This window comes from Canibacter oris, assembly GCF_014197205.1.
In the GTDB taxonomy this organism is placed as follows: domain Bacteria; phylum Actinomycetota; class Actinomycetes; order Actinomycetales; family Microbacteriaceae; genus Canibacter; species Canibacter oris.
Genome location: NZ_JACIFD010000008.1, coordinates 1 through 96,413, shown reverse-complemented (window position 1 = coordinate 96,413; position 96,413 = coordinate 1). Strand labels below are relative to the sequence as shown.

At 56.3% G+C, this 96,413-nt stretch carries 96 protein-coding genes and 2 tRNA genes; 51 read left to right on the top strand and 47 right to left on the bottom strand.

What is annotated here, in order from left to right; translation table 11 throughout:
• The 3 genes from F5897_RS05025 to ald all read right to left on the bottom strand — a co-directional run.
• Positions 1 to 1,492: amidohydrolase (locus tag F5897_RS05025; protein ID WP_183304706.1), on the bottom strand; the 1,492-nt coding region annotated here is incomplete at its 3' end.
• 145 nt (positions 1,493 to 1,637) lie between these two features.
• The gene (locus F5897_RS05020; protein WP_124824233.1) at positions 1,638 to 2,054 is read right to left on the bottom strand and encodes a hypothetical protein; all 417 of its coding nucleotides are present in this window, start codon (positions 2,052 to 2,054) and stop codon (positions 1,638 to 1,640) included.
• A 63-nt stretch (positions 2,055 to 2,117) separates the two neighbouring features.
• The gene (gene ald / locus F5897_RS05015; protein WP_183304712.1) at positions 2,118 to 3,242 is read right to left on the bottom strand and encodes an alanine dehydrogenase; all 1,125 of its coding nucleotides are present in this window, start codon (positions 3,240 to 3,242) and stop codon (positions 2,118 to 2,120) included.
• A gap of 216 nt (positions 3,243 to 3,458) precedes the next feature.
• Here ald and F5897_RS05010 point away from each other — a divergent pair, with 216 nt between their 5' ends.
• The 5 genes from F5897_RS05010 (at position 3,459) to F5897_RS04990 (ending at position 11,941) form a co-directional block, all read left to right on the top strand.
• A complete protein-coding gene (locus tag F5897_RS05010; RefSeq protein ID WP_124824232.1) occupies positions 3,459 to 3,956 on the top strand; it encodes an Lrp/AsnC family transcriptional regulator in 498 nt (165 codons plus the stop codon).
• Positions 3,957 to 3,991: 35 nt separating this feature from the next.
• Positions 3,992 to 5,149, top strand: coding sequence for an exonuclease SbcCD subunit D (locus F5897_RS05005; RefSeq protein ID WP_183304705.1), 1,158 nt, complete (start codon positions 3,992 to 3,994; stop codon positions 5,147 to 5,149).
• Positions 5,139 to 8,264 carry an AAA family ATPase gene (locus F5897_RS05000; RefSeq protein ID WP_183304704.1) on the top strand — a complete coding sequence of 1,042 codons (3,126 nt, stop codon included), beginning with the start codon at positions 5,139 to 5,141 and terminating at the stop codon, positions 8,262 to 8,264. The genes F5897_RS05005 and F5897_RS05000 overlap by 11 nt, the downstream gene beginning before the upstream one ends.
• The gene (locus F5897_RS04995) at positions 8,261 to 10,876 is read left to right on the top strand and encodes a DEAD/DEAH box helicase (protein WP_183304703.1); all 2,616 of its coding nucleotides are present in this window, start codon (positions 8,261 to 8,263) and stop codon (positions 10,874 to 10,876) included. Before F5897_RS05000 ends, F5897_RS04995 begins: the two co-directional genes overlap by 4 nt.
• A gap of 99 nt (positions 10,877 to 10,975) precedes the next feature.
• The gene (locus tag F5897_RS04990; RefSeq protein WP_124824228.1) at positions 10,976 to 11,941 is read left to right on the top strand and encodes a Ppx/GppA family phosphatase; all 966 of its coding nucleotides are present in this window, start codon (positions 10,976 to 10,978) and stop codon (positions 11,939 to 11,941) included.
• 78 nt (positions 11,942 to 12,019) lie between these two features.
• Here F5897_RS04990 and F5897_RS04985 read toward each other — a convergent pair whose 3' ends face one another.
• The gene (locus F5897_RS04985) at positions 12,020 to 12,652 is read right to left on the bottom strand and encodes a LysE family transporter (RefSeq protein ID WP_183304702.1); all 633 of its coding nucleotides are present in this window, start codon (positions 12,650 to 12,652) and stop codon (positions 12,020 to 12,022) included.
• 116 nt (positions 12,653 to 12,768) lie between these two features.
• Here F5897_RS04985 and F5897_RS04980 point away from each other — a divergent pair, with 116 nt between their 5' ends.
• Entirely contained in the window at positions 12,769 to 13,221 is a 453-nt protein-coding gene (locus F5897_RS04980) for an Lrp/AsnC family transcriptional regulator (protein WP_124824226.1), read from the top strand.
• 19 nt (positions 13,222 to 13,240) lie between these two features.
• Entirely contained in the window at positions 13,241 to 13,768 is a 528-nt protein-coding gene (locus F5897_RS04975; RefSeq protein WP_221221298.1) for a methylated-DNA--[protein]-cysteine S-methyltransferase, read from the top strand.
• 9 nt (positions 13,769 to 13,777) lie between these two features.
• Here F5897_RS04975 and F5897_RS04970 read toward each other — a convergent pair whose 3' ends face one another.
• Both F5897_RS04970 and F5897_RS04965 read right to left on the bottom strand, forming a co-directional pair.
• Entirely contained in the window at positions 13,778 to 15,433 is a 1,656-nt protein-coding gene (locus tag F5897_RS04970; protein WP_183304701.1) for an NAD(P)H-hydrate dehydratase, read from the bottom strand.
• A gap of 90 nt (positions 15,434 to 15,523) precedes the next feature.
• Positions 15,524 to 18,280, bottom strand: a complete 2,757-nt coding sequence (locus F5897_RS04965; RefSeq protein ID WP_183304700.1) for a leucine-rich repeat domain-containing protein — start codon at positions 18,278 to 18,280, stop codon at positions 15,524 to 15,526.
• A gap of 258 nt (positions 18,281 to 18,538) precedes the next feature.
• Here F5897_RS04965 and F5897_RS04960 point away from each other — a divergent pair, with 258 nt between their 5' ends.
• The 17 genes from F5897_RS04960 (at position 18,539) to rph (ending at position 32,483) form a co-directional block, all read left to right on the top strand.
• Complete coding sequence (locus F5897_RS04960) at positions 18,539 to 19,990, top strand: amino acid permease (RefSeq protein ID WP_233574309.1); 1,452 nt, start codon at positions 18,539 to 18,541, stop codon at positions 19,988 to 19,990.
• Positions 19,991 to 20,188: 198 nt separating this feature from the next.
• A tRNA-Gln gene (locus F5897_RS04955) sits at positions 20,189 to 20,260 on the top strand.
• Positions 20,261 to 20,386: 126 nt separating this feature from the next.
• Positions 20,387 to 21,301: an ABC transporter ATP-binding protein gene (locus F5897_RS04950; protein WP_183304699.1), complete on the top strand. Its 915-nt coding sequence runs from the start codon at positions 20,387 to 20,389 to the stop codon at positions 21,299 to 21,301.
• Entirely contained in the window at positions 21,294 to 22,091 is a 798-nt protein-coding gene (locus F5897_RS04945; protein ID WP_246332244.1) for an ABC transporter permease, read from the top strand. Before F5897_RS04950 ends, F5897_RS04945 begins: the two co-directional genes overlap by 8 nt.
• A 58-nt stretch (positions 22,092 to 22,149) precedes the next feature.
• Entirely contained in the window at positions 22,150 to 23,175 is a 1,026-nt protein-coding gene (locus F5897_RS04940) for a sensor histidine kinase (RefSeq protein WP_183304698.1), read from the top strand.
• Positions 23,176 to 23,185: 10 nt separating this feature from the next.
• On the top strand, positions 23,186 to 23,788 hold the full coding sequence (locus tag F5897_RS04935; RefSeq protein ID WP_183304697.1) for a response regulator transcription factor: 603 nt from the start codon (positions 23,186 to 23,188) through the stop codon (positions 23,786 to 23,788).
• Positions 23,789 to 24,198: 410 nt separating this feature from the next.
• Positions 24,199 to 24,271 (top strand) — tRNA-Glu (locus F5897_RS04930).
• Positions 24,272 to 24,461: 190 nt separating this feature from the next.
• Positions 24,462 to 24,770, top strand: coding sequence for a hypothetical protein (locus tag F5897_RS04925; RefSeq protein ID WP_183304696.1), 309 nt, complete (start codon positions 24,462 to 24,464; stop codon positions 24,768 to 24,770).
• On the top strand, positions 24,754 to 26,019 hold the full coding sequence (locus F5897_RS04920) for a hypothetical protein (RefSeq protein WP_183304695.1): 1,266 nt from the start codon (positions 24,754 to 24,756) through the stop codon (positions 26,017 to 26,019). The genes F5897_RS04925 and F5897_RS04920 overlap by 17 nt, the downstream gene beginning before the upstream one ends.
• Positions 26,016 to 26,366 (top strand): hypothetical protein, encoded by a 351-nt coding sequence (locus tag F5897_RS04915; protein WP_183304694.1) that lies wholly within the window; start codon positions 26,016 to 26,018, stop codon positions 26,364 to 26,366. The genes F5897_RS04920 and F5897_RS04915 overlap by 4 nt, the downstream gene beginning before the upstream one ends.
• 262 nt (positions 26,367 to 26,628) lie before the next feature.
• Entirely contained in the window at positions 26,629 to 26,922 is a 294-nt protein-coding gene (locus F5897_RS08015; RefSeq protein WP_183304693.1) for a lactococcin 972 family bacteriocin, read from the top strand.
• Positions 26,923 to 27,001: 79 nt separating this feature from the next.
• Positions 27,002 to 29,026: a hypothetical protein gene (locus F5897_RS04905; RefSeq protein WP_183304692.1), complete on the top strand. Its 2,025-nt coding sequence runs from the start codon at positions 27,002 to 27,004 to the stop codon at positions 29,024 to 29,026.
• Complete coding sequence (locus tag F5897_RS04900) at positions 29,023 to 29,667, top strand: ABC transporter ATP-binding protein (protein WP_124824218.1); 645 nt, start codon at positions 29,023 to 29,025, stop codon at positions 29,665 to 29,667. Before F5897_RS04905 ends, F5897_RS04900 begins: the two co-directional genes overlap by 4 nt.
• Positions 29,668 to 29,691: 24 nt before the next feature.
• Positions 29,692 to 30,240 (top strand): GNAT family N-acetyltransferase, encoded by a 549-nt coding sequence (locus F5897_RS04895; protein ID WP_183304691.1) that lies wholly within the window; start codon positions 29,692 to 29,694, stop codon positions 30,238 to 30,240.
• A 98-nt stretch (positions 30,241 to 30,338) separates the two neighbouring features.
• Entirely contained in the window at positions 30,339 to 31,043 is a 705-nt protein-coding gene (gene lepB, locus F5897_RS04890; protein ID WP_183304690.1) for a signal peptidase I, read from the top strand.
• 2 nt (positions 31,044 to 31,045) lie between these two features.
• Positions 31,046 to 31,723, top strand: a complete 678-nt coding sequence (locus F5897_RS04885) for a ribonuclease HII (protein ID WP_183304689.1) — start codon at positions 31,046 to 31,048, stop codon at positions 31,721 to 31,723.
• Between the two features lie 25 nt (positions 31,724 to 31,748).
• Positions 31,749 to 32,483, top strand: coding sequence for a ribonuclease PH (gene rph, locus F5897_RS04880; RefSeq protein ID WP_183304688.1), 735 nt, complete (start codon positions 31,749 to 31,751; stop codon positions 32,481 to 32,483).
• A 97-nt stretch (positions 32,484 to 32,580) separates the two neighbouring features.
• Here rph and murD read toward each other — a convergent pair whose 3' ends face one another.
• Complete coding sequence (gene murD / locus F5897_RS04875) at positions 32,581 to 33,897, bottom strand: UDP-N-acetylmuramoyl-L-alanine--D-glutamate ligase (RefSeq protein ID WP_183304687.1); 1,317 nt, start codon at positions 33,895 to 33,897, stop codon at positions 32,581 to 32,583.
• A complete protein-coding gene (locus F5897_RS04870; RefSeq protein ID WP_183304686.1) occupies positions 33,887 to 35,275 on the bottom strand; it encodes a MurL-like N-terminal domain-containing in 1,389 nt (462 codons plus the stop codon). The genes murD and F5897_RS04870 overlap by 11 nt, the downstream gene beginning before the upstream one ends.
• 109 nt (positions 35,276 to 35,384) lie before the next feature.
• On the opposite strand from F5897_RS04870, the gene F5897_RS04865 reads away from it, so the two are divergent.
• From F5897_RS04865 to F5897_RS04805, 13 genes are all read left to right on the top strand, one after another.
• On the top strand, positions 35,385 to 35,993 hold the full coding sequence (locus F5897_RS04865; RefSeq protein WP_183304685.1) for a non-canonical purine NTP pyrophosphatase: 609 nt from the start codon (positions 35,385 to 35,387) through the stop codon (positions 35,991 to 35,993).
• 16 nt (positions 35,994 to 36,009) lie between these two features.
• On the top strand, positions 36,010 to 36,357 hold the full coding sequence (locus F5897_RS04860) for an HIT domain-containing protein (RefSeq protein ID WP_183304684.1): 348 nt from the start codon (positions 36,010 to 36,012) through the stop codon (positions 36,355 to 36,357).
• Positions 36,350 to 37,333 (top strand): PhoH family protein, encoded by a 984-nt coding sequence (locus F5897_RS04855; protein WP_221221297.1) that lies wholly within the window; start codon positions 36,350 to 36,352, stop codon positions 37,331 to 37,333. Before F5897_RS04860 ends, F5897_RS04855 begins: the two co-directional genes overlap by 8 nt.
• Positions 37,333 to 37,797, top strand: coding sequence for an rRNA maturation RNase YbeY (ybeY, locus tag F5897_RS04850; protein WP_124824209.1), 465 nt, complete (start codon positions 37,333 to 37,335; stop codon positions 37,795 to 37,797). The genes F5897_RS04855 and ybeY overlap by 1 nt, the downstream gene beginning before the upstream one ends.
• Complete coding sequence (locus F5897_RS04845; protein ID WP_183304683.1) at positions 37,797 to 39,086, top strand: hemolysin family protein; 1,290 nt, start codon at positions 37,797 to 37,799, stop codon at positions 39,084 to 39,086. The genes ybeY and F5897_RS04845 overlap by 1 nt, the downstream gene beginning before the upstream one ends.
• Entirely contained in the window at positions 39,073 to 39,969 is an 897-nt protein-coding gene (era, locus tag F5897_RS04840) for a GTPase Era (protein WP_183304682.1), read from the top strand. The genes F5897_RS04845 and era overlap by 14 nt, the downstream gene beginning before the upstream one ends.
• Positions 39,970 to 40,096: 127 nt before the next feature.
• Entirely contained in the window at positions 40,097 to 41,833 is a 1,737-nt protein-coding gene (gene leuA / locus F5897_RS04835) for a 2-isopropylmalate synthase (protein ID WP_183304681.1), read from the top strand.
• 82 nt (positions 41,834 to 41,915) lie between these two features.
• A complete protein-coding gene (gene ruvA, locus F5897_RS04830) occupies positions 41,916 to 42,521 on the top strand; it encodes a Holliday junction branch migration protein RuvA (RefSeq protein WP_183304680.1) in 606 nt (201 codons plus the stop codon).
• A gap of 5 nt (positions 42,522 to 42,526) precedes the next feature.
• On the top strand, positions 42,527 to 43,525 hold the full coding sequence (gene ruvB, locus F5897_RS04825) for a Holliday junction branch migration DNA helicase RuvB (RefSeq protein ID WP_124824204.1): 999 nt from the start codon (positions 42,527 to 42,529) through the stop codon (positions 43,523 to 43,525).
• Between the two features lie 34 nt (positions 43,526 to 43,559).
• The gene (locus F5897_RS04820) at positions 43,560 to 43,859 is read left to right on the top strand and encodes a preprotein translocase subunit YajC (RefSeq protein ID WP_233574306.1); all 300 of its coding nucleotides are present in this window, start codon (positions 43,560 to 43,562) and stop codon (positions 43,857 to 43,859) included.
• Positions 43,860 to 43,947: 88 nt separating this feature from the next.
• On the top strand, positions 43,948 to 45,648 hold the full coding sequence (gene secD / locus F5897_RS04815) for a protein translocase subunit SecD (protein ID WP_124824203.1): 1,701 nt from the start codon (positions 43,948 to 43,950) through the stop codon (positions 45,646 to 45,648).
• A 2-nt stretch (positions 45,649 to 45,650) separates the two neighbouring features.
• Positions 45,651 to 46,679, top strand: coding sequence for a protein translocase subunit SecF (secF, locus tag F5897_RS04810; protein ID WP_183304679.1), 1,029 nt, complete (start codon positions 45,651 to 45,653; stop codon positions 46,677 to 46,679).
• A gap of 68 nt (positions 46,680 to 46,747) precedes the next feature.
• Positions 46,748 to 48,997 carry a RelA/SpoT family protein gene (locus tag F5897_RS04805; RefSeq protein WP_183304678.1) on the top strand — a complete coding sequence of 750 codons (2,250 nt, stop codon included), beginning with the start codon at positions 46,748 to 46,750 and terminating at the stop codon, positions 48,995 to 48,997.
• On the opposite strand, the gene F5897_RS04800 is transcribed toward F5897_RS04805, so the two are convergent.
• Together F5897_RS04800 and F5897_RS04795 are read right to left on the bottom strand one after the other, a co-directional pair.
• Entirely contained in the window at positions 48,976 to 49,686 is a 711-nt protein-coding gene (locus F5897_RS04800) for a hypothetical protein (RefSeq protein ID WP_183304677.1), read from the bottom strand. The genes F5897_RS04805 and F5897_RS04800 overlap by 22 nt on opposite strands.
• Positions 49,687 to 49,797: 111 nt before the next feature.
• Positions 49,798 to 51,018: a DUF349 domain-containing protein gene (locus tag F5897_RS04795; protein WP_124824199.1), complete on the bottom strand. Its 1,221-nt coding sequence runs from the start codon at positions 51,016 to 51,018 to the stop codon at positions 49,798 to 49,800.
• A gap of 134 nt (positions 51,019 to 51,152) precedes the next feature.
• Between F5897_RS04795 and F5897_RS04790 the strand changes: the two genes are divergently transcribed.
• The 4 genes from F5897_RS04790 to F5897_RS04775 all read left to right on the top strand — a co-directional run bounded on the left by F5897_RS04790 (position 51,153) and on the right by F5897_RS04775 (position 55,150).
• On the top strand, positions 51,153 to 52,499 hold the full coding sequence (locus F5897_RS04790; protein WP_183304676.1) for a replication-associated recombination protein A: 1,347 nt from the start codon (positions 51,153 to 51,155) through the stop codon (positions 52,497 to 52,499).
• Positions 52,480 to 53,715 carry an MFS transporter gene (locus tag F5897_RS04785; protein WP_183304675.1) on the top strand — a complete coding sequence of 412 codons (1,236 nt, stop codon included), beginning with the start codon at positions 52,480 to 52,482 and terminating at the stop codon, positions 53,713 to 53,715. The genes F5897_RS04790 and F5897_RS04785 overlap by 20 nt, the downstream gene beginning before the upstream one ends.
• Before the next feature lie 244 nt (positions 53,716 to 53,959).
• On the top strand, positions 53,960 to 54,589 hold the full coding sequence (gene rpsD, locus F5897_RS04780; RefSeq protein ID WP_124824196.1) for a 30S ribosomal protein S4: 630 nt from the start codon (positions 53,960 to 53,962) through the stop codon (positions 54,587 to 54,589).
• A gap of 138 nt (positions 54,590 to 54,727) precedes the next feature.
• Positions 54,728 to 55,150 carry a GNAT family N-acetyltransferase gene (locus F5897_RS04775; protein WP_183304674.1) on the top strand — a complete coding sequence of 141 codons (423 nt, stop codon included), beginning with the start codon at positions 54,728 to 54,730 and terminating at the stop codon, positions 55,148 to 55,150.
• Positions 55,151 to 55,235: 85 nt separating this feature from the next.
• Here F5897_RS04775 and nhaA read toward each other — a convergent pair whose 3' ends face one another.
• Together nhaA and F5897_RS04765 are read right to left on the bottom strand one after the other, a co-directional pair.
• Positions 55,236 to 56,537 (bottom strand): Na+/H+ antiporter NhaA, encoded by a 1,302-nt coding sequence (gene nhaA, locus F5897_RS04770; RefSeq protein ID WP_183304673.1) that lies wholly within the window; start codon positions 56,535 to 56,537, stop codon positions 55,236 to 55,238.
• Between the two features lie 140 nt (positions 56,538 to 56,677).
• Entirely contained in the window at positions 56,678 to 56,932 is a 255-nt protein-coding gene (locus tag F5897_RS04765; RefSeq protein WP_183304672.1) for a hypothetical protein, read from the bottom strand.
• Positions 56,933 to 57,132: 200 nt separating this feature from the next.
• Here F5897_RS04765 and ilvD point away from each other — a divergent pair, with 200 nt between their 5' ends.
• The 8 genes from ilvD to F5897_RS04725 all read left to right on the top strand — a co-directional run bounded on the left by ilvD (position 57,133) and on the right by F5897_RS04725 (position 67,432).
• Complete coding sequence (gene ilvD / locus F5897_RS04760; protein ID WP_124824192.1) at positions 57,133 to 58,827, top strand: dihydroxy-acid dehydratase; 1,695 nt, start codon at positions 57,133 to 57,135, stop codon at positions 58,825 to 58,827.
• Positions 58,828 to 58,859: 32 nt separating this feature from the next.
• Positions 58,860 to 60,650, top strand: a complete 1,791-nt coding sequence (locus F5897_RS04755) for an acetolactate synthase large subunit (RefSeq protein WP_183304671.1) — start codon at positions 58,860 to 58,862, stop codon at positions 60,648 to 60,650.
• Entirely contained in the window at positions 60,650 to 61,156 is a 507-nt protein-coding gene (gene ilvN, locus F5897_RS04750; protein ID WP_124824190.1) for an acetolactate synthase small subunit, read from the top strand. The genes F5897_RS04755 and ilvN overlap by 1 nt, the downstream gene beginning before the upstream one ends.
• 64 nt (positions 61,157 to 61,220) lie before the next feature.
• Positions 61,221 to 62,237, top strand: coding sequence for a ketol-acid reductoisomerase (gene ilvC / locus F5897_RS04745; protein ID WP_221221301.1), 1,017 nt, complete (start codon positions 61,221 to 61,223; stop codon positions 62,235 to 62,237).
• A gap of 74 nt (positions 62,238 to 62,311) precedes the next feature.
• On the top strand, positions 62,312 to 62,857 hold the full coding sequence (locus F5897_RS04740) for a hypothetical protein (protein ID WP_183304670.1): 546 nt from the start codon (positions 62,312 to 62,314) through the stop codon (positions 62,855 to 62,857).
• On the top strand, positions 62,857 to 63,171 hold the full coding sequence (locus F5897_RS04735) for a hypothetical protein (RefSeq protein WP_124824187.1): 315 nt from the start codon (positions 62,857 to 62,859) through the stop codon (positions 63,169 to 63,171). Before F5897_RS04740 ends, F5897_RS04735 begins: the two co-directional genes overlap by 1 nt.
• 99 nt (positions 63,172 to 63,270) lie before the next feature.
• Positions 63,271 to 64,860, top strand: coding sequence for a phosphoglycerate dehydrogenase (serA, locus tag F5897_RS04730; RefSeq protein ID WP_124824186.1), 1,590 nt, complete (start codon positions 63,271 to 63,273; stop codon positions 64,858 to 64,860).
• A 304-nt stretch (positions 64,861 to 65,164) separates the two neighbouring features.
• A complete protein-coding gene (locus F5897_RS04725) occupies positions 65,165 to 67,432 on the top strand; it encodes a polyribonucleotide nucleotidyltransferase (RefSeq protein ID WP_124824185.1) in 2,268 nt (755 codons plus the stop codon).
• Between the two features lie 71 nt (positions 67,433 to 67,503).
• On the opposite strand, the gene F5897_RS04720 is transcribed toward F5897_RS04725, so the two are convergent.
• Positions 67,504 to 68,397, bottom strand: coding sequence for an aminotransferase class IV (locus tag F5897_RS04720; protein WP_183304669.1), 894 nt, complete (start codon positions 68,395 to 68,397; stop codon positions 67,504 to 67,506).
• The gene (locus tag F5897_RS04715) at positions 68,394 to 69,509 is read right to left on the bottom strand and encodes a chorismate-binding protein (protein WP_183304668.1); all 1,116 of its coding nucleotides are present in this window, start codon (positions 69,507 to 69,509) and stop codon (positions 68,394 to 68,396) included. Before F5897_RS04715 ends, F5897_RS04720 begins: the two co-directional genes overlap by 4 nt.
• Before the next feature lie 62 nt (positions 69,510 to 69,571).
• On the opposite strand from F5897_RS04715, the gene F5897_RS04710 reads away from it, so the two are divergent.
• The gene (locus F5897_RS04710) at positions 69,572 to 70,921 is read left to right on the top strand and encodes a M16 family metallopeptidase (RefSeq protein ID WP_183304667.1); all 1,350 of its coding nucleotides are present in this window, start codon (positions 69,572 to 69,574) and stop codon (positions 70,919 to 70,921) included.
• Complete coding sequence (locus F5897_RS04705; protein ID WP_183304666.1) at positions 70,908 to 71,438, top strand: hypothetical protein; 531 nt, start codon at positions 70,908 to 70,910, stop codon at positions 71,436 to 71,438. Before F5897_RS04710 ends, F5897_RS04705 begins: the two co-directional genes overlap by 14 nt.
• 363 nt (positions 71,439 to 71,801) lie before the next feature.
• On the opposite strand, the gene F5897_RS04700 is transcribed toward F5897_RS04705, so the two are convergent.
• From F5897_RS04700 to F5897_RS04545, 33 genes are all read right to left on the bottom strand, one after another.
• Positions 71,802 to 72,209, bottom strand: a complete 408-nt coding sequence (locus tag F5897_RS04700; RefSeq protein WP_183304665.1) for a hypothetical protein — start codon at positions 72,207 to 72,209, stop codon at positions 71,802 to 71,804.
• A 16-nt stretch (positions 72,210 to 72,225) separates the two neighbouring features.
• Positions 72,226 to 72,741 (bottom strand): hypothetical protein, encoded by a 516-nt coding sequence (locus F5897_RS04695; RefSeq protein WP_183304664.1) that lies wholly within the window; start codon positions 72,739 to 72,741, stop codon positions 72,226 to 72,228.
• 298 nt (positions 72,742 to 73,039) lie between these two features.
• Positions 73,040 to 73,333 carry a hypothetical protein gene (locus F5897_RS04690; RefSeq protein ID WP_183304663.1) on the bottom strand — a complete coding sequence of 98 codons (294 nt, stop codon included), beginning with the start codon at positions 73,331 to 73,333 and terminating at the stop codon, positions 73,040 to 73,042.
• 13 nt (positions 73,334 to 73,346) lie between these two features.
• Positions 73,347 to 73,730, bottom strand: a complete 384-nt coding sequence (locus F5897_RS04685) for a hypothetical protein (protein WP_183304662.1) — start codon at positions 73,728 to 73,730, stop codon at positions 73,347 to 73,349.
• The gene (locus F5897_RS04680; RefSeq protein ID WP_183304661.1) at positions 73,715 to 74,176 is read right to left on the bottom strand and encodes a hypothetical protein; all 462 of its coding nucleotides are present in this window, start codon (positions 74,174 to 74,176) and stop codon (positions 73,715 to 73,717) included. Before F5897_RS04680 ends, F5897_RS04685 begins: the two co-directional genes overlap by 16 nt.
• A gap of 5 nt (positions 74,177 to 74,181) precedes the next feature.
• A complete protein-coding gene (locus F5897_RS04675) occupies positions 74,182 to 75,237 on the bottom strand; it encodes a peptidoglycan recognition protein family protein (RefSeq protein ID WP_183304660.1) in 1,056 nt (351 codons plus the stop codon).
• A 76-nt stretch (positions 75,238 to 75,313) separates the two neighbouring features.
• On the bottom strand, positions 75,314 to 75,658 hold the full coding sequence (locus tag F5897_RS04670) for a hypothetical protein (RefSeq protein ID WP_183304659.1): 345 nt from the start codon (positions 75,656 to 75,658) through the stop codon (positions 75,314 to 75,316).
• A gap of 16 nt (positions 75,659 to 75,674) precedes the next feature.
• On the bottom strand, positions 75,675 to 76,340 hold the full coding sequence (locus tag F5897_RS04665; RefSeq protein ID WP_183304658.1) for a hypothetical protein: 666 nt from the start codon (positions 76,338 to 76,340) through the stop codon (positions 75,675 to 75,677).
• The gene (locus F5897_RS04660) at positions 76,324 to 77,379 is read right to left on the bottom strand and encodes a hypothetical protein (protein WP_183304657.1); all 1,056 of its coding nucleotides are present in this window, start codon (positions 77,377 to 77,379) and stop codon (positions 76,324 to 76,326) included. The genes F5897_RS04665 and F5897_RS04660 overlap by 17 nt, the downstream gene beginning before the upstream one ends.
• 21 nt (positions 77,380 to 77,400) lie before the next feature.
• Positions 77,401 to 79,485, bottom strand: a complete 2,085-nt coding sequence (locus F5897_RS04655; protein ID WP_183304656.1) for a fibronectin type III domain-containing protein — start codon at positions 79,483 to 79,485, stop codon at positions 77,401 to 77,403.
• A gap of 3 nt (positions 79,486 to 79,488) precedes the next feature.
• The gene (locus F5897_RS04650) at positions 79,489 to 82,188 is read right to left on the bottom strand and encodes a phage tail protein (RefSeq protein ID WP_221221296.1); all 2,700 of its coding nucleotides are present in this window, start codon (positions 82,186 to 82,188) and stop codon (positions 79,489 to 79,491) included.
• Positions 82,189 to 82,237: 49 nt separating this feature from the next.
• Positions 82,238 to 82,477 carry a DUF5361 domain-containing protein gene (locus tag F5897_RS07840; RefSeq protein ID WP_221221295.1) on the bottom strand — a complete coding sequence of 80 codons (240 nt, stop codon included), beginning with the start codon at positions 82,475 to 82,477 and terminating at the stop codon, positions 82,238 to 82,240.
• Positions 82,478 to 82,608: 131 nt separating this feature from the next.
• Positions 82,609 to 82,938, bottom strand: coding sequence for a hypothetical protein (locus F5897_RS07835; RefSeq protein ID WP_221221294.1), 330 nt, complete (start codon positions 82,936 to 82,938; stop codon positions 82,609 to 82,611).
• A 90-nt stretch (positions 82,939 to 83,028) separates the two neighbouring features.
• Positions 83,029 to 83,598 carry a phage tail tube protein gene (locus tag F5897_RS04640; protein ID WP_183304654.1) on the bottom strand — a complete coding sequence of 190 codons (570 nt, stop codon included), beginning with the start codon at positions 83,596 to 83,598 and terminating at the stop codon, positions 83,029 to 83,031.
• A gap of 33 nt (positions 83,599 to 83,631) precedes the next feature.
• Positions 83,632 to 84,006: a hypothetical protein gene (locus F5897_RS04635; RefSeq protein ID WP_183304653.1), complete on the bottom strand. Its 375-nt coding sequence runs from the start codon at positions 84,004 to 84,006 to the stop codon at positions 83,632 to 83,634.
• 15 nt (positions 84,007 to 84,021) lie between these two features.
• Positions 84,022 to 84,294: a hypothetical protein gene (locus F5897_RS04630; protein ID WP_183304652.1), complete on the bottom strand. Its 273-nt coding sequence runs from the start codon at positions 84,292 to 84,294 to the stop codon at positions 84,022 to 84,024.
• Complete coding sequence (locus tag F5897_RS04625; RefSeq protein WP_183304651.1) at positions 84,287 to 84,622, bottom strand: hypothetical protein; 336 nt, start codon at positions 84,620 to 84,622, stop codon at positions 84,287 to 84,289. The genes F5897_RS04630 and F5897_RS04625 overlap by 8 nt, the downstream gene beginning before the upstream one ends.
• Positions 84,603 to 85,031 (bottom strand): Gp19/Gp15/Gp42 family protein, encoded by a 429-nt coding sequence (locus F5897_RS04620; RefSeq protein ID WP_183304650.1) that lies wholly within the window; start codon positions 85,029 to 85,031, stop codon positions 84,603 to 84,605. Before F5897_RS04620 ends, F5897_RS04625 begins: the two co-directional genes overlap by 20 nt.
• A gap of 24 nt (positions 85,032 to 85,055) precedes the next feature.
• The gene (locus F5897_RS04615) at positions 85,056 to 85,310 is read right to left on the bottom strand and encodes a hypothetical protein (RefSeq protein WP_183304649.1); all 255 of its coding nucleotides are present in this window, start codon (positions 85,308 to 85,310) and stop codon (positions 85,056 to 85,058) included.
• Positions 85,311 to 85,324: 14 nt separating this feature from the next.
• Positions 85,325 to 86,233 carry a phage major capsid protein gene (locus tag F5897_RS04610; protein ID WP_183304648.1) on the bottom strand — a complete coding sequence of 303 codons (909 nt, stop codon included), beginning with the start codon at positions 86,231 to 86,233 and terminating at the stop codon, positions 85,325 to 85,327.
• A gap of 27 nt (positions 86,234 to 86,260) precedes the next feature.
• Complete coding sequence (locus F5897_RS04605; RefSeq protein ID WP_183304647.1) at positions 86,261 to 86,803, bottom strand: hypothetical protein; 543 nt, start codon at positions 86,801 to 86,803, stop codon at positions 86,261 to 86,263.
• A 137-nt stretch (positions 86,804 to 86,940) separates the two neighbouring features.
• Complete coding sequence (locus F5897_RS04600) at positions 86,941 to 87,276, bottom strand: hypothetical protein (RefSeq protein WP_183304646.1); 336 nt, start codon at positions 87,274 to 87,276, stop codon at positions 86,941 to 86,943.
• Positions 87,277 to 87,278: 2 nt separating this feature from the next.
• A complete protein-coding gene (locus tag F5897_RS04595) occupies positions 87,279 to 88,499 on the bottom strand; it encodes a VG15 protein (RefSeq protein ID WP_183304645.1) in 1,221 nt (406 codons plus the stop codon).
• 3 nt (positions 88,500 to 88,502) lie between these two features.
• A complete protein-coding gene (locus F5897_RS04590; protein WP_183304644.1) occupies positions 88,503 to 89,903 on the bottom strand; it encodes a phage portal protein in 1,401 nt (466 codons plus the stop codon).
• Complete coding sequence (locus F5897_RS04585) at positions 89,900 to 91,372, bottom strand: hypothetical protein (protein WP_221221293.1); 1,473 nt, start codon at positions 91,370 to 91,372, stop codon at positions 89,900 to 89,902. The genes F5897_RS04590 and F5897_RS04585 overlap by 4 nt, the downstream gene beginning before the upstream one ends.
• Positions 91,323 to 91,583, bottom strand: a complete 261-nt coding sequence (locus F5897_RS04580) for a hypothetical protein (protein WP_183304643.1) — start codon at positions 91,581 to 91,583, stop codon at positions 91,323 to 91,325. Before F5897_RS04580 ends, F5897_RS04585 begins: the two co-directional genes overlap by 50 nt.
• 299 nt (positions 91,584 to 91,882) lie before the next feature.
• Positions 91,883 to 92,188 carry an HNH endonuclease gene (locus F5897_RS04575; protein WP_183304642.1) on the bottom strand — a complete coding sequence of 102 codons (306 nt, stop codon included), beginning with the start codon at positions 92,186 to 92,188 and terminating at the stop codon, positions 91,883 to 91,885.
• A gap of 183 nt (positions 92,189 to 92,371) precedes the next feature.
• The gene (locus F5897_RS04570; RefSeq protein WP_183304641.1) at positions 92,372 to 92,572 is read right to left on the bottom strand and encodes a hypothetical protein; all 201 of its coding nucleotides are present in this window, start codon (positions 92,570 to 92,572) and stop codon (positions 92,372 to 92,374) included.
• A 40-nt stretch (positions 92,573 to 92,612) separates the two neighbouring features.
• Positions 92,613 to 93,215, bottom strand: coding sequence for a hypothetical protein (locus F5897_RS04565; RefSeq protein WP_183304640.1), 603 nt, complete (start codon positions 93,213 to 93,215; stop codon positions 92,613 to 92,615).
• On the bottom strand, positions 93,208 to 95,328 hold the full coding sequence (locus tag F5897_RS04560) for a hypothetical protein (protein ID WP_183304639.1): 2,121 nt from the start codon (positions 95,326 to 95,328) through the stop codon (positions 93,208 to 93,210). Before F5897_RS04560 ends, F5897_RS04565 begins: the two co-directional genes overlap by 8 nt.
• The gene (locus tag F5897_RS04555; protein ID WP_183304634.1) at positions 95,315 to 95,623 is read right to left on the bottom strand and encodes a hypothetical protein; all 309 of its coding nucleotides are present in this window, start codon (positions 95,621 to 95,623) and stop codon (positions 95,315 to 95,317) included. The genes F5897_RS04560 and F5897_RS04555 overlap by 14 nt, the downstream gene beginning before the upstream one ends.
• A gap of 2 nt (positions 95,624 to 95,625) precedes the next feature.
• On the bottom strand, positions 95,626 to 96,183 hold the full coding sequence (locus tag F5897_RS04550) for a hypothetical protein (protein ID WP_183304633.1): 558 nt from the start codon (positions 96,181 to 96,183) through the stop codon (positions 95,626 to 95,628).
• Positions 96,180 to 96,413, bottom strand: a 234-nt coding sequence (locus F5897_RS04545; protein ID WP_183304638.1) for a hypothetical protein, incomplete at its 5' end; no start/stop codon positions are given. The genes F5897_RS04550 and F5897_RS04545, both read right to left, overlap by 4 nt.

Below are 96,413 nucleotides of genomic sequence, written 5' to 3'. Positions count from 1 at the left end.
CAACTGCGATGAAATCAGCAAATTTACCGACTGCTAACGATCCCATATCGTTTTCTAAGCCGGCGGCGTAAGCGGGGCCCGCGGTGATGGTTTGCAGCGCGGTTAGCACGTCCAGCCGCTGCTCCGGTTCGCGCCCGCCAGGGGGCTGATCGTCGCGGCGCTGCCGAGTCACCGCAGCGTGCACCTCGAAGAAGGGGTTGGCTGGCTCCACCGGGGCGTCAGAGCCGAAAGCCAAATGCGCACCAGCGTCCAAGAGCGACCGCCACGGATAGTGCAGGGTGTCTCGCGCGCCCAGCAGATTCACGCTCAGCGGATAGTCGCTGGTGGCGTGGCAGGGCTGCATTGAAGCGATCACATTAAGGGTTTTAAATCGCGAGATGTCAGCCGGCTTAATATGCTGCGCGTGTTCGATGCGGTTGCGCAGTCCGAACTCTGCTGCAATGTCGCGCACCGACTGCAAAACATCAAGCGCAATGGTGTTGGCTTTATCGCCAATCGCGTGCACCATCACCGCGAGGCCAGCACTGTTTGCGCGGCGGATCTCGCGGCGCAGCGTCTGCTCATCGGTCACCGCGATACCACAGTTGTCTGGCTCATCAGCGAAGGGTTCGTGCATGTGCGCGGTGTGTGGCCCGAGCGCGCCGTCGGAAAAGAACTTCACAGGCCCCACAGTAATCCAGTCATCACCGTCGCCGGTGTGGCGGCCCTCGGTGATAGCAATATCGATTTCTTCGGCGCGCACCGCCTTGTGTACCCTGAGGTGCAGTCGCTGCTGCTCGCGCATCCGCCGGTATGCCCGCAAAACTTTTTCATCGTCAATGTCGGTAACGTGCCCGATGCCGACCGCGAGTAGATCCTGTTGCACTTGCAGCAGCAGTTCCGGCAGGTGCTGGGTTAGCGCAGCCTCGGCGAGCTCAGTTACCGGGGTTAGTGCGGACTCCAACAGTAAACCGGTTGGCTCGCCGGAGTCGTCACGCACGATTTTGCCACCGCTGGGGTCTGGGGTTAGTGCGGTAATCTGTGCTAACTCCAGCGCCGCGGAATTAGCCCACCCCGCATGCACGTCAACAGTGGTTAAAACCACCGGGCGGTCACCAAAAATTTCGTCCAGGTGGGCGCGGTGCGGGGCTGATCCACACTCCCACTTATTGGCATCGTAACGGCCACCCAGCACCCAAGAGATGCCCGGGTGCGCGGCGGCGAACTCTCGCAGTCGAGTGAGCACCTCGGCGAGACTGGTGGCGCCGTCGAGATCTGGCGCCAGTTTTTCTAGCGCCATCAGCCCGGTGTGAATATGAGCGTCATGAAACACCGGCAGCACCGCGGCGCCAGGCAATGCAATCTGCGTGGCATCCGGATCCGCCACCTCTAATACCTGCTGCAGCGACCCGATGTGTTTAATTCTGCCGTGCTCGGTGAGGATCGCACCAGCCAGCGGCTGCGCATCCTGTAACCGGTAGAACCGCTCATGAGTGTAGATTTTTTGGGTCATAGCATCTCCTAGAACATTCACGCGCTGGAATTGTGAATATCGTAGCAGAGCTGGCAGCGGCTGTCAGTAAGCGGCTGCGAAAGTTAATCTGACTGCAACAAGGGGACACCTGTGCCCGGAGGTGGGGCTCAGTAGCAGTGCCGTGCTAGTATGCTTCGACCGCGGTGCCTGCGGCAATCCCGCTGCGCAATTGCAGCAGCTGGGTGGTGGTTGCTGCGGGGGTAATAAACTCCGCGTCTAGCAGCGGTTGCAGCGCCGCCGCGGGAATCTGCAGCTTAGTTACAGCGCTGGCAAGCTTCTCGTCAAGCTCCGCAATAACCCGTGAGATTACGGAGCGGTAAGCGGTGGCGTCTGCCGCCCCGGTGAGGGGTTTTTCTTGATTGGCGTAACTATTGCCCTCGGCGCCGGTCGCGGTGCCCACTAGCTTGTCGGCGCTGGCGGTGACCTTCACAATCAACTCGGTGCTTAGCTGCTGCAGTGGTTGCAGTGACAGCGGGGCTGGGGAGGCAGCGGTATCATGCGGGGTGCCTGTGGTTTTGGCAAAAGTGAATTTCAGATCCATCACCGCTTATTGTAACGCAAAAGGGCGCACAGCCCCTAAGCCGTGCGCCCTTTTTAGCTATCTTTAGGCGTTAGCCAGAACCTCTTCAACAGTGGTGCTTTCCAACTCTGGGAAAGCGTCTGCTACACCCTTATTGGTGATAACACCCTCGTGCACGTTGAGGCCCTTTGCGAGAGCTTCGTCGTCGCGCAGCGCCTGTACCCAGCCCTTGTTAGCCAGTGCGATAACGTATGGCATGGTGGCGTTGGTCAGAGCCGCGGTTGACGTCTCTGGCACTGCGCCAGGCATGTTTGCTACACAGTAGTAGGTTGAGTTGTGTACCTGGAAGGTTGGATCATCGTGAGTGGTTGGACGTGAGTTCTCGAAGCAGCCACCCTGGTCGATCGCGATGTCAACGAGTACGCTGCCCGGCTTCATCTCTTTCACCATAGCGTCGGTAACCAGCTTTGGAGCCTTCTCACCCGGAATCAGCACAGAACCGATTACCAGGTCAGCGTCTTTCAGCGCCTCAGCAATGTTGTGCGCGTTTGAGGTGCGGGTCTGAATACCGCCGTTGTAGATGTCTTCCAGCTGCTTCAGGCGTGGCAGTGAGATGTCGATGATGGTTACGTCTGAGCCCATGCCGTATGCAACGCGCGCAGCCTGCTCACCCGCAGCGCCGCCGCCGATAACCACGGTCTTTGCCTTGCGGGTAGCGGTTACGCCGCCGAGCAGCACGCCGCGGCCACCAGCAGGTTTCATCAGGGTGTAAGCGCCAATCTGGGTTGAGAGGCGACCTGCAACCTCTGACATTGGGGCTAGCAGTGGCAGTGCACGGTTAGCCAGCTGCACGGTTTCGTAAGCAATAGCGGTTGTGCCTGACGCGATTACCGCATCAGTGCACTCGCGGCTTGCTGCGAGGTGCAGGTAGGTGAATAGTACCTGGCCCTTGCGCATCTTGTCGTACTCTGCAGCGATTGGCTCTTTCACCTTGAGGATCATGTCTGAGTTTGCCCAGACCTCATCAGCGGTTGCAACGATGGTTGCGCCGGCTGCCTCGAAAGCTGCGTCTGAGATAGCTGAGCCCTCACCAGCGCCAGCTTGGATCAGCACCTCGTGGCCGTGGCGCTTGAGCTCCACTACACCAGCTTCGGTGATGGCTACGCGGTTCTCGTTGTTCTTAATTTCTGTTGGAATACCAACGCGCATTTTCATGCTCCTAGTGTCAGTGATACTTATTTAGGAAGAGCTGCCGCAGCAGCAGTGTTTGCGGTGGTCTCTATGGAATGGCCAAGAAATACACCAGTGCACACCAGACAGTATTAATTTTCGCACATTATGCGCCTAAAATGTGCTCCTTGTGTATAGTCTGCGGTGTTAATATGTTGAAAGCAGTGTTTTTTCGGTATTTTGGAGTGTGTCCAAGTGTCTAAAGCGAATAATCTACGGTCAGATATTTGCCTTGACGAGGTCGATCAAAAAATCGTTTTAGAGCTGCAACTGAGCGGCAGAATCACAAATGCCGAGCTGGCAGAGCGGGTTGGAATAGCTGCTTCTACCTGCATCGCCCGGGTGCGCAGCCTGATTGAGCGGCGTGTTATCACCGGGTTTTCGGCGCGGGTCAATCCCGAAACACTCGGGCTTGGCATCCAGGTGCTTATCAGCGTCACTATTCGCAACGGCAAACGACAGCTCATCACGGAGCTCGCGGAGCAGCTGCGCAGCGCGCCGGAGGTGACTCAGTTATTCTTCCTCGGCGGGGAAGAAGACTTCATCGTGCACCTGCTGGCGCGTGACATAGCGCACGTGAGAGACTTCGTGCTAGAAAATCTCTCCGCGCATCCCGCGGTGTCAACAACCCGCACCAGTATTATTTTTAGCCACAAGCAAAACCCGGTTACTCCGCCTCACGATTTCGCGTAAACTCTCTTCTAAGCGCCCACGTTGCAAGGAGAAATATGCGGATTCTACACACCTCCGACTGGCATTTGGGGCGCAGCTTTCACGGCTATTCTTTGGTGGACCACACCCGCCAAGTGCTAGCCGCACTGACCGAGATGGTGCGTCGCGAAAAAGTCGACGTGGTGCTCATCGCCGGAGATGTTTTTGATCACGCAAACCCCGCCGCGGTGCAGTATCAGATTCTGGAAGAACAGCTGCTGGCTTTGCGTCAGGCCGGCGCTGCGGTGATTGCGATTAGCGGCAATCACGACAATCCCTTGCGGCTCGGATTCCAGAGCACCTGGGCGGCACGATCCAACGTTCACATTATTACCGCAAAAGACGGCTTTCGCCACCCAATTACAATCCCTGATGCGCACGGCGAAGTGGATTTTTACGGCATAGCTTATCTGGAGCCGCGCCAGAGCACCGCGTTGTATGCGGGAGCGCACTGTGAGAGTCAGCAGGCGTTGCTTACCGCGGTAACAGCAGAAATCAGGGAACTGGCGGCACAACGAGGTAATCGTGCCGTGGTTTTGGCGCACTGTTTCGCGGTTGGTTCCGGGCAACAGGAGCACCCAGAAGAGGCTGCGGGACTACATCGCGACATCACCGCCGGCGGTATTGACTACGTTGACGCTGCGAATTTTGCGGGCTTTAGCTATGCGGCACTAGGGCACTTGCACGGCAGGCAGACGCTTGCGCCGCATGTGCGATACAGCGGGGCGCCAGTGTATTTTAGCTTCGGCGAAGTGCACCGCGAGCGCGGTGTCTGGCTGGTAGACCTGGATGCTGCAGGCGTTAGCGAGGTGACCTGGCGTGCGCTGCCGGTGCCGCGGCCACTGACGCGTTTGCGGGGCACGCTAGAAGAGTTGCTGCAGCTTCCTGGCAGCGACGACTGGGTTGAAGCAACGCTAACGGATGCGGTGTTGCCGGCTGAGCCGATGCGGCAACTGCAGCAAATTTTCCCGTTCTGTGCGGCGCTCAGACATGAACCGCCCGAGCAGCAGCTGGCGAGCGATGCGGTGAGCAGCTATCGCGAACGGATTGCTGAAAAGACTCCGTTACAGGTCGCGGAGGGGTTTTTGGAGTTTGTGCGCGCCGGACAACCTGCGTCAGAGTTGGAGCGCGAGCTGTTAGCAGCTGCACAGACGGAGGATCAGGATGCGAATTAATCGGGTGCGGGCAACGGCTTTTGGGGCTTTTGCGGCGACCGTGGAGGTTGACTTTGCCGCCGGTGCGGCGCACTCTGTGCTGCTTATCAAGGGCAAAACCGGCAGCGGCAAAACCACCCTTTTAGACGCTGTGAGCTTCGCGATTTACGGCTCAGTGGCACGCTATTTATCGAGTGGCAAACCGGGGGAAAAGGTGCGCAGCGAATATGCTGACGCGGTAACTCCGACCAGCGCCGAAGCCGAGTTTGAGACCGCCGCAGGGCGCTACCTGGTGTGGCGTCAAGCCGCCTGGAGCCGCCCAAAAAAACGCGGCGCGGGCGTTGTCGCTGAGGCGAGTAAAGCGACACTTGCGGTGTGGGACGCTGCTGCTGGGCAGTGGCAGCAGCTGGCCGCGAAAGAGCGCGAGGTCGGGGAGCTGTTGCAGCAGCTGGTGCCATTCAGCGCGAAGCAGTTTTATCAGGTGATGCTGCTGGCGCAGGGCGAGTTTAAGAAATTTTTGAGCGCCAAAAACGAGGAGCGGTTAGAAACGCTGCGGCTGCTGTTCGGCTCTGACGATTATGAACGCATTGCACGGCAGCTGCAACAGCAGGCACGACAGCGGCGGCAAGATTTAGCGCACCGCATGGTCGGGCTACGGGAGTCGTTGCAAGTACTGCAGCAGGATACTCTGCAGGCTTTGGCGGCGGTGCCGGAGCGTAGCGGTATGGGCCTGGCTGATGCAGTTGCGGGTGATACTGATGCAGTTGCGGGCATAACTGGCGCAGCTGAGAGCGTTTCTGACGCTGCTGCTGCTTGCGATGCTGAGCTCTCGCTCACCGAGTTCGTGGCGCGCAACACCGTGCTCGGCGCCGAATTGGCAGCCGCTGCAGACAAGCTGGAGTCTGTGGCCGCAGCCGCTGCTGCCGCTGCCGCGGAAAAAACCGCAGCAGCGACTGCGTTGCAGCGCATCGCGGAGCTCTGGGATGAACGCGCTGCACTCCGACACCAGCAGCTCGCACACAGGGCAAAGCAACCGCAGCACGAGCAGACAACAGCGCGGCTACGGCGGGCGCAGCGCGCGGCTCAAGTTGCGGCCGTGGTGGCACAAAAAAAGCGAGATAGTGCGGCCGCAGAGGCGGCTGTGACAGCGCAAAAACAGTGCGAAGCAGAGTCTATCAAGGCGCTCGAACGAGTGTCGCAACACGAACATGATTTCATGCAGCTTGAGCCCGCGGCACAGTTGGCTGCGGTGCACGCGGAGTACGCTGCCGCCCGGCAGCAGCTCGTTGCTGATAGTGCGGTGGCACAGCTGCAACAGGAGTGCCAACGACTGCAAGCTGCGGTCACCGCCCAACAAGAGCGCGGCGCAGCATTGACCGCCGAGCAGCAAAAAATCCAGCAGCAGTTGGCAGCAGCAGATGAGCAACTGTTAGCTGGGCGCCTGGCTAGCGCCGCACTGCCGCAGCAGCAGGAGATGGTGGCCGCAAAGCAGCGCCAACTTGCGGCTGTGCAGCAGGCTACCGCATTGTCCGAAAAAATCTCGGTGGTGGCACGGCAAGAACAGCAGGCAATCAGCGCAGAAATTGCCCGCGATAAAGAGCATGGTGACCTGCTCGCGAGGCGTATCGCCAGTAACGCGGCAGAGCTCGCCAGCGATTTGCGCCCGGGAGAACCCTGTCAGGTGTGTGGATCGCGGCAGCATCCCGCGCCAGCCGCGGCGGTCGCAGCCGAGCCGGTAAGCGCCGCAGAGCTGGATGCAGCCGCTGCAGCTGCGAAAAAGGCACGTGAAAAACGGCAGCTGTTGAACACCGACCTGGCTGCATTGCGAGCACAGTTGCAGGACGCCCAGCAGCGGGCTGCCGCCGAGTTCGAGGGAGCAGCGCAGAGCTTAGAAGCGCTAGAAGCAGCGCTCACGACACTGCAGCAGCAAGCAGCAGCAGTGCCGCAGCTGGAAGAGAACAGCATCAAGTTACAGCAGCAACTCAGCGATACCGCGCACGCGCTGCGCACTGCGGAACAGCAGCAGAGCGCTGCAGTAACCGAGATGAAACTGACCGAGCAGCGACTGCAAACCCAACAGCAGCGCCTAGCCGCGGTGGTTGGCACCTGGCCAGACTTGCGCACTAAGCTCGCCGCTTTAGAACGTCTGGGTGAGGCGCTCGCGGCGGTGCAGGAAGCGCAGCAAGCAGCAGCAACTAAACTGCAGGCAAGTAGCGCCAGCGAGAGGCAGCTGCGCGAGCAGCTTAGAGCTGCCGGTTTTGCTGCTGAGGATGAGTGGCGCCAGGCATATCTGTCAGAGACTGCACAACAGCAGCTGGAGAGCGAGATCCACGCCTATACTGTGCGCACGGCAGCGCTTGAGACTTCCCTTGAACGGCTGGCCGCACAGCGTCTGCCGGAAAAGCGTCCCGAGCTCGGTGCTGCAGCCGCTGCGGCTGCTGCAGCGCGTGAAGCCGCGGCGCACCGCAGCCAAGGGGCGCAGCGGGTGCGGGCACAGCATGACTTGCAGATAAGCCAGTTGCAGCGGCTGCAGAGTGAGGTTGCTGCGCTAGAGGAGCGCAACGCCGCCGCCTTAACGCTGTTCCAACTCGCGGAAACGGTTAATGGCCGGAGCCCCAACACCCGCAAAATGCCGCTGGAAACCTACTATCTTGCGGCGCAGCTGGAAGCGGTTGTGGCAGCCGCGAATCAGCAACTTTTGAAGCTTGCGGGTGGGCGCTACCGACTGCAGCACAGCGACGAAAAAACCGGCAAAGAGCACAAGGCTGGTTTGGGGCTTACCGTTTATGACCTGTACGCCGGGCGCAGTCGCAGCACCGACTCACTGTCCGGCGGCGAAAGCTTTATGGTGTCGCTCGCCTTGGCACTTGGCTTGGCTGACACGGTGAGTCAGGCCGCCGGAGGTATTAGAATAGACTCACTGTTTATTGACGAAGGCTTCGGCACCCTAGACCCCGAAACCCTTGAGGAAGCGGTGCAGCTGCTTGATGATTTGCGTGCCAGTGGGCGGTTGGTGACGGTTATTAGCCATGTGCCGCAGTTGCATGAGCAGTTCTGCAATCAGGTCGAGGTTATCAGTAACGGGAGAGGCGTCAGCACGATTAAAACCAGCTGGGACAGCGCAGGAGAATTATGACAAACACCGTAACGCTCGCAGAGCACGCCACGGCGCTCGGGCCAGAAGCTGATCCCGAAACAATTTATGACACCTATGCCGATTGGGTGTTTCGCGATAAAGGTTTTGAGCTGTATCCGGCGCAGCAGGAGGCGCTTTTGGCCGCGTGTCTGGAGCACAACGTCGTTTTGGCTACTCCCACCGGCACCGGGAAAACCCTGGTAGCTCTGGGCGCGCATTTTAATGCCCTGACCCGCGGTGAACGCAGTATTTACACCGCGCCGATTAAAGCCTTGGTGAGCGAAAAATTCTTTGAGCTGGTGGCGCAGTTTGGGGCGCACAACGTGGGCATGGTGACAGGCGATTTCAGCATCAATCCTGAAGCCCCAATTTTGTGTGCTACCGCAGAAATTTTAGCGCAATATTGTTTGGCGGATCCAGCCGCAGCCGACATTACCACCGTGATTATGGACGAGTTCCATTTCTACGCTGACCCGGAACGGGGGTGGGCGTGGCAGGTGCCACTGCTGACTGCGCAGGCGGCGCAGTTCGTGTTGATGAGTGCCACGCTTGGCGATATGACGGAGATTATCGCTACGCTAGAGGCTACAACCGGCCGTGAAACCGTAGAGATTACCGGGGTGGAGCGCCCGGTTCCGTTGCACTTTAAATACGCGGTGCAAACGGTGCAGGATGTGGTCGCTGAAGCTGTTGCGGCAGGAAAAACACCGTTATATCTGGTGCATTTTAGTCAACGTGAAGCTACGCTGCGTGCACAGCACCTGAAAACCCAGCAGCTGCTCACCCGGGAGCAGGAGCAGCAGGTAAAGCAGCAGCTTGCGAAATTTAGGTTCGCACCCGGCTACGGGCGCACCTTGAAAACTCTGCTGCTAGCCGGGGTGGGAGTGCATCACGCGGGAATGTTGCCTAAGTATCGGCGCTTGGTGGAGCAGCTGGCGCAGCAGGGGTTACTCCGGGTTATTTGCGGCACCGACACCCTCGGAGTCGGCATTAACGTGCCGATTCGCACCGTGGTGCTGACCTCGCTGGTGAAGTATGACGGTAAAACTGAGCGGCGGCTAACGGCGCGGGAGTTTCATCAGGTCGCGGGGCGTGCCGGGCGTGCCGGGTTTGATGCCGCTGGCGATGTGATTGTGGTTGCTCCGGAGCACGAGGTGCATAACGCGCACCTTGACGCTAAATACCTGGCGCAACAGGCGAAAAACCCGCAGAAGAAAATCAAACCGCCGCGGAAGCAGAAGCCCGCGGGAGTCACCTGGAGTGCCCAAACCGCGGCTAACCTGGAGGCTGCCGCGCCCGGTCCGCTGCAGAGCAGAATGCGGATCACCAACGCGATGCTGCTCGCTTTTAGCCGTCGTGGGGAACAGCAGCCAGGGCAACTGGTACGGCAGCTGCGGCAGCTGATTTGGGCGTCACACGAAACCCCGGCACGCAAATACGAGATGCTGCGGGAAGCGATTGCGATGCTGCGCAGCATGCTGGCGGCAGGAATTTTGCTCGCGGAGCCGGCTGCTGCCGCTGCGGATGGCGGCGGCAAGCTGCTGCGCTTGGCAAACCCGGAGACGGGCGGGGTGTCGCTGAATTCGCCCCTGGCGCTGTTTGGGATTGCGGCTTTGGAGCTGCTTGACCAGGAAAGCCCGAGTTACACCCTCGACGTGATATCGGTGCTGGAGGCAACGCTCGAGGATCCACCACAAATTCTTTTTGCGCAGCAACAAAAGCTAAAGAGAGAGCGTTTGGCACAGCTGAAAGCAGACGGTGTGGAGTACGACGAACGTCAGCGAATTCTTGACGATATCACCTACCCGCAGCCGCTCAGCGAGCTGCTCACCGAAGCTTTTGAGCGCTATGCAGCGGCGACTGAATGGATCAAAAATTATGCTCCGGCACCGAAGAGCGTGGTGCGTGACTTTATTGAGAATGCCTTTAGCTTCCGCAGCTTCGTGACGCATTATGATTTGGAGCGGGTTGAGGGAGTGCTGCTGCGGTATCTCACGGATGCCTATCGTGCGCTGCGCAGCAGTGTGCCGCATGATAAGCGCACACCGCAGTTTACTGATATTTTGGAGTGGCTAGGAACGATGGTGCGGCAGGTCGATTCGAGCCTGCTTGATGAGTGGGAAGCCCTTGCGAAATACGCGCAGACCGGTGAACTGCCGGAAATTGCGGCAGTTGCGGAGCCTGAGCTGTGTGCTCCAGCAAATGGGCTGCTAACTAACAATGACAGGGCTTTTCGCATTATGGTGCAGAATGCGCTTTTCCGGGTGGTGATGTTGATTGCCGCAGAGGACACTCCGGCTCTGGTTGCCTGTTCACATCCGGAAGCTGGCGCTGTTGTTGGCGCTGCCGCGGTGCCGCTTGATGCCGCTGCGTGGGATGCCGCCCTCGACGATTACTTTGAGGAGTGCGGTGACATCGTTATCGACGGCACAGCCCGCAGCCCGGAACTGTTACGTATTACCAAAGACCCCGAGGTGTGGCACGTGGAGCAGGTGGTGATGGATCCTGGCGCAGAACTCGGCTGGGCAATTTTTGCTGAGGTGGATCTGCGTCTGAGCAACGAGCTCGGCGAGGTCGCACTGACAGTCACCGGTTTTAAACCGCGCTTTTAGCCGTGCTTCTAGCCGTGCGCGGCTGCAGTGGTGCTGCGTTGTAGCTGTGCCTCTGTTGCCTGTGCTGGCACTGCCAGCTTGCCGGACTACAATTGCATTATGCGATTAGGCGTTATTGACGTAGGTTCAAACACGGTGCATTTGTTGGTGGTTGATGCTCATCCTGGAGCTAGCCCGGTGCCGTATCATTCGCAGCGGTCACTGCTGCGGTTGATGCGTTATCTAGACGAAGCCGGATGCATCACAGCTGAGGGTGTTACTAAGATTGTGACAGCAATTGATGAGGCGGTTAAGGCAGCGAGAGAGATTGGGGTTGATGATCTGATTGTCACCGCGACCAGCGCAATCCGCGAAGCGCCGAATGGCCCTGAGGTGCTGCGATTGGTTGCTGCTCAAACCGGGGAGATGCCGCAGGTGCTTTCCGGTGAAGATGAAGCCCGAATCACGATGCTCGCTGTGCGCCGCTGGTTTGGCTGGAGCGCTGGTGAGATTCTGCTCTTTGATATCGGGGGTGGGTCCTTTGAGATCGCCCAGGGCGCAGATGAGTATCCTGATGTGCAGGCGTCTCTGCCGCTGGGCGCTGGCCGAGCCACTGTGCAGTTTATTCCGGAGGATCCTCCGGGCCATCCCGCGGTGTCGGCGCTGCGGCGTCACGCCCGTGCCGAGTTTACCCGAGTGCGTGATGATTTGTTCGTGGATCGGCCGCAGCCGCAAATGGTTGTTGGAACCTCCAAGACGATTCGCTCTCTTGGGCGCCTGGTGTCAGGCAGCGATAACCCGGTGACCGGACGTAAACGTCCGCTTTACTATCATGATCTGAAAGAATGGGAGCCGTTCCTCCGGGAGATGCCGTCAAGTGTACGCGAGTATTTGCCGGGGGTGACTCCGGAACGCGGATATCAGCTGATGGCTGGGGCGGTGCTGCTGCGCACGGCGATGAAGGTTTTCGGGGTTTCGAAGCTACATATTTCTCCGTGGGCTCTGCGTGAGGGAATTGTGCTGCGTTACATCGACAGCCTCGATTCTATCGATGATACAGGTGAAATTAATCTCACTTTCGAGTAAATCTGTGCATACGCAAAGGGAGCGGCTGCCTGCGGCAGCTGCTCCCTTTAGTTTGTGACCGTCACCGTTGGCGGGGTTTCAGTGTGCTAGTAGCGGCAGCAGGGTTTCGCCGAGTAGCAATACGCCAAGAATAATAAGGATGGCGCCGGAAGCTTTGGTAACCATCAGAGCTGCGCCTGGGCGAGAGCGTAGCAGTCGCTGTGCAGAGAAGCCCACTAGCGAGTACACCAGGAAACACCCTAGGATATGAATGCAGCCGAGCAGCAGCAGTTGCAGGCTTGGCGGCCATGTGCCTTGGGCATCGATGAATTGTGGCAACACCGCGAGCATGATTAGGTACACCTTGGGGTTCGAGCCGCTGACACCGAAGCCCTTAAAGATCTGGCGTGGCGAGGAAATCTGATGCAGCTCTGGGGCCTCACCGAAGCCCTCGGAACGAGTGCGAATCGCGCCGTAGCCGAGGTAGAGCAAGTAGAGTGACCCGAAGACCGCAATTGAGTTCATGGCGAGCTTTGACTGCCCGATGATTGCACCAACGCCGACTGCGACCAGCGCCACCGCGAAAAAGTGCCCGAGCATCAACCCTGACACCGCTGGCAACGGAGAACGATATTTGATTCCAGCGGTAATCGCGTATGCCCAGTCTGCTCCGGGAGTGAACCAAAAGAGCACTGCTACCGAGCAGAAAAGTGTGATGAGTGTGAAATCCACGCGTGCGCTCCCATGACGATTTTGAGTTTCTTTACATCAAAATTTTAGGCAAAAAATGTAGAAAAATTTTTCTGTTAAAATCCCCTTTTTTAAGAAAATATGAAAAAATATTTTGCATGGACAGAGTTGACAGAAAAATTCTTTCGCTGTTGCAAGAAGATGCGAGAATAACCACCACTGCACTTGCTGACCGTTCGGGTATTAGTATCTCTGCCGCGCACCGTCGCCTCAAAGAACTCGAAAGCCGTGAGGTGATTACCGGATATCGTACGATGGTGGATCCACGCGCCGTCGGCTTACAATTTCAAGCCTTGGTGTTTGTTACGATGCGTGACGGTGCCGGGAAAACGCTGCAGCAGCTAGAAGCAGCGGTCAAAGAAATCGATGAGGTGGTTGTGGCGCATCGGCTTTCTGGCGACCCTGACTATATCCTGCAGGTCATCACCGCAGATGTTGCTGCTTACGGCAAACTCTACGACACTAAATTAGCGAATTTACCGGGGGTGCAGCGGCTCTCAACCACGCTGATTATGAGCGATATCGTGCCAGCTCGGGGGCTAAACATTTAGGGAGAGTATGATGGGCGCCATGATGCAAACGGTATACACGAGTGAGTATCAAACCCCGCTCGGCAGTATGCTTTTGGCTGCAACCCAGCAGCAGCTGGTGGGTGCGTGGTTTGCGGGCCAAGCGCACTTTGGTGCCCAGCTGGCGGGGCATGATGTGCAGCCGGTCATCGCGCAAACCGCCGCAGCCGTGCAGCTGCGGCAGGCGACAGACTGGTTAGAGGCGTATTTTGGGGGCGAACGTGATTTACCCAAGCTACCGGCCTTGGCTGGTGCTGATACCGAGTTTCGGGGAGCGGTGCGGCAACAACTGTTGCGGGTGCCATATGGGCATACAATCAGTTACGGCGAACTGGCGGCGCAGGTTGCTGCTGTGCGCGGCGGGAAAACTGCGGCGCGAGCGATTGGGGGAGCAGTCGGACGAAACCCGTTTAGCGTTTTGGTGCCGTGCCATCGGGTGCTCGGCGCGGATGGGTCGCTGACCGGTTATGCTGGGGGCACAGCGCGAAAAACCTGGCTGCTGGAGTTTGAGCAGCGCCGCGGCGCCTGATCTACCTCACTATATAGGGGGTTGCATCTGGCTGCGCTGTAGCAGTGCTTGTGCCTCCGGGATGGCTGCCGCGATTTGAGAGGCGCTTGTTGGGGCGGTGCCGCAGGCAGTGGTTGCAGCTTTCTGTGCGGCGACCGCATGCGTGGCAACCGCGGCCATAATCCAATTTACGGCATCCGGATGTTTTGCCCGTGCACAGTTTGTTGCCAAAATGCCAGCCAGCACGTCACCGCTGCCGGCGGTGGCTGCCCACGAATTACCGGCGTCGACAACCGTAAGCTGGCCGACCGGAGTCGTGATGAGGGTTTTGCGTCCTTTGAGTAGCACCGTAGCTCGCAGCCGCATGGCTAGTGCAACGGTCTCTGCAGCCGGATCATGCAGAGGCTTGCCGGTAAGCCGCTCGAATTCCCCAGCATGCGGGGTTAGCACAGTTGGTGCGGTGCGCTGTTGCAGCAGCTGCTGCAATTCTTGCGAATCGGCGAGCAGGGTGAGGCCGTCAGCGTCGATAATCAGCGGTTGCGGGGTGTGGATCAGCCGCCGCAGCGTAGCCGCAGCACTCGCTGAGGTGCTCACGCCAGGCCCGAATACCCAGCAGTCGGTTTTCGTGATAGCAGTGAGATCTGGCTCTAAAACCACCTCCGGGCAGCGCGCAATAACCTCCGCCGCGCAGTCTCCGGCGTAGCGCACCATGCCCGCTCCTGTCTGCACAGCGGCATAGGTCGAGAGCACAGCCGCACCAGGATATGTGGTGCTGCCAGCTACCACCGTGGGCACCCCGCGAGTGTATTTATGGTCGGAGGAAGCGGGGGTTAAATCTGCCAGGGATACGGCATCCCACTGCTTTAATGCCGGGAGCTGCAGAGATGGGTCGGGGTTTTGCCATGCCAGGTGACACTCGATAACAGCCGGCGCGTTAGCGGGGGTAGCAGCGGTGGGTGTTGCGGAGGCAGCGGCGGCCACAGCTGCCGCATCGCTGACCATGGCGAGCAGGCTTTCACCTGCTGCTCCAGTGATATCTGCGTTAAACACCGCGCCGCACGCGTTGCTGAGCGCGTGCGCGAGTCGCAACGGGCCGAATGTCACCGTGTAGTCTGCGGTGACGTGCCGCGCCAGCGGTGTTGTCGCGGCTGGGGTAGTAACCGGTGCGGGAGCGGTGCCGCTGTCTACCGCAATTCCGGTGGGCAGATCCACCGCAACCACAGTGTCTGCTTGCTGCGCTAAACTGTGCCACAGTTCGGCATCTGCGGTGCACAGCGGCGCGCTACCCAAGCCCTGAATAGCATCTACCAAAATCAGGCGCTGCCCGGCAGGAATTTTTCGCTGCGCCAGTGCGGCAATTTCTTCCCTGGAATGCACCTCACATCCCGCGTGCAAAGCGGCGGCGTAAGCAGGTTCGTGCACAGCGCCCTTGGGATGCCACAGCAGCGCCGCGGTTTGATGCCCGGCGGTGGTAAGCAAAGCCGCAGCGTATAGCCCGTCTCCGCCGTTGCCGCCGCCGCCCGCAGCAACTACCACCTGGGCCGGGGTTGGCTGGGCCGCAATGAGTGCGCAGATAAAATCGGCGAGGTGCTGTGCAGCCTGCTGCATTAAAAAATCTGCGGGCGCCGCAGCGATAAGTTCGGCCTCAACCGCTTTAATAATTGCAGAGTGTGCAGCGAGAGTCATGCTTCTATTATTCCGCAGTTGGCAAAACATGAAAAGGGAGAAACCTTTTGGTCTCTCCCTTTTCAGCGTGCCGGTCAGCGCCGCTGCAAACTACTTGCGGCGGCGACCTGTTAGCGCCACGCCAGCAGCAGTGGTCAGCGCACCAACCGCGGCGAAGAGCGGCAGCATATCTGTGCCGGTTTTTGCGAGCTTGCGCTGTGTCTGCTGCGCAGTTGCGCCCTCCGGAGCGGCAGCGGCAGCAGTGTGAGTCGGCGCTGTCACGTGCTCTGGGGTGCGCGGCGTGGTGTCTGGGGTGGCGATAGCCACCGGCGCGTTAACCTGGAAGCTCCGCTGTGCAGTGATGCCGTTTACACTGGTAAACACAGCTTTGTGAGAGCCAGCAAAGTTTGCTGGAACCTTCCAGCTAGCGCGCACCATGCCCTCGGCATCCGCGGTGAAATCACCGACCTTAACTGGGTCGCTGTGCACGGTAAGGCTGACCTGCTCACCGGCTACGAACGGGCCGGCGGTGAAGGTCAGGGTCTCACCCTCGGTGACCTCATCTTTGCTCACCGAGACGGTGGCTGCTGGCAGTTTTTCAACCGTGATATCAACGGTTGCAGTTTTCCCACGAGCCCCGGTAAAGGTAGCTTTGTGAGTGCCCGCTTTGCCGTAGCTTGATAACCACTCGGTGCTTACCTTGCCGCTGGAGTCGGCGGTGAGAGTCGCCACCGCCGTGGTCTCGGTGTCAATTGTGACAGTCACGGTCTCGCCCGGCACAAACGGTCCGGCGCTCAGCTGGGCTTTAGATCCCTCGCGCACCGCAGCAGCAACCTGGGCAGCCGGGGTCGGCAGTGGCTTTACAGTGGCACTGTACTTTGCCACGTATTTATTGTTAGCGAGGGTAGTCAGCACAACCTGCACCTCAGCGGTGCCTGTAAAGCCAGGCTGCGGGGTGAACTTCACAACCCCGTCAGTGATGCTGAAGCTGCCTTTGTCTGCGAGCTTAATTTCGGTTGCTGCAGCTGCGTCGGTGATCTCAACGTCGACCATTGCCAGGGAGTAAGTGGCGCCTGCCGGAGTGTTGGTGAACATTTCAGCAGGGCTAATGCCGCCGGCAGCAACGCTATTAGACAGCTGTGCTTCCTGCTCCCAGCCGGTGGTAGCTGCGTTTACAGTTACAATCGGGTGCAGCGCCTCAGCATCTGCAGAGTCTTGGGCCGCATCGTGCGCCAGCAGTTCCTCAATGGTCTTCGGGTTCAGAGATGTTTCTTCGCCGTTGCGCGGCTTGTCGATGCGCGGTACAGCGGCAACGCTAGTCCAGTCGGTGAACTTGTTGTACTGCAGCCGCACGCTGTTGAGGCTGAGCCTGTTTTCAGCCCAGGTTGCCAAGGGGCTCGGGTCGATGATGAAGTTGTTGCGTAGATCAGCATTGGTAATCGCGCGTAGCTGCGCCAGAGAGGAAATATCGGTGATGCGGTTATGGCGCAGCTCCAAACGCTCAACGTACGGTGTTGTGGCACGCGAAATGCCACTGATGTCGGTGATGCGGTTGTTTTCAGCGGTGAGATGGGTTACACGCTCAGGCACTCCGGTAAGACTGGTAAGACGATTCTCGGATACATCGAGCGTGCTGAGTTCAGCTAGTGCGCGCAGCGCGGAAATATCGGTTACTTTGTTGTTAGCTATGCGCAGGCTTGTGAGTTTGGTGTTAGCGGCCAAGGTGCTGATGTCACGTAGCTGGTTGTTGCTGACGTTCAGGGTGTGCAGCTTACTTGCGCTGGCCAGGGGAGTGAGGTCACTCACAGCTTGGTAGTTGATGTTTAGAGTGTTGAGGTTGCGTGCGTGCTCTAGCCCGGTGAGGTCTTTAATCTTGTGCTCTGGGGCAAGTCGCACGCCCACACAGCTGACGCTCTGCAGTTCTTGCAGCACTTTGTTCACAATCGGGGTGTGTGCCGGCTTATTAAGTGACTCCAAGATGCAGGCACGTAGGGCAGGATCTGGCACGTTCACGTCAAAGGTGGCTTCGCTCGGGTCAGTTAGTGGCGGCGCTGCATTAGGGTCGGTGTAAAGTGAGGGGAACAGCTGCCACAGTACTGGGCTCTGTCGCTCAGGAGCGTTGAGGTCGCCCGTCTGAATCTCAAAAGTAGCCACAAATGGTGCGCCTTTTTCACCCTGATAAAAACCCAACAGGCGCTTTGAAAGCTCGGTAATGCGTGGGCTGTGAGAGTAAATTACCAGGGTGTTGCCACGCACCTCATGCTGTAAATCAGGTAATTCCAGCAGCGCTTGTTTAGTGACTGTTAGCTCTTCACCTCCCGCCAGTGTGCCGGCGGTGTAAGCGTCAACCAGCAGCTTCTTACCAGCAATATCCAGCACCGGGTTGGAGATTTTAACGTTCAAAACCCCCTGATATTTTTGCCAGTGGATCTCGCCACCAAAGCTTAGCTCACCGGTGCCCGGGGTGAAAGTCTGGTTTGCGCTAGCCTGCCACTCCAGATCGCTAGTGCCGTTCAGCACTCCGAGCCCCGCCCGATGTGTTTCGTTTTCAATGCCCACATAATCGCGGAAGCTGGTGCGGAAATTCCAGTTCGCGCTGCCTGACACTAGGGTGTATGGACGTTGCTGCTCAGCTGTCAGCTCCTGGCCAGTCGGGGTGCTCTGGGACCCGGTGGCGGTGGCATTCTGATCGCCGGAGCTGTCCTGTGTTTGGTCAGGCGCAGCATTTGTGTCACTAGTGGTGGAGACAGGAGTCGGCTGCGGTGTTACTTCCTCAGCGAAGGCGCTGCTGTGGGCGCCGAATAGCGTGCTGCAGGTCAGCGCGGTAACCGCCGCGCCGGTAAGGAGCTGCTTGGTGGTTGGCTTCATTGTTGAGTTACTTCCTTAGGAGTTTTACAGATGATGTAGTTAAGTGCGTGCAAACTACATCAGATGTTCATGTATAGGGTAAAACAAGGGGAGGCTATTTTGCAAAACGCGGCGTGCTCTACAGCAAATATTGCAATGTGGTAACAGCGCAGCGAAAATCTGTCACATAGCTGCCGTAAGGTTCTAGGATAAATGCTGTCGTCTGTTTGACGAGCAATATCAATTGCGCAACTGTGCGCACATCACGAGGGAGTGTAAGTGACTACACAAGCAATAAACACCGGCGCTGTCGCGACAGAAGCCGACGGCTTCAAGCGTGATATGGGCTTCTGGGGTAACCTGGCGCTCGGTTTCACCTATCTGTCACCGGTTGTGGCGGTTTACACCACGCTGGCAATTGGCCTGGGCATCGCTGGTCCGCCAGCGTTCTGGGTGGTTATGCTTGCAGCTGTTGGTCAGCTGCTGGTTGCCCTGGTGTTCGGCGAGGTGGTGTCGCAGTACCCAATCGCCGGCGGTATTTACCCATGGAACCGTCGCCTCTGGGGTCCGAAGTGGGGCTGGTTTAGTGGCTGGGTCTACACCTTTGCAATCTGCGCCACTATTGCCTCTGTGGCTTACGGCGCAGGCCCGTTCCTGGGGCTTGTAATCGGCGTTGACACCTCTGCGCCGCTGCCAGTTGTGGGTCTTGCAATCGGCATAATTCTGTTTGCAACCCTGGTGAACTTCGGCGGTACCAAATTGCTGTCGCAGGTGGCTTTCTGGGGCTTCGTGGCAGAAATCATCGCGACCCTCGTAATTGGTATCTGGCTGCTGGTCGGTGGCCGCAAGCACGACCTCAGCGTGCTGTTCATGGATCTGCGTCCGGCAGAGTTGATGCAGTCACAGACCTTCGTTGCTGCCTTGGCCGCCGCCGCAATCACCGGCATCTTCCTGTTCTACGGTTTCGAAGCCTGTGGTGACGTCGCCGAAGAGGTTAAGAACCCAGGTGTAGTGGTGCCACGCGCGATGCGCATGACCATCTACGTCGGCGGTATGGCGGCTGCCTTCATCTCCCTGGGTCTGATTCTGGCGGTGCCAGACTACCAGGCCGTGATGAACGGCACCGCAACCGACCCGGTCGGCGAGATCTTCGTCAGCGTTTTCGGTCCAAACGGCTTCAAGGTGCTGATGGCGATCGTGCTTATCTCTTTCATCAGCTGCGTCATCTCATTGCAGGCAGCGGCTTCACGCCTGCTGTACTCAATGGGTCGAGACAAGCAGCTGCCTGGCTCGGCATTGCTCACCAAGTTCAACCACAAGCGTCATGTGCCACCGTTTGCAATGCTCGCGGCTGCAGTCTTCCCAATCGTAGTGGTGCTAATCTCACTGCTCAGCCCAGACGCGCTGCTAGCGGTTATCTCATTCTGCTCCTTCGGCATCTACTTCGCGTTCAGCATGGTGACCGTAGCGTCACTGCGAGCGCGCCTGAAGGGCTGGAAACCTGCTGGTCCGTTCAAGCTCGGCGCTTGGGGTCTGCCGGTAACCGTGCTGGCGCTAATCTGGCAGATTTTCGGCATGTACATCGTGATTCGCCCTGCGGAGGCAGACAATTGGGTGCAGAGCTGGCTGGTGGCACTGTCAGCCGCGGCGGTGCTCGGCTTTGGCCTGATCTACATGTTCGTGGCAAAACCATACAGTAAGACCACCGCTCCGGCTGGAGACGCAGTGTAATTCTAAACAGCAGCTATGGCTGTGGGTGGCTGGCGGCGCCGGCGTGATAGCATTTTTGTGGATCGCGCCGGCGCCGTCGCTGTGTCTCGGGCACATGGTGAGCAAAGTCGGATGGCAAGGCGAGCAGACGCGCCGACAAAAGTCGATTTGACCTCGCTTTCAAAATGCTGTAATTTATATAGAGTTGCAGCGCAACATTGGCCTATGGTGTAATTGGCAACACGGCTGATTCTGGTTCAGTTGTTCTTGGTTCGAGTCCAGGTAGGCCAGCAAATAACCCCGACATGCAGTGTCGGGGTTTTGCTTTTTCTGCTTCCCGCACCATGACAAATGTCACTGTTAATTCCGGTGATTCGACACTGCCCTCAAGGCAACCCAGTGCGTGATGATTGAAGCATGAATCAAGAAAATGTTGTCACTCTTACAAACGTGACCAAGAGCTTCGGCAGCGGTGAGAACCTTGTCACCGCTCTCCGTGACGTTAGTCTGCAAATCAACAGCGGCGAAATTGTGGCGCTGCTGGGGCCCAACGGCTCCGGTAAGAGCACCGCTTTAGACGTTGCGCTCGGGCTACTGCAACCAGACAGCGGCAGTGCGGCGCTGTTTGGGCTCACCCCAAAACAGGCCATCTGCGAGGGCAAAGTGGGGGTGCTGTTCCAGTCAGGGTCCTTGTTGCCTGACCTTACCGTGCAAGAAACCCTGGAAATGGTTGCGGCGCTGCACCACGGCGGACGCAGTGTCGCCGAGGTGATGCAGCGCTCCGGTATCAGCGACATTGCGAAGCGCCGAGTCGGGAAGTGCTCCGGCGGCCAGCAGCAAAAACTGCGGTTTGCCTTGGCACTGCTGCCTGATCCACAACTGCTAATCCTTGACGAGCCAACCGTCGGGATGGATGTTACTGCCCGGCAGGCGTTCTGGGCGGCGCTAGAGCAGGAAGCCGCTATGGGGCGCACAATTATTTTTGCGACCCACTACCTGCAAGAGGCCGCCGACTTTGCGCAGCGGGTAATCGTGCTGGATGCCGGCAAGGTTATCGCCGATGACAGTGTGATTAACCTGCAAAACCGTGTCAGCCGCAAAACCGTGACGGCGCAGTGGCCAGACGCTACCGCCGCTCAGTTGCAGCAGATTCCTGCCGCCTTGAAGCTGCACTGCAGCGGCGACAGGGTGGCGATTGAAACCACCGACGCTGATGCCGTTGCACGCTATCTGCTCACCGCGACAACCGCCACGCAGCTCGAAATTGCTGTGGCCTCGCTAGAAAACATCTTCACCATGCTGACAAACGCAGAGGAAAGCCAAAATGTCTAACACCATCGCAATGCAGAAAAACTTTAGCGTCCGATACGCACTGCTTGATTTAAAACGCAACCTGCTGATCGTCAGCGCCACTTTCTTCGCGATTGCGCTGCCAGTGTGCATGTACCTGATTTTCGGCACAATGGCCGACTACAGTGAGATTGAGCTTGCCAATGGCTCCGGCAACGTCGGCGCGGCGGTGATGGTAGGGATGGCAACCTACGGTGCGCTCACCGCTGCGGTGGGACTGACCGCGAGCGCCGCAGTTGAGCTGCACACCGGCTGGGGGAGACAGCTGGCGGTGACGCCGTTGTCTCACACCGGCTACGTGCTAAACAAAATCGTGGTCACCATCATCTTCTCCGCGCTACCGGTGGTTGCGGTGCTGGCAGCGGGCGCGCTCTCCGGAGCGCGGATGCAGTGGTATCTGTGGCTCACGATTCCAGGGCTAATCTTGGTGTGCGCGGTAATGTTTTCGCTGTACGGCTTGGCGTTTGGTTTGCTGTTCCGTAGCGAAACGGCAAATAACGCCGCCGGTGGTCTGCTGGTGCTGTTCATGTTCATGGGTAACGGCTTTGCGCCGCTCAGCGGTGTGCTGCTTGAGTTGTCGGTGTTTACACCGGCGTGGGGTGTGCTGCAACTGACCAAGTGGCCGCTAATGGAGGGAACGACTTTCGACATCGGCTCCGATGCACTCGTGCAGTATGAAATGTGGCAGGTGGCAGCTAATATTGGGGTGTGGACTTTGATCTTCGCGGTGCTGTGCTTCGTGGGGGCGCGCCGCCATACCGGTCGAAAATAAAATGGGGTTGGAGATAGCCGTGCAGCAGCCAATGCGGAGAGTGGTTGAGCGTATTTATATGCTCTTCTGGTTAGTCTTCCTGCTCTCGCCGCTACTGTGCATCTGGCTGGTTCCAATCGTGCATAGCCTGCCGCTGCAGCTTTTGGCGACAGTCACCACCGTTGCTTTCGGGGTTTGCTACGCAATCTATTTGCTGCGCAACTTTGACGACGGCGTCCGACCCGCCCGCGTTCGCGAGCTGCTGCGTCAGGTTGTGATTTTGACGCTGCTTGCGGGCTGCACAGCTCCGGTGCTCGGAGGCTACACCATCAGTTTCACGCCGTATCTGCTGGCGCTGCTGGTTTATGCGCGGCCGGTGCGCGAGGCGTTGCTGTGGTTTGCAGCTATCTTGGGTTTTTCCTTGGTGCTCTATCTAGCAACGCAGATTAACATTTGGGGATTTTTGGGTCCGACAATCTCCAACGTTTTTATTCTGCTGGGGCGAGTGCAAATGCATATGGAGGAGCGCGCGGCTGCAGATCATGAGAAAGCAGTGGTGGCGCGGGAGCGCGAGCTTATTGCCCGTAACATTCACGATATCCTGGGTCACAGTCTTACGGTGCTAGCACTCAAAACTCAGGTTGCGCAGCAATATTTGGCGGTGGATCAGTCTCGCACAGCGACCGAGCTAGACGGTATTTCGCGGCTCACGCAGCAGGCCCTGAGTCAGGTGCGCAGCGCCGCTTATCAGCTTGGCAACCTGGATTTGGAGTCGCAGGTAGCAGCGGCAGCAGCGGCCCTAGAAGATGCGGAGATTACGGTGCACCGTTCCGGCTCTTGGGGCAATTGGCAGCCTGAGCAGCGAGCTTTCGTGGCCTGGCTGGTGCGTGAAGCTGTGACGAATGTGCTGCGTCATTCTGCTGCGACTTCCTGCTGGCTATCCTTCGGTGAACGACAAGCCCAGGTGCGTGACAACGGCAACGGGTTTAACGTGGCCGTGCAGGGCTTCGGGTTAAGCGGTCTGCAAGCTCGGGCACTGGAGTCGGGTTATGATTTGAGCGTTTCCAGTGGTAGCGATGGAACCGCAGTGACGGTGCAGTGGTGAGGAAACGGTGATGATAAAGGTTCTGCTTGCCGACGATCAAACCCTGGTGCGTGATGCGCTGCGGGCCCTGCTGGAGCTGCAGCCGGGTATCCAGGTGGTTGCTGAGGCTGCCACCGGCACTGCGGCTTTGGAGCTGTGTTTAAATACCGCAGCTGATGTGGCGCTCTTAGATATTGAGATGCCTCAGATGTCCGGTATTGACGTGGTGCAGCGGCTGCGTGAGGCCGGGAACAATTTACCGGCTTTGATGGTTACCACTTTTGGTCGGCCTGGATATGTCGAGCGCGCATTAGCTGCGGGAGCAAACGGCTTTGTGGTTAAAGACGCTCCTGCGGCAGAACTTGTGGCCGCCATCGAGGCAGTTTTGCAGGGCAAAACGGTGGTGGATCCGCAATTAGCAGTAAGCGCCCTGGCGGTGCGTTCGCCGTTAACTCCGCGCGAACTGGAAGTGTTGCGAGCGGCGGCTGATGGCGCTGCGGTGCGTGCTGTGGCGCAGCGCTTACACCTTTCTGTCGGCACGGTACGCAATCACCTCTCAGCGATTAATCACAAGCTGGGAGTTGAGAGCCGGGCTGCTGCTGTCTATGAGGCGCAGCAGGCGGGGTGGCTCTAGATGCTCTGGCTTGGCAGGGCTATCATCGCGGCGGTTTAGCTGCGCTTGAGGCGCCGGCTGCTGTTTTTCATAAGACGACTGTTCGGAGCCGCGAGGTGAGAATGTTTTTCAAGAACGGCAGAATGGTCCGAAAAGTGTTTAGATTGAATTGAATACACATTTAGGAGGTTGCTATGTGTCAGAAAGTTATGTGCGCTGCGTGCCAAAAGCCAACCTGGCAGGGGTGCGGTCAGCATATCGAAGAAGCTCTAGCGGGTGTTGCTGAGCAAGATCGCTGCCACTGCCCGCGCTAGGCGCAGCACGCTGGTTACCCTTGTAGATGCGTGTGACACGCCGATGGTGCTTAGATTTGTGCAGATTGTATCTGGTCTGTATAGTTAATTGAGTTGCAGGTGATAAAAACCAGCAGCGGCCCCATCGTATAGCGGCCTAGTACGCCGCCCTCTCACGGCGGTAACGCGGGTTCGAATCCCGCTGGGGTCACAAACAGCAAAAGTCCCAAGACAAATTGTCTTGGGACTTTTGCTTTCTTTTGAACGTGTTAATGGTTAATGCACCTGAAGATTGGCTAGTTGGTTCTGTGATTGGGTGATGTTATAAAATTATTGGGTTAACTTCGTCCGTTAAGTTATCAATTTTGTTCGCAAGGTAATTAAGCTAAAGAAAGATCAGTATGAAGAGAACTATTGCTCTGTTCTCAGCAGCTACCTTACTTGTTGCCGGACTCACTTCATTTGCTGGCGTTAGCGCTGCACATGCAGCCGACAGCACCATTTACGTGAAGCAATCCGCTAACGGTGACGGCACCACTGCTGATAACGCCCTGAACAGCCTAGATGCAGCTCTTGCAAAAGCTAGCGATGGTGACACGATTGAGATTGTCGGCACCTATGTGCGTGAAGGAGGTAGCAACCTCAATATTGATAAAGCGGTTACCATTCAGGGCGGCAATTTGATTTTGCGTTATGGATGCCGATCATAAAGTTTTTTTGACTGAGGATGCGACATTCAAAAATATCACCTTGGAGTCGCGGCCAGAGTCAAATTCTGATTTTAGAATTTTTGCTAACGGTTATCGCTTAACCTTTGACGGTGTTACAACAGTTCAAAAGACGTCTTCGAACGCCCCGACTATTTACACCGGCAAAGTTAAAGAGAATCTTGGTGACGGGATCGAATCCCGGGTAGAGTTTAAAAATTCTCCTGCAAAAACTATCTTGAACGGCATTAAAGCAGGGGATGAAAGCTTAGAATCCGTTTCGCAGACACCGGCAGAGATTGTGCTTGACGCGAATGTCGGCATTGCTCAGGGTAAAGAGATAAATCTAGGCAAAAATGCTGCGAATGTGCATCTCAAATCTACAACGGCAAACTTTAAGCGCTTAGTCGCGACAGACGCACCAAATGCAACAGTGACTTTAACTTTGCCAGGTCAAGAAATTGAGGCTGACTTTATTGACTTGGCTTCACTCTTTGTGACCCACGGCAAAGTTACTCTTGGTGAAGATTCCAACCTCACCGGTGGCGTGGGAGTGCTTGTTGGCGCTGTACTTGATGTGCGCAAAGTAATGGAACGAGACGGTGGCGAGTTCCGTATTAAAGGGAACACTGGCGGCGAAGGGCAAATCCATATTAATGGTGGTGTCAGCGCAATCTATTTCGAGGGTGATGCAAACGCCATGAATGTCGTGATTCAGAATCACGATGCAGCTAACCAGCCGCTTAACGAGCATACATACGTCTATTATGACAGCGGTAAGGTAGTTTTGAGCGCGGCTCATCAGCTGCCTAACTGCAAATATAACTTTGAGAGTGGCGTTGCCACAGTAGCATGCACAGAGGTTAAAAAAGCTGTAAGTCTCAGTGTTACTGCAGTGAACACAACCGATCCATTATTTGTGATTGAAACAACACAAAAAGACGGTGAAGTTTCCGCTGCTGCATATTTTGAAAACCTCTTACCCGAACTGCAAAAACACCCGCGATTGGTGCTATTAACAGAATCCGATGGAGCTGCCCCGGTAATTGAAAACGACAAGGCAATTACCATCGAATGGCAAGCGCGCGAGGCTGGGGCATTCAAAATTAAAGATACTGACGGAACTTTGAGCGCTGCTATGCCATACACAGTAACTACTGATGCTGTGGCGCAGCAAGTTTCATACTCGTTACCTGCACCACCATCAGGAAAACGCTATAAAGTTGGTATGCCGGGAGAAAAAATATTTTGACGGGGGACGCACGTTTCGTTGATTTGGTGTTTGAACTTGAGCTAATTTCAGATCCGCAACAACCTGGCGGTAATCCGGCCGATAACGGTAACGCTAATGGTAACGGCAACGACTCTCTGCCTGGTGAGGCAAGCGGGCTCGGTGTTAAACCAGGTGATACTACTCAGCCTGAAACTCAAAACCAGCATGCAACAGAAATTAAACCGCAGGGAATGGTGCAAGGTGAGGCAGCGGATAAAAGAGCGCGCCTCGCAGATACCGGGGCTAGTGGAAGCAACCTGCAGTTGCCAATTGCTGCATTAGTACTGGGCGCATTACTACTCACTGCGCGTCAACGTTATCGCTAGAAAATTTCGGCAGAAAACATAATTAAATAACCAAGTGCGGGGCATAGCATCATAACTGTGCCCCGCATTCATTTTGGGGCATTTGTACACCTCAAAGCACGCGGAACAAGGCTGAAAACAAATTTATATTCGAAACGTAGACTAATTTTTAGCTATTTAAGATATCAAAGCTAGTGAGGATGCAAATTACTTGACAGATATTTAGCAGTAGACATACAATTTCCCTACCAGGCATAGCCCTTGGTTAATAAAGGAGTTAATCATGAAAAATCTGCGAAAAAAAAGCGCTACAGTTCTGCTAGCAGCCGGGATAATATTTGCCGGTACCGGAACCGCGGGTGCAGCAATATCTGCTGGTGGAGGTAGCTGGGACTATGGTGTTGACTATTGGAGCATGAAAACTTGGTCTAATTACTACCATGCTACAAAGGTGCATAGTAGTACGGCTTGTAATGCTAATCGATGTGTTAGTAGCGGTCCGACTCCTAAAGATAGATGGTCTTATGCAAGTCTCCGTGCTACCTGGGGTGGTAACACTTCATATTGGAATAATTAGTTTTGTTTTGGCTTGCCTCGTCCGAAAACGAGGCAAGCCAAAACAGTGATAAAACAAAAATTATGTTCTATAAACCATCATGTCTCGCCTCACTACAGCACGAATAATCGCGTGGATTGCTTCTGCTGTTCTAGCTCTAATATCATTGGCTGCAGCATTTGTCTATCTGCAAGAATCAGATGGGTATGCGCCTGAGTTTGTAACCCATGGATTTCAGATTAAAGAATTAACTGAGTTAGGGCAACCTAGCGATGTAATTTCAGATATTAACGCTGCAGCCGCTCATGGTGAAGCTAACATTTATAAGCCTGATATTTATTTTGCTGCCGAAACAGTTAACTTTGATTACTATCTTTTTGCTGCAGACTCTAGTGGCGTTTACGGCAGTGTTGTGACAGGAACCTTCCCCGCATTCGGCAAAAAATATCCGCAACGCCTTTTGCCCGCCGCTGATATTCGTAAAGAATCAATACTGTTAGGCACATATTACGTTGACGGCGACCTATTGGAAACTAAAAAGATACTTGATTACCTCAGCGAAAGAGGAATCACGGCGACTCTGATAGTGCAACCGCAGTCTTGGCTGCAATATTGGATTAGTGTAGTAAATACTACTTGGGGAGGTGCATTATTTATTGCAACCATCAGCTTATTTGTGGCGCTGCTTAATTTATGTTCGTGCCGCTTGACTATACCAGCTTTGCGACGAGCGGTTGGTGTGAGCAAAACAAAAATTACTATTTATGAGCTTGGAGAGATAGTAGCGCCTTTATGCTTAGCAGTGGTTATGCCAGGATTATTATTGACTCTTTATGCGGTAATTTTTGCTGACGGATATCGTGTACGGACTATCGCAGTTATAACTCTTAGTCAGTTGATAATTACTTTGATTCTCGCAACGGTGTTTGCTTTTGTCGTTTTTGTTACGGTTGGAGCAGTAGCATCAGGTAGACTGCTTAAAGGCTGGCAGCCGTTAAAAGCTATCGCTGTAAGTTCTGCTTTGACAATAATTATATCGAGCTTTTTTGTTGGGAGCGCAGCTAACGAAGTCTCAGCTGCATACATGAGACTTGTGCAATCCGACAAAGTAAATGAATCGCTGCAATCAGCGCCTGGCTTAGTTCGGCCGGCTTTTAGTTACAGTATTCTGGCCGCAGATAATAGTCTGATAAACGCTGGGATGCGTGAAATTTTTCGACAGTTAGAGTCTGAAGGATCAGCGCTAGTGATACAGAGCGATTTCGCCGTGGAAAACGATAATCAGGAACCTGAATCAAAGCTAGCGGTGGTCAATGCGAATTTTTGCCGGCTATTCACGAATTTGCCTGAAACACTTATCAGTGAATTGGAGGAATCAGCGTTACAGCAAGACGTTGCTGTCGCGGTCTTTCCCCAGGAATTATCAGGGGCAGATAAGGACAACGTAATAAAGCAGATTAACGAATGGCTGGAATTCCAGCAAAGCATTAAAAATCCGGATGTGCAGCATGAAGCTGTTAAGTTGATAATTCAAACTTATGAAGCGGACGCGATTCCAACGATGGTATTTGACGAAACCTTTCCGACGCTATTAGAAAGTCCCGTTCTGTTAGCAATAAGTGCTAACAATCTGTTTCTAAGTGATGAGTTCTACGCAAATAACGGGATTTATACAGACGTAACGCAGCTCGAACAAGCATTAGAAAATCAGGATATACGCTATGCAATTGCCGCGTTTGATGATATTGCGGCAGAGTCTAGTCTTTATCTGATGAATCAGAAATCGCAAATGGTGATAGCCGCTAGCGGTATGCTGGCAAGTTTAGTGATGTTGGTGCTAGGAAGCATTATTCTTACTGGCGCATATTTTTCTAGCACGGTGCAAGCTGTTTTCCTAAAAACGATAACCGGCAACAGTTTTTGGGTTATTCACCGCACATTCATCCTAGCTACGGCTACTTTCGTTACGGCTCCGCTGCTGTGGAGCACAGTGTTTTTAAGGCTACCACATTTAATAGCACTTAGCGGAATTACGGTTATGACTACAGTTGTTATAAGCAGCACTTACGTAACTTTGAAAATTTTTTCACGTACTTTAAACAGCGCGGCATTGGAGATGTCATGATTAAAGTTTATGAGAACCTTGGCATTAAATGCGCAGGAGTTGTTTTCTCTTATGACGAAACTCCGCTCATCAACGAGTTGTCTTTCGCTGTTGAACCAGGTTCGTTCACCGCGCTATGGGGTGAAAGTGGCGTGGGAAAAAGCACATTGTTGCAGTGCATCGGGTCTTTACTTACACCGACAGCTGGCGAAATTTTTGTCTGTGGCGAAAACGTGCTGCAACTGAAGGGTAAAAGAAAACGAGCTTTTCTACGTGACACGGTGGGATTCGTGTTTCAAAATTCCGGAATCGTTGCATCTTGGACCGTGCAGAAAAACCTTGAAGTCGGAGGTTTTTCGATAAGACAAGAACCAGTGCGTTTACAAAAAGCCCTAGACGATTTTGGTATTGATAGACAAATGCTCAAATGTGCCGCACATAGGTTGAGTGGTGGGCAGCAACAGCGCGTAGCTTTGGCTAGAGTTGCTCTGCAGCAACCGAAAGTGTTGCTGCTTGACGAGCCAACTTCAGCACTCGACGATCTCAATACAGCTCGTGTCATAGCATTCATTCAAGAATTTTGTGATGCCGGTGGAACCGTGCTTTCTGCCACGCATGATGCTCGACTGCTAGCTGCCTCAGATTATCAAATCACTATTTGATTTATTTGTTAAGATTAAGGCCGTATGCAGCAAAAATTTACGATACGTATGGCTACGCCGGCAGACGCCGCTGCCGCAATCGATTTTAAAGAGCAGTGTTGGCGCTGGGCGTACGCTGATATTTTCCCGCCAGAGGTGTTTGAAACAGTTTACGGGGCTGAGTCTAAGTCGGGAATTGTGTCGTACTGGGAGCAGTTAATTACTGGCGGTGCGAAGGCTTGGCTTGCGGAGCTTGCAATCGAGAGCGCAGGTGCTACGATAGCTGCTGCAGAGACACCACAAGACGTCGAAATCATTGGAATCGCGATGGCGAATCCGAGCCGTGACGCTGACTCTCCGACAGAGATCGAACTCAGTGTGCTCTACGTCTCGCCGCAGCATCAAAATTCTGGAGTGGGTACGGCGCTGCTGCAGCGTGCCCTGGGGGATAGCCCTGCGATGCTGTGGATGCTCCAAGGCAATCAGCGAGGTCAGCGCTTCTATGAAGCAAAGGGTTTTCGATTCGACGGCGGGGCCCGGAAAATTTTTAGCTCCCACGGCGACTTCACCGAGTTAAGAATCTTGCGTCAGTAACCGGTTGTATCACGGCACCGCACAGTTGAGAGTTTTTGCAGTAAACATTTCGGCGGCTGATTGTAGACTTGTTTTAGCATCAGCAGCGAGGGGAAAAGATGACAGAGACGAAGTCACAGCCAGTCGAAAAAGGCGGGTTCTTAAAGTTTATTCGCGACCTTTTGGTGATTGTGATCGGCGCTCTCGTGCTGTCAGTGCTGCTAAAAACTTTTCTGATTAGGTCTTTCTACATTCCCTCAAGCTCCATGGAGCAAACCCTGTTGATTGATGACCGGGTTATGGTGAATCAGCTGGTGCCAGACGTAGTACCGGTGCAGCGTGGTGACGTCGTGGTTTTTAAAGACCCCGGCGGGTGGCTTTTGGGACATCCAAAACCAGATTTGACACCGCTGCAAAAAGCGTTAGAGTTCATCGGTCTGCAGCCTGAAACTTCAGGCGAATACCTCATCAAGCGGGTCATCGCAGTGGGAGGTGACCGTGTTGCTTGCTGCACTGCGGAGGGCAAAATCACGGTTAATGGCGTTGCTATCGACGAGACATACATTCAAAAACCGGCCGGCCAAACAGCAGCCAGCGCAGTGCCTTTCGATGTCGTAGTGCCAGAAAACTCCTACTGGGTGCTTGGCGATAACCGCTATGCTTCGCAGGATTCTCGCTTCCAAACGGAAACCCCGAGTAAAGGTTTTGTGCCGCAAGAAAACATTGTCGGTCGCGCGTTCCTCCTGCACTGGCCGCTGCAGCGATTTGGCATCATCGGCAATCACCCTGCCGTCTTTGACCACCTCGATAACACCGGCCAATAATAATGGCTGGCCTAAACAACTGCACCAAAGACCCGACGCTGGAGTTTGAGCTGGAGCTGCTGCTGCGCTATCGGCAGGTGATCGCCCTGGATGAAGCCGGGCGCGGTGCCCTCGCCGGGCCAGTAGCCGTGGGAGCACAGCTGTTCACTGCCGCGACCGGGGAGCCACCAGCCGGCATCCGTGACTCTAAACTGCTCAGCGAAAAGAAACGCGAAGCGCTCTACGACGAAGTGCTTGCCTGGGAGACCGGCACAGTCTGCTTCGCTGCCGCACAAACAATCGACGACGCCGGGCTCACCCGCGCCCTCGGGCACGCAGCCGCGCAGGCAATCACTGCGGTGCTCGATCCAGCAACCCTGAACGTGCAACAAACCGTGATTCTGCTTGACGGCAAACACAACTGGGTAACCGCGGCGCTGCCACAGCAGCTACGTGAAATTCCGGTCATCACTAAGGTCGGGGCGGATCGCGCCTGCCTCGCGGTTGCCGCCGCTAGTATCAGGGCAAAAGTGGCGCGTGACCGGCTGCTTCGGCAACTGCACGAAGAATACCCTGGCTATGGCTGGGACACCAATAAAGGCTATGGATCAGCCGCCCACACCCAGGCAATCAGAGAGCTCGGGGCAACCCCGCAGCACCGGCTGACCTGGCTGAAGGTGCCCGCTGATCCACTATTTTAGAATCGCAAGCAACAAAGGAGCACAGATGACACAGCGAGCAGACGGCCGGGCAGCGAATGAACTGCGGCCGATAACTATCGAGCGTGGCTGGAGCGAGCAGGCGGAAGGATCTTGCCTGATCAGCTTCGGCAAAACCAGGGTTTTGTGCACTGCATCATTCACCGCCGGAGTACCCAGGTGGCTAACCGGGCAGGGCAAAGGCTGGGTTACTGCAGAGTACGCGATGCTGCCGCGCTCCACCGGGGAACGGATGCAACGCGAAGCAGTGAAAGGCAAAATCGGGGGGCGCACCCACGAGATTTCCAGGCTTATCGGTCGCAGTCTGCGGGCAGTTGTTGACACCAAAGCGCTGGGTGAGAATACCATCGTGATTGACTGCGATGTGCTGCAAGCAGACGGCGGAACCCGCACCGCGGCAATCACCGGCGCATATGTTGCGTTAGCTGATGCGATTGCCTGGGCCAAGCAGGAGCGTCTGGTGCCCCAGAAAGCCGAGGTTTTAACTGACGCGGTGGCCGCGATTTCAGTGGGGGTTGTGAAGGGAACCCCGGTTGTGGATCTGCCATACGTTGAGGATTCCACCGCTGACACCGATATGAACGTGGTGATGGCTGGAAATGGCAACTTTATTGAGGTGCAGGGGACCGCTGAGGGTGCCCCGTTTTCGATGGCAGAACTGCAAACCATGCTGCAGCTTGCGGGCGATGCCGCTCAGCAGCTCTTTGAGAAACAGCGCGAGGCGCTATCCACGACACTGTAACCGTGTGCTGCATGGTGGTTTTGGCTGGGATGGCGGTCACGGTGTAACCGGGCTGCCGGCTAGGCCGTGGTGACATCTGCCGTGACTGGGCCGGCAGCTACTGGCTGCTCGCCCGTGCCTCAGCTTTGAAAGCTGCCGACCGCTCCTCGTAGTCTTTAAACTCGTTAAAGCTCGGGGCGCCAGGGGAGAGCAAGATTGTATCTCCGGCGGCGGTGAGGCTGCGTGCAGCGGTAACCGCAGCGGCAAAACTATCAGCTACCTGTAGCCGCGGAAAATCAGTGCCGACCAGCTCGGCAAAACGCTGTCCTGCCGGGCCCATCGCAATCACCGTCAGATCAGCGCTAGCAGTATCGCGTGTCTCCCGTAGATAATCACGCAGCACCCCAAAATCGAGGTTCCGCTCAGCACCGCCAAACAGCAGCGCCGTTTTGCCGGATCCACCACAGCTTTGTAATGCCGCAATTACTGCCTCCGGAGCTGTTGCCAGACCGTCGTCTATCCAGCGGCGGCCATCGCTGGTGGGCACTCGCTCCAAGCGGGTTGCCAAAGGTTTGAAGCTGGTAAGTGCTGTCAGCAGTGCTGCGCGCGGTACCTGTTGCAGCAGCGGGTGCAGTGCGCACACCGTCAAAGCCAGAGTGGCGTTGTGGAAATTGTGTAAGCCCAGGAACTGCAGCTCGGCTGCAGCAAGCGACCCGACCCCATCCCAGCTGATGCCGGCAGCGCTGGCGTGCAGTCCCAGCTCGCTGGGCAGGGTTACCACAGTGTTTGCAGCTGCTGCGCCGAGCGCGTCACGCAGAGTGTCGCGTAGCTCAGCCGTGGCGGTTACCAGATGGGCACAACCGTGCGCAAACAGGTTGGTTTTATCGCTGACATAGGTGGCAAAATCGCCGTGCCACGGTAAATGCTCCGGATACAGCGAAGTGAAGACGCCGAACCGCGGGGAAGCGGTCACCTCCGCCGCCTGGTAGCTGGAAACCTCAGCAACAACCACAGCGGCAGCTGCGCCCAACTGAGTGGTTAAGGGCACCCCGAGGTTGCCGCCAATCACCGCGTGCACGCCAACAGTGTTAAAAATATGGTTCACCATGCTGGAGGTGGTGCTTTTGCCCTTGGTGCCGGTCACCGCTACCGTACGATCACCGTAGTCGCTCAACCACAGATCCATCAGCGAGGTGAAAACCACGCCGCTTTGCCGCAATGCTTGATATTCCGGCGCCGTGTGCGGGATGCCCGGAGACTTCACAATCACCTCAGCGCGTTGCAGGGCAGCCATTGCGGCGGCGTGATCCGCACCCCCTGTGATAACGGTGTCGGCGACGATGCCAAGCTGTCGCAGCATTTCTTGGGCGGCGAGACCCTCACGCCCCGCACCCCAAATAACCACGTCTTTGCCGATAAGATCTCTAGATTTCACGCACAGTCTCCAAGAGGTTAGCCGGGATAAAATTCCGCTCCTGCTGCGGTGCAAACACCTCGGCCACCTCAGCCTCGGTAGCGTACAGGGCCGCAACCGCCGGATGCTGCAACAGTGCAGTCTGCTGCCAGGCAGGGTTCGCTGCAGCGAGTGTTAAAGCGACCCGGCATTCCAGCGGTTCGCCGACGCACTCGAACGGCTTTTGCCGCGCGGCTTCGCCCATCAGGTCAAGGAAGCCACCGACTTGCTGCGCCTCATCAAAAAGGTTGCGGCCGCCAAAAATTGCGGTGAGCTCTTCCGGTGGCAGAAACGGAGCAAGCATTAAGAAAATAAACTGGCATTTCGGGCACTCGCCGCACCAGGAAGTGTCGGCCCCGGCAGCCATTGTGAAGGCACGGTTGCAGCTGGTAAAAACCCGATGGAACGGCCGCTGCTTAGCAAAGTTGCGGGCGATGCGAATCTCGTTTAGGGGGCGCAGCAGGGAGCAGTACTGCGGTGCGCCTGATGGCAAGCTCTCGCGCAAAAGCGCCTCAAATGCGCTGCTCTTTGACCACTGGTGGTTGATATCGTAGCCGTGCCACGACACGTTGCCGTAGGAGGCGCCTGCTTCGTTGCTGAAAATAACTGCGTCAAGGCCGTGCGCCCACGCTGTGAGCACCGCGATGAGGGAGTTAATTGCGGTCACTGGCACGTGGCCGTTCGGGTACCCCTGCTTGTTGAGTTCAAAAAGGTGTGGATCAAGCTGGCGTGACGCGGTCATGAGTGGCACCTGAGCGGTGTCCGCCGTGTCAAGCATCGGGCGCTTCGGGTTGATTGCGAAACCGTGGACTGTAACACCCGCGCGCTGCAACGCTAGAAGCGACACAATAGAGTCTTTGCCGCCGCCGATGGCGCACAGTGCCGTGCTGATTGCTGGCGGGGTGGCCTGCGTTGCTGCAAAGTTTCCCGCATCGGGGCTTTCTGCCTCCGCAACCTCGGCGCTGGCGGCGCCCTCGGCTGTGGTTGCTGCATCCGCGCGGCCGGTAGGCAGCGCTAAAATCTGCGGGTTTAGCGCCTCGGGAATGTTATTCACAAAGGCAAACTCGCCCAAGCCGCCACGCAAAATCGCCCGCAAAAAGCGGTGTTCTTGCACGTTTAAGCCAGCGGCAACACTGATTGGAGCCGGGGCAAAAGCCTTGTAGTAGCTCAGCCCCGCAGCCAGTGACAGTAGGCGCAGGGTGGCCGCAAGCTGCTGGGCCGGGATGCGATCAAGGTCGCGGCTGAATGTAATGCGCTCGGTGAATTCGTGGGTGCTGCCATCTGCGGCAAGCGCCCGGTAGGGCAGTAACACCTGCTTGTCAGCGTAATGCGGAGGGAGGAACGTAAATTCAGCCTGCATGCTTCAAGCCTATTACAGCGATTTGCGCTTTTAATTGATTTACACTGATAGTGTCATGCTGCGCAGCTGCGTGCGCGGCGAAATATAGCTATTACGGGGTGAAAGAAAAATGTCACAGATTGTGCTGGCCAGTCGGAACGCGCATAAACTAGCGGAGCTTGAGCGGGTTTTGGGCCCGGCGCTGCCCGGTTATCAGTTCGTTGCTGATGACGGCCCGGAGCCGGTTGAAAACGGCACTTCGTTTGCGCAGAATGCGCTGCTGAAAGCCCGCGCGGCGGCGCAGCGCACCGGGCAGGTTGTGCTGGCAGACGATAGCGGCATTGCGGTTGATATCTTAGGTGGATCACCGGGCATTTTTTCCGCGCGGTGGGCGGGGCCGCAGCGCAGTGACAACGACAACCTCGAACTGCTGCTGTGGCAGTTGCAGGATGTACCTGACACGGCGCGCGGTGCTGCTTTCGTGTGCGCCGCGGCTGCGGTATTGCCGGAGCCAAACGGAGAATTTACCGAGCTTACGGTGGTAGCTGAATGGCCAGGGGAGATTCTCCGGGAGCGTAGTGGAGAACACGGGTTCGGATATGATCCAATTTTCCGCCCCGCAGGCTTTCAGGTGTCGGCGGCGCAGCTGGAGCCGGCGGTAAAAGACAGCATCAGCCATCGCTTCCGGGCATTTAGTGAGCTAGCGCCGAAACTCGCTGCGCTGCTTCCCAGCGCGTGACGGTATGCTCTTAAATATGGCTGAAGAAACTGTTTTCGGGAAAATTGTGAAGGGTGAGATTCAGGTCGAATTTCTCGCCGAAACTGAGCGGGTTGTGGCTTTCGCAGATATGCATCCGCAGGCGCAGGTGCATATCCTGGTGATCCCCAAAACCACAGCCTATGCTAACGTCACTGAGCTAGCTGCGGGCGATCCGCAGTTGTTGGCGGAGATGGTTGCGGTTGCGAAGCAGCTTGCTGCTGAACACGCAGATGGTGACTATCGCTTAATTTTTAACAACGGCGCTGCTGCTGGGCAGACTGTATTCCATGTGCACGCGCATGTTTTAGCTGGCGACCTCGCGGAGCGGAGGATGGTTGGATAACGTAAAACACAGCACCGATGGTGAAGTGTCGGCGCACCAGATCCGGCGATCGCTGCTGCTCACCGGAGTGCACCTGCCGAGTTTTGTGGGGGTAAACGAGCAGCTGCTCGAAGACCTCGCCACAGCGCACCCGGAGGTGCATTTTCATCTGCGCGATCACCTGCTAACCCTGAGCGGGGAAGCGGCAGCAGTTGATTTTGCCGAAAAAGTGGTGTTGGAGATGCTGGAGGTAGCGCGCCTTAAAGGCAACCCTAGTAAAAGAGATTTGGCACAGCTTTCTAAGTTTGGCACAGAGGTGACCGGCAAAGGTAAAGAGCTTGCAGCCCCGATTGTGGAGGTGCGCGGCAGAGCGATCCGCCCCCAGACTCCTGGGCAGCGCGAATACGTCGCCGCGATGCAGGAAAACCCCGTGGTGTTTTGCACCGGTCCTGCCGGCAGCGGCAAAACCTTTTTGGCGATTGCTCTCGCAGTGCAGGCGCTGAAGCGGCGCGAGGTTGCGAAAATCGTGCTAACCCGGCCAGCTGTTGAAGCCGGTGAGCGGCTCGGCTATCTGCCGGGCTCCCTGGAGGAAAAAATCGACCCGTATCTGCGACCACTGTTTGATGCGCTTAGCAGTATGCTCGACGCGGAAACAGTGCCGAAGCTGCTCGAATCTGGCACCGTCGAGGTGGCGCCGCTAGCGTACATGCGTGGTCGCACCCTCAACGAAGCGTTTGTGATTCTCGACGAGGCGCAAAACACCACCCCGGAACAAATGAAAATGTTTCTGACCCGCCTCGGTTACGATTCGCGCATGGTTATCACCGGCGATGTCACTCAGGTGGATCTCGCCGGCGGGCGCAGTGGCTTAAAGGACGCGCTGGGGATTCTCACAGACGTGCCAGGCATTGGCTTTGCTGAGCTAACCAGCGATGATATTGTGCGTAATGATCTGGTCAGCCGTATTGTTGACGCCTATGCGGAGGCGCAAAACTAATGACCATAGCTGTTGCCGAAGTGCCAGAAAACTACCGCGGTGAGCTGCAAGCAGAAGCGCTTTGCGCGCTCACCGCGTTCGTGCTGCGTCAATTGTACGTTGACCCGCTGAGTGAGGTCGCTATCACTTTCGTTGATGAGGCCGAGATGGAGCAGCTGCACCTGGATTGGATGCAGCTGCCGGGCGCCACCGATGTGATGAGCTTCCCGATGGATGAGCTGCGTCCCGGCACTGCTGAGCATCTTGCAGGCCCGGGCATGCTCGGCGATGTGGTGGTGTGTCTGCCGGTTGCCGCCGCGCAGGCAGAAGCCGCGGGGCACCCGCTGCAGGCAGAGGTGCAGCTGCTGGTGACGCACAGCCTGCTGCACCTGCTCGGCTATGACCACGACAACCCGCTTGCCGAAGCTGAAATGTTTGGGCTGCAACGACAGCTGCTGGCTGATTATGCAGCGGAGGGAATGTGATGTCTGCCGGGCTGGCTGTGATGTTTGTTTTGGCCGCGGCGCTGTTGCTGGTGCTCGGCGGCTGTTTTGCGGCGGCAGAAGCCGCCCTCAGCCTGCGTAGCCGCGCTGACCTTTACCGCTTAGCGGAGGGCAACAGCCGACAGGACCGCGCGATTAGGGCAATTGCTGACGAAGAGGCACTGCACCTGGCCGCGGCAAGTTTTTCTCGCGTTATCGCCGAAAGCCTGGCGGCAACCCTAATCACTGCGGTGCTGCTGCAAACCATCGCGAATCTCTGGTTGGCGCTGCTGTGTTCGGCGCTGCTGCTGATTATCTCAACCTTTTTGCTCGTCGGTGCCAGCCCACGTAAGCTCGGTATCGCGCACCCTACCGCAACAATCAAAATGCTGGCGGGTCTGCTCAGTTTTAACCGCGTGGTGCTTGGCCCCGCCGCGGGCGCGCTGCAGCGCTTTAGCAGCTCGGTTGCTTTGCGCAGCGCCACCAGGCACGATGACGAAGAAGCTGAAAATCCGCTTTTGAGTATTGTGGATCGCGCCGCCGAAGCCGAGGTGTTAGAAGAGATCGACCGCGAGTATATTCACTCCATTCTGAAACTTGGCGACACCAGGGTGCACGAAACCATGGTGCCGCGGCCGGATATGCACACCGTGCCGGCGCAGGCTACGATGCGCGAAGCCCTGGAGGCGCTGCTGGCAAGCCGCCACTCCCGGATGCCCGTAATCGCGGCGGAAGCTGATGACGTGCTCGGGGTGATCCACCTGCGTGATGCTGCTGGTTTTGTGCTGCGCTACCCGGAAGAAGCCGACACCGCGAGCGTCACGCGAATGATGAAGCAGGCGCTTTTTGTGCCGGACTTGATGACCGCTAATGATCTGCTGACCCAGATGCAGGCGGAGAATAACCACCTCGCCCTGGCGGTTGACGAGTATGGCGGAATATCCGGCCTGGTGACGCTTGAGGATCTGCTGGAGGAGCTCATCGGTGACATTTACGATGAGCATGATCGGGAGGATCAGGAAGCCGCCGCCCAGGCTGACGGCAGTTTTGAGGTCAGTCCGCGGCTGGCGGTTGCGGAGCTTGGCGAACTGTTTGAGATTGAGCTTGAAGATTCTGATGCCAACACCGTTGGCGGGCTGTTCGTGAAAGAGCTAGGTCGTCTCGCGGACACCGGCGACCAGGTTGTGGTTGCCGGCATTAAACTGGTGACAACAGATGTTGATAGGCGCCAAAACATTAATATGATTCGCGCGGAGTGGGTCGGTGAGGAAAACAAACATGACGGAAGCTAAAGAGTTTCGTGCCGGCTTTGTGAGCTTTGTGGGGCGCCCCAACGTCGGTAAATCGACGCTCACTAACGCGCTTGTCGGTGAGAAGATTGCTATCACCAGTCCGAAGCCGCAAACCACGCGGCGCGCGATCCGGGCGGTTGCGCATCGCCCGGACGGGCAAATTATTATCGTTGACACCCCGGGCATGCACCGCCCGCGAAAGCTGCTTGGGGAGCGACTGAACGCGGTTGTGACCAGCACCCTCGGTGACGTTGACGTAATCGGAATGTGTTTTGCCGCGGGTGAAAAAATTGGCCCGGGCGACAGGTTCATTTTTGACCAGCTGCAGAAATTCCCGACTGCCAAAAAGGTTGCGATTATCACCAAGCTTGATGTGAATCACAAAGCAGAGGTGTTTGAGCGGCTGGTAGAGGTGGATCAGCTCGGCGAGTGGGACGCGGTGGTGCCGGTTTCTGCGGTCAGCGGCGAACAGCTCGACGTGCTGCAGCAGGTGCTGGTGTCGTTGCTGCCGGTTTCGGAGCCGCTCTACGAGGCAACGCACGTCACCGATGAAACCCCGGACGATTTAATCGCGGAACTGATCCGCGAGTCAGCGCTTGCCGGAGCCCGCGATGAGCTGCCGCACTCTCTCGCTGCGGTTGTGAATGACACCGAAACTGATGATGAGGGCCGGCTGCACATTTACGCCAGCCTAATTGTGGAGCGCGACAGTCAAAAAGGTATTGTAATCGGTAAAGGGGGATCACGCCTCAGTACTATTCGACAGTTCGCGCGGAAGGAAATTAGCCGCGCCCTGGGTCGCAGTGTGTCACTGCACCTGCAGGTAAAGGTGCTGAAAGAGTGGCAAAACGACCCGAAATCGCTTGGAAAGCTTGGTTTTTAGCTGCTAGCTAATATAAACTATGGGTATGCGTGCTATGCTGCTCCTTCCTAGCCGCGGCGAGTGTTGACCGTCCTCGTCGCGGAGTTCTTGCGTTGGTCAATTTTTAAATAATTGAAAGACAGGAACAATGGAAAACAAACAGCAGCCCTCAAAAATGCCGTATCACCGGTATATCCCTTTTCATGAGCAGATTCACGTTGAGTTGCCGGATCGCACCTGGCCAAGCAAGCGGATCACTAAAGCGCCGCGCTGGTGCGCAGTTGATTTGCGCGACGGCAACCAAGCTCTGATTGACCCGATGAGCCCGGAACGCAAGCGCATCATGTTCGAGCTGCTGGTGCAGATGGGATACAAAGAAATCGAGGTTGGCTTCCCATCGGCGAGCCAAACCGATTTTGATTTTGTCAGGGAGCTGATCACGGAGGGGCTGATCCCTGAAGATGTTACGATTCAGGTTTTGACCCAGGCACGGGAGCACCTGATTAAACGCACCTATGAGTCGCTTATCGGTGCTAAACGTGCAATAGTGCATGTTTACAACTCCACCAGTATTTTGCAGCGTGACGTGGTTTTCGGCAAAGATAAAGTGGGCATTAAAGAGCTCGCGGTGCAGGGTGCAAAAATGTGTGTCGCTGCTGAGAGCATTTGCCCCGACACTGAGATTTATTACGAGTACTCGCCGGAAAGCTACACCGGCACTGAGATCGAGTACGCCGCCGAGGTTTGTAACGCGGTGCTGGAGGTGTTTCAGCCCACGAGCGAGCGCAAAGTTATTATTAACCTGCCCGCGACCGTGGAAATGGCCACCCCCAACGTGTATGCCGACTCTATTGAGTGGATGCACCGCAATCTCAACCACCGGGAAAATGTGATTCTGTCGTTGCACCCGCACAATGACCGCGGCACCGCGGTTGCAGCTGCGGAGCTGGGGTATCTTGCCGGGGCGGATCGTATTGAGGGCTGCCTCTTCGGTAACGGGGAGCGCACCGGCAATGTTGACCTCGTGACCCTTGGCATTAATCTGCTGACGCAAGGCATTGATCCGGAAATTGATTTCTCAAATATTGATGAAATTCGCAGCAAGGTTGAATACTGCAACCAGCTGCGGGTGCCGGAGCGGGCACCGTGGGCGGGTGACCTGGTTTACACCGCTTTTTCGGGGTCACACCAGGACGCCATCAAAAAAGGCTTCGAGCGGATGGCAGCAGACGCTGCTGCTCAGGGCAAGAATGTCTCTGAGATTACCTGGGCGGTGCCATACCTGCCAATCGACCCGAAAGATTTGGGTCGAAGCTACGAAGCGGTGATCCGCGTTAACAGCCAATCCGGTAAAGGCGGCGTGGCGTACATTCTGCAGACTGACTATCACCTGTCGCTGCCGCGGCGGCTGCAGATTGAGTTTAGCGCCGTGGTGCAGCGGCACACAGACGAATATGGCGGAGAGCTCACCAGCGAAAAAATCTGGGAAATTTTCACCGATGAGTACCTGCCTGCGCAGGCGCCAGCTGATAAATGGGGCCGCTTCGAGCTGTACAGTGTGAAAACCCAAACGCTCGCGGATGACGCCGTGGAGCTCAGCGGTGTGCTGCGTGACGGTGACACTGAGTCGCAGTTTGTGAGCGTCGGTAATGGCCCGGTTGACGCTTTCTTGAAGGGCATCAACAGCATCGACAGTGCGCTGCAAATCACTCTTTATGACTATGCCGAGCACGCCATGAGCTCCGGTTCTGATGCCTTAGCCGCGAGCTATGTCGACCTTGAAGTTGCCGGGCGCAGACTTTGGGGTGTGGGTATCGATCCCTCAACAGGCAAAGCGAATCTGCAAGCGATTGTGAGCGCAGTAAACCGTGCGATTGGGCGATAGCAGGCAAAGCTTTCGCAAATAAGTTCGATAAATTGCCGCGTGGCTGTGGTGTGAATCAGAGCCGCGCGGTAATTTTGTATCTGTGATTGCATCAGTTTCAGGTATTGTCGCTGCCCGTAGCGCTGACTGGGTGGTTGTGGAGACCAGCGGTGTTGGCTACCGGATAGAAACCCCGAGCGGGGTTGCGGCGAGCTGTCATGTGGGGGAGAGTGTGAAGCTGCACACACAATTGGTTGTGCGCGAAGACAGTCACACCCTGTATGGCTTCGGCAGCACTGAAGCGCTGGAGATGTTTAACGTGCTGCTGCAGGTAAACGGTGTTGGTCCGCGCAGTGCGCTCGGCGTGCTGTCGCTGCTGGAGCCGCAAGAGATTGCCGCCGCGGTTGCCGCGGAGGACCCAAAACCGTTCACTAGAGTTTCGGGGATCGGCCCGAAGTCAGCAAAAATGATTCTGGTCTCTTTGGCTGGCAAACTCGATCGCTTCGCAGCGGCGCAGGGGGGTGCAGAAGCGATAAGTGCGAGTTCCGCTGCAGCTGATATTCCGGCGCAGGTGGTGGCGGCTCTAGCGGGTCTCGGCTGGCAGGAGAAAGATGCGGTAGCTGCGGTGGCGGATGCGCAGGCTGCAGGTGCCGGTGAAGACAACGCTGCGCTGCTCAAGGCAGCCCTGCTGTTGCTGCATAACCGTTAGGAATGATGATGACCGAGCTATCAGCCCACGCAAACACCAGTGAACTCAGTTATGAGGGGGCACTACGGCCGCAGAATCTTGACGAGTTCGTGGGCCAAACAAAGGTGCGAGAGCAGCTGCGATTGCTGCTAACAGCGGCAGGCTTGCAGCAACGTTCCCCAGATCATATTTTGCTTGCTGGCCCACCCGGTCTGGGTAAAACTACACTTTCAATGATTGTGGCTGCGGAGCTAGATAAACCCCTGCACCAAACCAGCGGCCCCGCGATTCAGCACGCGGGAGACCTGGCTGCGGTTTTGAGCGCCTTAAGTCCGGGCGAGGTGCTATTTATTGACGAGATTCATCGGATGGCGCGAGCAGCGGAAGAAATGCTATACCTGGCCATGGAAGACTTCAAAATCGACATTATGGTCGGCAAAGGCGCTGGAGCTACTTCGATTCCACTCGAGATTGCCCCCTTTACCCTAGTAGGCGCCACCACTCGTGCAGGACTACTGCCCAATCCGCTGCGTGATCGCTTCGGGTTTACCGCGCACCTTGAGTTTTATGATGAGCAAGAGCTCAGCGGGGTTTTAACCCGCGCCGCGAAACTGCTCGATTTCCCACTGCAACAAGACGCTATCGCGGAGATTGCTAGGCGCTCCCGTGGCACTCCGCGCATCGCCAACCGCTTACTCCGGCGTGTAAGGGACTACGCCCTGGTGCACGGAGTCGCCGTCGATGTGACTGCCGTGCAGCAGGCGCTTGCCCTATATGACGTTGATGCACTGGGGTTGGATCGGCTCGATCGCGAGGTGCTCCGGGCACTTATCGAGCGCTTTAACGGTGGCCCGGTTGGCGTCACCACTCTCGCCGTCACTGTCGGAGAAGAAGCAGAAACCATTGAAGCGGTTGTGGAGCCATTCTTGGTGCGCGCCGGGCTGCTATCTCGCACTCCGCGAGGGCGCATTGCTACAGCTAAAGCCTATAAAGTTTTAGGAATATCGCAGCCAAATAGCGTATAGTCAAATAGTTAAGACAATATTGAAAGAGGTTGTTGTGATCGATCCAATGTCGCTAGTAATGTTCGGTCTGCTGGCCGTGCTGATTTTCTTTATGTTCCGTAACAACAAGAAGCGTAAGGAAATGCAGGAACAGCTGCAGAACAGCCTGCGCCCAGGCGTCGAAGTGATGCTGACCAGCGGCATTTTCGGTCGAATTATCTCTATCGATAACGAAGCCAACCGCGCGGTAATCGCTTCCGGAGACGCAGCTATTGAGGTGCACACCCAGGCAATTGCGCAGACTGTGAAGCAGGAAGAAACCGCTGAGCAGGCAGCACCGCTCGACGAAAACTAGATTCCAAGTTAAGTGCACCGCTTAGGCGGTGCGCTTTTCATGTCACACGGCATGATTCTTTCGCATTTATCAAGGTGAGGTAAAAACAGTGGCTGCAGCACCGGCTGTTAAAAGCGCCAGACGTGCGCTAGTCTGGCTAATTGTGATCATCGCGGCGATTGCTGCGTTGATCGGGGTGGGTTTTAATCGCGGCGAGGCAACTCTGGTGCCGAAACTAGCACTTGACTTGCAGGGCGGTACACAGATTCTGTTGGCACCCAAAAACACTGACGGCGCAGAAGTAACCGCGGAGCAGGTGGAACAGGCTGTGGCGATTATTCGTCAGCGTGTTGATTCTTCCGGTGTTGCCGAAGCTGAGGTTGGCACCATGGGCGGTTCCAACATTCTGATTTCCATCCCGGGTAAAGCCGATCAGGCCACACTGGAGCGGATTGAAGCCTCCGCACGGCTAGATTTGCGTGCGGTTTTGGCTGTGGGCGCTGGAGCTAACGCGGTCACTGCGGAGCAAAAGCAGGCGGCCGGGCTTGACACCGCAGCAGCTGACGCTAAGCTCTATCCAGAGCCGCGCCCGAGTGAAGCCGGTAGCCTGGAATGGCTGACCCCGGCGTTAATCGACAAGTTTGACAACTTTGTGTGTTCTGACGAGGCTTTGGCGGATCTTGGGGAGGCCGATCCAGCCCTCCCACTGATTACCTGCGACACCACCGGTCAGGTAAAATACATTCTGGCGCCGGTCGAGATGACAGGTGACACCATCGCTGATGCCGGCAGCGGGCTGGTAACTACCCAGACCGGCGCGGCAACCGGGCAGTGGGCCGTAAATATTTCTTTTGACGCGGAAGGCACCAAGCAGTTTGCGGCAATTAGCCAGCGGCTTTTGGCGCAGCAAAGCCCGTACAATCAGTTTTCCTTCGTGGTTGACGGGCGCGTAATTTCAGCGCCGAGCATGAACGCCGCAATCCTCGACGGCAACGCGCAGATTACCGGTAACTTCGACGAGCAGAGCTCAGCGCTGCTGGGAGACCAGCTGAAGCACGGTGCGTTGCCGATTAGCTTCCAGGTGCAGAGCCAGGAGGATATCTCTGCAACTCTCGGTGTCAGCCAGCTGCAGGCAGGTTTGATCGCCGGCGTTATCGGTCTGCTGATCGTGGTAATTTACTCCATCTTCCAATACCGCGGGCTCGCGATTCTGACTGTGACCTCGCTGCTGGTGGCGGCATTGCTGACATACTTGCTGCTGACCCTCTTTAGCTGGCGTTACGGTTACCGCCTATCGCTGGCCGGCGTGACCGGTATTATCGTGGCGATTGGCTTCACCGCCGACAGCTTCATCGTGTACTTTGAGCGCGTGCGTGATTCGCTGCGTGATGGGCTGGGCTTGGTAGACGCCGTGCAGCAGGGGTGGAAGCAAGCCTTCCGCACGATCCTCGCCTCCGATACTATCTTCTTCCTCGCGGCGATTATTCTGTTCCTCTTAGCGGTTGGTAACGTGCGTGGTTTCGCGTTCACGCTTGGGCTCACCACACTGGTTGACTTGATTGTGGTGGCGCTGTTTACGCATCCGATGCTGACCTTGATGGCACGCACCCGATTCTGGGGTCAGGGCCATCCTGCATCGGGGTTGGATCCGCGCGCCCTCGGCGTGCCAGCTAAGTATCAGGGCCGCGGCAAAGTGAGCTCCGGGGCGCCTCGTGCAAATAAGGCGTCACGCAAGGCGAAAGCCGGACAGACTAATCAGACAATTGCAGAACGCAAGGCAGCTGCCGCGCGAGAAAATCAGGAAGGCTAAAAATGGCTAAGTTCTCATTCGCGCAGTTTGGTAACGATCTTTACACCGGTAAAAAATCGTTTGGCTTTGTTGCCAAGCGGAAGCTGTGGTATTTGCTAGCGCTCGTTTTTGTGGTGATTGCGGTGCTCGGCCCGCTGGTGCGTGGCGGCTATGCACTGGGCATTGAGTTCACCGGTGGCAGCCAGTTCCAGGTGCATGTCGGGGAGCAGGAACGCGATACTGCGCCGGCAATTGCGGCGGTTAAAGAGGTTGTTGGTGATTCTGAGCCGCGGGTTACCCTTGTGGGCACAAGTGATGTACAGGTGCAGACTGCGCAGCTCGAAAAAGCTGATTCGCAGCGCGTTGCTGAACTGCTTGCTGCTGCTTACAACGTCGACCAGAGTGAAGTGACCTCGTCATTTATTGGTGCGGTTTGGGGCAAAGATGTGACACGCTCTGCGGTGATTGCACTGGTGGTGTTCCTGTTGTTCGCAACTGTCACCATGGCGATTTACTTCCGCACCTGGAAAATGTCGCTGGCGGCGATGATCGCTCTCGCACACGACATGATTGTGACCGCTGGTGTGTATGGGCTTGCAGGCTTTGAAATCACTCCTGCAGCGGTTATCGGGTTCCTTACGATTCTCGGGTACTCCCTGTACGACACCGTGGTGGTTTTCGATAAAATTCGTGAGAACACGATTCCTGATGTGATGCGTGAGAAGCAGCAGACTTTTGCGGAGGCTGTAAATCTCGCGGTTAACCAAACCCTGGTGCGCTCGATTAACACCTCTGTTGTAGGGTTGCTGCCGGTTGGCTCGATTCTCTTTATCGGCGCATATGTGCTCGGGGCTGGAACACTGCGTGACATCGCTCTGGCGCTGTTCATCGGTATTCTTGTTGGCGCATACTCAACTATTTTCATCGCCGCACCGGTTTATGTGCACATGCGGGAAAAGGAGAGTGCGCTGCAGGAGCTTGACGCTGAAATTATCGCGGTTAAGAACGGCGAGGTTAAGAAAAAAGCGGCGCGTAAGAGCGTGAAAAAATAATTTTGCTCTGCTGACGCGTTACAATCAGGAATTATAAATTTTAATTCCTGAACTCTAGGGAGGCTGTGATGGCTAGTAACGGTGCACCAAGTTCAATTAGAAGGTTTGTGCCTCGTGTTTTCGGCCGCGGCCAGAATCCGGAGGGAATTGAGCAGCTGATCCGCACGGTGAAGGCTAATCACCCACGCTCTGATCTGGATCTAATCCGGAGAGCATACGCGGTTGCTGCGGAGTACCACCGCACGCAGGTGCGTAAAAGCGGCGAGCCGTATATTACGCATCCGGTTGCGGTGGCACAGATTCTCGCAGACTTGGGAGTTACGGCAACTGTTGTGGCGGGCGCGCTGTTGCATGACACCGTGGAAGACACAGACTACACAGTGGAGCAGCTGACCGCCGACTTTGGGGCTGAGATTGCGCTGCTGGTAGACGGAGTTACCAAGCTTGACAAGCTGCAGTACGGTGAGGCCGCGCAGGCGGAGACCGTGCGCAAGATGATTGTTGCGATGACCAAAGACATTCGGGTTTTGGTTATTAAACTGGCTGATCGTTTGCATAATGCTCGCACCTGGGGTTTTATGCCGGCAGAGAAAGCACGTTCTAAGGCTAAGGAAACCCTCGAAATTTATGCTCCTCTGGCGCACCGCCTGGGTATTCAGTCGATTAAGACTGAGCTTGAGGATCTGTCTTTCGCGGTGCTGAAACCGAAGCTCTACAGTGAGATTGAAAATCTGGTAGCTCAGCGTAATCCGCAGCGTGAGGAGCTGGTGCAGAAGGTGACCGATGCGCTAGAGTCTGATTTGCGCACCCACAAGTTGCGCGGCACTGTTACGGGTCGCCCGAAAGAGCTGTACTCGATTTATCAGAAGATGGTGGTGCGCGGCAAAGACTTTGACGAAATCTATGACCTGGTGGGAATTAGGGTTTTGGTGGAGTCGATCCGCGACTGCTATGCCGTGCTTGGCGCGGTGCACGCGCGGTGGATTCCAATCCCGGGGCGGTTTAAAGACTATATTGCGAGCCCAAAATTTAATCTCTATCAATCGCTGCACACCTCGGTGATTGGCCCTGATGGGCGCGCAGTAGAGATTCAGGTGCGCACTTATGAAATGCATCAGCGCGCAGAGTACGGTGTTGCGGCGCACTGGAAATACAAGCAGAATCAGCGTGATGGCGGGGGCGATAAAAATATTCACGCCACCGAAATGGCGTGGCTGTCGCACATTAACGATTGGCAAGCAGAGACTGCTGATCCGGGCGAATTCTTGGAGGCGTTGCGCTTTGAGATCGGGGCCAAAGAGGTTTATGTTTTCACCCCACAGGGCAAGGCAATCGGCTTGCCTGCGGGGGCAACGCCGGTAGATTTTGCCTTCGCGGTGCACACAACTGTTGGTTACAAAACCATGGGTGCGCGTGTTAATAGCCGGCTTGTCGGTCTTGAGACTGTGCTCAAAACCGGTGACGTGGTGGAGGTTTTGACCTCTAACGATCCGAATGCCGGGCCAAGCAAAGACTGGCTGAATTTTGTCAAGAGCAAGCGCGCGCAAAACAAAATTCGGCAGTGGTTCACTAAAGAACGCCGCGCGGATGCTGCAGAGAGCGGTAAAGAACAGCTGTTCAAGGAGCTACGTAAACAAAATCTGCCGCTGCAGCGTTTGATGCAGGCTGACGCGATTAAACAGGTTGCATTGGAGCTGCACTACGCCGACATCGATTCGCTCTATATTGCGATTGGTGAGGGGCGTATTTCAGCGCAGAAAACTGTGGAGCGGCTACAGCAAACCCTAGCAGGGGATGACAACAGCGAAGCCGAGAGTGTTGATCACTCACTGCCTGCCGCGAAACGGCTCTACACGAAGCAGACGAACGATTGCGGCGTGGTGGTGCGCGGCGAAGCTGACCTGTTGGTGAAGCTCGCGAAGTGCTGCACCCCAGTTCCTGGCGATGACATCGGCGGGTTTGTGACTCGGGGCCAGGGCGTTTCGGTGCATCGCACAGAGTGCCTGAACTATATTGCGCTGCAGGATCAGGCTGAACGGTTAATCGAGGTCACCTGGGCTGAGAATCAACACAATGCTTTCCTCGTCAATATTCAGGTGGAAGCGCTGGATCGTTCCCGCCTGCTGTCTGATGTGACGAGAGTTTTGGCTGAGCACCATGTAAATATTCTGTCAGCATCGGTGCAAACCTCTAGCTCGCGCGTGGCAACGAGCCGCTTCACTTTCGAAATGGCAAACGCAACCCATTTAGAGCGGGTTTTGAACGCGGTGCGGCGCATTGACGGTGTCTATGACGTTTACCGCGTCAATACCGTGTGAGACTTTGTCTCGGAGCTTTTGACAGCCATGGTGGGTGCCCGCTGGCTTTCGGTTGTGTTTGCCAGCGCTTCGGGTGTTGCCGCTTCATCTGCTGCTAGCACTGCCAGCTGGTGCAGCGCTGTGCGTTTTTGCGGATGCCGCCGCTCAGTCACAACCGCGGTGAGTGCAGGCAGCTTCAGGCCGAGGCTCAGCCGTAACCGGTGGCAGGTTAGCAGCGTGGTGTGCGGGTCTTTGCCAGGGTGATACAGCAGATCTAACAGGGTGCGTAGTCGGCTGGTCACAGTTAGCCCCTGATAGGTGACTAGATCTTCCGGGCGGTATCTGCTGTAGTGCGCGACAACATGCAGCGCCGGGGTGGTGCTGTCCGGCAGCTGAGTGCTGACCCGGCTGTACGGTGGTAACGTATTTACCTCAAGACAAGGTGGCAAGCCCTGCAGCGCATTCCACACCCATGCTGCGGTGCTGCGACACAGCGCCACCCGCTGTGGGTGCGGCAGCAGCGGAGCTAAACTATAAAGTCGGGCGAGCGGAACCTCTGCTGTGTGCGGCAGGCAAAAGCCGGCGCCGAGCCTCATCACTTCGCCACGGCTGAGGTGCCGCTGCAGCACGGGTGCAGGCAGGGTGTGCAGCATCGGCAAAGCTTGAACCGTGAGGGGATACGGGTTGAATTGTGCGACAGAAATACTCATAAATAAAGTTTGGGCCGCGTACGTTACGTATGCGACCCAAACTCAGAATCTGTTGAAAACTCAGCCAGGTGAGAGCGTGGCAACACGCTCAACAGCTAACCTTCATGCAGGTTAGCTGAGCGCTGCTAGCCATTCCTGCTGCGTCTTGAGCTTTTCTTCCAGCGCGGTTTTTCGTGCGCCGGTAGCTTCTTGCAGCTCCGCCTGAATCTCAGCGATAGAAGTCTCTAGCTGCCCGCGCAGTCCAGCGCTGCGAGCCTCTGGCTCTGGGTCGGTGGCCTTCCAGTAGTCTTCTTCAAGCTGCTTTACGTGATCCTCAAGCTTGCGCATGCGTGACTCTACCTCACGCACATTCTGCTTTGGGACACGGCCAATTTCATCCCAACGTAGCTGCAGCGCAGTCAGCTGCTGTCGTGCGGCTTTGTGATCAGTCAGCTGCAGCAGCGCTTCGCCTTCGCCCAGCAGCTCCTGCTTACGCACCAGGTTCTCGCTCTGCTCACCGTCAACAACAGCCATTTCAGCTGCGCGAGCGCTGTAGAGCACATCGCCTGCTGCTTTAAACCGTTCCCACAGGGAGTCTTCAATCTTGCGGTTTGCGCGTGGCATCGCTTTCCACTCGTCAAGCAGCTGCCGGTAGCTTGGAATCGCGGCAGCGCCCTGCGCGGCGAGCTCTTCAGCGCGTGCGATGATGCGCTCCTTGCCTGCCTTCACCTCTTTATTGGTGGCGTCAATCTGTGCAAAGTAACGGCGGCGAGCCTGCTCGAAACCCTGCCGCGCGTTGCGGAACCGTTTCCACAGCGCATCAGCCTGAGTTTTCGGCAGCTGTACGGTAGTGCGCTGGTGGTGCTGCCACTGCGCAAACAAATCTTCGAAAGCTTTGCCGGTGTCTTTCCAGCGAATCTTGTCGTGCGGCTGTGCGGCCAGCTCTTCTGCTGCCACCACAATCGCCTCTCGCTCTGCCGCAGCTTGCGCTTTAGCTGCTTCCTTCTGGGCTTTCTGCGCGGCTGCAAATTCTGCGGCGCGGGTTTCCAGTGCGGCAACACGGTCACGCAGTGCCGCCAGGTTACCAACCGCAGCCGGTTCTTTCACCTGCTCAGCCAGCTTCGCGACAGTCTGTACAACCTGCACTCCAGCGGTGCCCTGCGAGATACGAGCCTCAGCCAGCGTCACCTGACCCATCAAATCTTCAAAACGGCGGGTGTAGAAGGCCATCGCTTCGGCTGGGCTGCCGTCAGAGAATTGACCCACTGCTCGTTCGGTATCGCCGTCTTTCACGTAGACAGTGCCATCTGCGTCGACACGGCCAAATTCGTTCTGGATAGTTTCTTCGGTCACGGTCAGTCTCTTTCGCTAGCGAGTGAACGGTGCCATGCACCGCTGAATAGGACGCTTCTAACTATACCCGGTTAATCTGTGTTTATACAGCGCAGCACAGTTTCGGCACCCTCACTAGTTATAAAATGAGACTTATGGAATCAGGGCAGACATTTGCGGGGCGAGCTGTGCGCCAGCCACTGGCGGTTAGGATGCGCCCAAGCACCCTCACTGAGGTGGTGGGGCAGCAGCATATTCTGTATCCGGGTTCACCGTTGATGCAGCTGGCAGAGTCTGACACATCTGGCGTTTCGGTGATTCTTTGGGGCCCGCCAGGCACCGGGAAAACCACCATTGCGCAGGCGCTGGCTCGCAGCAGTGGCAAAAAATTTGTTGAGCTCTCCGCTGTTACCGCGGGCATTAAAGACGTGCGGCAGGTGATGGAAGAAGCACTTCGCGGTCGCGACCTGTTCAACACGCAGACGGTGTTGTTCCTCGACGAAATCCATCGCTTCTCAAAAGCGCAGCAGGACGCGCTGCTGCCCGGGGTAGAAAATGGCTGGGTGACGCTGGTCGCGGCGACCACTGAAAATCCTTCTTTCTCCGTAATCTCGCCGCTGCTTTCACGCTCGTTGCAGGTAACGCTGCAACCGCTGCGAGATCCCGACCTGCAGACACTGCTGGAGCGTGCAATAGCTGCGCCGCAGGGGCTCGCGGGAGCGGTTACTTGCACTCCGGAGGCGCTGCAAGCACTGGTGCAGTTTGCCGCGGGAGACGCGCGGCGGGCATTAACCACGTTGGAAGCTGTGGCCGCTGCGGTGCTGGCAGGGGAGGGCGGATCCACACTCCCTGAAGAAGGCCCCGAGACGCCCGAAATCACTGCGGAGGTGGTTGCGAAAATCGCAGATCGGGCGCTGTTACGGTACGACAAGAATGGCGATCAGCACTACGATGTCACCAGCGCTTTTATTAAGTCTATTCGCGGCTCTAATCCCGATGCGGCGCTGCACTACCTGGCGCGGATGATTGCCGCGGGTGAGGATCCGCGTTTTATTGCGCGACGCCTGATGGTGCACGCTGCGGAAGATATTGGAATGGCGGATCCGCAAGCCCTGGTGGTTGCCACCGCGGCAGCGCAGGCAACCCAGCTGATTGGTTTGCCGGAGGCTCGATTGCCACTGGCGGAGGCCACTATTTATTTGGCAACCGCGCCGAAATCGAACGCGGTGATTCGAGGCATTGATGCGGCGCTTGCGGATGTGCAGGCTGGCAAATGCGGAGTGGTGCCGCTGCATCTGCGTGATGCACACTATCCCGGTGCTAAAAAACTCGGGCACGGGGTGGGGTATCAGTATCCGCACAATGACCCGCGCGGTGTGCTGCCACAGCAGTATCTGCCCGACACTTTACAGGGCACAAAGTACTATGTGCCGGCGCGGCACGGCAAAGAGGCAGTGATAGCAGAAAGATTACAGGCGATTCGTGACATCACCGACCGATAACGGGGTTTTACGGCAGCTATTTTGGCCGGTTTATGCTCCGACAGTGCTGTTTGGGATGGCGGCTGCCGCAGTTTTTAGTGTGCAGGTGTTAGCGCTCTTGCAATTTGGTGCTCCCGCAGCTACCGCGACAGCTCTGATCGCTCTGGTCGGCATTCTAGCTGTAAGTTTTTCGATGCCGGCCGGTGTGCTGATTGACCGTGTTGGAGAGCCGCGAGCGATTGCCTACTCCACTGTGATTGTTGCGCTATTTTTGACACTCTCCGGGGTTGCTCTGATGCTCAACAGCAGCACAGTGAGCTTTGGGATTTTTGTGGCTGCGATGCTGCTGCGGGTGCCTGCGATGGCGGTGTGGAACCTGGCGCGGCAAGTTTTAGTCGCGACAGCAATTCCCGCTGCGCTGCGCGGTCGCGCCATGACCGGGTTGGGTGGATCGCAGCGAGCTGGGGCCTTGCTTGGCCCGCTTTGCGCTGCGGGCCTGCTGCTCATCCTGCCGCTGTGGAGTGTTTACTTTTTCGCGGCAGCTTGTGTAGCTGTGGCCTACCTCTGCGCCACCCGCGCCCCGGTCTCCGATAAAAACCGTTTTGCGGGAGAGCCTGTCGGCCAGTCTGCCGCAAACAGTGCAGCACGCAGTGCCGATACAGAGTCTGCAAACGACAAAGTTCGATGGTCAGCAGTGCTAATAATTGGTTGCAGTATTATGATCCTCAGCGCCATGCGGGTTTTGCTGCCGGTACTGCTCACCCTATTAGGCGTCGCATTGCAGTTAGCGCCCTCACAAATAGCTTTGCTGTTGGCAATTGGAGCAGCTGTTGAACTGCTGTTTATGGTGCCGGGAGGCTGGTTTAAAGATCACGTAGGGCGAATCGCAACTCTGTTTTTGTGTCTGGTTTCGTTCGGAGGGGGATACATCATTCTCGCCTTTTCCAACACATTCACGGGGATGCTGTTGGGAGTTTTGGTGATATCAGTGGGCAATGGTTTTGGTGCCGGAATCAACATGACAATCGGAGCTGATTTAAGTCCCGCGCGTGGCAAAGCAAAATTTTTAGGGTTGTGGGCGATGTTTTCAGGCGCTGCGGCGGTCTTTGGTCCGGGGACGGTAGCTGCGCTATTGGCGCTGCAGTCACTACAGTTTGTAATGTTTGCCGTTCCCGCAGCAGCTTTCATAGCTGCCATCTGGAGCGTAGTCACTAAAAAAATAACGCGACTGAAATAGCGGCTGGCAGCACCCTGCGCCTGTTTTGTGTTAGTATTGCTAATGGCCATTTTTAGCTTTAAAAGCTGAAGTAATGAGCTTTTGCTCACAGGGCAGAGCCTTGCGGTTTCTGCGCTGGTCGTTTTCTTACCGGTTCGCCGGTTAGCGGCGTCGCGTGCACGTTCCTACGTGCGGGCGCTGCGCAGGCCGAGAAAACAACGCCTATTTATGGCATCGCAGAAATCAATTAAAGAAAGGCAGTGAAGTGTCAAAGACTACACGCACTCGCGCTAAGGTACGTCAGTCACGTGCCCTTGGCATTGCGCTCACCCCGAAAGCTGCTCGTTACCTCGAGAAGCGCCCATATGCACCAGGTCAGCACGGCCGCACCAAGCGTAAGAGCGACAGCGACTACGCAGTTCGTCTGCGCGAGAAGCAGCGTCTTCGCGCACAGTACGGCATTCGCGAGAAGCAGCTGCGCATTGTCTTCAACGAGGCACGCCGTCAGTCAGGTCTGACCGGTGAAAACCTGGTTGAGCTGCTGGAGATGCGGCTTGATGCACTGGTGCTGCGCGCAGGTTTTGCTCGCACCCAGGCACAGGCTCGTCAGATCGTTGTGCATCGTCATATCCTTGTTGACGGCAAGATTGTTGACCGCCCATCATTCCGCGTGAAGCCAGGTCAGCAGATTAACGTGAAAGAGCGTTCAGAGGGCCTGGAGCCATTCCAGGTAGCTGCAGCAGGCGGCCACGCAGAGGTTCTGCCTCCGGTTCCTGCTTACCTCGAGGTTGAGCTCGACAAGCTGCAGGCTAAGTTGGTTCGTCGCCCAGAGCGTAAAGAAGTTCCAATCATCTGCGAAGAGCAGCTGGTTGTTGAGTACTACTCAGGTCGCTAATAGCTTGAGCTTAAAGCCCCGGTTCGTAATCGAGCCGGGGCTTTTGCTGTGCACGCGCTCGTGAGAGGCAATGAGCTGGGCACACAAAGCAAGTTGGGTGCTAACTAAGTGAGGCAGTGGGGTTATACAATAATCAGCATGGTAGAAATTGTGAAAGTCTCAGATCCCGAATGCTTAACAGCGGCAGCTATTAACGATCTTTACACCGCTGTGGGATGGACTTCCTACACAAATGATTTGGCAGCACTACTGGCCGGCATTGTTTCCAGTGACGTGGTAGTAGCGGCATTTAATGCTGAGCGTTTGGTGGGTTTGTGCAGGGTGCTAACTGATTTTCACACGATAGCTTACGTGCAGGATATTTTGGTGGATCCAGCGCAGCGGCGACAGGGCATCGCAACGCGGCTGCTAGAGTGTGCCTTGAGTGACCTGCGGGTGCGACAAACAGTTTTATTAACTGATGCCGAAACAGCACAGCGTAACTTTTATGAGTCTTGCGGGTTCACCGAGATACGTGACTTCACGGATTTTCAGTTGCGCAGTTTTGTGAAATTTGCTTAAAGCCTCTCACAAGGCAGGCGGCTGCGCGCAATGCTGATCCACCTCCCATAAAATGTTGGGTAGCGCCGTGTTTCGCAGTTTTGGGTTAGCGTTGCAACTGCTGTTTGTGGTTGCGCGACTGGCTGCGATTTTGGGTCAGGAACACGGCAGCCGCAACCACGATAGCCAGGATAGAACCAGCCATCACCGCGAGACGGGCGGTGTCTTGGTCAGCTGCGCTCACAAAACTCAGCTCGGCAATTAGCAGGGACACTGTGAAGCCGATACCCGCGAGGGTAGCCACGCCCAGCACCTGACGCCACTTAATCGCCGGATCAAGCTCTGCCTGAGTGAACTTCGTGACAGCCCAGGTGGTGAGCATAATGCCCAGCGGCTTACCGATGACAAGACCCAGCACGATACCGTAGACAATCGGGTCAAATGGGAAACGGGCTTCGCCTGACAGCGAAACGCCGGCAGAGAAGAAAGCAAAAATCGGCACGGCAATGCCAGTAGAGAGCGGCTGGAAGCGGAACGCTAATTTTTCTGCCAGGTGCGATCCATCCTTGGCAATCACAGGCACGGTAAATGCCAGCAGCACCCCGGCGATGGTAGCGTGCACCCCGCTGATGAGGAAAAACGCCCAAGTGATAACACCCAGTGGCAGTAGAATAACCCAAGCGCTCCAAGCCTGCTCTGCAAAGAATCGCGAGAATTTCTGTGTTAAGAAACCGTAAAGCGCCAGCGGAATCAGCGCTAGGCCGAGCGCCCAGAACTGCACCTGGCTGGTGTAAAACACCGCAATAATCAAAATTGCCAGCAGATCATCAACAACCGCAAGAGTTAACAGGAACATGCGCAGCGCGGTGGGCACCCCGGGAGCGATTACTCCCAGAATAGCAACCGCGAAAGCAATATCGGTTGCGGTTGGAATAGCCCACCCGTGCGCGAAACCAGTTTGTGCGTTAAAAGTTAAGAAGATTACAGCTGGCACCAGAGCACCGCCGAAGGCAGCAGCAACAGGCACAATCGCGGTTTGAAATTTACTGAGCTCGCCGTGCACAAACTCGTGTTTCAGCTCCAAGCCGACGAGGAAGAAAAAGATTGCGAGTAGCCCGTCAGCAGCCCAGTGCCCGATGCTGAGTTTCAGATCGAGTTGCTCGAAGCCAAAAATATTCTCCAAGCCGACATAGGTGCCACGCAGGTTAAAGAAGGTCTCTGCGGCAGGCGAATTGGCGAAAATAAAACCCAAGAGAGCTGCAACGATGATAATCGCGCCCCCCACCATTTCGGCCCGCAGCAGCCGTCCGACACGGACAACCTCGCGCCTTCTAGCGAGTCTGAAGATTCGCCGTTTTTGACCTTTTTGGCTCGGGGCTTTGGGAGCGTGCGAATAGGTTTGTGACATCATCTCTCGGGTTCTTTAATTCAGCATCTAATCACGCGGCAGAAGCACTGTTGAGCATTCCGCGGTGGGCGCGGCAAACCTGCCACAAGACCTAATTTTACCGTACCAGCGGTGAGGGGTGACCGTCGGCAACTAGCTATCTAGCGGTGTTGGTTACGGCTGCGCTTAGCTGCTTTAGCAAACTCGGCCTGCTTTTTTTGGTGCTTAACGTGCGCTGCATCGCTGTCGGATTTGCGCACAGAAGCCACCGCCAGCACGAAACTGATGCCCCAGGTCGCCCACACTAGAAAACGACGCCAATCGCGCGGCATTTTCTTGGTTTGCTTCGCAACGCCCAAAGCTCCAACAGCGGAGCTGATAATGCCACTGTTAAGCACGTAACGTCCAATACCCATTTTTCCTCTTTTCTGCGTAGAACCGCTTAGCGTACTGCGTGAGAAAACACTTTGCTGCAGCACAGTCTGAGTCAAGCCTAGCGGTTTTTTATGAGTTTTCCCGCAGTGGTAACAAACAGGGTGTGTGATATAGGGCAACAAAACGCTAACTATCACTGTAACTGCCGCAACTTAAATATGCCTGGCGCTACAATATTGCTATGGCAGAAATCGATATCAAACCTCGTAGTCGTGACGTCACCGACGGCATCGAAAAAGCCGCAGCGCGCGGCATGTTGCGCGCAGTTGGCATGGGTGATGCTGACTGGGAAAAGCCGCAAATTGGTATTGCCAGTTCCTGGAACGAAATTACTCCCTGTAACCTGAGCCTTGACCGTTTAGCGCAGGGTGCAAAAGAGGGTGTACATGCGGGCGGAGGCTACCCGTTGCAGTTCGGCACGATTTCTGTTTCTGACGGTATATCTATGGGCCACGAGGGGATGCACTTCTCGCTGGTGTCCCGCGAGGTTATTGCTGATTCAGTTGAGACCGTGGTGATGGCGGAGCGGCTCGACGGCACAGTTGTGCTAGCGGGCTGCGATAAATCACTGCCGGGGATGCTAATGGCAGCGGCGCGCCTGGATCTAGCGTCTGTGTTTTTGTATGCCGGATCAATCGCTCCCGGCTGGGTCAAGCTCAGCGATGGCACCGAAAAAACCGTCACCATCATTGACGCTTTTGAAGCCGTGGGTGCTTGTAAAGCTGGCACCTTAAGCGAAGAAGATCTGAAGCGCGTTGAGTGCGCTATCGCACCGGGCGAGGGTGCCTGCGGTGGCATGTACACCGCAAACACTATGGCCTGCGTTGCAGAAGCGCTCGGCATGAGCCTGCCGGGTTCTGCTGCGCCGCCAAGTGCTGACCGTCGCCGGGACTACTTTGCGCATCGGTCAGGTGAAGCCGTTGTAGAGCTGCTGCGTCGGGGCATCACCGCGCGTGACATTCTCACCAAGAAAGCCTTCGAGAACGCTATCGCGGTTGCAATGGTGCTTGGAGGATCAACCAACGCCGTGCTGCACCTGCTGGCAATTGCGCGCGAGGCTGAGGTTGATCTCACCCTGGAAGACTTCAACCGCATTGGCAGTAAGGTGCCGCACCTGGCGGATATGAAACCGTTTGGGCAGTATGTGGCGCAAGATTTCGACCGCGTCGGCGGGATGCCGGTGATTATGAAGGCGCTGCTGGATGCCGGCTTGCTGCACGGTGATGCGCTGACTGTAACCGGTAAAACCGTGGCCGAAAACCTGGCAGAGCTTGATCCTGCACCGCTTGACGGCGAGGTTGTGCGTACGCTTGACAACCCACTGCATGCCAACGGTGGCCTCACTATTCTGGGTGGCACGCTGGCTCCGGAGGGTGCGGTTGTGAAGACCGCCGGCTTTACGCTTGACACTTTCACCGGCCCGGCGCGGGTTTTCGACCGCGAGCGGGCAGCGATGGACGCCCTGACGGAGGGCAAGATTGGGCACGGCGACGTTGTCGTGATTCGCTATGAAGGTCCGAAGGGCGGCCCAGGGATGCGTGAGATGCTCGCCATCACCGGCGCGATTAAAGGTGCGGGTCTTGGCAAAGATGTACTATTATTAACTGATGGACGTTTCTCAGGCGGCACAACCGGCCTGTGCATCGGCCATGTTGCGCCAGAAGCAGTTGATGGTGGCCCTATCGCTCTGGTGCGTGATGGTGATTTGATTAAAGTTGATATCACCAATAAAACGCTCGATCTGCTGGTAGATCCCGCTGAGCTAGAATCCCGGAAAAACAATTGGGAGCCATTGCCGCCGCGGTATACAAAGGGTGTTCTCGCTAAGTATGCAAAACTTGTGCGTTCAGCGTCAGAGGGTGCTGTAACGGGGTAAGCGTATTTAGTCTAGACAAAAGAAAGAATCTGATGAGCGTTACTACCTCTGTATCGGGGAAAACCACTCGTGGGCAGTGGATGAACGGCGCCGAAGCGGTGCTGCATAGTTTACACAAGCTTGGCGTTACTGACATTTTTGGGTTACCAGGCGGAGCCCTGCTGCCGCTTTACGACGCGATGGCGACAAGTGATTTGGGCATCCGCCATATTTTGGTACGACATGAGCAGGGAGCCGGGCATGCTGCTGAGGGATACGCTTCTGCTAGTGGCAAAGTTGGTGTGTGTGTTGCGACCAGTGGCCCTGGTGCAACCAACCTTGTCACAGCGATTGCTGACGCCTATATGGACTCAGTTCCGCTGATTGCCATCACTGGGCAGGTTTTCTCTTCTTTGATGGGTACTGATGCTTTCCAGGAAGCCGATATCGTTGGTATTACGATGCCGATTACGAAACACAGTTTCCTGGTAAAGCGGCCAGAGGATGTGCCGGGGGCAATCGCAGCAGCGTATCACCTTGCAACCACCGGGCGGCCCGGACCGGTTTTGGTAGACATCACCAAAGACGCACAGCAGGGAGAATTTGATTTCGTTTGGAACCCCGATGTGGAACTGGCTGGTTACCGTCCAAGCACCAAACCAAACAATAAGCAGATTGCGGCCGCTGCGGAGCTCATCAGCGAAGCTCAGAAGCCGGTTTTCTACATCGGCGGCGGTGTTGGTCGTGCCGGTGCCGCGGCGGAGCTGCTGGCGCTGGCGGAACTCACGGGAGCCCCGGTTGTGAACACTCTGATGGCTCGTGGGATATTTCCTGACTCGCATGAACTGTGCCTCGGCATGCCCGGCATGCACGGCACTGTGCCAGCTGTGCTGGCGCTACAAGAAGCGGATCTGCTAATCGCCATCGGAGCCCGCTTCGACGATCGGGTTACCGGTAAAGCAGAATTTTTCGCACCCGATGCGAAGGTTATTCACGCTGACATCGACCCCGCAGAAATTTCCAAGATTCGCTTCGCTGACGTGCCAATCGTGGGCGACGCAAAAGAGGTGATGCGTGATCTTTTCGGGGCGGTAGCAGCGCAGCAGCGGATCCACGGCAAACCAGACCTTAGCGAATGGTGGGCGCGCCTGAACTCGCTGCGCGAAACCTATCCGCTCGGCTACCAGCCAACCAGCGACGGCTTGCTATCGCCGCAGCACGTAATTCAGCGGATCGGCGAGCTAACCGGCCCCGAAGCAGTTTACGCAGTTGGTGTGGGACAGCACCAGATGTGGTCTGCGCAGTTCCTGCCGCATGAGCGCCCCAACGCTTTCCTCAACTCTGGCGGCGCTGGCACCATGGGATACTCCGTGCCGGCTGCCATGGGTGCTAAGGTTGCACAGCCCGAACGCGTGGTGTGGGCGATCGACGGTGATGGTTGCTTCCAAATGACCAACCAAGAGCTGGCAACCTGCGCCCTTAATAACATTCCAATCAAGGTCGCGGTGATTAACAACTCCTCACTGGGGATGGTACGGCAGTGGCAGACCCTGTTCTACGATGAGCGTTACTCACACACCGAGCTGGAAACCGGGCACAACCGGATCCACATTCCAGATTTTGTGAAACTGGGCGAGGCCTATGGTGCCTTGGCGCTACGGGTTACCAAAGCCGAAGAGGTTGATGCTGCAATTCAAACCGCGCTGGCAACCAATGATCGCCCGGTGGTGATTGATTTCGTTGTCAGCTCAGACGCTATGGTGTGGCCGATGGTGCCACAGGGGGTCTCCAACAGTGAAGTGCAGTATGCGCGGGTGAACAGCCCAGAATGGGATGAAGAATAATGACAAGGCGAGTACTGAGTCTTTTGGTAGAAGACAAGCCGGGTATTCTGTCGCGCGTAGCGGGGCTCTTTTCACGGCGCGGCTTTAACATCGAATCACTGGCAGTGGGGCCAACAGAGGTGAAGGGCTTTAGTCGCATCACAGTTGTGGCAGATGAAGACGAACTGCTTTTGGAACAGCTCACCAAACAGCTCAACAAACTTGTAAACGTGTTGAAAATTGTGGAGCTGGAACAGGCAACCTCGGTGCAACGCGAGCACATGCTGATTAAAGTGCGGGTTGATAACAATACCCGGTCACAGGTGCTGGAAGCCGTTAATCTGTTTCGTGCGCGCGTCGTTGACGTTGCGAACGATGCGCTGGTGATCGAAGTCACCGGTGACAGCGGCAAAGTAAACGCCCTGCTGCGGGTGCTGGAGCCCTACGGTATTAAAGAGCTTGCGCAGTCTGGTCTTATCGCGATTGGCCGCGGACCAAAATCAATCACCGAACGCGCGTTTAAATAATTGTTTACGATTTGCTAATAGCAAGAAACTAACCTCATAACAGAAGGAGCTCGAAGTGGCTGAAATGTATTACGATGATGACGCAGATTTGGGTCTGATTCAGGGTAAAAAAGTAGCTATCGTTGGCTACGGTTCACAGGGTCACGCGCACGCGATGAACCTCCGCGATTCAGGCGTAGAGGTGACCATTGCGCTGCGTCCGGACTCCAAGTCTGTAGCGAAGGCAACCGAGGCTGGATTCCCGGTGAAAACCGTTGCTGAAGCAAGCCAGTGGGCAGATCTCATCATGATTCTCGCGCCAGATCAGCACCAGGCAGGAATCTATAACGAAGAGATCAAACCACACCTGACCCCGGGTAAAACCCTCGCGTTCGCGCACGGTTTCAACATTCGCTTCGGTTACATCACCGCACCAGAGGGTGTTGACGTGATTCTGGTGGCGCCGAAGGCTCCGGGCCACACTGTGCGCCGCGAGTTTGAGGCTGGCCGCGGAATTCCAGACATTATTGCGGTCGAGCAGGACGCTTCAGGGCAGGCTTGGGACGTGGCAAAGAGCTATGCAAAAGCCATCGGCGGCACCCGCGCAGGTGTGATTAAGACCACCTTCACCGAAGAAACCGAAACCGATTTGTTCGGCGAGCAGGCGGTGCTGTGCGGCGGCGTCTCACAGCTGGTGCAGTACGGCTTTGAGACACTCACCGAGGCCGGCTACCAGCCAGAAATCGCGTACTTCGAGGTGCTGCACGAGCTGAAGCTGATTGTCGACCTAATGTGGGAAGGTGGCATTGCGAAGCAGCGCTGGTCAGTTTCTGACACCGCTGAATACGGAGACTATGTCTCCGGCCCGCGTGTGATTACCCCAGAGGTCAAGGCAAACATGCAGGCAGTGCTGGAGGATGTGCGTAACGGTGCATTCGCAAAGCGTTTCATCGATGATCAGCGTGCCGGCGCCCCAGAGTTCAAAGAGCTGCGCGCTAAGGGTGAAAATCACCCAATTGAGAAAACCGGCGTGGAGCTGCGTAAGCTGTTTGCATGGCAGCAGCAGGATGCTGACTACACCGACGGGTCAGCAGCTCGCTAAACTATGAGCGAGGCGAGTCTGGGATTTGCCAGGCTCGCCTCCCGCTTTATTTCACTCTTAGACCCACGGAAGCTATGACTGACTCAGAAAAGAAACTCGGGCTGCTGCAGCAGGCTGGCTGGGAAGCACGTGCGGATGCGGATCCACAACACGACTCACATCGTGTTTTAAACCCTGTTCCGGAAGGCAACATAGCGAGACCAGCGACTGCGCCAGCCGACTCTTTAAATGGCGCTGCTGCGCGTGAAGCTGCGGCTACGCAAAATGAAGCTATCACTGCAGGCGGTGCTAGCGATAGTGAGGCCGCGCCGCAGATCAGCAGTCTCATGCTGATGCTGTACGGCATTTTCGGCGGTATTTACGTGCTTTACACTTTCGGGTGGGGGATTGTAGCGCAGCAGTACAGCTATCTGCACACGCTCTCCGCGACCGCTGGCGGCAGCATCTGGGTGTTTCTGCAGACTGTACTCTTCTGGGCAGCAGTTTTGGCTCCGGCTGCTTGGTTTGCGGTTGCTGCCCGCATCTCCCGGCAACGCGCAGCAAATCTTATCGCGCTGCTGGTGTTGGGCATCATTCTGCTCTTGCCACTGCCGCTGTTTATCACCACCGGAGGTGTCTAGTGTTTGCCGCAGTTCGTTGGATTATTAACATTCTGCTGCTGTTGCTACTGGTGTTTGCGGCGCTCAGTGCGCTCGGCAACATGATTGGTTTGCCGCAGCAGATTGCGAGCCTGGGCAGCGCGGTTTCAGCGATCGGCTGGTTCTGGCTGGTTACGCCGGTGCTTTTGCCGCTGCTGCTCGGTGCCGCGGCGCTGGTAGGGAGTCGTAAACGACCCGGTTTGCGTCCGCTCTTATTGCTGCTCGCGGTGGCGCTAACCGCGCTGTGGCAGCTGGAGATTCTGTATCTGATTCCGCCGGGCACATATTTCCAATAACAAAACGGTGCTGCCTGAAAATCTTGTGGGGGTGGATCAACCCGCCGCCGCAGCCCCAAACGTAAATTTATAGCGAAACCCCAAACAGAAAGAACAAAAGTGACAACACCGAAAGTGGTTTTAGCTGAACAGCTGTCACCTGCCACAGTCGAAGCGCTTGGCCCTGACTTCGAAATTGTGAACGTTGACGGCACTGATCGAGACGCGCTGCGCGCAGCGCTTGCAGACGCGGCAGCGGTGCTGGTGCGATCGGCAACCAACATCGACGCGGAGGCCATTTCGTGGGCGCCGCAGCTGAAGGTGATTGCGCGCGCCGGTGTCGGCCTTGACAACGTCGATATTCCTGCGGCGACCCAGGCAGGTGTGATGGTCGTTAATGCCCCGACATCGAACGTGATCAGTGCGGCCGAGCTTACGGTGGCGCACATTTTGGGCTTGGCGCGTAACCTGCAGCCGGCGCACGCTTCAATGACCGCGGGCAAATGGCAGCGCAGTGCTTTTACCGGCGTTGAGATGTACGAAAAAACCGTCGGGATTATTGGGCTGGGGCGCATCGGAGGCTTGGTCGCCGAGCGGCTGCAGCCTTTCGGGGTGGAGATTTTGGCTTATGACCCGTATGTCAGTGCGGCGCGCGCACAGCAGCTCGGGGCGCGACTTGTGACTCTCGACGAGCTGGTGGCGAAATCTGACTTCATTACGATCCACATGCCCAAAACTCCGGAAACTCTGGGGATGATTGGTGCGCCGCAGCTGCAAGCGATGAAGCAGAGCGCGTATGTTGTGAACGTTGCGCGCGGTGGGCTGATTGATGAGCAGGCGCTGTATGCGGCGTTAGAGGCTGGCGAGATTGCTGGCGCGGCGCTCGATGTTTTTGTTTCTGAGCCGCCGGTTGATAACCCGCTGGTGGGGCACCCACAGGTGCATCTGACTCCGCACCTGGGAGCTTCCACCGCGGAAGCGCAGGAGAAAGCTGGCGTGTCCGTGGCTCGCAGCGTGCGTTTGGCGCTGGCAGGCGAGTTGGTGCCGGATGCGGTGAACGTTGCTGGCGGCGCTATCGCCGAGTATGTGCGTCCGGGGCTGCCACTCACCGAGAAGCTGGGTCAGGTGTTTGCGGCACTCGCTGACGGGCCGCTGGCATCGCTTGATATCGAGGTGCAGGGTGAGCTTGCCGGGTACCAGGTTGAGGTGCTGCGTTTGGCGGCGCTTAAGGGCGTGTTTACCAATGTTGTGAGCGAGCCGGTGTCTTACGTGAATGCGCCGCTGCTGGCGGAACAGCGCGGGGTTGAGGTGCGCTTTAGCACCACTGAGAAAACCGCAAGCTATCGTAACGTGATTGTGCTGCGCGGCAGCACTGAGACGGGGGAGCAGGTGTCAGTTGCTGGCACCCTCACCGGGCCGCAGCAGGTAGAGAAGATTGTGAACATCAACGGTTACGATCTGGAGCTGCCGCTGACCGAACACTTGCTGGTCTTCGAGTATTGGGATCGCCCGGGTATCGTCGCGAAATACGGTGCAATTCTGGGTGATGCCGGGGTTAATATCGCCGGGATGCAGATTGCGCGCAACCAGAAAACCGGCAAGGCGCTGTCGGTGCTGGCTATCGACCAAGCTCTGGCTGCTCAGCAGGTGCAGACCGTCGGTGAGGTAATTGAGGCGGATCTCGTCCGCGCAGTTGATATTACGGCGTAACCGAGCGCACTGAGTGCGATAGTGCCGTACGTGGGTGCTGATGGTCGGCAGGTTTCACCTGCCGGGGTCAGCACCCTCTCGCATAAAGTGCTAGCCATGTTCTGGTAAGGCGTGTGCTGTCTGTGGATATGCCTGTAGTTACAGTGTTTAAGCGGGTCTATCTGTTACAGTTGAAGTACAGTGTGTCCGTACAGGACACAGTTAACTGAGCACCGGCACTGGTCATCGGTTGTACAGTCCCCGCGGTGCGGGTGCTGTACAACTGACGATCAGCCCCAGGTGCTTCTGAGGAAAAGGAGCAGGCTTGGAAGGGCCAGAAATTAAATTTGCTGAGGCTGTTATTGATAACGGCAAATACGGCACTCGTACCATTCGTTTTGAGACTGGGCGTCTTGCGCAGCAGGCACAGGGTGCTGTTGCTGCTTACCTTGATGAAGAAACCATGCTTTTGAGCGCTACCAGCGTGTCGAAGCAGCCGCGTGAACACTTCGATTTCTTCCCGCTGACCGTTGATGTGGAAGAGCGTGCATACGCTGCGGGTAAGATCCCAGGGTCGTTCTTCCGTCGTGAAGGTCGCCCATCAACCGAGGCTATCTTGGTGTGCCGTCTGATTGACCGGCCGCTGCGCCCGTCATTCGTTGACGGTTTGCGTAACGAGGTGCAGATTGTTGTCACGGTGCTGTCTATCGCTCCGGGTGAGTTCTACGACGCGCTGGCGATTAACGCTGCTTCTGCTTCAACCCAGATTTCAGGTCTGCCATTCTCAGGCCCAATCGGCGGTGTGCGCATGGCGCTAATTGACGGGCAGTGGGTGGCGTTCCCAACCGCTGCACAGCTGGAGCAGGCTGTTTTTGACCTGGTTGTAGCTGGTCGCGTGGTTACCAACGCTGACGGCTCTAGCGATGTCGCAATTATGATGGTTGAGGCTGAGGCTACCGAGGTCAGCTGGGATCTCATTAAAGCCGGTGCCAAGAAGCCAGACGAGGCAGTTGTTGCTGCCGGTCTTGAGGCTGCGAAACCATTTATCGCCGAGCTGGTGCGGGCACAGCAGGAGCTGGCTGCGCAGTCAGCGAAAGAGCAGCAGGAGTACCCGCTGTTCCCACCATACAGCCCGGAACTCTACGATTTCGTGGCAGCGACGGCGGAGGCAGAGCTCAGCAGCATTTACCAGATTGCTGATAAGCAGGAGCGCCAGAACGCCGATGACGAGCTGAAAGAGCGCGTTGTTGCCGCGGTTACAGCTGCGGTAGAGAATGAGCAGTTTGAAGAGAGCGCGCTTGATCAGGTATCGGCCGCGTACAAGTCAGTTACCAAAAAGATCGTGCGGGGGCGGATCCTCACCGAGGGTGCCCGCATTGACGGGCGTGGCTTGCGTGACCTGCGTACCCTTGACGCTGAGGTGCAGGTAATCCCGCGGGTACACGGTTCTGCAATCTTCCAGCGCGGCGAAACCCAGATTCTTGGGGTTACCACGCTGAACATGCTGAAGATGGAGCAGCAGATTGACTCGCTGTCACCAGCAACTGCAAAACGCTACATGCACCACTACAACTTCCCGCCATATTCAACCGGTGAAACCGGTCGTGTGGGCAGCCCGAAGCGTCGTGAAATCGGGCACGGCTTCCTAGCAGAGCGGGCCCTCGTGCCGGTGCTGCCTAGCCGCGAAGAGTTCCCGTATGCAATCCGCCAGGTCTCTGAGGCGCTGGGTTCAAACGGTTCAACCTCTATGGGTTCTGTGTGCGCCTCAACACTGTCACTGCTTAACGCCGGCGTGCCACTGCGCGCGCCAGTTGCCGGCATTGCGATGGGCTTGGTTAGCGACGAAGTTGACGGCGAGACTCGTTACGCTGCGCTCACCGATATTCTCGGCGCTGAAGACGCTCTGGGTGACATGGACTTCAAGGTTGCTGGCACCAGCGATTTTGTAACCGCGATTCAGCTTGACACCAAACTCGACGGTATTCCATCAGACGTGCTTGCGGGCGCGCTGAGCCAGGCGAAAGAAGCGCGTGAGGCAATCCTGTCGCTGATTAATGACGCAATTTCAGAGCCTGACGAGATGGCTCCAACCGCGCCACGCATTATCACCGTGAAAATTCCGGTTGATAAGATCGGCGAGGTTATTGGGCCAAAGGGTAAAACCATCAACGGTATTCAGGATGAAACCGGCGCTGAAATCTCTATCGATGAAGACGGCACCGTTTACATCGGAGCTGACAACGGCGCAGCGGCAGAGGCTGCGCGCGCTCAGGTTAATGCCATTGCTAACCCGCACAACCCAGAGGTTGGGGAGCAGTACCTCGGCACCGTGGTTAATCTGCGCGAGGGTCTGGGTGCCTTCGTGTCACTGCTGCCTGGCAAAGACGGCCTGCTGCACATCTCTGAGGTGCGCAAGCTGAACGACGGCAAGCGCGTCAACGATCTTGAAGACGTGCTCAGTGTAGGGCAGAAACTACTGGTAGAAATCAGCCGCATCGATGATCGCGGCAAGGTTTCGCTGGTGCCGGTAATGCCGGAAAACTCAGATGCAGCAGGTGGTGAAACCGCCACAGAAGCTGAGACTGCGGAGTAAACATCGCACCGTTTAGTTGAAGGGGCTACCAAGTATGGTGGCCCCTTCAGCGGTTTAAAAGAGGTTGCAAACTAAAGTGCTGTGTGCATCTGCGCAGCGAAAAGCTCTGCAACCGCGGTGAGCAGGGTGCCACGCGGTAGTGGTCGCTGATCCCAGCTGGTGATGTGTTGCACATTGCGCAGGGTGCCCAAGAGCGCAGCACTGAAATCACCGGAGCTTAAAACAGACAGTGTCAGCTCACCGGGTGCTGCCTCCCGAATCGGTAAGCCCGCCGTAGCTGCCCACCGCAGCACCAAACCCCGAGTGATGCCAGGCAGGCAGCCGGTGCTGAGGGCTGGAGTGACGAGTTCACCGTTTCGCTCCAGCAAGAGATTACTGCAGGTTCCTTCGGCAAGCTCGCCCGCGGTGTTATAAAACACCGCTTCAGACGCACCTGCCGTTTGCGCTGCGCGCAGCGTGTAACTGTTTTCCGCGTACGAAGTGCTCTTGTGCCCGGTTAAAATGCTGTGCTCGTTGCGACGCCCGGCAGCGGTGACAACCGTAGCAAAAGTGGGGTTAACTTGCCCCAGCTCAGGGCCGGTTCCCGGCAACAATAATGCACTGAGTAGCTCAGAGTTTGTGCCAGAGCGCCACACAGTTAACCGCAGTCGTAACACAGCAGGCACCGGTTGTGGCACCGCCTGAAGCAGGGCTGCGACGGCGCGATCCACCAACTCTGCAGCCACCGGCCGCATTGTAAATCGTTGCAAACTAACGTTCAGTCGCCGCAGATGTTGTGCGAGCGCGAAGGGCTTGCCACGATACACTGCCACGGTTTCAAAAAAACCTTCACCAGTCAGCAACCCCGCAGCTGTTAGCGTCTGGTAATCGGCAAGCGAGACACCAGATCCGGATGCGGCAGCCGCGTCGACAGCGGTTACGGTGTTGTTAAACCACACTAGCGGCATAAAATTACGCACCGTCATGCGGTGCCTCCTGAAGCCGCAAGGGCGATGAGACGGTGCGCTTTAAGCTCAGTCTCCTGCCATTCGCGCACCGGGTCAGACCCCCAGGTGATGCCGGCTCCGGTGCCGAAATGTAAAATGTCAGAGCCGCACTGCTGACATTCTTGTTCCCACCAGAAGGAACGAATACCCACCGCGAGCTGAGCCTCGCCGGTAGCAGCATCAACCCAGCCCAGAGCACCGCAGTAAGGGCCACGGTGATGGGTTTCGAGCTTCGTAATTAAATCCAATGCGGCTGCTTTCGGTGCCCCAGATACCGATCCAGGTGGAAATGTGAGGGCAAAAATATTGTGCCAGTAGCCCGGATGCTGTACCGCACTTGCTGGTAGCTCGGCAGTCACAGTCGATACCAGATGCACCAACCCCGGATGCTCCTCCAACTGCAGAAAGTCCGATACTGCGACGGTGCCCGGCACCGCTAGTCGCGACAGATCGTTGCGCATCAGATCGGTAATCATGGTGTTTTCCGCGGCGTCTTTCGAGGTGATGCCGGAAGCCTCCCGCGCAGTGCCTTTGATGGGGCTTGATTTCGCGGTCAGTTTGCCCGCATCGTCACGGCTAATTTCCAAGAAGAGTTCCGGTGAAGCACTGGTCAGCCAGATGTCTGCATCCGGTTGCTCCGCAGCAGCAACATGGATGTACCCTAGAAACGGGGCTGGGTTACCGCCCGCAAACACCGCAGCCAAGGTTGCCGGATGCGGCGCAGCAGGCAGTTGGGCACTCAGCACACGGCAGATATTGGCCTGATAAACCTCGCCTTTTGCGATGCATTCTCGGGTGTGCTGCACCGCAGCCTGATAGCTGGCAGCATCAAGACTGCTGTGCCAGGCAGTCAAGGTTGGACCGCGCCACTGCGCCGCGAGAGTTGGGGTGTGGATCATGCTCGTCGCGGTGGTAATCGGAGCGGTTTTAAACTTCCACCCGCGGATCCGCCCTTCAAAATCTGCCACTACAAACCATCTGCCAGAATCCGCGTCCAGGCGCGTAAAAAGCTCTGCGTCGGAGGCAAAATCAAGCAGTTCGGAGCCGCTATAGGAGCCGAAAACTACGCTCGGCAGGTTATTTTGATCCACCCTTATAAATTACCGGACGCGGCGCAAGGTTTTCTAAGTTTGCAGTCGGTAGAGTGGAATTTATGACTGAAGCCGTGAAGATTCCGCTGCTGGAGAAAGAGTTTTCGCACGAGTTACAGGGCGCGCTGATTCGCCGCACCCTGTTACCAAACGGACTGCGAATCTTAACCGAACGGCTGCCGGGTACTCGCAGCGTTGCGGTCGGCTACTGGGTCGGGGTCGGGTCGCGCGACGAGCAAAGCGCTAACCCAGCGGCCCCAGCAAGTCTGGGGTCTACGCACTTTTTGGAGCACTTGCTGTTTAAGGGCACTAAAACTCGCTCAGCCTACGATATTGCCGACGCTTTCGACCGCATCGGAGCTGACCACAATGCGATGACCGCGAAGGAGTTTACCGCTTATCACGCGAAGGTGCGTGATAAAGACCTGCCGGTTGCGGTGACGTTGCTAACCGATATGGTGTGCGCGAGCGTGATTGACAACGCGGAGTTTGAGATTGAGCGGGGTGTGATTCTGGAAGAGCTCGCCATGGCGGCTGATGATTTGGTTGATGTGGCGCATGAGCGACTGTTCTCTGCGGTGTTGCCGGAGCATGCGCTTGGTCGCCCGATTGGGGGCAGCCCAGAAGAGATTAAGGCCGCCACCCGTGACAGCGTCTGGAACCACTACCGCAATCACTACGCGCCGCACAGTCTAGTGATCACCGCGGCGGGCGCGGTCGATCACGACCAGTTCGTGGAGCTGGTGGCGCGTAGTATGCAGGAAGCCGGCGGTACCTGGGCCGACCTGGATGCGGTGCGGCAGCCGGTGGCGCGGCGGGCGCGGCAGCATGATGCGCTGGCAGTGCCGGTTGCAACTGATGTTTTTGAGAAAGATAGTGAGCAGGTGCATGTGTTGCTCGGGGGGCCGGGTCTAATCAACGGCGCCAAGGAACGCTTCGCGTTTGCGATTTTGAATTCTGTGCTCGGCGGCGGGATGGCGAGCAGGTTGTTTCAGGAGATTCGTGAGAAACGCGGTCTGGCATACACAACTTACTCTTTTGGAGCGAGCTACTCAAGCGCGGGCGTTTTCGGAATGTACGCCGGCTGTGCACCAGAAAAAACTAAAGAGGTCATTGCGATTGCCCGCGGTGAGCTGGAGCAGCTGGCGAGCAGCGAGATTACTGACAGTGAGTTGGCGCGAGCGGTGGGGCAGCTTGGTGGCAGCGCGGCTTTAGCGCTTGAAAACTCGGAGGCGCGGATGGGCCGTTTGGCGCGGGCTGAGCTCGGTTCCGGGGAGCTGTGGGATGTTGATGCCAGCCAACAGCGCATCGCCGCGGTTACTAAGCTGCAGGTGCAAGAGCTGGCTGCCGAGTTGCTGCAGCAGTTACAAACGACCGTGCTAGTGGGGGATGTGCGCCGTGCCGGATTTTAACGAGTTTTCTGCTGACAGTGCGCCGCGGGTGAAGCAGCGCTCCGCAGCCGCTAAGCCGGCGGGGCCGAAACCAGCGGTGATGCTTGCGGCGCTGGTGATGGCGGCGCTGCTGCTGCTCTATGTTGGTGCGGTGCTATATCGCGTCGTGGTGATGCTGCAAACTGGCAGTGTTACCGGGGCGCTCCTAGCTCTCGGCATGCTGGTTTTGAGCTTGGTTGCGATTTGGGCGGTGTGGCGCGAGGTGCGCTTTGGGATTGCCGCAACCAGGCTGACGAGAAAGCTTAATGAGGCAGGTGGGCTTTTGGATTTGGAAATTCCAACTGATCCATCAGGGCGGCCGCAGCGTGCTGCGGCGCGTCAGGTGCTACCTGAGGTGACCGCCTTCGCACAGGCGCAGCCTGAAAGTTGGCAAGCACAGCAGCGCCTTGGAATTGTGCTACGGGCGGCGGGTGAAAACGCGGCCGCGCGTAAAGCTATAAACAATGCAATTAAGTTGGCGAAGAGCCAGGATATATAATGTTTACTTGAGTCGCGATTGCACTGATAGGTATTCGATTGCATTGAAATGCATTTTCGGCTTTCTGACCGGGAGTTTTCGCGCTTCACGCGCAATTTTAGATTGCATTGAAATGCACTGGCAGGTAGTCAATTGCAAATGGCAATGTTTACTGAATGTTTACTGGTCGGCGAGGTACGCAACAGGATAAACGCGCCGCGCCGAAGAGCTTTCATTCCGCTCTTGAGATTAGGCCTTGACAAACATTAAAGCCGCATGCTTATAATTGTTTCACCAATATTGGTAAGAAAAATGTTGGGATTGAGGAATTTAGCGCCCCACCGTTCACGGCCAGGGCGCTAAATTTTTTCTCTCACGACCTGATTAGGCTCGCTCATGCTCTAAAGGTGGGTATTGCACTTCGACCTCGTAGCCTTCAGCGACTAGGCTCATAGTCACAAAATTGACCAGCGCGCAATGTACTTCAAACGGGATACCGGTGTCCGGCTGTAGAAGCGCATATTCTTCGGCGTCGCGGTAGCGCGCCACTGTAACAGTTTCAGGGTCGCCGCCCGCGAGCTCGGCTGTATCATCGGCAGTGTCAAGAATCACCTGCTGCATCTCAATAATGCGGTAGGCTAGCTCTTCCAACGCTGCTACAGCGTGCTCTGGTGGATCTATTGTTAAGCACCACCTGCGTACCGTGCGCGGGTTGTAGCCGGCAAACTCAGCGAAACTCGTAGAATCGAGACCGCAGCCAGCCATGAAGGTTTTAAACGTAGCACTATTCACAAAATCACCTCGTTTTTTATTTAGCGAACCTGTAGCCCAGCTGCTCGGCTTCTGCCAGCGTAATCTTGCGGAATTTGCGAGCACGCGGCGCCTTATAGTGAAAGGTCACGCTTTCGTTGTTTGACCGCAGCCGGCGGCCGTCAGCACCAGTAATATAGCCGTCTTTACGAGTCTGGGGCTCGGCCATCACAATCTCAATTGTTTCCCATTTCGAGGTCGCGTGGCGAGTGAAGCCACCCACCATTGTTTTGTAGCTGATGCTAATACGCAGACGGTTCAAATCACCATTAACCACCGGCGCGACCTTAACCGCAGGGAAGTCAGCCGGATTGAGTTCTGCGAAATCTTCTGGATCATAATAGTTGGTTTTGTTGGCTGCAGCGCCAGTGTGGTGCCACTCGCAAGGAAGTACAGCTCCTGCTTTCACGGCGCGTTTCTGCCATGCATCTAGCCGACTGTAGGTTAGCAGTCCGTCTTCTTCTGCTGTGATAGCGCGATCTGACTTGGTTAAAACACCGTAGCGAGTTTTCATTTTTCAGGTCCTTCTCTTTCGAGGTCTTTCTCTTTTGACTCTTTTCAGTGGCCTTTGCCGCCTGACAATTCAATTATATGTTTCCGTGTGCGGACATTGCAAGTGGTGCGCAGTGTCGGCGTGTCGCGCATGATAAACTAGCGCCACAAGACCAGTTCCGCTACCTAGCACAAGTTAGATAGTCCAGGGCTGGTCATTGCTTTACCGCAACAAAAAAGAGCCCCTCCCGAGAACCCATCTACAGGGCACCCGGGAGGGGCAATTTTTTGTTATTTTATACCAGCTTTATACCAGCAGCTTAATCATCTTCTAGAATCACTTCATGCTCAGGCTCCGCCGCGGCATGCTTACCTGCCGGAGTGTTCGCCTGCGCCAGCCGATTAGTCATGCTGCTAAACAGGAAGATAACAGCAAACGCTACAGCTAGCGGCATCGGCGGCACAACCTGCGCCGCCACAAACCCAGCAACAGTCAAAGCTGCAGCAACTGACAGCAGACCACCGAGAGTGTACAGCACCTTGCGAGCGCGCGGATCCGTAACGTATTTGCCGAGGTCGACATTGTCGAAGTTTGGTGCGATGTTCATGTTCATTTTTTGTTCCTTTCTATTGGGGTTTTAGCCAGGCTGGGCGGGCTGGCGGCGGCGGTAGCGCGCCGCGGTCGACCCAGTCAAACACCTTCGATAATTCGTGACGCAGCAGCGCTTCATGCTGTTCCTGTTGCTGTAGTTGTGAGCGTTGCGCGAGCAGCTGCTGCTCTTGCTTGTCAACCTTTTCTTGCAGGGTGGCGGTACGGTCGCGCAGCTGCGCGATTTCCTCCCGCAACGGATCTACGAGCTCCCGCCATGCGCCAGCGAGTGACACTTCGGCTGCAGCGTCATTCTTGCGAGTCTCATTCTCCGCCACACGGCGGGAAGACAGCCACGGGAACACGACGGTAAAGAACGCCGACGCTAGGCTGATAAGTCCTAGAATTAAGGTTTCTGACATTCTGCACCTCCGTCTTTTCGGTCCGGTAGATCCACCACCGCCGCCGATAACCAAATCAGCCGTAGCAGCACGAAAATCAGAACAGCGCGGAAACCAGCCTGCAGGCTAGTATCAATCACTGCAGCGAGCGCATACAGCGACATGGCTAGCGCGAAGGGGACTGCGGCGAGTCCGAAAGCTGGCGCGGTCAGGTTTGTGGTTTTGGAGAGGGATACGCCTAGTGTGAAGAATCCAATAGTGTTTGCAACGCCGGTTACTAGGTTGCGGTGGACTTCGGCGGCGGGCAGCACGCCGGCGGCGTCGATTAGTTGCCAGCCGTTTAATGCGTAGTCGGTGCCGATTACGATTAGCAGCAGGCCGATAGTGAATAGGAAGTCAGCGCGTTTGACTAGCGAGCGTTTATTGGCGTCTCGGATATAGATCCGATTTTTGATTTTCTGAAACATGCTAGCTACCTCACTAGGTTTTTCTGCCGCTGTACTTCGGCATCTATTTCCTGATAACGGGCACGGTGTTCTGGTTTCAGGCGCCGCTGGCGTTCTGCGCCGTTGCCATACCGGCCACCGCGAATTTCAGACGCCAACAGACAGATATCGAACCCCGCCGCAGTGTTGATGCGTTTCTGCTCTTCCACCTCTTGCTCGATTTCCTCACGGCGGCCAGGGAAGTCGCGCTCTAACCGTTGTTTGCGTTCCGCGCCGTTCCCGTAGCGGCCAGCGCGCACCCGCACCGCAGCATGCGACACGTCAACCTTTTTAGCGGCCGGCGCGGTTGGCGCGGGCGGTGTTGTCGGCGTGGGTGGGGTGTGGGTGATGCGGGCTGCGGCGCCGATAGGCTCACCCTCACGGATTTGCCGGTTCACCTCCTGCTGAATCGCAGCACCGTAACCTGGGTAGCGCTCCTCGAGTGCGCGCGTACGATCCACGCCGACACCGTAGTTACCGAGACGAACCCCGCGCACGATGGCGGTGAAATCATGCCGCGCAGGCTGCACCGGCACGCCAGGCCGCCCCATAACAGCGAGCGCCCGCTCACGCAGGAGTCCTAGGCGGCTGTAGAGGTAGTTGCCAGGGCAGGTTGTGGGGTTGACGTCGCGGTGCCCGATGACTGTGGCGGGGTTTTGTAGGTTCCAGCCGTAGTATTTTGCGAGGTCTGCTAGCAGTTCTACTAGCTTGTTAAAAGCCGCGTCGGTGATTGGCCAGTCGCCGCCGGTCGCACTGTTTTGAATCTCAACAGTGATAGCGTTCTGGTCATGTCGTCCCTGCCAGTTGTTGCTTGTCCACGGGCAGAGAAATTCTGGAATCTGACCAATAAGCGTCCCGTCGCTATATAGGATGTAGGTTGCTGATACTTCGGCGTTAGGATTCATCAGCCGCTGGTCGCCACCGGTGGTGCCGCCCCAATGGTGGACGATAAGCCGCTGGGGAGTGAGATTGCCGCGGCTGTGGAATTTACTGTGATGCTGTACAGCGCGGGTGACTAGTTTGCTGAAATCGCGTTTAAACATTGGTTCCTCCCTGATTCGGGTATAAAAAATGCCCTGCACCGAGTTAGTGCAAGGCATTGGATGGTGGTGGTGTAGTTTATTCTTCGATGATGACTTCGTGCGGCACTGGGGTTAAAAGATTCTGCACGGCGGCTTTAATCATCTCGTCAGTTATAAGGCCTTCGTCAAACCCAGCAGTATAGTGCGGCTGATGTTCGACTGTATCGGCGACAGTGTCCGAGTTATCTGCAGTAGTCACGGCAGCTGGCGGGGGCGCCCACTCTCGATACTTTTCTGCCCACGCTGGGTCAGACACCAAATACAGAGCGTTATTTGCGGCCCATGCGCGTGGGTCAGGCACGCGCAGCGACGCCGCGCAGGCGGCGATACGTTCTATAAGCCATGGGTCGCATGACATTTCAGAGATTGTTAAGTAAGACAAAGCTTTTACCTCATTTCTAAATCCCGTAAACATATCTCAGTACCCAGTAGTTGTTGCCGGGCTGGCCACTGAGCTGGTGCCCCTCGATACGGTCGTTATAGACGTAGAACACTTTGCGGCCGAGCGCGTCACCGACGATAACAGGGAACGTGAATTCGCGCGAAGCAACTCCGGCTAGGAAACCTTTAGGAATGAAGTGTGTCTGAAAATCGAATTCGTAGGTGCGGCCGCCATCTATACGTCCCCAAATCAGTACGATGCCGTTAGCCTGTGCCGAGACTGGTTGTGACAACTGGGCGCGGTGACCTGCCGACATCATTAGTGCGCCTGACCAAAGCAGACTATTCGGCTGCTGTCTAACCCCAGCAGCAAAACCCGCAGGAGAAACATACTTGTCCGATGCTGTTCCGGCGGCGATTTCCGCTGGAGAAGCAGCGACCAGCCCACCGGCTTTAGACACAACAGTGACCTTCCGATGCTGCAACAAACAGAGCACGCGGACCCCAACAGACAACGTGCCTGCAGTGTTCGCTGGTACGCCCGCCAGCGGCTGCGAATCACCATCCAGCTGCACCGCAAGCGGGCTGGCCGACACGACAACGCCCCAGCGAAACTCCGGTTTAGCCGCGAGCGCTTCCTGCATATTGTTGATGCGGCCTATTAGGTTATCCCAGATTGACATCGGGTGTCTCCCTCCATTCGGCTTCGCACAGGCTGTCGTAGGTGAGACCGTATGTGAGGCTGCGAATTGTGGCTTTGATGGTTTTGCCGCCGGTTTCAAACCCGATAGCGTCGTTCGGGTTTAGAGGTAGGATTGCGTGGCTGGCGGTGATTTTTGCTGTTGGTGTCATGCGGGCGAGCAGGCGGCGCTGTGCTAGTTGGTTTGCAGCGTCTTGTGATGCTACCTCGGTTGTTTCCACTGCGGTTATCCACCGTCCGCGATTCTGATAGCTGTAGGGCGACGCGGGGTCTTGGTTTTCAGCGATACCTACGATTGCTGGGGTCTGATCGTTGCCGTCTGATACGACTAGGTATTTGTTGGGGACGGCGGTGAGGTTTTGCTCGCGTTCGTATTCTGGCGTGTGGATTGCGGCGGCGCCGGGTTTGAATGTGAACACTGGTTGGCGGTGTTGCGGACTGGTGTAGGGGGTGATTTGGAATACCCCGGCACCGTTTACATGGAGCGCCCAGTAGCCTGCAGCAGCAAGCAGTTCGTTAATGATTGTCAGTTTCGGAGTACCTGCGTCCCACACCAACGGGTTGCGCAGAGCAAGGTCGCTAGGTGTGGCATCTACTGGTTCGCCGGTTTCCGCTACGAGAGCACGGACCGTGTTAATAATGTTGGTGTCTGCCGGTAGTGAATAGGTTGTTTCAACGGTGTCTTCGTCAAGAATCGCTAGCAGCGACAGCAAAGCTACTTCGTAGCTGCTGCCGGTTTCTGTCACCGTTTGTTTAGGTGACGTGAAAAGCATAGTGGCTACTGGCCACGAATCCACACCCGGCACTCCCGGGTCATAGGTAACGCGGACGCGGTGTTTCAGCCAGTTGATGTCCTGTGGGTCTACGAGAGTGAGGTTGCCGGTCACACAAAGCCGAGACTGCGCCGCGACCTCGATGCTGCCGCCTTTGACCGTGGTAAGTTCCCGCACCGGTTGCCCCAGCGAATCTAGGAGTGTGAACTGCCAAGCAGGGCGGCGAGCGCCGGTTAGTTTTTGCCACATGACAGTTCACCTTCCTGTTGGTTATTCGCTGGTTTTTTCGAGCGCGAGTTTGAAATTCCACAGTTTGTTAGACGTGCGGCTGATGTCGGCGTGTGACAGCATGCCGTAGATGTGGTTGCCGTCCGGGTCACGGTAGAGGTGTACTGGGTCGGCCGCGTTTACTACCTGTTGCAGCGCGGTTTTCGTGTCCGTGTGGTTTTCGTCCAGCACGAGTGTGCCGGAGACCTCTACAACGTGGGCGAGCTGGTGCGATGCGTACGGCACCGGGTAGGGGCGGCCGGCGAACCGGTGACTAGTGCGGTCGCGGCCTTGTCTCATTTGCACCTGAATGTTGTATGGTAGCCGTACGATTGTAGCGAAGCCGGGGCCGCCGGAGATCCATACAGCAGAGCTGTCGGCTGACACGTCGACAATACGTACAGATAGGCCGCCGTCTGCCGTGAAGCTTGTCACCCGGTATTTGTTGACACCGTAGGATTTTGCTTCAAGGTCAGCAAGCACGCCAGTTCGTTCGGTCTCGGTCACGTGTTGCCAGGTTTCCCCGCCGTCGATAGACCGTTCGATAGTGTTGCGTGCCGCGGCAGGGTTGCCGCTGCTGCCCGTCACGGTGAGGTTTACGCCGCCCAGGGATTCGTCCCAAGCAGCGGTAACAACTGGCAGAGCAGGCGTCGGGAATTGAGTCCGGAACGTTACTTGCCGCGGCGGGCTCCAATACCCCTCGGTCTGTACTCTGACGCGCAGCGAATAGGTTTGGTTGTTGACGAGTTTCGTGTTGAATGTGACGGTGTTTGCAGTGCCGGTGCCGATTTTAGTTTCAACTAAAGTACCGCCAGGCGCTAGCAGTTGCGCTTCGAACCCCTGCTGTGGTTTGCCTTCCAGTTGGCCGAAAGACCAGTTGGCTTGCAAGGTAGCGCTGGGATAGTTAGCTGGCACCTGCACGTCTACTGTCGGTTCGCTGATTAGTTCGATGCGGGTGTGGCGACTCCAATCAGACCAAGCATTGTGTGCACCTTTCGTGCGCACACGCCACTCATAAACGCCAGCGGCGAGATTTAAGGTTTTGGTCTGCGCGGTTGTGCCGTTGTCCGTGTAGGCGCTGCCGCCGATACGCCGGTATTCCAGCTGATATTGCTGCTGCAAAGACGTGTCAACGGACGTATGCTGCCATGCAAAAGTGACGTTGCCCTTAAGGAGTACGCCGCCTAAAGGTGCGCGCGGCACCGGCACACCGGGTTTAGCCAATAGACTAACCGTGTTGCTAGCGGTAGACCAGTCCGAGTATTGTGTGCCATGGTGCGATGCGATTCGCGCACGCACCGTATAGGAATGCTGTTGCAGGGCAGACACGTTCACATGAGTGAACGGCAGCTGCGTGTTCGTAGCAACAATCTGATTTTGTGCGTTTCGCACATCGTAGCCGGTCACCCAATCATTAGGTGCTGCAGCATTTACGATGATGTTGCTGCCTGAACGTTCAGCAACAACGTTACTTGGAGCCGCAGGTAGGCTATAAACAGGTTGCGACTGCTGGTAGTCGCTTACACCACCCGCGTTGACAGCGGCGATACGGTAATAGAATCGGCTATTCGCGGGCACCGTGGTGTCAGTGAACGAGGTTGCATTGCCTGCCGGGCGGCCGACCTGCTGCCACGTACTGTTATCGGTGCTGCGCTCCACGATAACGGCACTGTAGCTGCCGCGGTTAGTCCACGACAGTACAGTGTTGCTGCCCTGATACGAGACCGCGTTGAACTGTGGCGGGGTCGGCCGCGGTGGCGGCGGCGCCTGAATCGTGACATCTTTGTAAGCCCAAATCTGCTGACCGTTATCAAACAGGCCAGAGCGCATAACCGCACCGAATTCGCGCCGTCCAGTAAACGACTGAGTGGCACGATACAGTTCCACGATAGGTGACCCTGACCAGACCTCAATACGCACAGGTTTAGATCCGCGCCAGCCACGCTCTAAAACTAGCGTCGAGTTCCAAGCGTGCGCATAATTGTGCTCGTTCTGGCCGTAAACAATAATGGTCGCGGTTGTGCCGTGCACCTGAATATCGATACCCATACGATAATGTGATGCCCAGGGGCCCCAAGTGATAGCCATAGTTTATACTCCTAACTGTGCAGCTAGCCGGTTGCCGCTAAGCGGTGCTGCGAAACGCTCCACAACCTCTGCGCCGCGCGCTTCGACCCAAGCACGGAACCGCGCCGCGTCATCACCCGCAATGGCTAACACAATCTCGCTAGATTTTTCGGTGGATCCAAACAAGCCAGGCGCCGCGAACTCGCCCGGATTGAAAGCCGAGCTAGTGACACTGCTTGACAGGCTATAGTTTTGGTTCTGAAAATCAGCAAAATCATGCTGCACCTTATCCAGCTGACCGCTAATGCTTTTACGGCCGCGCTTGATACTTTCAGCAATCGACTGTGTGAAAGTTTCACCAACCGATTTACCCGAATAAGCAACCCAGCCGCGGCCAGAAAATGGCCCCTCTTTCGCTGGCGAGAAAGGAAACAAGTTGCGGATACTCTGCAGGCCGTTAGCAACAAAGCTCTTCGCTGATTCAAAGGCAGACTTGATACCGTTCAAGAAACCTTGAATCAGGGCGCGGCCTGACTCGTAAAGTCGGTTGCCAAGACCGGTAAAGAAGCCGATGATTTTTTCCGGCACGGATCGCACGAACGATACGACCTCGTCGAACTTGTTGCGAAGCATGTTGCCGAAGCCGATAGCACTGTTAACGATGTTGTTCCATACATCTTTAAAGAAGCTGCTTACCGCGTTCCAGACGGTTTCCCAAACGGTTTTGATACCGTTTAGGAAGTTAAGTACAGCAGTGCCGATATTCGTTGTAGCAGTAGTGAAGAAACTAACAATGTTGTTCCACACGTCCTGGAAAAAGTTCCGGATGTCATCCCAATGCTTGATAATCAGGCCAGGGACAGTCCAGTTCAAAAACAGGTCCAGCACAAACTGCAAAGCAGTCTCGAAGAAACTAACAATGTTGTTCCATACGTCCTGGAAAAACTGAGAAATGGTTTCCCAGTTTGAGATAATCAGGCCCGGTACAGTCCAATTTAGGAATAGATCCATAATGAACTGCAGCGCGCCCTGCAGGAACGTTTGGATGCCAGTCCACAGGTCAGTGAAGAACTGGCTAACCGCGTTCCAAGCGTCAATAAAAACCTGGCTGAGGTTATTCCACAGGTCGGTTAAGAAGCTGCTGATGTTTGTCCACGCTTCGGACAAGAACGTCATCAGGTTCTGCCAGATTTCCTGACCTAGCTCGGTCTGGGTGAAGAAATACACCAGTGCGCCAACTAGCGCGGTTACCGCGGTAATAATCACGCCGATTGGGTTAGCGCGCATTGCCGTGTTTAACGCTAACTGTGCTGCAGCCGCGGCTTTTTGTACCGCAGTCCAAGCTTTTGTTAACGCCATGTGTGCTTTCTTCACAAACATGTACGTTTTCCACGCCGCCGTAGCTGCAACAAGGGCAGCAACCAGCACACCCAGCACTTCCTTGTTGTCTTTAATAAAATGACCGACCTCAACCAACACGGCTGCCAGCCCAGACAACACAACCGTTGCCGCAGCCGCAGCCGCAGGCAACGCCGCAATAAGCGCGTTCAAGAAAGGCTCAAAAGTCGCCGCCAAAGACAACACGGCATCTAACACTGTCGCAAGCGCCGTGCCGAAAGCTGACTGCAGCTCTGGCGAAGTAGCAATAAGCCCTAGAATTCCAGCGATAACAAGACCGATTGGTGACGAGATACGGGTTAAGACGCCCGCGACGCCGCTAAGGCCTGGAATAGACGAGATCAGCGGCGCGAAGCCACCTGCTCCAAGCGCAGCAAAAGCTGCAGCTAAGGGACCGATGACAGTAGTGAACTGACCGAATTCAATTTCCGCTGCAGACAGGAAAGTCGTGAGCTTTTCAATATACGGATTGATATGATTGCCGATTGCGTCACCAAGCTGCTTAGCTTTTTCTTCCAACGGCGCCAAAGCAGCCTGCGCCGCCTGGAATAGCGGCGCGAGCTTCGGGAAAATACCGCCAAGCAGCCCAGCACCGATACGACCGAGCGCAGCCGCAACGTTAGCCATCGCGCCAGCGAAAGTGTTACCTGATGACAGGGCTGCGCCGCCGAGCCCCTGCTCCATGGCGGCTTGGAAAGTAGCAAAATCAATAGCACCGCTGGAAGCCATCTTTGCGGCTTCCTCAGCGGTCACACCCATTTGCTTAGCAAGCAGCGACAGAATTGGCACACCAGCGTCATGCAGCTGATTGATCACATCCATCTGCACTTTGTTGCTGGCGGCAACCTTATTGAAAATCGCGCCCATGCTGCCCATGTCCGTGCCGGCAATAGTCGCCGCGTCAGCAACAAGCTTAAGGTTGCGCTCTAACTCTTTGCCTGGTTTAATACCAGCGGCCAGCGCGCCCGCGGCAGCGGTAGCCGCGCTATCAAGCCCAAACGCGGTACCTTTAACGCTGCTGAGCGCGTTTTTCATCACCTGGTCAACAGTCTCGGCGCTAGCGCCAAGACCCTGTAATTTCGCTTTCGCCTGGTCAATAGAATTCAGCCGGCTAAAGCCTTTAACTAGGGCGGTGCCAAGACCAGCCGCAAGCGCGCCGGTGACAGCTGTTGCAGCGTTTTGTAGGCCGTTCATCATGCCGCCGCCGACCTCTTGACCGGTTTTTTTGAACACGGCGGCATCGTCGCCTAGGGCTTTGCGGATTTGTTCTGCAGCGCCTTTTAGTGACGGGATGATTTGGATATAGGCAATGCCTAGTTGAGACATGGGCGGCTCTCCTTTTTGGGTATAAGAAAATCCGCCCATGTTAGGCGGCTTAGACGCGAGGTGCAGCGAGTTTTTGTTTCACGGTGTCGATGTCGAACGCTGTTAGGTTTTCGGCTGCTCGCTGCTTTTGCGGTTCGACACCTGGCCGGGTGATGCGTTCCGGCCGGTTACGGTTTTTCTGACCGTCTTTTGTTTTACTCCAAGCGATCCACCGTTGCACGTCTACTAGCTCGGCTAGCAGTAGCTCTGTGAGTCCCCAGGGGGATTGGTCGGGCGCGATTTTGCGCATAACCGCGGATTCCGGTGGGAGGTTGCTGGCGCAAGCGGCTAGGTGTCGGACACTGTATTTTGTTCCTAAATCATCCAGGTTGAGATTATAGAAACGTTGCAGGTCGGCTCGCAGCAGTGTTGGTTCTAGGGTTAAGAGTGCTGCGAGCTGTTGGAGTTTGGGACGGCCGCCTGCATGGCTCGGGCGAAGAAATCGGCGAGTTTGCTTGCTGAGGTGCGGCCGGTGGTTTTGTCGCGGCAGTGTTCTTTGGCGCGCTGGTAGCCGCGCGTGCCAAGCATTGACTGCATCACTTTTACGATAGCGAACGGGTCGGATCCGTCGGACGCGGCAGCAAGCTGTTCTAGAATCTCGATATCGTCAAGCGCGGCAGTGTCAATCCATAGTGGAACGCCGTCTACGACGACTTGCTGACGCTGCTGCGTGTTTTTGGTTTGCTTTTTCTTGTTCTTTTTGTTGGCCATTTTATGCTCCTAATAGTGTTTTGTGCTCCAGAAAATAGGGGGTGGGCGCGCCGGGAGCACGCGGCGCGGCCACCAGTCAGGGGGATTTTGTTAACTTGCTAGGCTTGCGATGTATTCGTATGCGGCGTTGCCTGCAGCGTCAGGATATGCGGTAATCACCACACGGTAGCCGATGGGTTCGCCGGACTGATAAACAACTTCACCAATCTCGGTGATTTGCCCATTAGGAATCACGATGCGTTTGACCCGTCCGCCGGTGAGTAGAATCTCATAAACGTAAACGCCCGTCGGTAGCTCTTTGTCATTGTGCAGCACAGTTAGGCCGTTGGTGATATCCCCGGAGACGTTCGCGGGGCCGTAAACTTGTTTCATCACATGCTCGTTGGTTTCGATGAATGTGTGCTCGAAAGTTTCTGTTCGGCCGCTAACAATTTTCAGCACCGTCTGACCACTCCAATCTTTAATATCGGAGCTATCTTTTTCGATAGAGTTGGTCAAACCATCTTCTGAGACGAGACCGAGCCCCTGAAACTGTGATTTGAGCGCGGTCTTCGCGTCGTTAGGCAAAGTCGTGCCTGCAGGCGCAAAATAGATACCGCCAGCGGCTTTAGGCTTGCCAACCGAAACATTGGCAGCATTGTTAGTAGTAGTTGTAGACATAAAAGGTTCCTTTCAAAAAATGGGACAAAAATTTTACGAATCAGCAGCGACCAACGCCACAGTGACAGTCAACTGATAGCGCGGCTGTGTGCTCACAGGGTCAGGAAAGTTATAAATGCTCTCAATTTCTACCCCCGCGATTTGCGGATGAACTAGCTCCTGAGCTTCCAACACCCGCGCCAGCAAATGCGCGAGCTTAGACGCAACCAGCCGAGTTTCCGCCCACACCTGAACAGCGAGCGCCGCGTAGCTTACTTGGTTGCGGGTGAGCCAGCCTACTTGTTCGATTGTGATGAACTGTTGGGGGCGGGTTTCTGGAATGTTGAGGTAGGCGGCTAGTTGTGCGTTTTGCAGTGTGGTGTTAGTGTTTATGGTTTTGATTAGTAACAGTTCAGGGTTTGGATGCATTGGGTCTCCCTGTTGTTATCTTTTGATGGTTTTGCCGCCTGCTTGTTTGAGTGCTTTCAGGAGGGTGTTGTTCTGGTGTTCCTCTCGGCGGGCGGCGTAAGTTTTTGTTGATACGCGGGCGCGGGCACGGGTTTTGCCGTTTTTCACGGTTATCGCGTATCCATCTTTGCCGGTGGCAGCAACGATTTTCTTTGCTTGCTGTTCAAGCAGACGGGTTACACCGGGTAGGTTGCGGACTGCCGCGGCGCCAGTGCGTTTCACGTACACGTGGATGAAGTCTTTAGCCATCGGCGCGCCCTACTTTCACAGGTCGATTCCAGCGGCCTGGGGTGTTGGCATCAGTGTATGGTTGCGGGTCACCGATGACTGTGAAGGGTTGCAGGTTGCGGATCCGCACGCGCGCGCCCCTGAGCGATTTCATGTAGGTTTTTGGAAAATGAAGCTCTAAGATGACCTCGATACCGTCTACCCGGGTTGAGCCCTCTTTATCCGTGGTTAAAGAAGGTGCCACGAGCACGTTGTGGACGGTTTCGGAGGTTTCTTGCCAAATGGTGTTGTTGCCTTCGTCAACGCCTGCTGGTGTGCGGGAGAGCACTTCAACGGTTTCGCCCTGCATGATTGGCTCCTTCTAGTAGGTCGATGCTGCCTGCGCGTTGTTTACCGATACCGAGCGCGAGTTTTTCCTGCCGAGTAAGGAAGAAATCCCCAGCGGGGTTTAATGGCTTATATGTGGAGGAATATGGTCCTGCGCTCATTTGCAGCGTCTCGAAACCTCCGCCTAAACCCCCGGTGGTGTCTTCTGCGCCAGCGAGTTTAGATTGCAGTGCGCGTTGGACTACGCTGCAGATAATCCTGCGGCGGGTGGCTGCTGGGCTTGCTGCCGTGAACGGTGCGATATCGAGCACGTACTGGGTAGCGTCCTCTAATAGCACTTCTGCTTGCTGTTCACGGTCGGGCGGGAGCTCTGGCCAACGTTTTTTTATATCGTCTAGTGTTGCCCAAGGCTGAAAATCTGTGTCGGTCATCACTCCCGCCCTTCCCTATTGTAGTTATTTCTTGCCGCGCTTAGCAGCGGTAGGCGCGGCCGCGGTTTCCGCCGCCGGAGGTTCTACAGTGTCGTCTGAGGTTTCCGCCGCGTCCTCTGCCGGAGGTTCTGGTAAGTCCACTGGCGGCTCTACAACAGCCGCACCTGTGTGTTTATCAGAGGTAGCGGCGTCGCGCTGCACAACCTTGTATTTATGCGCTTTCAGAATCTCTGCGAGCGCTTCGTCAACTTCAACGGTTGTTCCTTGTGGTGATTCCATCTTGATAGCCATTTTTAGAGCTCCCGTCCGCCGGTGAACTTCACGAATGCGTCCTTGTCCGCATTCATGAAACCGAACTCAGCTTCCGCACGGATCGCGACGAGGTTGTGCTCCCATAGGCTCACTAACTCGTTGTTGATGGTCACAGTCGCCTGGTCTGTGGCATCGTAAGTGATGCCGCCCGTGGTGCCCCAGATGATTTTGGACCAGTCACCTGCGAAACCAGCGATTTCGGTGTTACCGACACCTTCACCAACAAAGGCAGGGCGGCCTAGCAGCTTACCGGCACGGAACGGGGCGGCCGCGTCTTCGAGAGGAGTCTCGATAAACAGTGGTCGGCCGTTCGCGTCCACCGCGCTGTTGAAATCAGCTTCGACAGTTTCGTCGAACGCGAAACCAGTGAGCTTTTTGCGCGCAACGCTTAGGATTTTAAGCGCGCCGTTAACGTCAGCGTACAAGCCGCCTTTGTTCTGCTGAGCGGTGCCAAGCGCGACACTCTTAGAAGTGGCTGCTAGGTGCTGGTCGGACCCGAAGGGGCTTTCGGTGCCGAATAGCACGGCTTGGTCGAACGCGGTCGCGAAGGCTTCGCCGAGGTCGTCTTTCAAAAGTTCCATAAAACCTGCCGGGTTTGCGCGGATTACCTCTGCAGAGGTGACAGCGATTGCAGCAAGCTTCTGCGGCTTCATCGCCTTCACTCCCATGCCCATTTCAGTCGTCTGCTTCTTCCCGCCCTCAGCTACCCAGCGAGCCTTGGTTTTAGAAGTCACAATAGGCACTTCGATACCGTTGATTCCTAGCGGCACTTGGCGGGCGAGCTGCTGCACAACAGACGCGCGGCGCGCGGCAGCGAAATATGGTTCGGCAAGGTCTGGCTTAATGAAACCTTTCAGGTTCTCAAGCGTGGTTGCGGCAGTGATTGCCATAGTCATGTTCCTTTCAAAAAAAATTGGTTATTTAACGAGTTTCAGCAGGCTTTCCAACAGGCCATCACCGTTTAACGCGTGTGCGTCCCGCTCCGGTTCACCCTCACGCGGGAGATAAACAGTGCTCGAAGCCTGCTGCTGTTGCTGTGTGCCAATCATGGTTTTAAGCTGTTCACCGTGCGCTTGCAGGTCTTCGAGTGTGGATCCACGCAAAGCTTCTACCGGCACACCGGTTTCTTTAGCGACCTGCTGTTTCCACTCTTCGACCTGCTGGCGGGTCTCGTACTCTTTCACCAGGGTTTCTGCTTTCTCTGCACGAGACAGGGCTTTTTCCAGCTCGGTTTTCGCGGCTTCCTCCGCGGCATCAAACTTTGCTGCTTTTTCCTGCAGCTCACTGTAGTCAGCGTATTTCGCGCGTTCACGCGCCAGCCGGTCGCCAAGAATCTTATTTAACTGTTCCTGGCTTGTAATCGCTGTGAACTCAGCGTTATCAGTGTCGCTGGTGTCAGCAGTGTTGGTGGTTTTGGTGCTGCCAGTGTTGGTGGTTGCTGTGTTGGTGTTTTCAGCCATGATAGGGTTTCCTTTCCGCACCAGTGTGCGTGATGTTTTGTGGGCAGCCGTGTTTACCCCGCGGCTGTGACGGGTCAAAATTGGGTATGAAAAAACCCGCCACGAGGGGCGGGTTTAATCAGTTAAAGCCTACGATACTAGGCGGCAGCGAGCGCTTTCTTCGCTTCCTCCTGCACCTGCATATACTCGTTGTAGTCTTTATCCAATAGCCATGAGTCTGCATTGTACAATTCTCGATAAGTGTCTGTAATCCACGCTGGCATGAGCTGACCGGTTTTTTTGGTGTGCTCGATAGCGTAAGAAGCTGTGACAATGATTCCCGCGAGTAAGTCGTTGCGCAGGATATCCAGAGTGGTTTCTGCCGCCTGCCGGTCAATAATATGCTCGTTGTACATGTGGTCGAGCCATTTTTCAATGAAGTTGAAATTTGAGTCAGCAGAAAACATTGGCGATTCAGAGTTAAATTTATCCATAGTTACTCCAATGTTATTCGATACGCAGAGATAATCTCTGCATCTGCCGAGTCAATACTTTTATTCAATATTACCTTGATTTTAACCCCTTCGTAACTGCCTTCTAAGAATCTTAGATTTTGCGGAGTTGCCTTTTTCTGCTGTTCTACAACGGACTGGATTGCTAGTGCGACATCAGTTGGTGTCCAGTCTTCGGGGAAAGCAGTTTTGCCCTCGCGCCAGTTGTACTTATGGAGGTGGCCGCCCCCTTTCATATCGCCGTAAAGAATGTGGTTAAACTTCCAGGCGTTGAAATGGAAGTATTTGTTTTCGTCCCATGGGAAGGGTAGCGGTGTTGGTTCTAGAGGCGGCAGTAGGTAGTTTGCTGCGGTTTCACCTCTACTAGCAGCGAGCTGTTTCGCGTATTTTGCGATAGCACGCCTGTTTTTTGCCCAATCGTGCTTGCTGATGCCAGTGTCGCGGAACGCACCAGGTGTTTTTACTTTGTGCCCGTCAGTAAAAGCGCCAGGGTATAAGCTACGCATTTTCGCAGCTATTTCTTTCTCAGTGCCGTTTTTAACCCTGCGGACTGCGGTTTGATACATGTCGTAGTAGCTATCTGGGTCATATCCTGGTATTCGCGGGGCAATGTTACCCCATGCTGGCACAATGCTGCAATCGCAGCCATCATGAGTGGACATGAAAGCGTCGTCATGGTCACGGTACACCCAGCCACGCGATGCTAACAACGTGCACCAGGCACATGTCATAGGCGGGACGGGAACTAAAGCAAAACGAGGCTTTTGTTTATCCGCGGCAACGTTTCTTGTGATTGTTTGTCTTTCGGACTGTATCAGATGTTTAGCTATATTACTTTTTAGCTCCTGTAAAGCAACCTCTGGTTGGGGGTTTTTCGAAAATAAATGCCGGCAACTAGATCTGATGCTGTCTTTTACTGCTCTGGGGTGTGGATAGTCAGCGAGCGCCGCACGGAAGTATTCTATTTCCCGGGCTGAAACTTCAGCATCTCTTTGGTGTTCGTACCAGTCGGCAGCTACCGTGGCGATAGTGTCAACGTAGTCGTGTAGCAGCTGCGGTATATCGCGCTCTAGGACGGCAACGAATTCCGCGTTTGTCATGTTTTTAGGCCGGCTATCCCAGATAGTATCAACTTGCCCGGCGGCGGCTTCTAGGATAGTTTTCCGTGCCGCTGCCAATTCGTCGATGTCATCTCGGGTTGGCATATGTTAACCTTCCGTGTTTTTGGTGCTCTCTTGTTGTGGTTCAGTTTGTTGCTGGTTGATTAGAGCCGCAAGTGTGCCAGCATTACGGCGTTTGTCAGCGAGTAGGCGTTGGATAGCGTCTGCGCTGTAGCCGAGTTTTTCCAACACGACAGGGGATTCAGCCAGCCACGGGATAACGGTCACTTGTTTCAGGATTGCGTCGGCTGCTGCCGCGTCCGTGGTGTGCACGGTCGGCGCGAACCAGCCCTTAACCTGTAACAGTTCCTCCGGCACGCTGCCGTCGCGCAGCTGGACGCTTGAGATAGCGAGACGGCGGAGCGTTTGCTGAAAGCCGCGGATCGCGCTATCTGCACGCAGCCGGAGCGGGTCACGTTGCGACTGGATAGCGGAATCACTAGCAGGGTTATCGCTCGGAAAACCGAGCTCGTCAAGCGGGATACTGCACTCTGCTGCTAACAGTGCTGCCCACTGGCGCAGCTGGTCAGTATGGGGCTGCATGTTCATTTGCGGGAATTGCCCGATGGTTGGAGTATCGCCGTCTTCATCTTTGCTGATAGTCAACAGCTTCGACTGCAGCGCGCTCCACTTGTTCTCGAACGCTTCTTCGTCAGCGCCCAAAGCGTAGCGTTGCGGGGTGGCATAGAATTCGGCGCCGACCTCGCTGCGCACGATAGTGCGGATAGCGGAATCCGTGAGGGTTTTCACTGTCGGGGTGATTCGTGACCTGCCGAACGGTCGGCCAAGGTCAGCCCCATATACTAGGGGCTCCATTAGTACGCGGCCGGTTGGGTTTGGCTGGATGTCTACGCGGGCGCGGCCGTTCGCTAGCAGTTCTACGGTTGCGACCTTATCCGGCAGATACAAGGTGACTTCCTGCGGTTGGCCGTCTTTTTCTTTGTTGACTGTTAGGCCAGCGTCGAGCGCGCGGCGGCGTGCGTTCCAAATACCGGTCGCGTTAAACGCGCTGCGTGTCAGCCATAGCACTTCTGGCTCGTGTGGATCTATGCCGCGGCTGACTGTGATAAACGCTACAGAGTGAGTGAGCGCGCTGGTTACCGCGTGCGAGAACTCGTTAAAAAAGTCGTTCTCAAGCGCGATACCGTTAAGTCCGAAAGCGTCGTCTGAGCCGGGAATCTGAAAGCCCTGCAGTTGGATACGGTCAGCCAGCACATCGACGGCTTTGGCTGGCCAACCGAGTACGCTCTCCATGCTGCGAAACTTCGGTGGCAGGCTGATGCCAAGGTCTTTAATCAGCACCTTCTGGTCGTAGTAGGCTTGATTGGTTTTGTTGCCTGCTCGTTTCGCGGTCAACTTGTCCAGGAGTTTCCGCAGCAACGCCAGCTCACTGTATGAGATAGTCGCCTGTGACGCGGCAACAAGGCTTGTAGAAATGTTCAGGGTCATGTTGTTACTACCTGTTTCCTTCCTGGCCTGCGTGTAGTTGTGCGCGCGGCATGAAACGCGAGCGTTGCGGCTTCCATGGCCGCTACTGTTTCACCGTCGGGGGCTTGCCACCCGAAACCGCCGTTGTTGCCAATCTTACGAGTGGTCGCGCTAAGCACTTCGCGAGTTAAAAGTTCCTGCCCGGAATGTGCGAGTGTGCCTTCCACGACAGCCTGTAGGAACATGCCGTGCGCGGCGATGACCTCTCGCACTGTCGGCACAGTCACCTGTCGTTTATTGCGCACACCCAGCCGGCGCAAACCGTCGAGCAGATAGCCGTTCATGCTGTTGCTGTCGATAACAATCTGTGCGGCACGGTCACGCCGTGCAGCGAGCCATTCAATCACCCACCCGATGCCTTCACCCGTTGGTGCTTCATGAATAGCTTCAATAAACACCGGCTCACTAGTGTCAGCCGGACGGCGAGCAGCCGCGAGCGCCACGGTCGACCCGTCTGGGGTGACCTTGACCGCGTAGCAGGTTGTGCCGGCGGGCGGCGGCGTGCTGGTTTTGAGGTTGTCCCACTGGTCTGGGGTGAATACTGTTTTGCGGATTGCGAGCTCGTCCCAGATGCCGTAGGCTTCGCGGCGGAAGTTATCGTCGCTGCCGATGTTTTTGCGCATGCGTTCGATAGCTTGCCGTTTGGTGCGGTGGGGATATGAGGGGTTGGCTAGCTCTAGTTGTTTCCAGTCGATGATTTTTGCGTCTTTATCTGCTGAGAACTCGACATAGAGAGTGTCTGGGTCGCCGCTTTCTAGTGCTTCCTGTCTGCGGCTGGTGAACGCTTCGCCGGGGTCTTTAGGGCGTGGAGGGGTGCCCATGAAAACTGGCAGGCCGTTTGGTGCTGCGTTAGTTGCTGGCAGCATGTCGGCGAGCGCGGCTTCGGTGAGGATTTGGCATTCGTCGAATACCATGATGTCGACTTTGTCGAAGCCGCGGCCGAAGCCGTAGGCGCGGGACCCGAATTTAATGCGGCTGTTGTTGTGGAAGTGGATTTCCTGTTGGCCGTTAGCACGGCGGATGTTTTTAATATGGGGGCGGACAGCTGTTTTTTCTGCCATAGCCGCCATTTTGTTAAAAGTTTCATCACTGGTTCGCAGGTGGTGTGCGGTCCAGATGATTGTTAGATCTGGGGCGAGGCTTGCGAGCGCAAATACTGCCCAGCCGAAAAGATAGGTTTTGCCGGTTTGGCGGGGAATCGATATCCACACGCCGCCGATACCGCACGAGTAGAACCCGTTTTCGCGGTAGGAGAAGGCGAGTGTGCCGATGCCTTGCTGCCAGCGGTCGAATAAGACGCCGAATTCTTCGCAGCGGGCTTCAATCATCGGCCAGCTGGTCGTTGAAACCCCTTCGGGGATGCACAGGTGGCGAGCGGTCTCAGACAGCTTTAAGTTCGACCGGTTTAAGGAGCGGCTGCGGTGAGACATACGTCACTCCTTTATCGTCTTGTTTCTCCTGCCGAGCTTCCAAAGCTTCGGTTAGCTCTTGTAGACGGCGGGTGAGCGCGGGCAGGTCTTTAACCGGGGTGGCGCGTTCGCGAGCGCCGTCGATAGCCGCGGCGATGATGATCTGCATTTGCTTGAGCTGTTCTTCCGCGTCACCGTCAAGTACCGCGGCGAGCACGGTTTTATCCGACATAGTACGGACAATTTCAGAAACTTCGTTAGCGGCTTTTTCCTTGCGTTTTTGCCTTTGAAAAGCTTTAGCGCACCGTCCGGAACAGGTGAGAGCGTCTGCACGCAGGTGCGCTATACTGGTGGCACAGACTCGGCAACGGTTTTCACTCATTTAACCCTCCTGTAACCCCGACAAACTAGGGAACCCGGGGAGAGATTCACTATCCAGCCGGTGGGGCACGAGGTCACCCTAGGGAGGGGGTAGCCCCCTGGGGTGTTCCATAAAACCCCTGGTCAGGTAGTGGTTTTGGTTTCATAATCTCACCAATTAATGCTGGTTTTCGGCGTATATGTAGCAGGTGTGTTCCTTGGCGCTCTTGAGGTTTTGTCTCCGAGACTGCTGTTGCAGCGGCGGCAGATAATCTGAATGTTCGAGAGAGCGTCGGTGCCGCCTTTAGCGTACGGCACGATGTGGTCAGGTGTTGCAGCGTTAGGCGCGGTACCGTTTTTGTAGGTAAGTTCGACACGGCAATAGCGGCAGTGAGTTATCTCGTTTTGTTTCGCGTGGTGCAGGGCCCGGCGGCGTAGCTGTTTCCATGCCGCGGTGCCGGTGCGGGAGCCAGCCATACTGCCACCTCGTAATCAGCTTTGCCTGGGTAAACAAAAAGCCCACACAGTTGGTGGGCTGCGCCACCGCCAACCCCCTCTATCCGGGGTGCAGCTGTAGCGCTATTATAAGTGTAACCTTGCCACCCTTGATTTGCAAGGCAACTCGACAATACGACACGCATAATTTCTCACGGCTCCTAGCTATTGTTCTTCCGGCAATTTGCCGCCGGCACGGATCCACGTTTTAATAATCCGCTGCTTCTCTTCATCAGTAAGCTCAAACCCTGCAGCGCGACGGCGCTGCTCCAGCCCGTTATCAACCAAGGCTTTGTAGCGCACCCACGCCACTACGACCCAAGGTTCAAACCAAATATATTTCTTGCTATCCCGGCGGTGCTTCATACCCTCAGCCACCCACCGGCGCAGCGTCCGCTCGCCCTTGTTAAACTGTATCGCCGCGGTACGCAAACCTATCAGGCGCATAAAACTCACTCCAATCAACCTCAAAAAACCAGCCACAACCAGTGCACGAAACCTCCGGCGCGTGACCTGCCGGCCAGCGGCACACAACCTCGTCACGGGTACACAACGGACAATGCCTGCGCTGATACGACTTCGCGGCATCGACCGGAAACAAACGCTCAAGCTCAATGCAGGTTTGTTCAAAGTCGCGCAGCAGCTGGTGGGTCTCAAAGACTCCAGTCAAAGTGTCGAACCTGTCGTGCAGCAAATCAAAAACTGCTGGCACTGTCAGCCCCGGGTTTTGTGGCAACCGTAGCTTGTTACGGACCCAGACGCCCCAGCCGAGGATAAGTTCTTCAACGGATTTCAGTGCGTCAAGTAAAACTACTGACACCGGCGGGCAACCGCCAGACACCAGCTGCGAGCCACCAACCTCGCCATGATTCGATGACGGCACCCGCGACGCCACCAAAACCTGATACCTGAATTCCAAATCAACGAGACGCCAACTAAGCCGCCGCCGACAAGGCAGGCACAGCTCGTTCAAGGTTTCACAACCACAGACCCGAAAAACCTCAGACACTTAGAAATTCCTTCCCACAAAATTGCCGGCCACCCACACGCCCTCGCGCCCTCACGCGCGCACTCGCACGCCCGCTCCCACGCGCACGCGCGCACTCGCGCCACAGCCATGAAGCCTTCATGAAACTTTCATGAAAGCGATAATCCCGCTTAAAAACAGGCTTCAAGCACTCTGGCGCCTGGTTGTTTAGAACGGCTCCCAGCCGTCCTGAGCTACCGTCTCCGGCTCCGCCGGGAACTGCGGCCGGCGACTGTACTCCGCGCCCTGTCGCGGCGTGGTAGTGGTTTCCGGCTCGCCGCTCGACTCCTCGTCCGATTCGTCCGTCTCGTCCCGGTTCATGTCCGGCGTTGAGAGCGGCACCCGCACCGCGTGCGGGTCTTCCCGTAGCATTTCGTAGCTGTAGCGCGCTGTGCGACACGGACCGCACGCCGACTCCGTACCGTAAGGCTGATGCTTCGCACAAAACGGCGACGCCAGCACCTGGCGGTTTAGTGAAGCTCGCGCCGGTGTACGCTTTGCCTGCTGTAGGTAGAACTCTGCCTGCAGCTTTTGCACCTGTTCGGGTGTCAGCTCGCCGTTTACGGACGGCTGCGGATCCACCGGTGTAGTGTTTACCGCCACCGGTTCGGCCGCCTGTAGGATTTCCGGCTCTGCTGTCTGCGAGGTTTGCTGCACGGCTGGCTGTGGTGGCGGCGTTTGTTGCGGCTTCGGTGCTGCCGCTGCTGTTGTCTGCTCGGATGTTGGCGTCACTGGTGCCGCCGCTGCCGGTAGGTTTTGCGGTGGCGCTAACTGTGACGGCTTCGCATGCTGCACTGCTGGCCACGGCACCACCTGTGCCAGCCATTCCCCGTCCGGCGCCTGATACGCATGTAGCCAGCCGCTCTGTATCAGCTGCTGCAGGTGTGACTGTAGCTCGTCCTCGTTCATCTGCGGATCGTGCCTGTAGATCGTCGACAGTATCAGCCGCAGGTCGAGTTTGCACCGACCCTCGTCGTCGACATGCATCCTCATTCCTGCCGCTGTGAACCTCACCGCTGGCGGCAGCGCTGCGAGCCGCTTTTCTGTGAAGTCGATACTCGGCAGCGACCTCTGCCGCCTCTGCTGCATGGCTGTCAACTCCTTGCATGTAAAGATTAAAAGCTAAATTAAACTCCTCCACCGAGGAAACCTTGAAGCACTCAGTGAAGCCGCGGCCAAGCGGTAACAGCTGCTGCGCCAGCTCGTCATTCTCACTATTGAACGCGGGCGGAAACACTTGCCGCAACAGGGCAAGCGCTGCCTGTTCCTGTTTCGCAATAGTGTTGCGGTCCAAGAAAATCAGTTCCGCGCCGCGCGCCACCAACGACCGCCACCGTGAATTTTTGTAGGCGCGGCCAACCTTAATAATGCCGTGCTCCTCGAAATACACCATGTAGGTCATTGCGACCGCTGGCATGGTGCCGCCTACTTTTTCACGCGCAGGCGTGGCCACCGGCGCCACTGGTGCCAGGTTTTGCAACGGCACCGTTGCAGCCATAGCGGGTGGAGTGGCGGCGGGCGGCTGTGGATCTACCACCAGGCGCGACCGCATCTGCTCCGACGGTTGCGCAGGCTGCTGCCATGGCGAGACAGCCGGCACTACTGGTGCAGCTGGTGCACCCCATTCTGCCGGCACGACTGGTCCGGTCTCTGTCGGCTCGATGTAGTAGCCGTCGTCGTCAATCTCGCCCGCGGCAAGCAGCTGCGCCTTAAGCCCCGCCTTATAATCTGCACTGGCGAATGGCGAATCAAGAATCGGGTGACGCCGCCGCGCCGGCTCCGGCTTACGCGCCGCCAAAATAGGTGCACAAACCTTCCACGCCGGCATTTCCACCAAGTCATAGTAAGCCTGGCGCGCGTGTTCTGGTACGGGGCGTGGCCACACACCCCGCTTGGTTTCCACACCATGGTCACGTGCAAAAAGCCAGCGGGCAGTTAGCTCTTTCTGACAAATCTCAATCTCCCAGGCGTCATACGTGCCTATCTTCCATTCCGGTAGACCTGGATAGTCAAACAGCAGCGGCGGCTCGTTGTTCATGTTCTTGTAAAGGTGGGCGGATTCCCAGCCCATGAGAGGAATCTCACTGTTTTGCACGGCTACCTCCTAGCTTTGACTCGTCTGCTTTTGCTGCAGCTTGCCAAGCACACCGTAAAAATGCGCACCGGCAGCCGTTTACCTGCTGCACGGGCGTGTCAAGGAACGACTGCAAGCCGCGATAACGGTTTATCTCATTTGCAGCGATCACCGCGACCGCAGCAATGTCACAAGCGTCCACAACGCGCTGCACCGCCGCAGCGTCGTATGCTTCGACAGCCGCCGCTAGCAGCTCTAAATCTCGAACCGCGCGCCGCTGCTCAGGATTGCTCATGTCGACCTGCATAACCTGCATGGCTAAAGACCTAACAGTACGTGGTTATCGGACCGGACAAAACGGCTACGTAACGCGTTCTCATGTTGTTCGAGCTCGCGCTGCAGCTCAGTAAGACCCACTGACGCGCGAATCAGCGCAGGTATTTTTGAACTAAGCATGAACCGCGCCCAATTATCAGCAGTAGTGCGGCACACATGCAGAAACGCTTCAGCTGCGCTTTTCACATCCGCGCCGGCGTAAACGCCAATAACGCCAGCCGCAGTCGCGTAACTCCAAAAGGTCTCTATCGTGCCATCAGCGCGGTGCCTGTAATAGTCGGCAGGATAATCTTCGAGAGCCGCAGCAGGTAAGCTCAGCGCGGCGGTGAGGTCTTCGACGCTGTAGGAGACAACGGTGCGGCTGTAGCCCACACGTACACGGCGCGCGGCGGCGCCGAAAAACACAGGCAAAACATGATGCACGTCATCATACGCGTATGGCAGCAGCTCAGCTCCTACTGGTGCCGGCTGCAGCGGCTGCGGCTGCGGATCCACGGGCGCAGCGAAAACATCAAACACAGGCGAAGTGAAAGTGCTCATACCAGCACCGCCTGCCGTTCACGCAACGCCAGCTCGCGCTCGATACGCTGCAAGCTAGCAGCAACGGTGTCTAGCTCTGCGCGAATCTGCGACAGCATACGCTTAGAAGCAGAATACTTCACCGTGTCACGCTCAATGCGGCGTAGATCCGTATAGCGTTCCTGCAGCTCCTGCAGTTCAGCAGATAGCGCTTCGTTATCGTATTCTTGAAGAAATTCGTTAAGCTTTTC

Excerpts from the sequence above, each read along its gene's own strand:
- F5897_RS04980 (WP_124824226.1), top strand. The coding sequence starts at position 12,769 with ATGGACAGAGTTGACAGAAAAATTCTTTCGCTGTTGCAAGAAGATGCG.
- F5897_RS04640 (WP_183304654.1), bottom strand. The coding sequence starts at position 83,598 with ATGTCTACAACTACTACTAACAATGCTGCCAATGTTTCGGTTGGCAAG.
- F5897_RS08015 (WP_183304693.1), top strand. The coding sequence starts at position 26,629 with ATGAAAAATCTGCGAAAAAAAAGCGCTACAGTTCTGCTAGCAGCCGGG.
- F5897_RS04665 (WP_183304658.1), bottom strand. The coding sequence starts at position 76,340 with ATGTCAATCTGGGATAACCTAATAGGCCGCATCAACAATATGCAGGAA.
- F5897_RS04805 (WP_183304678.1), top strand. The coding sequence starts at position 46,748 with ATGGCTAGTAACGGTGCACCAAGTTCAATTAGAAGGTTTGTGCCTCGT.
- ruvB (WP_124824204.1), top strand. The coding sequence starts at position 42,527 with ATGATGACCGAGCTATCAGCCCACGCAAACACCAGTGAACTCAGTTAT.
- rph (WP_183304688.1), top strand. The coding sequence starts at position 31,749 with ATGACACAGCGAGCAGACGGCCGGGCAGCGAATGAACTGCGGCCGATA.
- F5897_RS04655 (WP_183304656.1), bottom strand. The coding sequence starts at position 79,485 with ATGGCTATCACTTGGGGCCCCTGGGCATCACATTATCGTATGGGTATC.
- F5897_RS04690 (WP_183304663.1), bottom strand. The coding sequence starts at position 73,333 with ATGAACATGAACATCGCACCAAACTTCGACAATGTCGACCTCGGCAAA.
- F5897_RS04600 (WP_183304646.1), bottom strand. The coding sequence starts at position 87,276 with ATGGATAAATTTAACTCTGAATCGCCAATGTTTTCTGCTGACTCAAAT.
- F5897_RS04710 (WP_183304667.1), top strand. The coding sequence starts at position 69,572 with ATGACTGAAGCCGTGAAGATTCCGCTGCTGGAGAAAGAGTTTTCGCAC.
- F5897_RS07835 (WP_221221294.1), bottom strand. The coding sequence starts at position 82,938 with ATGGCCAACAAAAAGAACAAGAAAAAGCAAACCAAAAACACGCAGCAG.
- F5897_RS04590 (WP_183304644.1), bottom strand. The coding sequence starts at position 89,903 with ATGACCCTGAACATTTCTACAAGCCTTGTTGCCGCGTCACAGGCGACT.
- F5897_RS04885 (WP_183304689.1), top strand. The coding sequence starts at position 31,046 with ATGGCTGGCCTAAACAACTGCACCAAAGACCCGACGCTGGAGTTTGAG.
- F5897_RS04580 (WP_183304643.1), bottom strand. The coding sequence starts at position 91,583 with ATGTCGGATAAAACCGTGCTCGCCGCGGTACTTGACGGTGACGCGGAA.
- ilvN (WP_124824190.1), top strand. The coding sequence starts at position 60,650 with ATGACAAGGCGAGTACTGAGTCTTTTGGTAGAAGACAAGCCGGGTATT.
- F5897_RS04650 (WP_221221296.1), bottom strand. The coding sequence starts at position 82,188 with ATGTCTCAACTAGGCATTGCCTATATCCAAATCATCCCGTCACTAAAA.
- F5897_RS04595 (WP_183304645.1), bottom strand. The coding sequence starts at position 88,499 with ATGCCAACCCGAGATGACATCGACGAATTGGCAGCGGCACGGAAAACT.
- F5897_RS04965 (WP_183304700.1), bottom strand. The coding sequence starts at position 18,280 with ATGAAGCCAACCACCAAGCAGCTCCTTACCGGCGCGGCGGTTACCGCG.
- F5897_RS04675 (WP_183304660.1), bottom strand. The coding sequence starts at position 75,237 with ATGTTTAAACGCGATTTCAGCAAACTAGTCACCCGCGCTGTACAGCAT.
- nhaA (WP_183304673.1), bottom strand. The coding sequence starts at position 56,537 with ATGTCACAAACCTATTCGCACGCTCCCAAAGCCCCGAGCCAAAAAGGT.
- F5897_RS04740 (WP_183304670.1), top strand. The coding sequence starts at position 62,312 with ATGACTGACTCAGAAAAGAAACTCGGGCTGCTGCAGCAGGCTGGCTGG.
- F5897_RS04695 (WP_183304664.1), bottom strand. The coding sequence starts at position 72,741 with ATGAAAACTCGCTACGGTGTTTTAACCAAGTCAGATCGCGCTATCACA.
- F5897_RS05020 (WP_124824233.1), bottom strand. The coding sequence starts at position 2,054 with ATGGATCTGAAATTCACTTTTGCCAAAACCACAGGCACCCCGCATGAT.
- F5897_RS04905 (WP_183304692.1), top strand. The coding sequence starts at position 27,002 with ATGTCTCGCCTCACTACAGCACGAATAATCGCGTGGATTGCTTCTGCT.
- F5897_RS04685 (WP_183304662.1), bottom strand. The coding sequence starts at position 73,730 with ATGTCAGAAACCTTAATTCTAGGACTTATCAGCCTAGCGTCGGCGTTC.
- F5897_RS04635 (WP_183304653.1), bottom strand. The coding sequence starts at position 84,006 with ATGCATCCAAACCCTGAACTGTTACTAATCAAAACCATAAACACTAAC.
- F5897_RS04790 (WP_183304676.1), top strand. The coding sequence starts at position 51,153 with ATGGAATCAGGGCAGACATTTGCGGGGCGAGCTGTGCGCCAGCCACTG.
- F5897_RS04555 (WP_183304634.1), bottom strand. The coding sequence starts at position 95,623 with ATGCAGGTTATGCAGGTCGACATGAGCAATCCTGAGCAGCGGCGCGCG.
- ilvC (WP_221221301.1), top strand. The coding sequence starts at position 61,221 with ATGTATTACGATGATGACGCAGATTTGGGTCTGATTCAGGGTAAAAAA.
- F5897_RS05000 (WP_183304704.1), top strand. The coding sequence starts at position 5,139 with ATGCGAATTAATCGGGTGCGGGCAACGGCTTTTGGGGCTTTTGCGGCG.
- F5897_RS07840 (WP_221221295.1), bottom strand. The coding sequence starts at position 82,477 with ATGCGCAAAATCGCGCCCGACCAATCCCCCTGGGGACTCACAGAGCTA.
- lepB (WP_183304690.1), top strand. The coding sequence starts at position 30,339 with ATGACAGAGACGAAGTCACAGCCAGTCGAAAAAGGCGGGTTCTTAAAG.
- F5897_RS04990 (WP_124824228.1), top strand. The coding sequence starts at position 10,976 with ATGCGATTAGGCGTTATTGACGTAGGTTCAAACACGGTGCATTTGTTG.
- F5897_RS04720 (WP_183304669.1), bottom strand. The coding sequence starts at position 68,397 with ATGACGGTGCGTAATTTTATGCCGCTAGTGTGGTTTAACAACACCGTA.
- ilvD (WP_124824192.1), top strand. The coding sequence starts at position 57,133 with ATGGCAGAAATCGATATCAAACCTCGTAGTCGTGACGTCACCGACGGC.
- F5897_RS05005 (WP_183304705.1), top strand. The coding sequence starts at position 3,992 with ATGCGGATTCTACACACCTCCGACTGGCATTTGGGGCGCAGCTTTCAC.
- F5897_RS04610 (WP_183304648.1), bottom strand. The coding sequence starts at position 86,233 with ATGGCAATCACTGCCGCAACCACGCTTGAGAACCTGAAAGGTTTCATT.
- F5897_RS04680 (WP_183304661.1), bottom strand. The coding sequence starts at position 74,176 with ATGTTTCAGAAAATCAAAAATCGGATCTATATCCGAGACGCCAATAAA.
- F5897_RS04605 (WP_183304647.1), bottom strand. The coding sequence starts at position 86,803 with ATGGCTGAAAACACCAACACAGCAACCACCAACACTGGCAGCACCAAA.
- F5897_RS04975 (WP_221221298.1), top strand. The coding sequence starts at position 13,241 with ATGATGCAAACGGTATACACGAGTGAGTATCAAACCCCGCTCGGCAGT.
- ald (WP_183304712.1), bottom strand. The coding sequence starts at position 3,242 with ATGCGCGTTGGTATTCCAACAGAAATTAAGAACAACGAGAACCGCGTA.
- F5897_RS04865 (WP_183304685.1), top strand. The coding sequence starts at position 35,385 with ATGTCACAGATTGTGCTGGCCAGTCGGAACGCGCATAAACTAGCGGAG.
- F5897_RS04570 (WP_183304641.1), bottom strand. The coding sequence starts at position 92,572 with ATGAAGCACCGCCGGGATAGCAAGAAATATATTTGGTTTGAACCTTGG.
- F5897_RS04970 (WP_183304701.1), bottom strand. The coding sequence starts at position 15,433 with ATGACTCTCGCTGCACACTCTGCAATTATTAAAGCGGTTGAGGCCGAA.
- F5897_RS04615 (WP_183304649.1), bottom strand. The coding sequence starts at position 85,310 with ATGGAATCACCACAAGGAACAACCGTTGAAGTTGACGAAGCGCTCGCA.
- F5897_RS04800 (WP_183304677.1), bottom strand. The coding sequence starts at position 49,686 with ATGAGTATTTCTGTCGCACAATTCAACCCGTATCCCCTCACGGTTCAA.
- F5897_RS04895 (WP_183304691.1), top strand. The coding sequence starts at position 29,692 with ATGCAGCAAAAATTTACGATACGTATGGCTACGCCGGCAGACGCCGCT.
- era (WP_183304682.1), top strand. The coding sequence starts at position 39,073 with ATGACGGAAGCTAAAGAGTTTCGTGCCGGCTTTGTGAGCTTTGTGGGG.
- F5897_RS04900 (WP_124824218.1), top strand. The coding sequence starts at position 29,023 with ATGATTAAAGTTTATGAGAACCTTGGCATTAAATGCGCAGGAGTTGTT.
- F5897_RS04585 (WP_221221293.1), bottom strand. The coding sequence starts at position 91,372 with ATGTCTCACCGCAGCCGCTCCTTAAACCGGTCGAACTTAAAGCTGTCT.
- F5897_RS04920 (WP_183304695.1), top strand. The coding sequence starts at position 24,754 with ATGGATGCCGATCATAAAGTTTTTTTGACTGAGGATGCGACATTCAAA.
- F5897_RS04620 (WP_183304650.1), bottom strand. The coding sequence starts at position 85,031 with ATGACCGACACAGATTTTCAGCCTTGGGCAACACTAGACGATATAAAA.
- F5897_RS04995 (WP_183304703.1), top strand. The coding sequence starts at position 8,261 with ATGACAAACACCGTAACGCTCGCAGAGCACGCCACGGCGCTCGGGCCA.
- F5897_RS04950 (WP_183304699.1), top strand. The coding sequence starts at position 20,387 with ATGAATCAAGAAAATGTTGTCACTCTTACAAACGTGACCAAGAGCTTC.
- F5897_RS04860 (WP_183304684.1), top strand. The coding sequence starts at position 36,010 with ATGGCTGAAGAAACTGTTTTCGGGAAAATTGTGAAGGGTGAGATTCAG.
- F5897_RS04870 (WP_183304686.1), bottom strand. The coding sequence starts at position 35,275 with ATGCAGGCTGAATTTACGTTCCTCCCTCCGCATTACGCTGACAAGCAG.
- leuA (WP_183304681.1), top strand. The coding sequence starts at position 40,097 with ATGGAAAACAAACAGCAGCCCTCAAAAATGCCGTATCACCGGTATATC.
- F5897_RS04945 (WP_246332244.1), top strand. The coding sequence starts at position 21,294 with ATGTCTAACACCATCGCAATGCAGAAAAACTTTAGCGTCCGATACGCA.
- secF (WP_183304679.1), top strand. The coding sequence starts at position 45,651 with ATGGCTAAGTTCTCATTCGCGCAGTTTGGTAACGATCTTTACACCGGT.
- F5897_RS04940 (WP_183304698.1), top strand. The coding sequence starts at position 22,150 with ATGCTCTTCTGGTTAGTCTTCCTGCTCTCGCCGCTACTGTGCATCTGG.
- F5897_RS04550 (WP_183304633.1), bottom strand. The coding sequence starts at position 96,183 with ATGAGCACTTTCACTTCGCCTGTGTTTGATGTTTTCGCTGCGCCCGTG.
- F5897_RS04925 (WP_183304696.1), top strand. The coding sequence starts at position 24,462 with ATGAAGAGAACTATTGCTCTGTTCTCAGCAGCTACCTTACTTGTTGCC.
- F5897_RS04625 (WP_183304651.1), bottom strand. The coding sequence starts at position 84,622 with ATGCAGGGCGAAACCGTTGAAGTGCTCTCCCGCACACCAGCAGGCGTT.
- F5897_RS04775 (WP_183304674.1), top strand. The coding sequence starts at position 54,728 with ATGGTAGAAATTGTGAAAGTCTCAGATCCCGAATGCTTAACAGCGGCA.
- F5897_RS04755 (WP_183304671.1), top strand. The coding sequence starts at position 58,860 with ATGAGCGTTACTACCTCTGTATCGGGGAAAACCACTCGTGGGCAGTGG.
- F5897_RS04660 (WP_183304657.1), bottom strand. The coding sequence starts at position 77,379 with ATGTGGCAAAAACTAACCGGCGCTCGCCGCCCTGCTTGGCAGTTCACA.
- ybeY (WP_124824209.1), top strand. The coding sequence starts at position 37,333 with ATGACCATAGCTGTTGCCGAAGTGCCAGAAAACTACCGCGGTGAGCTG.
- F5897_RS04845 (WP_183304683.1), top strand. The coding sequence starts at position 37,797 with ATGTCTGCCGGGCTGGCTGTGATGTTTGTTTTGGCCGCGGCGCTGTTG.
- F5897_RS04575 (WP_183304642.1), bottom strand. The coding sequence starts at position 92,188 with ATGGCTGGCTCCCGCACCGGCACCGCGGCATGGAAACAGCTACGCCGC.
- F5897_RS04935 (WP_183304697.1), top strand. The coding sequence starts at position 23,186 with ATGATAAAGGTTCTGCTTGCCGACGATCAAACCCTGGTGCGTGATGCG.
- F5897_RS04765 (WP_183304672.1), bottom strand. The coding sequence starts at position 56,932 with ATGGGTATTGGACGTTACGTGCTTAACAGTGGCATTATCAGCTCCGCT.
- F5897_RS04630 (WP_183304652.1), bottom strand. The coding sequence starts at position 84,294 with ATGGCTAAAGACTTCATCCACGTGTACGTGAAACGCACTGGCGCCGCG.